Consider the following 115,343-nt stretch of genomic DNA (forward strand, 5'->3'; position numbering starts at 1 on the left):
GGCCACCCTCTCGGGTATCCGTGACGCGGCCGGCAACGCGATGGCGACGAGCACCTGGTCGTTCATCACCGGTCCGGCTCCGACGATCACCGCACAGAGTCCCGCTGCGGGAGCGACGGCAGTTGGACGGCTGGTAAGCCCGACCGCGACCTTCAGTGAAGCCATCACTGGCTTCACCGCAACGTCGGTGACTGTCACCCGTCCCGGCGCGACGATCGCTTCGACCCTGTCGTTCAACGCGACTACCCGCGTACTGACGATCAACCCGAACGCCACACTCCTGGCAAACACGACGTACACGGTGACCATCACCGGTGGTACGGGTGCCGTGCGAGACCTCGCCGGCAACCCGGTGGCCACCCGCACGTGGTCGTACACGACAGGAGCGGTGAACTAAGACAGTCACTCGAATTTCCCGGCTGGCGACTCTCCTACGAGTCGCCAGCCGGTCACCACAACATCCTAACCAAGCAGTGTGTTTCGAAAAAACAGCAGGAGACGTCATGACATCACGCAGGGAAGTGTTACAGCTGGGAGCATTCGGTGCTCTCGGCGTCATCGGAATGAGTGGAGGAGACGACCCGGTTTCCACCACCCCACTCATAACGAAAAGCCTGCTGGCACCTGCGAACATGCCGGTGCCCTACGCTGGCGTGTTCCGTCGTCCCCCGGAATTATTGCCGTACGAGACAGGATTCGACGACGGAGACCCGTCGCGCCCCTTTGCCCGTTACGCCCTCACCCAGAAGCTCGGTCAGGCCCAGTTCGTTCCCGGACTGTCTACGACGGTCGCCGGCTACAACGGGATTTTTCCCGGCCCGACCATCCGGCTGAGCCAAGGCACCCGGAGCGAGGTGCGCATTCGCAACGCCCTGTCAACCAACGGTCTGCTGCACCCGAGTGCGTTCAATACCGTCACTCACCTGCACGGCTCGGCGTCGCTGCCGCAGTACGACGGGTACGCCAACGACTTCACCGCCGTCGGCAAGGTCAAAAACTATCAGTACCCCAACTGGCAGTCGGCGCGCACGCTGTGGTATCACGACCACAACATGCACCAGACCGCGCAGAATGTGTACGGGGGGTTGGCTGGCATCTATGCCCTGCACGACCCCTTCGAACGGGCGCAGCTGCCCCAGGGCGAATTCGATGTGCCGCTCATGATCTCGGATGCCATGTTCAAAGCCGACGGCTCCCTCGGCTACAACGACAACGGCCACAAGGGAGTGTGGGGTGACATCATCATGGTCAACGGTGTGCCGTGGCCCACGATGAAAGTCAAGCCCCGCATTTACCGGTTTCGAGTGCTGATCGCCTCAGTCGGACGCTCCTACCGGCCGACCCTCTCAACCGGTGAGCCGATTTACATCGTCGGCACCGACGGCGGTATGACGCCCACCGTTCAAGCGGTGAGATCGTGGCGTCAGGGCACGGCCGAACGCTACGAGATTCTGATCGACTTTCGCCGGTACAAGCCGGGGCAAACAGTCGAGCTGCGAAACCTCAGCAACAAGAACAACGTGGACTTCGTCAACACCGGCAAGATCATGAAATTCCAGGTCGTAGCCGACTCCGGTTCGAACGTCGGTTCCATCTCTGCCATCCCTACCTCCCTCGACGACGGAGGCGCGATCCATTCCGAATTGGGCGGCCTGGCCACCATGAGCCTCACCCCCGACATGGCCAAGGTGAAGCGAAAAATGGTGGTGGCGCGCGGTAACGGCCTGTGGAAAATCAACGATACGACCTGGGCCGATGTGGAGGCGTCAAACTTCACCAAGCTGTTCGGTAATCCTCAGCCCTACGACGTAGAGCAGTGGACCATTACCAACTCCTCGGGCGGCTGGTTCCACCCGGTACACATCCACCTGGTGGACGGCAAGATCATCGGACGCAATATCAACGGAGGCAAACCGTTTGCCTGGGAGAAGGGGCCGAAGGACGTCTTCTATGTCGGTGAGAATGAATCCGTCACGGTGCTGATGCAGTTCGATACCGGGAAGGAGGCCGGCGGCCGTTACATGATTCACTGTCACAATCTCTCGCACGAGGACCATGACATGATGATTCAGTTTGCCGTGGGCGATTACCGGGTGAACGATCCGATCACCTCGGACGTTCCCGTGGTTGACAGCACCCCGATGGGCTCCTACCCGCCGGCTTATCGGCCGGGATTGCCGGCGGGTACCTGATGTTTTACGTGAATTGGCTGGTTTCGGCGGGGAGGCCGACGAAAAAGCTGACCTCCCCGCCCTGCGCGCTGAGCTTGGTTACCGTATTCGAGCGGGAGCAATCCGTTCAAGGGTCGCCATGACCGACGTACCACCGCCCCTCCAGGACCGTACCTCAAGTGTGCCGCCGGCGACCTCGATGGTATCGCGCATAATGCGTAGGCCCAGATGATTTTCGGGGGCATCTTCGGACAAATCGAAGCCACATCCATTGTCGTGGATGAGCAGAATAGTTCGGTCCGCATCTTGCATGAGCGACAGCTCCAAAATCCCGGCCTTGGCGTGCTTGACGGTATTGGCGAGCACCTCTCTGGCCACCCGATAAAACATGGCGGCTCGGTCTCGATCAAGTTCACAGTCGGGGGGAATATGCAATTTGACCGTGATGCCGTGCTCAAGCAGCGGTGCGGCCAGCCGAGTGAGGGCGGCCGGCAGCCCGAGTTCGGCCAGATCGGGCGGGTAGAGCTCGGTGGTCATGGCGCGCAGGGTGCGGACATTCTTTTGCAGGATGGCCTTAGCCTGGCCGAAGAGCGCCTGGTTCTCAGGGGGTGAGTGTCGTTCCTCGGCCTCGAGGGCATAGGACAGTCCAGCAAGATCCTGGATGACTTCGTCGTGCAGGTCGCGCGCAATGCGCTGTCGTTCCAGATCGGAAGCGTCGATCGCGTGCTGCAGCAGTCGGCGCTTGATTGATTGGTGGCCCTGAATGCGCCGGGCGAGCCGCACGGCCGGGAATAGCTGGGCCAGTTGCAATGCGCCGAGCGACAGCAGGAACGCGGGGATGAGACCGACAACGAGAGCATTCTGCTCATCATGGACCGCGTCGTCGTTGAAGTAGGCCTCGAGAATCAGCGCTTGGCCGTTGGCAGCGGTGGTGCGTACGTGCACCTCGACCAATTCGCCGGATTGGGATTCGTTCAGGTCGTCTGCGCCGTCCTGCACGCCGAGATTGGCACGCCCCTTTCCGCCAGCGAGTAGCTCTGGAGCAAAGCTGGGGAGGTCGAAGACCTCTCCGATCAGGGATGGAAAATCGGAGTAGACGATGCGACCCTCGGTGTCCCAGACCTTGACCCGCACGAGGGAGCCGTCGGAGATGCGGGGGGCGAGGCGGTCATCGAGGTACCGAGCGGCCCCGGGCGCACCGGCGATGAGGTTGTCGCTCACGAGCGGCCCGACGGAGTAGTCGGCGAGGCGCTGGGTCTGCTGGATGGCATTTTCCATGGCATTGCTCTGGGATTCAGCTCGAACCCACAGGCCGACCGGCGCGGCGATGACAATCATTGCGAAGGCGCCGACAGCAATAAAACGACTTACAGCGGCGCGAACCTCTGAGCGTTCCTCTGACCGGGTTCGGTCGATTTTGCTCGGTCTCGCCGCCTTCGGATTAGACATGCTGCGCGGGAACCAAACCCAGTCGAGTGGCGATGACGACGGCCTCCAATTGTGAGTGTGCTCCGAGCTTGCCTAGGATCGCTTTGACGTAGCCTCGGCAGGTGTTCTCAGAAATTCCGAGAACTTTGGCGTTGGCCCGCACATCGGAGCCTTCGCCCATAAGGCGGAGCACAGCGAGCTCACGCTTCGTGAGATCGGGAAAGGGGATCTCTTCGCTGCGCTGCCGCCGTCGGGCGCTCAACAGGCTGACGAGGGACGGATGCACAATGAAACCGCCGATGCGCGCGTGCCGCAGGGTATCGAGCACCGTTGCGAGCGATCCGTCCTTGGGCAGGAACGCGCACACCCCGATTGCGGCGGCCTGCTCAAGGGCCTCGAGGGCAGGGTCGCCCGTGAGGATGACAATGCGGGTATGAGGCGCGCGGGCGAGGATCGCGGTGGCCGCGACGAGGCCACTGCCGTCGGGCAAGTGGTAGTCCATGACGACGACGTCGGGGAGCAGCTCCAAACAGGCGGCGATGCCGCTGGCCACGCTGTTAACCGAACCCACGCTGCACAGGTCGGGTTCACGATTGAGGGAACCCATGAGCAGTTCGGCGAAGGTCGTGTGGTCATCGACGATGAGTATGCGGATTTGTCCCAGGACCGTCTGACCCACGGCGGCGGAACCAGTTAGGGAGGCGGTAGCGGTAGTCCCCTGCACGCTGGGTTCGATCGGGGACATCTGCGCGGTCATGTGCGGAGACCTCTCTGCCCGTTCGTGAGCCTCGATGCCGTCGGAGAACGCCGTGCTTTTCCGATTGGCGCCTCCAGTATCAATAAAAGCTCAGTTTTTGTCGAGTCCTGTCTCTTTGCCCCCCCATGTGGTATGGCGGTGGGCGCAGGTTCGTCCAGCTCAGACGTGCGCGACGGCGCGTCGCAGAAATGACGTGACAACATCAGTGGCCTCCCGGAGGGAATCCGCGACCAGCTCTGGTCGAGGGTGAGTAGTGGTGGCAAGGCGCGAGGTCGTGCCTCTGGCGCGTGACGCTCGGAGTTGATCGTGCAACGTGAGCAGGGCGGAGAGTACGTCGGCCAGGTCGCCGTCCCCGTCAGCTGTGGCATGCAATAATCGCAGCTGGGCGGCGCGCAAAATCGCGCCGGGAGCGCAGCCCAACTCGTTCTGCATTGCCCGGCGACACCGGTCATAGGCCTGAAGCCCCTCGGCGTGACGCCCGCTCATCTCCAGGCTGAGGATGAGGGCCGTCCAGGCCCGCTCGTTCAACGGCTCGTCGATCAGGGCGAGATTCGCGAAATCGAGAGCATCATCAATGCGGTGCAGGGCTGCGGCGGTTTCCGAGGCGAGAATGCGGGCGCTGGTGAGGCGAGCGGCATGCAGGTCGCGGGCTTCTGATGCCCAGGCCGGAATGAGCTCGTCGCCGAGCAGTGGCGCGGCGGCGAGATCCAGAGCCCGCAGCAACAAAGGGTAAGCGAGGCCGGGAAGGGTCTTCTGCGCTCGTTGCAACAGAACGTCGAACTGGTCTAGGTCGACGTCGACTAGGTCACGGTCCAATACGTAGCCGCCAGTCGTGGTTTGCAGCGGCCCGAATTTTCCCGCGCCCGGCTGCAGATGCCGACGCAGAACACTCACGTAGCTTTCGAGAGTGGGCAGCGCCTCGACCGGAGCATTGGCGCCCCAGAGCAGTTCAATCAGTCGGTCCTTGGAAACTGGCAGCCCGAGGTTCACAAGCAGAATCTCGAAAATCTGTCGTGGTTTGGGTCCGCCCAATTGATGGGCGTGCAGTACGGTCGACCCCCGTCGAACGCTGAGGTTTCCAAAGACGTGCACGTTCAGGTGGGCCATGGTTGTCGCGGTCGGCTGTACTCGTGTGTCGAATCCGGTTGTCATGACGACCTCCATTGGTGGAATGCACTCATGGTGCCCGCTTGCCGATGGGCGGGGGTAGCCGCGTGTGAGGTAGACACTTACCCCCAATTTCGGGGAATATTTTCGCGGCGCGACGTGGTGTCCGGTTCCCAGAGATAAACGCGCCCCCTGTGGGCCGTCCAGCACGAGGGCGATGGCCTGATTCGGGATTTCGAAAACCAGGGTGGCCGGAACGGATTCGGCGTCGAAAGAGAGGCCAGCGGCATCCACTGATGTGAGCTCGAGCAGAATGCGCACGCGGTGAGCTCCGGGCTGCACCGGGCTGTCCAGACGGTCTGCTGCGCTCGGTGGCACCCAACCGTCGAATTTGAGCGGGATGACCGCGCTGATGCGGGCCAGCCCGCCCGGTATGGCGGCTGTGTCGCCGAACGCGGTGCTCGGCTTCGTGCCGGTGAGAAGCAGCACACAGGCCAACGCTGCCATCACGAGCCAGGCGACGGCCAGCGGGATCAGGATCCTGCGGCGACGCTAGAACAGGGTGCGGTGCGGCTGCGTCTACCGGGTACTTTCACCGTGCCGCACGGCGTCGTCGGGGTGAACCAGAATCAGTGCTCGTCTGTCCCGAGCACACGCAGCGGCAGGTAGACCGAACTGCCCAGTCGGGTGAACTCGGCAGATTTCTCGGCCATGCCGGCCTCAATAGCCTCGAGGCTGGTGAGGCCGTTTTCTTCGGCGTAGACCCGTACATCCGCTGAAATGCGCATGGAACAAAACTTAGGACCGCACATACTGCAGAAGTGGGCGGCTTTGGCTGGCCCGGCAGGAAGCGTCTCGTCATGAAAGCTCTGGGCGGTGTCTGGGTCCAGCGAGAGCGCGAATTGGTCTGTCCAGCGAAACTCGAACCGGGCACGACTGAGCGCGTTGTCGCGCTCCTGCGCACGCGGATGCTGCTTGGCCAGGTCGGCGGAATGGGCGGCGATCTTGTAGGTGATCACGCCGGTCTTCACGTCGTCGCGGTTGGGGAGCCCGAGGTGTTCCTTGGGGGTGACGTAGCAGAGCATCGCGGTGCCGGCCTGGGCGATGATGGCCGCGCCGATCGCACTCGTGATGTGGTCGTAGGCTGGCGCAATATCAGTGGCGAGCGGGCCGAGCGTGTAGAACGGTGCCTCCTCGCAGAGTTCTTCTTCCAGGCGCACATTTTCGACGATTTTGTGCATCGGCACGTGGCCGGGTCCCTCGATCATTACCTGCACGCCGTAGGATTTTGCGACCTTCGTCAGCTCGCCCAGGGTGCGCAGCTCGGCGAACTGGGCCTCGTCGTTGGCATCGGCGATGGATCCGGGGCGCAGGCCGTCGCCGAGCGAGAAGGTCACGTCGTAGCGGCGCAGAATCTCGCACAACTCCACGAAGTGGGTGTACAGAAAGCTCTCCTGATGGTGAGCAAGGCACCAGGCGGCCATGATCGATCCACCGCGCGAGACGATTCCGGTGACCCGGTTGGCGGTGAGCGGCACGTAGCGCAGCAACACGCCGGCGTGCACGGTCATATAGTCGACACCCTGCTCGCACTGCTCAATCACGGTGTCGCGGTAAATCTCCCAGGTGAGCAGTGCCGGGTCACCGTTGACTTTTTCGACGGCCTGATAGAGCGGAACGGTGCCCACCGGAATGGGCGAGTTGCGCATGATCCACTCCCGGGTGAGGTGGATGTCCTTGCCGGTCGAGAGATCCATCAGGGTGTCTGCTCCCCAGCGCGCGGCCCAGACCATTTTCTCGACCTCCTCGGCGATCGATGAGGTCACGGCGGAGTTGCCGATGTTGGCGTTGATTTTCACGGTGAAGGCCTTACCGATGATCATCGGCTCGCTTTCGGGATGCTTATGGTTGGCCGGAATGACTGCCCGGCCGCGCGCCACTTCGTCGCGCACGAGCTCGACGGAGACGCCCTCGCGGGCGGCGATGTAGGCCATTTCCGGAGTGACGATACCGGCCCGAGCCCAGACCAGCTGGGTCGCAGCGCCGTCGACGGGCAGCGGATGCTCCCACCCGGCCCGCTCCCGCGGCAGGCCCTCCTCGAGATCAATGGTGGCCGCGTCGTCGGTGTACGGGCCCGAAGTGTCATACAGGTCGAAGTGCTCGCCGTTGCTGAGGTTCACCCGACGGACCGGAATGTGAAGCCCGGGCCAGTGTTGCACCGGTTCGTAGCGTTTACTGCTGCCCTGGATCGGGCCGGTGGTGACAGTTTGGGAGATAATTGATTCGTCAATTGTGCGCATGTAATCGAACTTCCTACGCCGGCATTACCCGGACAGGTTCAACGGTCGACGGCCCTGGCCGTCCTCTCAGCTCGCTGGTGCGCGCTCCCGTGGTGGTGTGTGTCTTCTGACCCCTTCACCCTAGCGGTCAGCGGGCGAGGGCGGCCAACTCGGCACGGGTCGAGGCGCCCACCTTGCGCAGCAGATTGGCCACGTGAAACTTCACGGTGTTCTCGCTGATGGTCAGCGCCTCGGCGATCGCCTTATTGCGTGCGCCCGACGCCACGAGCTCGAGCACGCCACGTTCGCGTGGGCTGAGCCCCCAGGCCGCAGCGGCAGAAACGGATGCCGTGGGCGCGTCGAGTGGCAGTGACACCGCCATCTCGGACCCCCAGCCGGCGGTCGCCTCGACGCCCAGGGTGCCGCTGAGAGCGACGACGCGGGCGGCGAGTTGGCGCACGCTGGGAACCTCCGCGTCGAGGTCGCCCGGTCCGTCGTCGCGAATGCGAATGAGCAGGTTGCTGCCGTCGCAGTCCCATTGCACGCGCACCCGGGCGACCCCGGTCTGCTCGACCAGGGCGAGCACGGCGCCGCGCACGATGGCGCGGGCTTCATGGGCGACCTCACCGGGCAGGGCACGCCCATTCACCGGTGGCTCGATAAACTGCACGTCGAGGTCACCGAAACGCACGAGCGGGCGCAGATCGTCGCGCAGCCGTTCGAAGGCCTGAGCCACGGGTTCCTCGGTGAGGCTACGATCCAGGTCACTCACCGCGCGCAGCGCGACCATTGCAGCGGCGGCCAGCTCGGTGGCTTTCTGGCGGGCGGCCGTGTCACTCGTGCTACCCGAGCGCAGCACGGCGAGCAGGGTTTCCAGCGTGGTCGCGTGCGCGTCGGTCAGGTCGGCGATGAGTTTGGAGCGTTCGGCCGCCGCGCTGCGCGCGGTCTGCGCGGTGGAACTGGCAGGGCGAGTGCCGGGCTCAGTGGGGGTTGCGAAGATCGTCATAGGTCTATCCTACCCGGGCCATCCGCGATGCCCACTCATAGCCATCCGTTTGGGTAGTTAAACCGTTCTTTTGGCGGGCAGTACTCCCGCTCGAAGGAGTGGAGTATTGACCTATGACCGAAACGACAACCATCCCAACTGCAGCGGACGCCCTCGGGCTCATTTTCGCTGAGAACAGCCACGTCGTCGACGCGCTGCGGTCTGCATCCGCTTCATCGCTCGAGGAGGCTGTCACCGTGCTCGCTGCGGCGCCTCGAATCTTCGTGCTGGGTGCCGGCCGCTCCGGCCTGGCTTTGAAGATGACCGCTATGCGGCTGATGCATCTCGGACTCGACGTGCACGTTGTCGGCGAGGTGACCAGCCCAGCGATCGCCTCGGGCGATCTACTGTTGGTTGCGAGTGGCTCCGGAACGACGGGCGCCATTGTGCGAGCCGCCGAAACGGCTCACAGTGTGGGCGCGAACATGCTCGCGCTTACCACTGCTCCCGAGTCGCCGCTCGGGCGGCTTGCTGCGGTGACCGTGGTCATTCCGGCCGCGACCAAGCAGGACCATGCCGGACAGATGTCGGCCCAGTATTCGGGCGGTCTGTTCGAGCAGGCCGTGCTGCTCGTTGGTGATGCCCTGTTTCACACGCTCTGGCAATTGAGCGGGGCCACGGCCGAACAGCTTTGGCCGCGTCACGCCAACCTCGAATAGGGCGCGTACCCCCACAAGAACTTTTCACTCTTCATCACTATCAGAAAGCAGAATGCCATGAAGCTCCAAGTAGCAATGGACGTATTGACCACCGAAGCCGCGCTCACGCTGGCCGCTCAGGTTGCCCCGCACGTTGACATCATCGAACTCGGCACCCCGCTAATCAAGGCAGAGGGCCTGCGCGCCGTCACCGCGATCAAGGCCGCGCACCCCGACAAGATCGTCTTCGCCGACCTCAAGACCATGGATGCCGGCGAGCTCGAGGCCGACATCGCCTTCGCCGCCGGCGCCGACCTCGTGACCGTGCTCGGCACGGCCGGTGACAGCACCATCATCGGAGCCGTCGCTGCTGCAACCAAGCACGGCAAGGGCATCGTTGTCGACCTTATCGGCGTTGCCGACAAGGTCACCCGCGCCCGCGAGGTCACCGCGCTCGGCGCTCAGTTCGTGGAGATGCACGCTGGTCTTGACGAGCAGGCCGAGCCCGGCTTCTCGCTCGCAACGCTGCTCAACCAGGGCGAGACCGCCAAGGTTCCCTTCTCCCTCGCGGGCGGCGTGAACCTGTCGACCATCTCTTCGGTGCAGCGCGCCGGAGCAACGGTCGCCGTTGCCGGCGGAGCAATCTACGGCGCCGAGGACCCAGCCGCTGCCGCTGCCGCCCTGCGCGCCGCGATCATCTAGTCCCAGCGATTAATCTGGTGCCGTCCCGCTTCTGCGGGGCGGCACTACTGCGTTAAGCGCATGCCCGGCCTCTCCCGCAAAACCGGACGGGGCCCGGGCCCCGTCCATGGGCCCAGTCTATAAACTGGGCCCGAGGATCGGGCCCGGGCCCCGTCCGGAGGAGAGGACGACACCATGGCGAGCCGCCACACATGAGCAGCACGATTTTCGACCGAGCCCGGCCCGCAGCATCCGTGGTGGCCGCTGCGCTCGTCGGTACCCGGCAGAGCTCCTTTTGGCTCGATGACCTCGTTCCGCGCGCGAACTATCCCCGCCTTTCGGGCAACCTCAACTGCGACCTCGCTATCGTCGGGGGCGGCTACCTGGGCTTGTGGAGCGCGGTGCTCGCGAAGCAGCAGAATCCGGCGGCGCGAGTGGTGCTGCTGGAGGCGCGCACGGTGGGCTGGGCAGCATCTGGACGCAATGGCGGTTTCTGCGAGGCGAGTCTCACCCACGGCGAAGAGAACGGGCGCCGCCGTTGGCCAGAGGAGATCGACCGGCTGACGGAGCTCGGCCAGGAAAATCTCGACGAGATGGAGCACGCCGTGGCGAGCCTCGGCCTCGACTGCGATTTCGAGCGCACCGGAGCCATCGACCTGGCCGTCGAGGAGCACCAGGTTCAGTGGTTGCGCGAAAAAAACACCGACGACAACACCGTCTTTCTCGATGCTGCGGCACTGCAGGCCGAGGTGGCTTCGCCGACCTACCTCGCGGGGGTCTGGCACCGCCGTAGCAACGCCCTCGTGCATCCGGGCAAGCTGGCCGCCGAACTGGCGCGCGTGGCCAGCAATCTCGGGATTGAGATTTTCGAGCACTCGCTCGTGCAGGCTCTCGACACCGCAGGGCTCACGCCGGCGCAGGGCACCCGAATCGTAACAGCGGGCGGCACCGTGACCGCCCAGAAGACAGCGCTCGCCACGAACGTTTTCCCGTCGCTGCTCAAGCGCAACAAGCTCGCGACCGTGCCGGTCTACGACTACGTGCTCATGACCGAACCGCTCGATGCGAGCAAGCTCGCCTCGATCGGCTGGCAGCACCGGCAGGGCCTCAGTGACCTGGCCAACCAGTTTCATTACTACCGGCTGAGCGCCGACAACCGCATTCTGTTCGGCGGCTACGACGCCGTTTATCACTACGGCGGCCGGGTGCGCAGGTCCTACGAGAACCGACCTGAAAGCTTTGAAAAGCTCGCGAGACACTTCTTCACGACGTTTCCGCAACTGGCCGGCGTGCGATTCAGCCACAAATGGGCCGGTGCCATCGACACCTCGACCCAGTTTTGCGCTTTCTTCGGCCAAGCACGCCAAGGGCGCATCAGCTACGCGGCCGGATTCACCGGCCTCGGCGTGGGGGCCACCCACTTCGCGGCCAAGGTCATTCTGGACCAGCTGGCCGACCGCACCACAGAACGCACTGAACTGGCCATGGTGCGGGGCCGTCCACTTTCATTCCCCCCGGAACCCATGGCATCCGCTGGAATTCAGGCCACTCGGTGGGCGCTGGGCCGCGCCGACCACAACCGGGGAAAACGTAATTCCCTGCTCAAGACCCTTGACGCGCTGGGGCTTGGCTTCGACTCCTAAACGCCAGGTCTCAGCCGAGCAGCAAGCGCCCGAGCTGATCGGTCGAGTGCACGACGGCGGTCGCTGCGGCGGCTTCGGCGGGGGAGCCGTAGCCCCACTCCACCAAAATGGCGGGAATACCGTTGACCTGGGCGCCGATGGCGTCGTAGCTGCGGTCGCCGACCATGACGGCGCCGCTGGTGTCGACGCCGGTTGCGCCGAGGCGCGCCAGGGCCTCGGCGACGATGTCGGCCTTGTGGCTGCGGGTCTCGTCAGCGGATGCACCGACCGTTGCCGTGAAGTACTTCGCGAGGTCGAAGTGCGTGAGGATGGCGATCGCACTCAGTTCCGGCTTGCTGGTGGCCAGGGCTAGAGGAATGCCCGCTGCGTGGATGCGCTCGAGCAGGCCAGCGATGCCGGGATAAACCGCGGTATCGAGAGCTGCGGCACCGTGATACTCGTTCCGGTAGACCGCGATGGCCTCGTGAGCCTCGTCGGGGGTCATACCCGCGTATTCCTGAAAGGCGTCGAGCATGGGCGGGCCGACATAGGCGAGCAGTTCGGAGGCCGAGGGAACGGGGCGGCCGAGCAACGTGAAGGTGCGGGCCAAAGAGCTGGTGATGGCCGGGGCGGAATCGGTGATGGTTCCGTCGAGGTCGAAGAGGATGGCGCTCCAGGTGCGCGTCAGAGTGGGATTCACTCGCACCAGCCTAGGCGATCCAGACACACTTCCCCCATTTACCCATTTTTTCTCAGCTTGTGCCCGGTTAGTGGTCGCCGGCCCGCGATAGGCGAGTTAGAAGAGCTTCGAGGCCGTATCGTCGAGTCCGCGCATGGCGTCGTAGTCGAGCAACAGGCAGCGGATGCCGCGATCCTCGGCGAGCTTGCGAGCCTGCGGCTTGATCGTTTGCGCGGCGAAAACTCCGCTGACCGGCGCCAGATGCGGGTCACGGTTCATGAGTTCGAGGTAGCGCGTGAGCTGCTCAACGCCGTCGATGTCACCGTTGCGCTTCAGCTCTACCGCGACCGACCGGCCGCTCGCGTCCTGCGCGAGGATATCGACCGGCCCGATCGCCGTCATGTACTCACGGCGTACAAAGGTGAAGCCGTCACCGAGCAGATGGATGTGCTCGGCCAGTAACTTCTGCAGGTGTGACTCGGCGCCGTCCTTGATCAGGCCGGGGTCGATGCCGAGTTCGTGCGCGGAGTCGTGCTGCACCTCGTAGACGCTGACCACGAGCTGGTCGGCGGTCTTGGCGTGGGTGACCGTCCAGAGAGCGGTGATGCCGGCATCCGCTTGATCACTGTCGGGTTCGGAAATGGTGACGGAGCAGGGCGGGCTCATCCAGTTGAGCGGCTTGTATGAGCCGCCGTCGGAGTGCACGAGCACACTGCCGTCGGACTTGATCATCAGCAGGCGGATGGCAAGCGGCAGATGCGCACTGAGACGCCCGGCATAGTCAACGGAGCATTTCGCAATTACAAGGCGCACTGGTCGAGCTTACGGCCTCACGTCGTTCGTGGGAGTCAGGATCTCGCCGAGGTAGATGACGGAGTTACAGCTAAATCCACCGCTGGTCAGGTCCGATTCCAGCTGCCAGTACGCTCTTCCGAAGCGCTGGCAGACCAGACCGCCCACGTCGCCCTCGACCACGGTGTAACGCAATATGCCACTGGCATCTGTTTCAGTTGTTCCCATGGCGCCTTGGACGGGACCGGAATCAACGATCGCTTCTGGTACGGGCGTCGACGACGTCGTTGGACCAGCTTGGGGAGTGGCCGCTTCGGCCGGGCTGGGTTCAGGCGTGGACGACGGGCCGCACGCCGTCAGGGCCAGGGTCGCCGCCAGCGCAGTGACCATGAGTAAAGTGCGTGGAGGCCTCATTTGCTGCGCACCTCATCCAGTGAAACGTCTTTGGAACGTGGGCCCGGGAAGGTGATCGTGATGAGGTTCTCCGGGCAGGTAACCTCTTCGATCGCAGCATTCTCGGGTTGTGCCGGTGTGCCGAGCTGGCGCACGCAGAGGTACGCGATTTCGTAGTCCTGCCCGGTCCAGTCTGAGGTCGCTCCCCGCCCGGAAACCAGCACTTCCGTGTACAGCTGATCCCCGTCAGTTCCGGTGGCGTACAGAGCCACCCCGGTTCGGTCGAAGTCACTGCGCAAAACGTCGTCGCGCGTTTTGGCTGTGAGCAGGGCCGTTCGAAACTCTGTTTCGTTCGCTCGAATCGCCGCTAGAGCTTCGTCCCGGTCGGCGAAACTTGCGAGAACTTCTCCAAAGTACGATTCCGCGTAGGGAAGCATTGATTCGACCTCGGCGACCGCCAGCGAGCGGGCGCTGGCGGCAAACTGGACGCATCCCGTCAGGAGACTTGCTCCCACAATCGCCGTGGAAACACCCCCTAGTCGGCCCCAGAGAATCATGGGTACACTCCCGTCAAAGTCGATTCCATGACCCTGGCATAGAGGTCAGTTCCAAATTTGTTCGGGTGCACGGATTGCATGGAAACGCCGAGGCCGAAGTTCGGCCCAGGCACCGGAATAGTGATCATCGGCTTGTCACCCGGTGTGAGCTCGAATTGTAGTCCGTTGATCGCCGAGTTTTCCGTGCAGAGATTATGACCGGAGAATGCTGCTGTTGGATCACCGAAAACGACGGGCGCATCGACGGTTGATTGAGCCAAGGCTGAGTCCCGCAGTGCGTCGTTGAGCTGATCCGAGATGCCATTGAGCCAAGCCATCTCCTCATCATGAATCTGAACGCAATCCGCACCGGTCTCAAAAATCTGCGGATAGCCCATGAGCAGCACAACGGCTGTCGGCGCCTTGGCCCGAATCTGCTTCAGCACTGTCTGTACCGATGCAGGGACATCAACTGCGACCCGATTCATCGTCGCTTGCTTGATGAAAACGCCACCGTCGTACTCCAGTTCCATGGCTCCGCAGTCTCGATTGGTCCACCGGGCTGTCATGCAGGCTTTAAGTACCTCACCGAATCGGGCGTCATTCCCGCCAATCGACAGTGTGACGAGCGTCGTGTTCTCGTCAACGAAACCGCGATCCAATTGACTCACCTCACCAAACTGACCCCTTCCTTCGTTACCGGCATAATCGGTTGGCTTGGTTTCAGTGGCTGTAGAGAACGGGAGGAGATTCATGGCTTCTGCTCCCGAACAAGCGAGCAGATGGTAGTCGAGGTCGCTTGCTCTGGAGTTAAAGTCTTCGCCGATGGATTGGCTGTTACCGGGCAGCGACGCTTTCAATGACCAAGCTTCGGCCGAACGATGACAGGCGTTTCGAAACCGCGAGTCTTCTCCATCGACAGTCTTTGTTCCATGGTGATCCGATTCCAAATAATAGTTGGATCCGTCGGGTTCAGACGCGCCTTCGCCTGAAGAGTAGGAATCCCCGAGGGCAACGACGAAATCGTTCGGCTTGCTGTCGAGCGGTTCGAAAGCCACTGCATCCCAGGCGATATCATCGACCCCGTCGCCGTCCTGAGTGACGTTGGACAGCGAGACCGTGCACGGCAACGACGATCGTGCCCAAAAGCAGCATGGCCATGAACAAGAGGTGCGGAGAGTCCGAAGATGAGCAGGCCGACCCGGGCGGTATCGAGTGCGAGCCCGTCGCTCACGGCGGGAACCCGAGACATTCAGCTGGCGAAGCCGAGGCCCGACACGAAGAACGCCGCGAATACGGCATTGCGCCAACCGAGCGGGGGCGGCTCGGGGGCGGACGGCCTCAACTCGAGACGCGCAGGGAGATCAAAGGTACAACGAGTGCCACCCGAACGATTTGCCTAGATGCTGCGGTGGTCTCGTACCGCGGATTCCAAATCTACGAGCCCGGGGGCCATCGCGGCATCGACGGCCATAGGGTCGGAGACGTTGAGCTCCTGCATGCCACGCCGGCCTTCGGGGGCCGTGTTGATTTCGTGGTCGCCAGCCTCCAGCCCGGCCAGAACATCGGCGATAACGTCGTCGAGGGATCGACGCTCCCAGCCCGGCGAGGCGGCGGCGTTCTGCGATGACATCATGTCCGTATCCGTCGCGCCAGGATAAACGGTCGCGACGTGCACTCCCAATCCGGTCAATTCGCGGCGCAGGGATTCTCCGAAACGAGCGAGGCCGGCCTTAGTGGCGGCATAGACGGAATAAAACGGCATGCCAACGAGTGCGATCCCGCTGGAAATGTTCAGGACGATGCTGTCTCGGTCGGCGCCGGCGCGAAGACGCGGCAGTACTGCCCGGGTCAGAAGCACGGGGGCAACGAGGTTGAGGTCAATCATCGATCGGATGTCGGCCTCGCTGGTCAGTTCGAGCCGCCCGGCCCGCACGTTGCCGGCATTGTTCACGAGCAGGTCCACGGTGGGCCACGACTCGATGGCCTCAGAAACTCGGTCAACACTATTAGGCAGGGTGAGATCCTGCGTCAAGACTTCGGCCGTGCCTCCGGCGGCTTCGACCAGCCGCGCTGTCGCGACGAGCGTTGACTCTTTCCGGCCCACCAAAAGCAGGTGTGCGCCGCGCGATCCGAATTCAACAGCCAGGCCCCGCCCTATTCCCTGCCCTGCGCCGGTGATGATGCCGTGTCGGTTGATTAGATCCAAAATTGTCATTCCTTCGTATCGCACGAGACAGACAGCGACTGCCTGAACCGCATCGCTTGGTGGGTTGAACGGTCTGCTGTCTCGGGCTATTCCCCCCGAGCGCTCCGCCAAAGATCGGGCGTCGCAATCGGCGACGCCATGCGGCCTGCCGCTGTCGAGTGGATCTACGATTCGCCCCGCCGACAAAGTTAGCGTAGCCTTACCTTAGAAATTGTTCGCCACGTCTCTGGAGTCCCATGCGCATACCCTTCCCCGTCGCCGCCCTCCTGGCTGGCGCCTCTGTACTCGCCCTTGCCGGCTGCACCCAGGCCGCCGAGCCGTCAGCATCAGCGGAAACCAGCGATAACGCCTTCACCCTCTACTCGGGTCGCGACGAAGCACTCATCCAGCCGCTGATCGACCAGTTCGAAGAGCAGAGTGGCATCAGCGTCGAGGTACGCTACGGCAACACCGCCGAGCTCGGCGCGCTGCTCCTCGAAGAGGGCGAGGCCACTCCAGCCCAGGTGTTTCTCGCGCAAGATGCCGGCGCGCTCGGCGCCCTCGCCAACGCCGACCTGTTCGCGACGCTGCCAGCAGCGACGACCGACAAGGTCCCGGCCGGATTCACCTCGACCGACGATACCTGGGTCGGCGTCACCGGCCGCGCTCGCGTGATCACCTATGACAGCCAAGCAATGACTGCGGCCGACGTGCCTACCAGTGTTGATGCCTTCACCGACCCGGCCTGGGCCGGAAAGTTTGGCATCGCGCCGACCAACGCGAGTTTTCAGGCCTTCGTCACCGCCTATCGCGTGCTGAACGGTGAAGAAGCCGCCGACGAGTGGGTCGCCGCCGTTGCCGCCAACGACCCGGTCATCTTCGACAACAACCGCGCCATTCTCGCCGCCGTCAACGATGGCATCATCGAGGCCGGACTCATCAATCATTACTACTGGTTTGCCATGGCAGCTGAGACCGGCGCAGAAAACATGCGCGCGCAGCTGTCCTACCCGGAGGCCGGCGACGCTGGATCCATCGTGAACGTGGCCGGCGCCGGCCTGCTCGCCGGAGCGGCCGAAGACGCCGACGCGCTCGAGTTCATCGACTATCTCGTCGGCACCGATGCCCAGCAGTATTTCGTCGACGAGACCTACGAGTACCCGCTCATCGCCGGTATTGACGCCCCGGCCGGCTTGCCCGAGCTTGACTCGCTCGTCAACCCCGACCTCGATCTGGCTGACCTCGACACCCTCGCTGACACCCAGGCCCTGCTCGGCAAGCACGGCCTGATCTAACATTGCAGCAGTGAAGGCGCGGTTGCGGGCTCGGGTCGGCGGCCGAGCCCTACCCTGCGCCGGGTGCCTCTCGTGACCGAGTTGCTTATTCCGCCGCCCGAAACGGATGCCCCGGCACCGTCCCGCGCGCCCGGTCGGTATCACTTCGGCGCGCCGCCCTGGCTGCTCGTGCTTGCCGCGCTCTGCGCGGCGACCGCCGCCATTCCGCTGGTCTACCTCGTTGTACGCACGACCGAGGCGGGGCTCACCGAATTGCTGGACACCCTGATGCGCCAGCGCGTGCTTCAGCTCACGGTCAATACGGTGCTGCTCGCCGCGACCGTCACCCTGTCGTGCCTCGTGCTCGGCACGGTCTGCGCGTGGGTGCTCACGCGCATCCGCCTGCCTTTTCAGCGTACGTTGCTGCTGGTTTCCGCGCTGCCGCTCGCGGTTCCAAGCTATCTGGCCGCTTACGGCTGGCTGGTCTGGTTTCCCCACCTCAATGGGTTCTGGGCCAGCTGGTTCGTCATGACCATGGTCTGCATCCCCTACGTGACGCTGCCGGTCGCTGCGGCGCTGCGCGGGGCATCCGCAGATCTGGAATCGGTGGCCCGCACCCTCGGTCGTGGCCCGTTTCGCGCGTTCGCAGCCGCGACCTGGCCGCAGATTCGCCCGGCTGCGATCGCCGGGGCACTGCTGGTGTGCCTCTACTCGCTGAGCGATTTCGGGCTGGTCTCGATGCTGCGGTTTCAGACGCTCACCTGGGGAATCAATGCCGCCTACGGTGCGAGTTTCGACCGCAACCAGGCCGCGCTGCTCGCCCTCGTGCTCGTCGTGCTCGCCCTCGTGGTCGTGGCCGGCGAACGTCGCAGCCGCCGCCAAGTCTCCAGTGTTCCCGGTCGCAGTACCATGCCGGTGCGCGCACCCGGTCATACCTGGCCCATCTACGTCACGCTGCTTCTCGCCGCGCCGCTCGCCGGGGTCGTGGTTCCCGTGGTCGGCTTGCTCAGTCGCCTGCTCGAGGCCGAAACCCTGCGCGCTATCGATGTGTCACGTTTGATCGAAGCGATTGGCGCGACCCTCGGGCTGGCCCTGGCGGCCGCAGTGATCGCGGTGCTCGTGGCGCTGCCGATCGCCGCGCTCGCCGCCCGGTACCGCGGAAGGCTGGTCGCCATGATCGAGGCCGTCGGCTTTCTCGGCCATGCTCTTCCCGGCATCGTCGTGGGCCTCTCCCTCGTATTCTTCGCGCTTGCCGCGGTGCCAATGTTCTACCAAACCTCGCTCGTGCTCGTCTTCGCCTACGTTGTTCTATTTATGCCGCGCGCCATCGGCAGCGTGCGCAGCGGCATCGCGGCGGTACCGACGAGCCTCGGTGACGTTTCGCGCATGCTCGGTCTCTCACCGTTTCAGGCCTGGTGGCGGGTGACCGCACGCCTCGCCTTGCCCGGCATTGCGATCGGCGCACTGCTCGTGGCCATCTCGGCCATGAAAGAATTGCCAGCGACGCTCCTGCTGCGGCCGACGGGTATATCAACGCTCGCGACCGAGTTGTGGAGCCGCACGGCCCTGTTCGAGTTCGGCGCTGCGGCGCCATACGCGGCGGCGCTCGTGCTCGTGGCGATGGTGCCCGCGGTCCTGCTGTCCGGCATCCGCGGCACAGCAAGGGAGAACTAGTGGGCTGGGTAACGATCGAGGCGCTGAGCGTCTCTTATGGTGACACGCATGTGCTTGACGACGTCAGCCTGCGCATCCCGCGCGGCTCACTCGTGGCCGTTCTCGGTCCAAGCGGATGCGGCAAGACCACCCTCCTGCGCGCGGTCGCGGGGCTGTTGCCGGTCGCGTCCGGCACAATCAGGGTCGGTGGGCGCCTCGTCACCGGCCCCGGCGTGCAGCGCGCTCCGGAAAAGCGCGGCATGGGCTGGGTTCCCCAGGACGCCTCCCTGTTTCCGCACCTGTCGGTGGGCGAAAACATCGGCTTCGGACTGCCGCGCACGAAGCAGAACGACGACCTTTACTGCGAACCCGGCGAGGCTTCTGGCCGAGTCGGCGGACTGCTGGCCGGACTCACCCGGCGTGGTCGCGCCAACCGCGCCCGACCGGCGTCGGGGCTGGCCGGAACAGCGGCCCACGCGAGCCCCCTCGCCGCCGTACCGATCAGCCCCGACCGCGGCCGCCAGACCAGCCGCGCGGCCCGCATCATTGAGCTCGCTACCATGGTGGGCCTGACCGAACTCGTGGATCGTGCCCCCTCGCAGCTCTCCGGCGGTCAGGCCCAGCGGGTGTCGCTGGCCCGGGCGCTCGCTCCCCGGCCCGACCTCATGCTGCTCGACGAACCGTTCGCGGCCCTCGACCCGCTGCTGCGTTCGGCCCTGCGCACCGAGGTCGCTGCCCTGCTGCGTGGGCAGCACAACACGAGCCTGCTCGTGACCCACGATCAGGAAGAGGCGCTGTCCCTCGCCGACTTCGTGGCCGTGATGCGCGGCGGCAAGATTCTGCAATTCGGCACCCCAGCGGATGTCTATGAGCGCCCGGTCGACCCCTGGGTCGCCGGGTTCGTCGGCGACACCGTCGAACTCGACGGCCAGTGGAAGGACGGCAGGGTGGAGTGCGCCCTGGGCTCACTCGCAGCGGACTGGATGGGCGTGCCGGCCGTGCACGTGAAGCCAGAACGAGAGCGTCCGTTAGGTGGGCCGATGGGCGAGCGGGGCGCAGCGCTCACTCCCGCCGATGGAACGGGCGTGAGCGTGCTGCTTCGCCCCGAATGGCTGACCCTGGGCGCGCGAGGTTCGGCGCAACCCACAACGGATGCCGTCGTCACAGCCATCGCCTACGCCGGCCACGATGCCCTGGTCAGCCTCGCTCTCGGAGACGCTGAGAAAACGGCGGTGCGCGCGCGCATCGCAGCGCCCGACCTGCCCCGCATCGGTGACCGCGTGACGCTCGGCATTTGCCAGAACGCCCTGGCCTACCCGCTCGGTTAACGCCGTCCCTGTAGATCGTTGCCACGGCTGGTTGGCACGTGTCACTTTTCATGAGGCGCAGCCTTAGGGAAACAATTGAGTGTGCCGCGTACATCGCGCGCGCGTTGCATTCCGTTGCCTCTATTAATGCCGACGTAACCCCGCGTCTTCTTTGGAGACACGTTTGATTATTGTCTGATTCACCTTGATTTCTTAACGTAACTCCTATCAAGTACTGGAGGCGGGAAATCAGAGATGTCAACAGTGAGCATGATGCGTCTGCGACGCAAACGGCGACGGCTGGAGCGAATCTGGCTCCCAACATTATATTTAGCGCCGACGCTGCTGCTGTTGTGGGCTTTTGATATATACCCCATTTTTCTTTCAGCGTGGATGAGTCTGTGGCGCTGGGGCATCAAGGCGGAAGAATTCATAGGTCTAGATAACTACAGCAGAGTTTTCGACGAGATTGGCAGTGGCCCCGGTGGTACCCCTGGCGAGGTAGGCAACAGCCTTCTCGTTACGGCCTTTTATGTGGTCGGCACCGTGCCGGTGACGATAATTATCGCCTTCGTCATTGCCAATATGCTGAATTCAAGAATTCGCTTCCTGGCAGTTCTTCGTACCGCATACTTTGTTCCGTACATTACGTCGACCGTTGCTGCTGGCCTGGCTTTCGTTTGGCTCCTTAACCCTCAAATTGGTGTGTTGAATTCTGCCCTCGAGTCCGTTGGCTTACCAGCGCAACAGTGGTTGCTGGATCCAGAACCTGTAGGTCCCAAGGTCCTTTCCATGTTCGGTATTGGTTGGTCAGAAAACCTGCCGGGATTCTTGGAAGGACCCAGCGTTGCTTTGGTATGCGTCATTGTCTTCAGCGTGTGGAATTCGTTGGGTTTTGCTGTCGTCATCATCCTTGCTGGTTTGGTCACGATTGATCCCCAAGTGAAAGAAGCCGCCCGGATGGACGGCGTGAACTCCTGGCAGATGGCCACCCGCATCACGATGCCGTTGGTATCGCCCACGCTGTTTCTTCTGCTCATCGTTTCTACGATTAGTTCTTTTCAAAGTTTCAACGAGGTCTACGTGTTGACCAGCGGCGGTGGCTACGGGGCAGGCGCCGGCTCTCCGCTGGATTCGACCCTGACGCTTCCCGTGCTCATTTTTCGCCACCTCTACGAGCGCCCCAGTTCGGTGGGTTTCGCAGCGGCGCTGTCCATGCTGCTGTTTGTTCTGGTGCTGGGTGTCGTTCTCCTGCAGTTTCGACTTGCGGAGCGGCGTGTGCACTATGAATAGACCCCGCCGTAATTTCGCGTCAGCATCCCATCACATTCAAAAGGCGGAACACCCCTGTGGCACTTCAGACGATTGAGCGAGCGCCGAGTGAGATAGCTCAGCAGTACTTAGGTGTCGACAATTCGACGAGGCCTGCGCGAAAACATTCGGCTCCGCGGTGGTATCGAGGAGTGCGCCGAGTAATCCTGTATTCCGTTCTGATCGCCGGTGCGGTGGTCATGCTGTTCCCATTCTTTTGGATGGTTTCTAGCTCATTGAAGACATTCCAAGAGGTGAATCTGTCGCCGCCAACGATGCTGCCGGCAGACCCGCAATGGTCTAATTACGCGGAAGCGTGGGGGTCGCCGCCTTCAGGCTTCGGGCGCTATTTCTTAAATAGTCTCGTGGTTGCCGTCGTTGGCACCGCAATACAACTGTTCACTGGAATTATGGCAGCTTATGCATTTGCCCGTTTGAAATTCCGGTTCAGTAATGTGCTGTTTATGCTCGTTCTAGCAACGATGATGATACCGTTCGAAACGAGAATTGTTCCCAATTATGTGCTGATTCGCCAGATTCCTTTAATGGGTGGAAATGATATTTTCGGGGAGGGTGGTGCCGGCCTATACGACACCTATGCGGGAATGATCTTGCCCGGTGTCGCCAGTGCATTTGCCGTTTTTTTGCTGCGCCAGGCTTTTATGGCAGTTCCTCGCGATTATTGGGACGCCCTGCGCATGGATGGCGCATCTCACTGGACATTCCTTTGGCGCGTACTTATTCCTATGACCATGCCTGCGGTGCTGACCGTGGTGTTGTTTGGATTTATCGGGCGGTGGAATGAACTCTTGTGGCCGTTGATCGCCACCCAGAGCGAATCTATTCGGCCCGTGCAACTTGGACTGATGTTATTTTCCGGCGATGAGGGGTCGCTGTACCACCTGCTAATGGCTGCGACGACGTTGGTTGCGGTGCCAGGCATTTTCTTCTTCTTATTCGTTCAACGCCGGTTCATAGAAGGGCTCACGGCCTTTGGTGTCAAAGGTTAGCTATTTATTATCTGGGTTCTGTCACGTCCCCAGCCTGAACACAAACGATTCCACTACGTGCATCGGAGGCACAAACCAATGAATATAGCTAAAAAAACTGCTCTGACTTCATTCTTCCTCGCTGGAACCCTTCTGCTTACTTCTTGTGGCCTGGGAGCCGCTGCCAGTTCCGGTGAGGCGGCCATCAGTGCAGAAAGTGTTGATGGTACTGATCTGCCCACAGGGGTGGAGATTGATTTCTGGCACATCCAAGCGACCATCTATGGTGAGGCGATCACAGAGATGGTTCAGGAATTCAACGCCACCAACGAGTGGGGGATCGTGGTGAACGAGTCATTCAAAGGGTCCTACCAGGAGCTGAATCAGGCCGTCCGAGCGGCTCTCGCCGGTGGGGGCGCCCCCGATGTGTCGATGGCGTATGAGAACGATGTGCTTGAGTACGTGGCAAATGATGTCATCGTGCCGTTGGACTCGTATCTGGAGAGTGATAATTTTGGCGTCTCCGAAGACGACCTGGGAGACCTCGTCGACGGTGTCCTGGCCCGGCAGAGAGTGGATGCCTATGACGGGCATACCTTGTCGTGGCCCCACGGAAACTCGAGCATGGGTCTGTATTACAACGCTGACTTGTTTGCTGAGGCCGGCATCGCCGAGCCGCCGGTCGACTGGGACGAATTCTTGGCTCAAGCCCGTCAGCTGAAGGAAACGACCGGCTTGGCCTACGCGGCTATGGGGCCGGCCAAGAACGCTGTCTTTTACAACATGCTGCGATCCAAAGGCATCACGCCCTATGACACAGGCGCGGCGACGACCGAATTCACTTCGCGGGAGTCGATTGAATCGTTGGAGTTGCTGTCACAGCTCTTTACGGAGGAGCTCGTCTACACGGCAGCAGACACCGAACAGGAGTTCACTAACGAGCGCACCGCCACCGAGATTGGGACGACAGCGCGCACTTCGACGAAAATTGACCAGATTGGCGACAAGTTCGATTGGTCCGTGGCGTTGACTCCTCAAGAAACCGATGAGCCCATTACCCAGCTGTTCGGAGGCAACCACGTCATTCTGGCCTCAGCGGATCCCGAGCAGGAGCTTGCTGCCTGGCTATTCATGCGATGGTTTGCCGATACCGACGCACAATCCATCTATGCTGCCCGAACCGGCTACTCGCCGGCCGTGAAAAGCGCTTTGGACACTCCGCTGTTGAGCACGAATTACCAGGAAAACCCGCAGAAAGCGGATGCTTTCGAGAATGTATTTGTCAACGCGCAGATCATGCCTCCCACTGCGGCTGGCAATGCAATCGACGACATGGTCACGGGAATTGTCGAAGAAGTTGTTTTGGGTTGGGTGACACCGCAGGAAGCGGCCGAGCGGATGGACGCTGAGGCGACCAGACTGCTTCAGTCCGCACCGCAGAACTGAGTATCGACTATGTCAACGACTTCGACACAGGCAAGCCCAACGCCGATTATCCCAAGGACGACCAACCTGACGCGGCCGACCCCGCTGGACAAACTTGCTGACGTGAAAGTCGTGCTTTTCGACCTTGACGGCACGCTGCACGATGACCCTCGAGTCACCGATTATTACGCGAGGATCCTGGAAGAGGACATGCCTGGCGGCACAGGTCGCGGCCTTCGAGACGAGGTCACCGACGTTATCCAGGGGAACCATCCCGCCGCGCGGCCGGGTTGTTTTGTGGAACCGACCCTCGGAATCGCGATCAACGCCCCGCACTGGACCGCGGAAACAGCAGTGGACTGGGTGGGCAATCCGGTGTCTTTGCCATCTGATCTACCCCCCGGTCCGATTCGCCATGATGGAGCGTTGCGTTACCTGGGCGACCACTGGCAAATAATAGGGGCACTGGCGGCGCGGCGCGGCGCGGACGCCCGCTCACTGCGTGAGGCCTTCGTGCGTGCTCGCCGTTTTGCCAATGACCCCAGCACTACGCTCATCCGTTCTGAATCTCTGGATGAAGTGCTACAGCGCCTCAGCCAGGGGCGCCGGCTCTTGCTGGCCACCAACACCACCGAAGAGCTTGCCCGACCCTTGGTGCAACGACTGAATATGCGCCCGACCTTCGAAGTAATACGTTTCGATGCGCATAAGCCTGCGGGCTGCGCGGAATTGATCGCCCACGCCAAAGAGCAGTGGAACACTGCGCCTTCGGAAGTTTTGGTGATCGGCGACAACCTGTGGAATGACTTGCTTCCCCCAGCCGAGCAGGGCTGTCGCACAGTGCACATAGACCCGCTCGGAATGGACCTATCGAGGCGCTGGTCCAGTGCCCGCTTTGACAATTTTTCGGCCTTCGCGGCCGCACTGAAGGAGATTCCCGATGGCATCTGATACCGAACCGAACCTCACATTCTTCAACGGAACCAGCACGATCGGAGGGGTCCAGGCTTCGGTCCAAATCGGGGATTCCGCGGTATTTTTTGACTTTGGAATAACACCGAATCCCACCGGCGCCCTGTTCTCCCGTTCCTCCCCGGCGCCCGTAGTGGGCAGTCTGGCGGCACATTTACGGGCCGGGATGGCACCGCTCGTGGAAGGTCTCTACGACCCGGCTCAGCTCGCAGCAACCGGTGGGAGCGTTGCATCTACCGTCGAACCGATGGCCGGGCGGGGAAGGATGTTGGACCAGTCATCCGTTCTGGAGCACGCGAAAAACACGGCAATCTTCGTCAGCCACATTCACAATGACCACTGCGAGCTGCTCCCATTTGCCAGCCCCGATGTGCCCGTCCTGATGAGTGCCGACAGCGCAGCCCTGTATGCCGGGCTGACCGACGTGGGGGCGCTGCGCCCCACCCCGGCTTCGGTCCGCGGTCTGGTTGATGGCGAACACGTCTCCATTGGCGGGATGGACCTCGAACTGATCCACGTTGACCACGACATTCCCGGAGCAGCAGGTTTTATCCTTCAGGCCGGGGACCGGCGAATCGCCTGGACTGGCGATTGGCGCGCTCACGGCCACGTACCTGAACGCATGGCAGCCTTCGCCGAGCGGGCGGCGGGGGTAGACCTGTTGATCACCGAAGGCACAACGCTCCGACCTGACTCCAGCCCGGCTCAGTCTCTTTCGGAGACCGAAGTCGCCCAGAGGGCAGACCGGATCCTGACCACCACCGACGGATTAGCCTTCGTCACGCCCTATCCCCGCAACCTTCGCCGTTTAGCGAGCCTGCGTGATGCGGCCGCAGCAAACGGCCGGACTTTGGTTCTGCGACACGAAACACTCGCCGGATGGCGTGCCGCCGTCACACACGGATTATCCGCCCCGCACCCGAACGACGGTGGTGCCCCTGTCGCAGTGTTAGCCACCGGAGATGCGAACACGCACCCCACGGCCGGCCATACTCAGGTCACGATTGACGATCTCCGCCAGAACCGCAACGATTTCCTGGTAGAACTGCAGGTTCCCGACCGTTGGGTGGCACTGGCCGTCGGGGCTGGACCCGATGATGTGCTGATCCACAGCAACGGACAGCCGCTGGGCTCCTGGGACCCGGAATGGACGTCGCTCATGGCATGGGTGCAGGCCCTCGGCCTGGACTTTGTCTGGCTCGACTCCGGCGGGCATGCCGCTCCCGACGACCTTGCCTGGCTCGTTGAAACGATACGCCCTACGTCAATAGCCGCCGTGCACAGCGCGCACCCGCAACTCTTCCCGCGCACCTCAGCGCAGCTCATCCTTCCCACCCGCGGACAGCCCTTCACGCTCTCCGACCGCCTCCCGCGTGCGCTCGGAACGCGCGGCGCGGATGTTGAAAGGACCATGATTCCATGCGTTTTGTAGTAATGACACACAATATTTGGGCTGACAACCGCTGGCCAGATCGCGAGCTGGCACTTCGCGCCCTGCTGACTGCGCGTCGCCCCGACATCTATGCCGTGCAGGAACTCCGGCCCGTAACGCGCGACGTGATCGACAGTGTGCTCACCGGGCACCGAAGGGTAGACGACGACGAACGCGGATGGAGCCATGAAAGCTCGATTTGGTGGAACGCCGAGCTATTCACCGAGGTCGAGCACGGTGCGTTGGATATCGGAATCGGTGTGGATGAGACCCATCACGACCGGAAACTCTTCTGGGTTCGGCTCGCTACAGAGGATGGCACGACAATCGTCGTCAGTACCGCGCACTTTGCTTTCCCTGGGACGGAGCGTGAGCTCACCGAACATGTCAACCCGCGGATCGCCCAATCGGAAGCAGCAGGAGTTGCCCTGGAAACACTGGGTGCGCCTGGTGAACCAGTGCTCTTCATGGGCGACCTCAACGAGTCGTGGCACGTTCTCCGAATACTGCACGCAGCAGGTCTGCACGATTCCTACTCCGCTCTGGGGGTCGTACCCGGACCCACCTGGCCCACTGTTCCTACCTGGCCGACGCCCACCGCGCCGTGGGTCATCGACTTTCAATTTCATCGGGGCAACGTTCGTGCGCTGACGACAGAGATAGTTGACTTTTTCCACGGAGATATCGCACCGTCAGACCACAAACCCGTGGTCACCACATACGGGTTTGACATCGAGTAGCTGCGCGGGCTCAGCGTAGGGGCGTTGGCGGCTTCTGCCTATACGCGGCGCGACGTCAGCGCGCGCCGATGACCATCCAGGTCATCGTGCGTGCGCGCAGGCTGAGGGTCACGGCGCGGGCACCGAGGTAGCCGAGCGCGAACGTGGCCATGAGCAGCGCGAGCCCGGCCGCGCCCGCCGGCGCCCAAACCAGTACCGCTCCGGCGAGCGGTACGAAGACCGCGAGGTTGATCAGGCCGGTCAGCGCGAGATATCGGGCATCGCCGGCACCAATGAGCACGCCGTCGAGTACGAACACCACCGCGCCGAGGGGAACGGATGCCCCCAGTACGATCAGCGTCAGCGGCAGCAGCTGCGTCACAGCCGTGGCATTGGTGAACACCTGGCCGAGTACCCCGCTCGTGCCGATCACGACGACGGCGAGCACGAGCCCGGCGAGCAGGCCCCATTCGAGGCAGCGGCGCAGGACTGCACGCACCCCCGCCACATCCGCGGCACCGAGGCCGCGGCCCACCAAAGCCTGGGCGGCGATCGCGAGGGCGTCGAGGGCAAAGGCGAGCGTTGCGAACAGGGTCATCGCGATCTGAAAAGCGGCGAGTTCGGGGGAGCCGAGCTGGGCGGCCACGAACACGGCGAGCAGCATGGCGGCGCGCAAACTGAGCGTGCGCACAAACAGCCAGCCTCCGCTCTTAGCGCCGAGTAATAATCCGGCTCGGTGCGGGCGCAGCGGGGCGCTCTGGCGCCTGGCATGCTGGGCGACCACGACGAGGTAGACGAGGGCCATGCCCCACTGCGCCACGACGGTGCCAACGGCCGACCCCGCAATGCCCCAGCCGAGCAGGTAGATGAACACGTAGTTGAGCGCAATGTTCGCACCGAAGCCGAATCCGGCGACGTAGAGCGGGGTACGGGTGTCCTGCAGGCCGCGCAGCAGCCCGGTTGCAGCGAACACCAGCAGCATGGCGGGCAGGCCGAACATCGAGATGCTGAGATAGGTGGCGGCATCCGCTGTCACGGCCGGTTCCGCACCGAACGCGCCGACGAGTACCGGGACGGCGAGCAGACCACCGGCCGCGAGAACGACGCCGAGGCCGACGGCGAGCCAGAGCCCATCGATGCCGACGGAGACTGCCTTGCGCGTGTCGCCGGCGCCGAGCCAGCGGGCCACGGCCGGGGTGGTGCTATAGGCGAGAAAGACCATGAGGCCGATGATGGTCTGTAGCACCGCGCTCGCCAGGCCGAGGCCGGCCAGCGGGGTGGTGCCAAGGTGTCCGACCATGGCCGAATCTGCCAGCAGAAACAGGGGTTCGGCCATGAGCGCGCCGAGCGCGGGCACGGCGAGCCGCAGAATGTCGCGGTCGATGGGCTGTGCCCGAAAAATGTTGATGCTTCGACTCTACGGTGGGGCCCGGGTTGCGGTCGCAGGGTTACCTGCGTGCCACCAGCCGGTCAGCCGCGAACCGGATTCCGATCGGGCACGATTTAGCAATGTCGTGACTTCAATGTCGCAAATTGTTAAAAATGCCGAATATTTCACGATTGGCGCACTCAAAATGGGAGCACACCGCGCTCGATCCCGCTATGTTCGACCCAGGAGCTGCTGCTGACCGTGGAGGCTCCGGGCACACTCTGCCGCGCCGGGGATATCCTTCCCGGCCTTGAGTGCCCCCTCCCCGCGGGGAGGTTTGCCGCCTCATCGTTGAGCGTGCCGACTTCCTCATTGCTTCGAAAGGCTCCACTATGCCTGATCCCCAGCTGTCCCCGGAGGCGCCCCGTGTTGGCGTCGTGCGTGAGAGTGGCCCGGACGAGCGGCGCGTTGCCCTCGTGCCCCGGGCCGTCGCGTCCCTCGTTGCACAGGGGTTCGTTGTTGTTGTCGAGCCCGGTGCGGGAGCCGAGGCCCTCATGGGGGATGACCTCTATCGCGCCGCCGGTGCCACCATCGGTGACGCCTGGAGTGCTGACATCGTGCTCAAGGTCGCTCCGCCCAGCGACGCTGAGATTGCCCGCCTGTCGGCGGGCGCGACCCTGATCGGGTTTCTCGCGCCGCGTAACGCGGACACCAAGATCGGCGCACTGCGGGATGCCGGCATCGTCGGTTACGCGATGGAGGCGATTCCACGCATCTCGCGGGCCCAGGTGATGGACGCGCTCTCGTCGCAGGCCAACGTAGCCGGCTACAAGTCGGTCATCCTCGCTGCATCGCTGTCGACCCGGTTCTTCCCGATGCTCACCACGGCGGCGGGCACCGTCAAGCCGGCCAGTGTGCTCGTGCTCGGCGTCGGCGTGGCCGGGCTGCAGGCGCTCGCGACCGCCAAGCGGCTCGGCGGTCGGGCAACCGGCTACGACGTGCGTCCGGAGGTCGCCGACCAGGTGCGATCGGTGGGTGCCCAGTGGCTCGAGGTGGGGATCGACGCGGCCGGTGACGGCGGCTATGCCCGCGAACTCACCAACGACGAACGTGCCGAGCAGCAGGCCGCGCTCGAGACGGCGATCTCCACGTTCGACGTCGTCATCACGACCGCTCTTGTGCCGGGGCGTCCGGCGCCGCGACTGGTGACCGCTGCGGCCGTGCACGGCATGAAGGCGGGTAGTGTCGTCATCGACATGGCGGGCGAGACCGGTGGCAACTGCGAGCTCACCGTGCCCGGTGAGACCGTGATCGTCGATGGTGTCACCATTGCGTCGCCGTTGAATCTGCCCTCGACGATGCCCGAGCATGCCAGTGAGCTGTATTCGAAGAACCTCACCGCGCTGCTCGAGCTGCTCGTGCGGGACGGCCGACTCGACCCCGACTATTCCGACGACGTGGTGGCGCTCTCCTGCGTCACGCGTGACTCCGTCTCGAACAGGATCTGACATGGACTACACCGGCTTTCTGGCGAACATCGCCATCCTCGTGCTCTCGGGCTTCATCGGCTTCGCCGTCATCTCCAAGGTGCCCAACACCCTGCACACCCCGCTCATGTCGGGCACCAATGCCATCCACGGCATCGTCGTTCTCGGCGCCCTCGTCGTGCTCGGCACAGCCGAGAACCCGGGCCTGCCGTTGCAGATCATCTCGTTCGTAGCGATCGTGTTCGGAACCGTGAACGTCATCGGCGGGTTCGTTGTGACCGACCGGATGCTTGCGATGTTCAAGACCCGCCCCGTGCACACCAACACCACCACCACGAGCGCAACCGACGGGAAGAACTGATCATGGAGATCCTCGTCTACGCCCTCTACATCGTCGCGTTCGCGATGTTCATCCTGGGTTTGTCGGGGCTGACCGCCCCGAGATCTGCCGTGCGCGGCAACAAGATCGCCGCGGCAGGCATGGCCGTCGCGTTCGTGGCGACCCTGATTCACATCCGCGAGACCAGCAGCTGGCTGATCATCATCGCCGCCCTCGTCGTGGGCGTGATCATCGGCATCCCGCCCGCCCGCAAAGTGAAGATGACGGCGGTGCCGCAGCTCGTCGCCCTGTTCAACGGCGTCGGTGGCGGAACGGTCGCCCTCATCGCCTGGGGCGAGTTCATTGAAAGCGACGGCTTCACTGGCCTGCACGTCGCCTCCGGCCCGGTGCTGCCGCTCGTGATCGCCTCGCTCTTCGCCGCGATCATCGGGTCGTTGTCGTTCTGGGGCTCGATCGTGGCGTTCATGAAACTGCAGCAGATTCTGCCCGGGCATCCGCTGTCGGTGGGCCGACTGCAACAGCCACTGAACGCGATCCTGTTCCTCGGCTCGATCATCGCCGCCGTCATTGTCGGCATCGGCTCGGTCGGTTCCGGCGCCGACCCGGTCTGGTTCGGCGTGATCCTCGTTTTGGCGGGCATCCTCGGGGTCACAACCGTGCTCCCGATCGGCGGCGCGGATATGCCCGTCGTCATCTCACTCTTGAACGCGCTCACCGGCCTGTCGGCGGCGGCGGCCGGGCTCGCGCTCAACAACATCGCGATGATCGTCGCCGGCATGATCGTCGGGGCGTCGGGTAGCATCCTCACCAACCTGATGGCGAAGGCCATGAACCGGTCGATCCTCTCGATCGTGGCCGGGGGGTTCGGCGGCGGCGGCAGCAAGGGCGCCTCTGCGGCGGGCAGCGGCGACCAGATCGCCAAATCCACCTCGGCAGCGGATGCCGCCATCAAGCTCGCCTACGCCAACCAGGTCATCGTCGTGCCCGGCTACGGACTCGCCGTCGCCCAGGCCCAGCACGCCGTGAAGGACATGGCCAAGGTACTCGAGGCGCGCGGGATCGAAGTCAAGTATGCGATCCACCCGGTAGCCGGGCGTATGCCCGGGCATATGAACGTGCTCCTGGCCGAGGCCGATGTCTCCTACGACGCGATGAAGGAGATGGACGACATCAACGACGAGTTCTCCCGCACCGATGTCACTCTCGTTATCGGTGCCAATGACGTCACCAATCCCGCGGCACGCACCGACCCCAACTCGCCGATCTTCGGCATGCCCGTGCTCAACGTGACCGAGTCCCGGTCGGTGATCGTGCTCAAACGCTCGATGAGTTCGGGCTTTGCCGGCGTCGAGAATCCGTTGTTCTTTGGCGAAAACACCACCATGCTCTTCGGCGACGCCAAGAAGTCCGTCGCCCAGGTGACCGAGGAACTTAAGGCGCTGTAGCTGGTCCGCCCGTTGCGGCTCTGGGTAGTACCTCGCTGCCGTCGCCGCGCCACCTGTGGGTGGCCGCGCCACCTGGAACTGGCGCGGCTGCCCGCATCTGGCGCGCCGACCCGTGCCGAGCCCCGCCACCACCGCTCATGACCCCGTCAAGTTGACCGGGGCGCGGGCATCCGTTCGGCGGAATGTGGCACACTGCTCGCCGTGACCCCCCAACCCGAGCGCCGCATGCTCCTCGACACCGCAGCCCTGTACTTTCGTGCGTTCTACGGCGTGCCCGACACCGTGCGCAGCCCGGGCGGAGCACCGGTGAACGCCGTGCGCGGACTGCTCGACATGATCGCCCGGCTTGCCACCGAGTTCGAGCCGACCGAGATCGTGGCCTGCTGGGACAACGACTGGCGCCCGCAGTGGCGGGTCGACCTCATCCCCACGTACAAGACTCACCGGGTCGCCGCCGAGGCTGCAACAGATGGCGATCCCGCGATCGAATCGGTGCCCGACCTGCTCACTCCCCAGGTTCCGGTCATCCGTGAGGTGCTGGGCGCGCTCGGTATCCCCATCGTCGGAGCCGCGCGGCACGAGGCCGACGACGTGATCGGCACCCTGGCCTCGCACGCATCGATCCCCGTCGACATCGTCACCGGCGACCGCGACCTGTTTCAGCTCGTTGACGACTCTCGACAGGTGCGCGTCATCTATACCGGCCGCGGTATGTCCCGGCTCGAAATATTGACGGATGCCTCCCTCACCGAAAAGACCGGCGTCAGCCCGGCGCAATACGCCGATTTTGCGGTCCTTCGCGGCGACGCCTCCGACGGGCTGCCCGGAGTCGCCGGGGTGGGGGAGAAGACGGCGGCGACGCTGCTGGCCTCCTGGGGTTCTCTGGACGGCATCGTGGTGGCCGCCGCCGACCCAGGCGCGGTTATGGGGGCATCCGTTCGTGCGAAGATCGTCGCCGCCGCCGACTACCTCACGGTTGCCCCGACCGTCGTGCGGGTGGTGCGCGACCTCAACCTGCCAGCGTTCGACGCACGCATCCGCTCGAGCACACCCGACCAGGTTGCCGCGCTCGATCGGTTGGCCACGGACTGGGGGCTCGGTGCCTCGATGACGCGCGCCCGTGAGGTGCTGCACAGACGAGTCAGCCATTAGTCAGTCAGTTGGCACGAGCAACCCGGCAAATAGACAACCTCTCACCGGCCCCGGATAGGCTGAACGCATGACTGAGCTGGCGACTGCATCCGGAATCAACCAGAACGAACTCGACCCGGAGGTGCGCCCGCAAGACGACCTCTTTCGGCACGTGAACGGAAAGTGGATCGCGCGCAGCGAGATTCCCGCCGACAAGGCCCGCTGGGGTTCCTTCATGATGCTCGCCGAAGACGCCGAGAAGGCCGTACGCGAGATTATCGTCGAGGCGCAGACCGCGCCGGCCGGCAGCCTCGAGCGCAAGTTCGGCGACCTCTACACGAGCTTCCTCGACGAAGAACGCATCGAAGCACTCGGCGCGACCCCGCTGCACAATGACCTCAAAGCGGTCGACGCGGTCACCAGCATCTCCGAACTGCTCTCGACCCTGGGCCGCCTCGAGCGCGGCGGAGTGGCCGGAGCGTTCCACCTCTACGTCGACAATGACCCGGGTAACCCCGAACGCTACCTGGTCTTCATCGCGCAGGGCGGCATCGGCCTGCCAGACGAGTCCTATTACCGTGAAGAAAAGTTTGCCGAAATTCGCACCAAGTACCAGCAATTTCTTGAGAGGATGTTCACCCTCGCCGGTTTTGCCGGCGCCGCCGAACGTGCAGCGCGCGTCTTCGACCTCGAAACCGAACTCGCCTCGCACCACTGGGACAAGGTAGCCACCCGAGACAGCGAGAAAACCTACAACCTGCGCACCTGGGGCCAGGTCTCGGCGCTCGCAGCGGGTGCCGACGTTGACCTCTGGCTCACGGGCCTCGACGCCCCCGCCGGAGCCTTTGAGGAGGTCGTCGTGCGGGAGCCCAGCTACATCTCCGGACTCGCGACCGCTCTGTCAGACGACCGGCTCGAGTCGTGGCAGGACTGGCTGCGCTGGCAGGTCATCCGGTCGAGTGCTGCGTACCTGTCGGGCGAATTCGTCGAGGCGAACTTCGACTTCTACGGGCGCACCCTGAGCGGCACTCCACAGCTGCGCGACCGCTGGAAGCGCGGCGTCTCGCTCGTGGAGGGCGCCCTCGGCGAGGCCGTCGGGCGCATCTACGTGGAGCGTCACTTCAAGCCGAGCGCCAAGAAGAGCATGGACGTGCTCGTGGCCAACCTCGTTCAGGCCTATGAAAACAGCATCAGCACGCTCGATTGGATGACAGAGGAGACACGCACGAGAGCCCTCGAAAAGCTGCGCAAATTCACGCCGAAGATCGGCTACCCGGTAAAGTGGCGCGACTATTCCAGCCTCGAGATCGCTGCCGACGACCTGATCAGCAACGTCAAGGCCGCCGGCGAGTTCGAATTTCAGCGCGAGCTCGGCAAGATTGGTAAACCGCTCGACCGCGACGAGTGGTTCATGACGCCGCAGACAATCAACGCCTACTACAACCCCGGATTCAACGAAATCGTCTTTCCGGCCGCCATCTTGCAGTTTCCGTTCTTCGACGACGCGCGCGACCCGGCCGCCAACTACGGCGCGATCGGCGCGGTCATCGGCCACGAGATCGGTCACGGCTTCGACGACCAGGGCTCCAAGTACGACGGCGACGGCCGGCTCACCGACTGGTGGACCGCCGAGGACAAGGCCGCGTTCGAGCTGCGCACGAGCGCGCTCATCGCGCAATTCGAAGGCCTTACGCCGCAGGCCATCCCCGGCCACACCGTCAACGGCGCTCTCACGATCGGTGAAAACATCGGCGACCTCGGCGGGCTTTCCATCGCCTGGAAGGCCTACCTGCTTTCGTTGAACGGCGAAGACAGCCCGGTCATCGACGGACTCACCGGGCAAATGCGATTCTTTCTCTCCTGGGCCCAGGCCTGGCAGATGAAACTGCGCGACGCCGAGGCCATCCGCTTGCTGGCCATCGACCCGCACTCCCCGAACGAGTTTCGTTGCAACCAGATCGTCAGCAACATTCCCGCATTTTACGCGGCGTTCCAGGTCGGCGAAACGGATGCCCTCTACCTCGCCCCCGAGCAGCGCGTCACCATCTGGTAGCGAGATTGTCCCCCCGTCGGGGGTTAGTGTAGGAATAAGCTCTTCTGAGCCGGGGATGAGGCGGGCGCGGGGCGTTTGTCGAGGAGAGGATCGAACCGAGTGGTCTTTTCCAGGCGCGACGCCGACGGCACCGGTGCTGCTTCCAGCCGAGCGGATGCCGTCCCCGGCCGTTCCCGCCACGCCGCGCTGGCCGGTGGCAAGCACCGCACGGCGGATTTGCCTGAGAATTTCACCCGCGGCTTTGCGTCCCTCGGCGACCTCGCCCTCAACGGGGTGCAGGTTTCGGCCCGGGCGACCGACCTCGCGACCGGACGGGTGCTGTTCTCGGTCGACGATCACGTGTCGATGCCAACGGCGAGCGTTGGCAAGGTGCTGCTGCTCATCGAGGTGGCCGCACGCCTGAACGACGCCGAATTCGGCCTGGCTACGATGCTCGAGCGGTTGACTGCGGATGCTGTGGGCGATTCCGGCGTCTGGCAACACCTGCAGATTTCACGGCTCGGCGTGGCCGACCTCGCCGCCCTGGTTGGCGCGACGAGCGATAACCTCGCGACAAACGTGCTCATTCGCGCCGTCGGACTGCACTCGGTTCGCACCCGCACCGAGCAACTTGGACTCAGTCGCACCGCGCTGCTGGATCTGGTGCGTTCCAAGCGCGGGCCGGATGACGCGCCACAGTTGTCGGTGGGCAGCGCCAAGGAACTCACCTGGCTATTCACAGCGCTCGCCCGCGGCGAGATCGTGGATGCTGAAACGAGCGCGCGGGTGATTGGCTGGCTGTCGCTCAACACCGACCTGTCGCTCGTGGCCAGTGCCTTCGGCCTGGATCCACTCGCGCACCGGGAGAGCGACCACGGTTTGCTTATGGTCAACAAGACCGGAACGACTACCGGGGTGCGCAGCGAGGTGGGAGTCCTCCGTGGTCCCCGGGCCGGCGTGACGTACGCTGTGACGCTGCTGTTCGACGATGCTCAGCTCATGACCCGGCTCGCGGTTCTCGACGGCATGCGCGCGGTCGGGGCCGACCTGCTGGAGTACGTGCACTAGCTGGCCCGAAGTTGTGCCATCGTGGAGTTGTCGGGCATTGAGGCCCGAAACCTACGCGAAGGAGCGATGCAATGGCGGTCATCGGATGGATTGGACTTGGCCACATGGGTGGCCCCATGACGGCAAACCTGGTGAAGGCCGGGCACAGCGTACGCGGCTTCGACCTGAGCGCCCCTGCCCTTGAGGCGGCGGTGGCCGCCGGCGTCACGCGCGCGACGAGCATCAAAGAGGCCGTAGCAGGCGCCGACGTGGTCTTCACCATGCTGCCTAAGGGTGAGCATGCCCGCGCGGTGTACTTCGGCGACGAGGGGGTCTTCGCCCAGGCCGACCCGAAAACCCTGCTCGTGGAGTCGTCGACGATCGACATTGAATCGTCGCAGGCGCTGCACGATGCGGCGGCGGCGGCGGGCTTTCGCCTGGTCGACGCTCCGGTCTCTGGCGGCATCACCGGCGCGGAGAAGGGCACGCTCACCTTCATGATCGGAGGTGTTGCGGATGCCGTCGCCGACGCCACCGAGTACATAAAGCCAATGGCCGCGAATATCATTCCGACCGGTGGCGCGACGACCGGCCAGGCCGCGAAGATCTGCAATAACCTCATGCTGTTCATCAGCCTCGCCGCGACCGCCGAGGGAGCGGTGCTGGCGGATCGCCTGGGACTTGACCCGCAGGTGTTCTGGGACATCGCATCCGTTTCGTCGGGCGACAGCTGGGCGCTGCGCACCTGGTATCCAATTGCGGGGGTCGTGCCATCGGCGGCCGTGAACCGCGACTTCGCGCCGACTTTTACGGCCGAGCTCGCCAATAAGGACATCGGCCTCGCTGTCGCGGCCGCAGCCGCCACCGATACGCCGCTGGAGATTGGCCAGCACGTGCAGCAGCTGTTCCAACGCCTGATCGACCAGGGCCAGGGCGGCAAGGACTGCTCCATGATCGTGAAGCTGGTCGACGGCACCCTGGCCTAGATGTACGGCTGAACGCCCAGCCGTCGGCGAGGGGCCGGTGGACGCCTTCGATAAAGTGGTTGGCCTTTGACAGCTCCACTCCACAACCGGAAGTTCTCACCCATGTTCAATGACTACAGCGTGTCGTCACTTGTACTCAACCACCCTGCCTGGGCAGTACACCTAGCGCAGCGCGCCACGGAGGCGTGAGTCCCGGCCCGATTCAATTGTTTGAATGGACCGAGACTCACACCTCGCCAAGCGGATGCGCGCGCCTGGCCGGCTTAGTCCGGCAGGGTGTACGAGGACAGTCCCGTTGCTCCGCCAACGACGAAGGTGTTCTTGCTGGTTTCGACGCCGGCCATGCGCGCCGCGGCCGCCGAGTAGGCGGTGCTGTCGAGAGCGATCAGGTCACTCGTGCACGGTACCGCGTCGTTCCCAGCGTCGTATTCCACCACGGAATCGTTCTCGGCGCCGCTTTTCGGCGCCGAGAACGCATCGCGGATCTCATTGCAGGGGAGAATCGCGTCTTTTGGCACGTCTCTGGCGTCCCCGCGCAGCATGTCGACCAGGCGCACTGTGCCTGAAATATCGAATGGCCGAGTTGGGGAGAAGCTTCGAAAGGAGAGCGCGGCCGTTTGAGTCTCGTTGAGCCCGGCATCGCCCACCGGGTAGGTCCACCCGATATCGCCGGAGAGCGGGTCTACCCCGATGACGTCCATGTCATAGTCGGCGCGACTGCGGTCGATCGTGGTGCCGTCCGCACCGAATGCACCGGTTTCCGTGCCCGCATTGGTGCGACACAGCGGCACCAGGCCGTCCACCAGATCGTATTCGATCGGGGACCCGGCGCAGGTCGCGGCACCGGCGAGACGCCAGAGCACGTCACCCGTTGCCGGATTGAGCCCGACCACCGCTCGCTTCGTATAGTCGTGCACAAATTCACCGCCGTCGACTCTGTCTTGGTCGACGAAGTAGCCGCTGCCCACGATCACGTCGTCGGACTCGAAAATGCTCCAGTTCCAGCCCCCATCGCTCGTGTACCCCTCGCCAAACACGTCAGCGTACGGAACCTGCCACACAGTAACGCCGCCCGCGCTGTATCCGAGTTGTTCGATGGCACCCTCGGACCGGTCATTGGTCGAAAAGATGTTGGTACCGATCAAGCGGGCACCATCGGGAACGGCGACGGTCGTGTCGGCGACGATGGTGCCTGAATTCGGCACGCTGCGAAACCACGCGCTGTCGCCGCCCGCAGTCTCCTTCGAGTATCCGCGAAAGCACACTGCCTTTCCGTCGGCACAGACGCTCGGCACCGAGTTCGCCCAGATTTCGTCGTCCAAGCCCACGGTCGAGGTTGCGGTACCGATTTCCGAAATCATGAGATCGGACCAGCCCTCCGGGTCATCCGGGTTCGTCGACGGGCTCAGGTAGGTGACGAACGACTTTCCGCCTGATTCGAGGCCGGCCAGGGTGATTGAGCTTTCCGCCGAGACCGCTCCCAATCCGGCCATGTTTCGCCATTCCTCCGTGCCGGTGGCGGCGTCCCAGACGACGACGTGCAGTGCGCCGTCCGTGGCTGCGACATACGAGGCGACATAGCCATCCAGGTAAATCGGATACCCGACGAGGTCGACCTCCGCTGTCCAGGACGGCTCGATGGGCGCTGTCAGGTCGAAGGGATCGGCCGCAGCAGGCGCTTCCGGTGCCGGCGCGGAGCATCCGCTGAGAGCGGCAAGGACTGCCATTGCAATCAATGAAGTGGACGTGAAATGTCGTGACATGGTTCCCCCGGTGTCGATCGCCCCTACCGCCAACGTACGATCTTCGTGAATTATGCCACATTTCACCCGGGCCCAGGTTTCGTGGCGACTACAGCGAGCCGCGGGTCCCAAATCGGTTCAAACGCCTCAACGACCCGAGACCCACACTCTACCGAGCGGATGCGTGCGCGCGCCCTGAAGACGCGTGCAGCAGGTCCGCGACCAGCGCCAGGCCGTCGGCAGTGTTCCGCCCGCCGGTATCCGCTTGACTGAGACCGCACGGGAGACCGACAACGCGGCCTGGCTCGAACAGTTCACTTTGGAACTGCGCCTGCTTGAAGTGCCCGGGGATGCCATCGGCGATGCCGGTCTCGGACTGCTCGGCCTCATCGGGTTCAGGTTGTCAGCGCTGCCGCTCGTGCAAGGCGCGGCGGTGCGCGTTGACCTGCCCACAATCTCCATGTTCGTCGTCGTGATCGTCGGCGCAGTGCTGATGCCCACGTTCCTGCGGTCACTCGTGAGGGTGCCTCCGCGTGCCTGGATGCTCGTGGTCGCCGCTGTGCTGGGCATCGCTCTCCCGCTCGCTGAATGAAACTGCGCCGGTAGCCGACCTCGGCGGTCGACAATGCTGCCGGCGATTAAGCTGATCACAAATAAGTTTCAAAGGAGATGCGTTGGCACTGAATCGTCGCGTGGTTGTCGGAGTGGATTCTTCGACCCAAAGTTGCAAAGTAGTCAGTGTCGACGCCGACACCGGAGAGCTGTTACAACAGCGCAGCGCCCCCCACCCCGATGGCACGAGCATCAACCCCGAGCGCTGGTGGGAGGCCTTCGAGAAAGCCGGCGGTGCCGCAGCCGCGCAGGGTGAAGGCGGTGTGCTCGCCCTCGGCGTGAGCGCGCAGCAGCACGGCATGGTCGCCCTCGACTCTGTCGGTGCGCCCGTACACGACGCCCTGCTCTGGAACGACGTGCGCAGCGCCCCGCAGGCCGCCGCGCTCACCGAGAAATACGGAGCGTCGATGTGGGCTGAGGAGGTCGGCTTGGTACCGGTCGCCTCGTTCACCATTACGAAGCTGGCCTGGCTGCACGAGAACCGTCCTGAGCTCGCGACGCGCGTGGATCAGGTGATGTTGCCGCACGACTGGCTCACCTGGAACATTCTCGGGCGGCCCGCCGAGGCCACGACCGACCGCAGCGACGCCTCCGGCACCGGGTATTTCTCGGTGCACAGCAATGAGTACCGCCACGATCTGCTCGAGGCCGCCCTGGGTCATGCCGCGCGAGTGCCACGCGTGCTCGGCCCGTTCGAACAAGCCGGGGTCACGCCGGGAGGAGTCATCATCTCCGCCGGCGCCGGCGACAACGCGGCCGCAGCCCTCGGCCTCGGCGCCGAGGAGGGCGACGTTGTCGTCTCGATCGGTACCAGCGGCACCGTGTTCGCGAGCACCGTGGCCCGCATAGCGGATGCCTCCGGCTCGGTCGCCGGGTTCGCCGACGCAGCCGGCGGCCAGCTTCCCCTGCTCGCGACCATCAACGGTGCCCGTACCCTCGTGGCGACGGCCGGCATGCTCGGCGTCGACATCGAACGATTCGGCGCCCTCGCCCTCGCCGCCCCGATCGATGCCGACGGCTTGCTCATGCTGCCCTACCTCGACGGCGAACGCACCCCGAACCTGCCGGATGCCACCGGTTCGCTGACCGGAATGCGCCGCGCCAATATGCGCCCCGAAAACCTGGCCCAGGCATCCGTTCTGGGTCTGGTCTGCGGCCTCGCTGACGCGCTCGACTCACTGCGCAGCCAGGGTGTGCCTGTGCGGCAGGTCATTCTCATCGGTGGCGGCTCGCAGTCGCCCGCCGTGCAGAAAATTGCTGCGGATGTTTTCGGTGTGCCGGTCGTGCTGCCAGTCCCCGGCGAATACGTGGCCCTGGGGGCTGCCCGGCAGGCTGCGTGGGCGCTCGACGGTGACTTTCCGCTGTGGAAGCGCGAGATCGCCACCGAACTGGCGCCCTCGTCCACCCGAGACTGGGCGATCGACGTGCGCGCACGCTACGCGGAGCAGCGCGAGCTGATCTACGCGGTCTAGCAGGCGCGCGTCAGGGGTAGCCGATGAACCAGAGCAGTACGATGGCGACCGGCTGCAACGCGATCGATCCCGCCAGCAGCCCACGGCGCAGCGGCTTCGACCGTGCGATCGCCGGGTCACCGAGCAGTGGCGCGAGCGGCAGCAGCAAACGAAACAGGCTCTGCTGCGGCAGGAACACAGCTACCAGATAGAGTCCGTAGCTTGCCGAATAAGCCACCACCTCAAGCCGAAGCGGATAAAGCGCCCGCCGCGACAACCACCACCCAAACCCTGCCGTAAGCACGAGAACAAGCACGATACCGGCCAGGCCCAGGTATGTTCCGGCCATCAAAAACCACGGCGTGAGCGGCACGAACGAAACCCGACCGACGAAGCCGGTCCACCAGGACAGCTCAGTGGCCAGGTAGGCATCGTGAACGCCCGTGACAGCGCCAGCCACGAGCGGCCAGGCCAGCCCCGCCGCCGCGATGACGAGCCCGGCGGTCACGATGGCCCGGCGCTCGCGCCAGGGAAACCGGTCCCGCTCACTCCAGCGCAGCAGCAGCATGATCGCGAGGGCCAACGAAAGTGCGAGCACCCCCGGCCGGGTGAACGCAGCCACGACCGCAACCGGAATCATCCAGAGGTAGCTCCGGTTCATCATCAGGCCGAGGCTTGCAAAGACGCAGAACAGAAAAAGGCTCTCGGCATAGGCCGCCTGCAAAATGAACGACAGCGGCCCGAAACAGAACAGGGCGACCGCCCACAGCGCCGAGTGAGCTCCCACCCGAGGTGCCAACAGGCGGTACAGAGCGAGCGCGGCCAGAGCGCCGAACAGGGTGGCCACGAGCACCCCTGCGACGTAGAAGTCGAGGCCGGTCAGGGCAGACACGCCGCGCACGAGCCAGGGGAACACCGGCAGAAAGGCCCAGGCATTCGGCTCCACGTTGCCAGCTGAGTCTGTGGGAAGCTCGGTGGGGTACCCGTGCAGTGCGATCTGCCGGTAGAACGAACTGTCCCACGATCCCGAGAAGGTAAAGAAGGTCGGGTCGCTGCGGTAGCTCGCAAAGTTCCAGTCGAGTCGGATCGCGACGGCGAACAGGGTCGCCAGCAGGGTTGTCGTGAGCAGTCGGGACGCCGCCCAGATCACCAGCACCAGGCCCCACGGTGGTAGGCGGCCGAGGAGGGAGCGGAGCGCGCTCAGTTCTACTCCGCCCCCGTTCGTCACCGCCCCAGACTAGCCGCCGGTGACGGGGCTAGCAGCAGCGCCCCTGCGGGTTCTTATCCTGGCGGTCGGTCTGGTCCCGCCAGAATTCGCGCTCGGTCAACAGCGGATGCGGCGCGCGGTCGAGGCCGGCAGCATCCGTTTCGCAGGAGGCCGCGTGGTGCGCCACGTACTTCTCGTAGGCGTCCTCGCCGAGGAGGCCTTTGAGGTACCAGGCCACGCCGCGGGCGCCCGTGCGGACGCCCGCCCACAGGGTCATTAGTGGCCCTTGACCTTGATCTTCTTCTCGGCCGGCCGGGCATCCCACTCGGCCTGCAGCACCTTTTCGGGCGGGGTCATGATGAACCCGGCCGGGGCATAGGTCTGCGACTGCACGGCGTCATCCTCACTCGTGGCGTTCGAGCGCTGGCGGTACGCGCGCACGGTGGCCTGGATTGCGGTCACAATCACGATGATTGAGAGCACGACGAAGATGATGGACAGCACACCCTGCACCATCGTGTTGCGCACGACAGCCTCCATCGCCAGAACGTTCGGCGCGGTGCCGAAGCTCGTCTCGCCGGCGGCCAGCGCGTTCGCGAACGCACGGTTTTGCGCAAAGTAGCCGATGCCGGGTGTGGTCGAGAAAATCTTCAGGAACGAGGCTGAGATCGTGACCACGGATGCGAAACCCAGCGGCAGGGCCACGACCCAGAGGTACTTGAAGAGTCCACGCTTGGCGACAATGGCCATACACACCGCCAGTGCGATGGCCGCGAGCAGCTGGTTGGCGATTCCGAACAGCGGGAACAGCGTGTTGATGCCGCCGAGCGGATCGGTCACTCCCATCAGCAGCACGGCACCCCACGCAGCGACCATGATGGCCGTGGCGGCCCAGGCGCCGGGGCGCCAGGAGGTGTTCTTGAACTTCGGGAAGAAGTTGCCGAGGCTGTCCTGCAGCATGAAGCGGGCAACGCGGGTGCCGGCATCCACTGCGGTGAGAATGAACAGCGCCTCGAACATGATGGCGAAGTGGTACCAGAAGCTCATCATTGACGTCCCGCCCACGAGCTGCTGCATGATGTGCGAGAGCCCGACAGCCAGCGTGGGAGCGCCGCCGGTGCGGGAAACGATCGACTCTTCGCCGACGTTGGTGGCCATGTCGGTGAGCATGTTCGGGGTGAGGTTGACGCCGGTCAGTCCGAGGCCGTTCACGAACGCGACCGCGCCCTGCACGGTGCCGCCGGTGAGGGCGGGCGAGGCGTTCATGGCAAAGTAGATGCCACGGTCGATCGACAGCGCGGCAACGAGAGCCATGATGGCCACGAGCGACTCCATGAGCATGCCGCCGTAGCCGATGAAGCGAGTCTGGCGTTCCTTTTGAATGAGCTTGGGCGTTGTTCCAGAGGCGATGAGGGCGTGGAATCCGCTGAGGGCGCCGCAGGCGATCGTGACGAACAGGAACGGAAACAGCGTTCCGGCCACGACTGGGCCGGTACCGCTAGTGGCGAAGCCGCTGACCGCCGGCACGTTGATCTCGGGGCGGATGATGACGATCGCCACGGCGAGCATGCCGATCGTGCCGATCTTCATGAAGGTCGAGAGGTAGTCGCGCGGTGCCAGCAGCAGCCACACCGGCAGGATTGCGGCGATGAAGCCGTAGATGATGATGCCCCAGGCGATGGTGACCTTGTCGAGCAGCAGGTAGGTCTGGCCCCATTCGGTGCCGTTGACCATGCCGCCGCCGACGATGGCGGCGATGAGCAGCACGAAGCCGATGATGGAGATCTCGGTGATCTTTCCCGGGCGGAAGAAACGCAGGTAGCAGCCCATGAACAGTGCGATCGGAATGGTCATGCCGACCGAGAAGACGCCCCACGGGCTTTCGGCGAGGGCGTTCGTGACGACGAGGGCGAGAATGGCCACGATGATGACCATGATTACCAGGGTCGCGATCAGGGCAGCGGTGCCACCGATCACGCCGAGTTCGTCGCGGGCCATTTGGCCGAGCGAGCGACCGCCGCGGCGCATGGAGAAGTGCAAAATGAGGTAGTCCTGCACTGCGCCGGCGAGCACGACGCCGACGATGATCCAAATGGTGCCGGGCAGGTAGCCCAGCTGGGCGGCCAATACGGGGCCGACCAGTGGCCCGGCGCCGGCAATGGCGGCGAAGTGGTGGCCGAACAAAACGCGACGGTCGGTGGAGGCAAAGTCCTTGCCGTCTGCTTTGTACTCGGCCGGGGTGGCGCGACGGTCATCGGGACGCACGATGTGCTTCTCGATGAACTTCGAGTAGAAGCGGTAGCCGATGAGATAGGTGCAGATCGCGGCAAACACGAACCAGATGGCGTTGACGGTCTCACCGCGCACGACGGCGAGCATGACCCAACTGAGGCCACCGAGCAGTGAAATCACTGACCAAATAAGAATTTTGAGGGGAGTCCACTGACGATCGTGGGCGTCAAGCTCCTCAGGATCCAGGGCGACAGCGAGGTCGTGTGGAATCCGTTTCAGAGCGGTCGGTTCTTTGGTTGTGCTGGACGTGACGCCCATTTCTCCTCCTTGAGCCAGGGCAAATCCTGTGAATCCGCCTCTTTACGTTACCTCGACGCGAGAATGACTCAGACCCAGAGCGCAAACTGGGCATCGGTCGAGCACGTAAAATGGATAATCGGGCACTTGCCCTCATTCTGCGCCTTCGACCATTGGAGCCACCGTGGCCGCACCCACCCATCTTGATGCCGTCATCGCCCTCGCTCGCCACCGCGGCTTTGTTTTTCAGGCCGGTGAGATCTACGGCGGTTCCCGCTCCGCCTGGGACTACGGACCCCTCGGAGTCGAGCTCAAGGAGAACATCAAGAAGCAGTGGTGGCGCTCCATGGTCACGAGCCGCGACGACGTCGTCGGCCTTGATTCGAGCGTGATTCTGCCTCGCCAGGTCTGGGAAGCATCCGGTCACGTGGAGGTCTTCAGCGACCCGCTGATCGAGTGCACGAACTGCCACAAGCGTTTTCGCGCCGACCACCTCGAAGAGCAGTACGAGGAGAAGAAGGGCCGCCCGCCCGAGAACGGGCTCGATGACATCGCCTGCCCCAACTGCGGCAACCGGCACATCTGGACCGAACCGCGCGCCTTCTCCGGCCTGCTCAAGACCTACCTCGGCCCGGTCGATGACGAGGCCGGCATGCACTACCTGCGCCCCGAAACCGCGCAGGGCATCTTCGTCAACTTCGCCAACGTGCTGCAGGCGTCGCGTTCGAAGCCTCCGTTCGGCATCGGTCAGATCGGCAAGAGCTTTCGCAACGAGATCACCCCCGGAAACTTCATCTTTCGCACCCGCGAGTTCGAGCAGATGGAGATGGAATTCTTCGTCGAGCCCGGCACCGACGAGACCTGGCACCAGTACTGGATCGACACCCGCATGAAGTGGTACACCGACCTCGGCATCAATCCGGAGAACCTGCGCCTGTTCGAACACCCGGCTGAAAAACTTTCGCACTACTCCAAGCGCACCGTCGATATCGAGTACCGCTTCGGCTTCACCGGCACCGAGTTTGGTGAGCTCGAGGGCGTCGCGAACCGCGGCGACTTCGACCTGTCAACGCACGCCAAGGCATCCGGTAAAGATCTGTCGTATTTCGACCAGACCAAGAACGAGCGCTGGACGCCCTGGGTGATCGAGCCTGCCGCCGGCCTCACCCGTTCGCTCATGGCCTTTTTGGTCGACGCCTACGTCGAGGAAGAGGTTACAAACGCCAAGGGCGGTGTCGACAAGCGCACCGTGCTCAAGCTCGATCCGCGCCTGTCGCCGGTGAAGGCCGCCATTCTGCCGCTGTCCCGCAACGAGAAGCTGTCCCCGATGGCGCGTGAGCTCGCATTGACCCTGCGTCAGCTCTGGAACGTCGACTTCGACGACGCCGGAGCCATCGGCCGTCGTTACCGTCGCCAGGACGAGATCGGTACGCCGTTTTGCATCACGGTCGACTTCGACTCGCTCGACGACCAAGCCGTCACCGTGCGCGACCGCGACACGATGGCGCAGGAGCGCGTGCCGCTCGCCGACCTCGAGGCCTACCTGGCGGTGCGCCTCCGCGGCGCGTAACCCTCATAGCGGATGCGCAGGCATCCGTCAGGCAGAATAAGACCATGAAAGCGGTCTATTTCGAAGAGTTCGGTGTTCTCCCGGTGCTGCGAGAGCTGCCGGAGCCGCTGCTGAGCGCGGCCGGCGTGATCGTGCGGGTGGAGGCCACCGGCCTCTGCCGCAGCGACTGGCACGGCTGGCTCGGCCACGACAGCGACATCGGCCTGCCGCACGTTCCCGGGCATGAACTGGTCGGCGTGATCGATGCGATCGGGCCGCTGGTGCGCCGGTTCCGAGTGGGCCAGCGAGTGACCGTGCCGTTTGTCTGCGCCTGCGGCGACTGCCCGGAATGCGACGCCGGCAACGGGCAGGTTTGCCGCAACCAGACCCAGCCCGGGTTCACCCACTGGGGTTCCTACGCCGAACGGGTCGCGCTGCACAACGCCGACGTAAACCTCATCGCCATCCCCGATGACCTTGACGCGGGCGCAGCGGCGTTGCTTGGCTGCCGGTTCGCCACGTCGTATCGCGGGCTCGTGCACCAGGCGGGCCTTCAGGCGCACGAAACTCTCGTGGTCGTCGGCTGTGGCGGAGTGGGCCTCAGTGCGGTGATGATCGGCCAGGCGCTCGGCGCCACCGTCATCGCCGTCGACATCAGTGCCGACGCGCTCGATGCGGCCACTCGGGTGGGCGCGGCGCACGTGGTCAACTCGGCTGGGCTCAGCGACAGCGAGGTGGTCGATCGAATTCGAGCGCTCACCGTGGACGGTGCCCAGGTGAGTCTCGAGGCGCTCGGCCGGGAGAACACGGTGGCCATCGGCATCCGCTCGCTGGCTACCCGGGGAAGGCACGTGCAGATCGGCCTACTGGCCGACGACCCGCGGATGCCGCTCGGCACGGTAATCGCGCGCGAACTGACCGTGCTCGGCAGCCACGGTATGCCCGCCCACGATTATCCGGCCCTACTCGACCTCGTGCTGAGCGGTCGGCTGCGACCGCAAGACCTGATCAGTCAGCGAATCAGCCTCGCCGAAGCGCCTGCGGCACTGGCCGCCATGTCGACTTCCGCCGCGCCCGCCGGCGTCACCCTGATCGAGCTGGGCTAAGAGGCGATCGCACCGGCGCCGGCGGCATCCGCTACACCGGCAGCTGGCAGAGTAACGTCGATCCCGAACAGGGCGTCCAGCCCGGTGAGGTAGGCATCCTGCTCGCCAGCACGGGCCAGTTCGCGGGCGCGAACCATGGGGGCGTGCAGCAGCACACCGGACAGGTGCCGCAGGGCCGACTCGGTCGCTTCGCTCGAATCGCCGCGGCTGCGAGCCCGGGCGATTTCAGCGTCGCGCAGCTCGAACACGTAGCTGCGCAGGGCAACGAGAGCCGGGGTGAGGCTTTGCTCTTCGGCGACGGCGGAGAACTTACGGGCGGCCTTGCCCACGATCTCGCGGGCATCCGTTGTGGCGTTCAGCTCTTCGAGCGGCGCATGGATACTGATCGTCTCGAGGTCGAGCAGCTCAACACCGGGCACCAGAGTGACATCGGGTGCCACGTTGCGGGGCAGCCCGAGGTCGATGATGAGCTGCGGCGGAGCTGCGGGGCCGGCATCGGCCGGGCATAGGCGGGCCGGGGCATCGGCGGTAGCGCCGGAAATCTCGAACGGGTCCACGCCGATCTCGCTGCGCCCGCGGGTGATCAGGGCTGCATCGATGACGTGGTCATCGCGCAGGGTGCAGGTGACGACCACATCGGCGCGGGCAACCTCAGCGGCAAAATCCTCGGCGGGAACGGCTTCGATACCGTGTGACGCCGCGAATCCGACGGCGCGACCGGAGGGCGAGTAGACCCGCACGTTCTCGGCTCCGCGGTCACGCAGGGCGGCGAGGGAGGCACCGGCATAGCGGCCGGTGCCGACGAGAAGCACGCGGGCGCTCGACCAGTCGCTGACCCGGCTTTCGGCCAGTTCGAGAGCCAGACGCACGATCGAGCGGCCAGCCGAGCCGATTCCCGTGCGGTTCTTGACACCGCGGGAGGTCTGGGAAGCCCGCTGAAAAAGGCGCTCGAGCTCGGGGCTCGTGGTGCCGTTGGCGCGCGCCTGCTCAAGCGCGCGGCGCACCTGGCCGGCGATTTCGACCTCGCCGACGACGACGGATTCGAGGCCGCTCGTCACGGCGAACAGGTGCTCAGCGACGCCATTGCCGTGCACGAGAGTGAGATTGTCGCGCAGAGTATCTGCGTCAAGGCCGCTGCTGGCGCTCACGGCCTCGATGGCGGCGTAGACGGCGGGAAGGGGCGACACGCCGTAGGGCTCATTGAGGTCGAGGTAAGCCTCAAACCGGTTGCAGGTCGCAACAACGACGGCACCGCTGAGCGGCCCGTGTTGCTCCACCATGCGGGTGGCCGATGCGCCCCCGCCCACAGACAATTTCTCCAGCACATCGAAGGTGGAGTTTTTATGACTGGCGGACAAAAGAATTAGCACTACACAATTGTACGACTCAATGCTGTACTCTTTCGGCACGCGCCGCCTGAGATGTTTGAGAGAATGGTCGAGATGATCCTCGACGCGCAGCATCCACTCTCCTCCGGCCTCACCGCCGACTCCCGCCTGATCCAGGCCTATCAGGGCGTTCGGCCCGCCGTGACGCCGGTGTGGTTCATGCGTCAGGCCGGGAGGTCGCTGCCCGAATACCGTGAGTTGCGCGTTGGAACGCGCATGCTCGACGTGTGCCTCGACCCCGAATTGGCGAGCGAAATCTCGCTGCAGCCGGTGCGTCGGCACCAGGTCGATGCCGGAATCTTCTTTAGCGACATCGTCGTGCCGCTCAAGCTTGTCGGGGTCGACGTGTCGATCGTGGCCGGCAAGGGTCCTGTTCTCGGCAAGGCCGTGCGCACGCCAGCGGATGTCGACGATCTCACCGCCCTCGACCCTGCCCTGCTCGATGCGGCCCTCGCGCCGATCAGCGCGGCCGTGTCCCTGGCGGTCTCCCAGCTCGGATCGACCCCGCTGATCGGCTTCGCCGGTGCCCCGTTCACGCTCGCCGCGTACCTGGTCGAGGGCGGTCCGTCGAAGGATCACATCCACGCCCGTACCCTCATGCACGCCGAACCAAAAGCCTGGGCAAAGCTCATGACCTGGACCGCTGACGTCACCGGCCGGTTCCTGCGCGCGCAGGTGCTCGCCGGGGCCAGCGCTGCCCAACTGTTCGACTCGTGGGCCGGAGCGCTCTCGCTAGCCGACTATGCGGCATCCGTCGCCCCAGCGTCGGCCGCAGCGATCGCCCACGTGCGCGACCTGACCTACGCCGTGCCGGGCGCAGGAGCCGAACCGACCGACCGCAACGTGCCCATCGTGCACTTTGGCGTGGGAACCGGCGAACTGCTCAAAGAAATGCACAACATCGGCGCCGACGTCGTGGGCGTGGACTACCGGGTGCCGCTCGACGAGGCCAACCGCCGGCTGGGCGGCGCCGTTCCGCTCCAGGGCAACGTCGACCCCGCGCTGCTCGCGGCGCCATGGCCGGTGCTCGAAGCGCACGTGCGCGACGTGCTCGAACGTGGACGCACCGCACCGTCGCACGTGCTCAACCTGGGCCACGGGGTTCCGCCCGACACCGACCCCGACGTGTTGACCCGGCTGGTCAGCCTCGTGCACGACGTGAGCGCGGCCGGGTAGGAGCAGCACATGACCACACCGATCGACGTACTCGTGATTGGCGCCGGAGTGGCCGGCCTGGTCGCCGCCCGCGAATGCGCCCAGGTGGGGCTCAGCGTCACCATTATTGAAGCAACGGATGCCGTCGGCGGCCCGGTCGCCGGTCACGTTCTCGACGGACTCAGCCTCGACAGCGGCGCTGAAAGCTTCGCCGTGCGCGGCGGCACCGTTGCCTCATTCATCGAGGACCTTGGCCTCACCGACCAGGTCGTCGCTCCGAACGTTGCCGGTGCCTGGTTGCACCTTCCCGCTCTCAAACCGGGTTCTACAGCGGATGCCTCGGTCAGCGTTCCGCTTCCCAAGGCCGGCGTTCTCGGAATTCCGGGCTCCCCGCTCGCCGACGACGTGCGCCGCGTCATCGGCTGGAAGGGGTCGCTGCGCGCCTACGGCGACCGGCTCATGCCCGTGCTGACGATCGGCCGAGAGCACAGCCTCGGCGACTTCGTAAAGAAGCGCATGGGGGCGCGTGTGCTCGACCGCCTCGTCGAACCCGTCGCCTCCGGCGTCTACACGACGAGCGCCGTCGACCTCGAGATTGACGTCGTCGCGCCCGGACTCAACCGCGCCCTCACCACGGCCGGCTCGCTCTCCGGGGCCGTCTCGGCCCTGCGCGCCGGCGCCCCAGCCGGCTCCAACGTTGGCGGGCTGCTCGGCGGCATGGCCTGCCTGCCCGCCGCCATCGTGGCCGCCCTCGAACACCACAACGTGACCATTCTGACCGGCACCACGGCCGAGAGCCTGGCTCATTCCGGCACCGACGACGCGCCGACCTGGGCTGTTGCTGTCACCCGCCGAGAGGATGCCGACCCCGCCGACACCCTGACCGCCCGCTACGTCATCGTCGCTACCCAGGGCGCGCAGGCCCTGCGACTGGTCAATCCGCTCGGCGCGCAGTTCGACGCGCTCGCCGAACTCGACTGGCCGGCCCCGACCGCTGTCACGCTCACCTCGCTCGTGCTCGACGCGCCCGAGCTCGACTCGCACCCGCGCGGCACCGGCGTACTCGTTTCCGTCGACGCTCCAGACGTCACCGCGAAGGCGCTCACCCACGTCACCGCGAAGTGGGCCTGGGTGGCCGAGGCAGCCGGCCCCGGCCGCCACGTCGTGCGGTTGTCGTACGGTCGAGCAGGCCAGCCCAACCCCACCGACGACCTGGGCGACGACGAGCTGCAGGCACTCGCCCTGCACGACGCATCCACCCTGCTCGGCGTGTCGTTGCCGGCCAGTTCGGTGCGCGCCTTCGCCCGCACCGAGTGGCGCGATGCTCTGTCGCCCGCCACTCTTGGAGCCCCCGAACGTGCGCATCAGGTGCGTGAGGCCGTCGCCGCAACCCCCAGGCTGGAGATCACCGGTGCCTGGTTGGCCGGAACCGGCCTCGCCTCGGTCATTCCGCATGCTCTCCAGGCCGGTGACCGCATTCGGCACGCTGCCCTCGGCCTCACCATCACCGCTGCCGACTCCTAGCCGAAACTGTGCACTGCCTGTATTGGTACGAACGCACTGAGACATGCCCGAGAGCGCCCGAGACCGAAACGGCGAACCGGGTTACTCTGGGGGAACCTTACGAAAGTGGAGACTCAATGCGCGGAAAGCTTCTGTTCATCACGGGCGGACTCGTCGGCTATGTGCTCGGTGCACGTGCCGGCCGCAAACGCTACGACCAGATCGCCGCCGCTGCCAATGATTTCTGGAACGCCAAGCCCGTGCAGCGCCGGGTGACTGAGGTGCGCGACGCCGCCCTCGAACTGATCGGTGACGTTCCCGCCACCGTGTACAAGGCCGGCAAGAAAGCGGTCTCGCAGGCCGCGGCCAAGAAGAAGCAGGCCGCCGCCAAAACGGATGCCCCCGCCGCCACCACGCCGACCGCGAAGGCCACCACCACCAGCCGCACTGCCGCAGCAAAGCCCCAGGCGACTCCCCTGAAGCCCTCCACGGCGGACGACAACTCCACGGCGCACTAGGGGCGCAACAGCTCGTAGAATTCAGACACCTGAAACACCGACACCCCAGCACAGGGAAGGCAATCCGTGACTAGCAGTGGATTCAACCCGAAAAGCAAGCGCCCGTTGCTTGCACTGATCGGGGAACTGCCCGGTCAGATCAGCGCCCTCGTCAAAGCCGAACTGGATGCCTTTAAAGCCGAGTTCATTGCCAAGGCCAAGAATTTCGGGGTCGGTGCCGCCCTCTTCATCGTGGCCGCTGCCATCCTCTTTTTCGCCCTCGGGGTGTTTGTCGCCCTCGCCGTGATCGCGTTGGCGCTCGTGCTGCCGCTCTGGCTGGCCACACTCATTGTGGCGGTCGCGCTGGTGCTCATCGCCGTCATCCTGCTGCTCATCGGTGTGAACCGGGTGAAGGCGGCCACGAAACCCGATCCGGAGGGTGTGCACGCGAGCATCCGTCACGACGTTGATGCATTCAAGGGAGTTGGCGAATATGACCACAAATAACCCCGAGCTCACCGAAGCTGGCAACGACAAGCGCGGCATCGATGACCTGCGCTCCGACGCGCGGCGCGCGCGCGCCGAGCTCGCTTCGACGCTCGATGCCATCGAGTACAAGTTCAATGTGCCCAAGCAGCTGCGCATCAATCGCCGTCGCCTGACCCATGCTTTGCGCCAGCTCGGCGAGGACAGCCCGTCCGCCCTCGTGGGAATTGCGCTTGGTGCGGCGACCGTTGTCGGAGTTATCGTCTGGTTTGGCGCTTCCGCGGTGGCTAAGAACCGCTAGGCCCGGTCAAACCGGAACGGGCACGTTCACAGGAATCGCAGGGTTCATTTTGGTGCCGGGCGCAATAAAGAGCACACTAGAGCCATGACTCACCCGGCTGCCGGAGAGGCAGTAACCAGCGTTCAGCCCACTCCCCCCATCGATTCCGAGGTACCCGCGGCTTCGCCGCAAGGTTTCGCCCTCTTTACCGTTCTGCGACGAGATCCGCACAACCCGGATGACCTCGACGGCCGCGATGTTCCGCACGCGGTCAATGAGCTCGACGACGTGGTAGCCCTGATCGAAGCCGAGGGCGTTACGGTTCGCGGTTTCTACGATGTCTCCGGATTCAAAGCCGATGCCGACGTCATGATCTGGACCCACGCCGACAACGCCGAGACCCTGCAGTGGGCCAACCGCGAGCTGCGCCGCAGTCGCCTGCTCAAAAGCCTGCTGCCCACCTGGAATGCCATGGGGGTGCACCGCGACGCCGAATTCAACAAGAGCCACGTGCCCGCTTTTCTGCGCGGTGTAGAACCCAAGTCCTGGCTCACGATCTACCCCTTTGTGCGCAGCTACGAGTGGTACCTGCTGCCCGACGACGAGCGCAGCACGATGCTCGCCGACCACGGACGCAAGGGCGCCGCCTACCGTGGAGCCCTGGCCAACACGATCTCGGCTTTCGCCCTCGGCGACTACGAATGGCTGCTGCCGATCGAGAGTGACGAGCTCACCGAATTGGTCGACCTGATGCGCGGCCTGCGTGAGACTGAAGCGCGCCGCCACGTGCGAGAGGAGATCCCGTTCTACACCGGACGCCGAATCTCCACCGCTGAGGTCGTCGAGGTGCTGCAGTAATGGCGCAGTATGACGCCGTTCTGTTGGCCGGTTTCGGCGGACCAGAAGGCCAGGACGATGTGATTCCCTTTCTGCGTAATGTGACCGGCGGCCGCGGTATCCCCGAGGAACGCCTCGAAGAGGTCGCTACCCACTACCGCCACTTCGGCGGCATCAGCCCGATAAACGACCAGAACCGTGTGCTGAAAGCTGCACTTCAGGTTGAACTCACCCGTCGCGGCATCGATCTGCCCGTGATCTGGGGCAACCGCAACTGGGCGCCGTACCTGAAAGATACAATCTCAAACGCCCATGACGCTGGCCAGAACCGCCTGCTTGCAATCGCGACGAGCGCCTACAGCTCCTACAGCGGATGCCGCCAGTACCGCGAAGACTTCGCCGCGGCCCTGACCGCCAATGGCCTGAACGACACGGTGCACATCGACAAAATTCGCCAGTTCTTCGACCACCCCGGCTTCGTCACCCCCTTCATCACCGGTGTGACCAAAGGCCTGCACGACGTCCAACAAGCCATCCCCGGCATTGACATGGACACCGAGGTCGAGATTCTGTTCTCGACCCACTCGATCCCTATGACGGATGCCAACAAGAGCGGCCCGGCCGAACGCGGTTTCGGCGAGGGTGGCGCCTACGAAGCGCAGCACCGCGCCGTCGCCCAGGTCATCATGGACTCCCTCGTGGAACCGTCCGATACCGAGGCGCCACTGAAGACTCAGTGGCAGCTGGTGTATCAGTCGCGCAGTGGCCCGCCCAGCATGCCATGGCTCGAACCCGACATTAACGATGCGATCGCCCTGCTGCCGGCCCGCGGCATCCGTGCCGTCGTCATCGTGCCGCTGGGTTTCGTCAGCGACCACATGGAGGTCATGTGGGACCTCGACAACGAGGCGATGGAGACGAGCGAGAAGTTCGGAATCAAGGCCGTGCGCGTGCCGACCCCCGGTGTCTCGCCCGACTTCGTGAGCGGCCTCGTCGACCTGATCGAGGAGCGGCTGAACGACACCCCCGTCTCCGACCGTCCGGCGAAGACCACGCTCGGCCCCTGGTACGACGTGTGCCGCCCCGGCTGCTGCGAAAACGTGCGCCTCGGCTTCAAGCCGGCCGTCGCGGGAATGGCGCCATGACCGTCATCCGCGTGGGCACCCGCGCGAGCGCCCTCGCGCTCGCGCAGACCCAGACCATCGTCAACCGCATCGCGGCCTCGGCCGGTGTCGAGGTTGAAATCGTGCGGGTTACCACGCACGGCGATACCTCGACCGAATCGCTCTCGAGCCTCGGCGGCACCGGTGTGTTCGCGAGCGCCCTGCGCGAAGCCCTCCTGAACGACGAGTGTGACGTCATCGTGCACTCCTACAAGGACCTGCCGACCGCGGCGCACCCTGGCCTCGTTATCGGCGCAACGCCCAAGAGAGCGGATGCCCGGGACGTGCTGGTAGCACGCGCCGGCCTCACCCTGGACACCCTGCCCGAGGGCGCCCGAGTCGGCACCGGTTCGCCTCGCCGGGTCGCGCAACTGCTTGAGCGTCGGCCCGACCTCACGGTCGTCGACATTCGCGGCAACATCGATACCCGTGTGAGCCGCGTCACCGAGGGAGACCTCGACGCCGTCGTGCTGGCCGCCGCCGGTCTCGGACGCCTCGGTCGACTCGACTCCCTGGCGCCCGAATTTCTCGATCTGTCGGCCTGGCCCACCGCTCCCGGCCAGGGGGCGCTCGCCATCGAGGTGCAAAGCGGCAAGCCCGAGCGCCTGCTTGGCGTCGCGCTCGCGGCCATGAACCATTCCTCGACGGAGGCGACGACCACCGCCGAACGCACGGTACTGGCCCGCCTTGAGGCGGGCTGCGCGGCACCGATCGGTGCCACCGCTGTCGTCGATGACGGCCTGCTGTTTCTCACCGCCACCGTGTACAGCCCGGACGGCTCTCGCAAGATCACCAGCTCACACGCGGCAACGCCCGATTCCCACTCCGCCCTCCATCTCACCCAAGCCGCGCTCGACGTGGCCGAACGAGTATCCATAGATCTTCTGGCCGGTGGCGCGGCCGAGTTCGCTCCCCTGAAAGTGACTGAGTGACCACGTGATCAATCGACCGACCAAGCCCCTCGCGGGCTGGCGAGTTCTCGTTCCGCGCGGCGGACCCTGGGGTGACCAGGTGGCAGCCAACCTGCGCGCCAAGGGTGCGCATCCAATCGTCGCTCCCATGATCAACTTCGCCGCTACCGACGACGCCCCAGCCCTCGACGCGGCGCTGACCCGTCTCGCCGCCGGCGATTTCGACTGGATGACCATCACAAGCGCCACGACCGTGGACGTGCTGTCGTCGCACCGCGCTGTGGTGGCGCCGGGAACCCGCATCGCCGCGGTCGGTGAAACTACCGCCGCCGCGCTCGTGGCGGCCGGCTACCACGTGGACATCGTTCCCTCCGAAGACAATTCAGCCCGCGGCCTGCTGGAGGAATGGGAGACGGCGACCGCTGGCGTTATCCCGCTGCGTGTGCTCACACTGCGCAGTGAGATCGCCAAGCCGTTGCTCAGTGAGGGACTGCGCCGCGTCGGCCACGACGTGGAGTCGGTCGTCGCCTACCGCACCATCGGCGTTCCAGTCAGCGACCAGGTCGTCGCCGACGTCAGGGCTGGCCTCGTGCACGCCGTACTCGTGACCAGCGGCAGCGTCGCGCGTCAGGTGCGTGAACAGTTTGGTGACATTCCCGAACGCACCCTGGTGGCGTGCATTGGCCCGCAGACCGCCAAGGATTCCCGGGCTCTCGGACTGCGCGTGGATGTCGTCGCCTCCGAGCGCAGCGCCGAGTCGCTCATCGAGGCGCTCGTCGATGCAGCACTGGCTGGAGCCGCACCGGCGCTCTGATCTTGCAGGTAACGACCGGATAACAAAACGCACAGGCGAGCGGCGTAGGGTACAGGTGTGACCAACCCTGTTATCCGCCCACGACGCCTGCGCACCAGCGGTGCACTCCGTCGCTTGGCCAGTGAAATTCGTGTCCACCCGGCCGAGCTCGTGCTCCCCATGTTCGTGCGCGAAGGTGATGACGCCCGCCCGATCACGTCGATGCCCGGCGTCGTGCAGCACAGCATCGACAGTGCACGCCGGGCCGTCGTGCAGGCGGCCGAAGCCGGCATCGGCGGCATCATGCTGTTCGGGGTACCCGAGGTGCGCGACGCGATCGGAACCGGCGCGACCGACCCCAAGGGCATTCTCAACCTGGCCACTCGCGCTCTCGTCGACGAGATCGGTGACGCGCTCGTCGTGCAGACTGACCTGTGCCTCGACGAGTTCACCGACCACGGCCACTGCGGCGTGCTCGCGGCGGATGGCCACGTCGACAACGATGCCACCCTCGAACGCTATCGCGACATGGCCCTCGCCCAGGCCACGGCCGGTTCCGCGCTGCTTGGTCTTTCGGGCATGATGGACGGCCAGGTCGCCGCCGTGCGTGAGACCCTGGACGCCAACGGTTTCGAAGACACCGCCGTGCTCGCCTATTCGGCCAAGTACGCCTCCGCTTTCTACGGTCCGTTCCGCGAGGCCGTCGCCTCGACCCTGGTTGGCGACCGCCGCACCTACCAGCTCGACCCGGCCAACCGGCGCGAGGGCCTGCGTGAAGCTCAGCTCGACATCGACGAGGGCGCCGACATCGTCATGGTCAAGCCGGCCGGCGGCTATCTCGACGTGCTCGCCGCCGTTGCCGCCATGAGTGATATTCCGGTTTGGGCTTACCAAGTCTCCGGCGAATACGCCATGATTGAAGCCGCCGCCGCGCAGGGCTGGATCGACCGTCGCCGGGCAATCGAAGAGTCAGTCTTGAGTATCCGCCGGGCCGGCGCCGATGCCGTCCTGACCTACTGGGCCGTTGAACTGGCCACCTGGCTCAAGGAGGAGCAAGCATGACCGACACAATGTCAACGTCAACGGATCACACGGCCACCCATAACGACGAGCTGTTCGATCGCGCCCGCCGCGTGATTCCCGGGGGAGTCAACTCGCCGGTGCGTGCCTTCGGATCGGTCGGCGGCACTCCGCTGTTTCTCGTCAAGGCTGCGGGTGCTTACGTCACGGACTCCGACGGCCGGGAGTATGTCGACCTCGTCAATTCCTGGGGCCCGGCAATTCTGGGGCATGCTCATCCCGAGGTCGTCAAGGCCGTGCAGGATGCTGCCGCGCTCGGGCTCTCCTTTGGTGCCTCGACTCCCGCCGAAACCGAACTGGCTGAACTCGTTGCCGAACGGGTCGGTGCGGTCGAAAAGCTGCGCCTCGTCTCGACCGGTACCGAGGCGACTATGACGGCCATCCGCCTGGCCCGCGGCTTCACCAATCGTGACCTGCTGATCAAGTTCGCCGGGCACTACCACGGCCACTCCGACGGCTTGCTCGCGCAGGCCGGTTCCGGGCTCGCCACGCTCGCCCTGCCCGGCTCGGCCGGAGTCACCGCAGCTACCGCAGCGCAAACCCTTGTGCTGCCCTACAACGATCTGGGAGCCGTACGGGCCGCCTTCGAGGCTCACCCTGGCCGCATTGCCGCCATCATCACCGAGGCCGCGGCCGCCAACATGGGCGTTGTCGCCCCGGACTCCGGCTTCAACGCGGCCCTGGCCTCGATCGCGCACGCGAACGGCGCTCTGCTCATCCTCGACGAGGTGCTCACCGGTTTTCGGGTGAGCCGCGCCGGTTTCTGGGGGCTGGAAACCCGCAGTCTGGAGTCGGCCGGCGAAGAGTTCTACATGCCCGACCTGCTCACCTTCGGCAAGATCATCGGCGGCGGGCTGCCCGTCGCCGCCCTCGGCGGCCGAGCCGACGTGATGGATTTTCTCGCCCCGACCGGCCCGGTCTACCAGGCCGGCACGCTGTCGGGTAACCCGGTCGCCGTTGCGGCGGGCATCGCGACGCTCAACCTGCTCGACGAGGGCGTCTACGACCGTCTCAACGCCACCGCCACAATCCTCTCTGAGGCCGTTTCCGCCTCGCTCACCGCCGAGGGCGTCGCCCACCGGGTGCAACGGGCCGGCAACCTGTTCAGCTTCGTGTTCGGCGACGAGGCACAGGGGTCGGCGCCGCGCACGTACGCCGACGTGCAACGCCAGGAGGCCTTTCGCTACGCACCGTTCTTCCACGCCATGCTCGACGGTGGCGTGTCACTGCCGCCGAGCGTGTTCGAGGCCTGGTTCGTCTCCGACGCGCACGACCAGACCGCCATCGGGCGCATCTTCGAGGCTCTGCCCGCTGCGGCCAAGGCAGCCGCTGCGGCGACGCCGCGGGCCTGACCCCGGCGAGCGGATGAGCATGGCCGGCTGAGGGCATTTGCTGCCGTTGGAGAGAACCTGCGCTGGAACGTTACTGCTTTTGTTCGCCTCAAACAAGAGATTTGCGGCCCCGAACGGGCAGACTGGAACAATGGCTTCCCTGAGCGTGCATTCTGACCGGCTCGAGATCCACTTGACGCGCGCTGAAAGAACCCTCGCGCTGCGTAGGGAGTCGATCGTGGTGCAGCGGGAGAATATCCGCTCGGTGATTATCACCCAAGATCCGTGGATCTGGCTGCGCGGAATTCGTGCTCTCGGCTCGATCATTCCACTCGTCCTGGCCGCGGGAACCTGGAAGTTTCATGGCGGCAAAGACTTCGTGTCGATCAAACGTCACCGCCCTGCCGTGGTGATCGACCTCGTCGACGAAGAATTCGCCCGCGTCATTCTTACCAGCCAGCATGCGGCCGATCTCATCGACTCGCTCAAGTTGCCGGCCTAATTCGGCGGCCGACGCTACGGCTACGGCTCCGTCACCGCGATCGCGGAGAGATCATCAAACGTGACCGTCATCGGTGTCGTGGCTGATCCGCTGTTATACGCAGCGAGACCAATCGATCCAGCCTGCTGCAGGGCGGCTGTTGCGTCTGTCCGGCTCAGCGACCAAGTCGAAGGCTCTGTGGTGCCGGCAGCCCACACTCTGGCCCGAATCGTCGTCGGTGCCGTCCCGAAAACCTGCAACCGCACGTGCAACTGATCGTTGGTGGCGTAGCTGAGCCCGGCGATAGTGCTCGCCTGCAAGGTGGTGCCGCCGCGCATGAGCTGCAGTTGCACGGCGCCGGTCGCGAGAACTTTGATCCGCGTCCGATAGTCGTTGGTGGCGACGCGCCGGCCGATCAGTGAAACGTAGGTACCGGCTCCGGTCGTGGCCTGTTGCAGTGACGTGGTGACCGTTAGATCGGTGCTCTCCGACGAGACACCGACCAGATAGCCGTTCGCCGTCCCTCCAGCGGCTACGCGCAGGTGAGCGGCGTCAGCGGTCACCGAGTAGTTGCTGGCAGTGCCGGTCGTTGTCCACGCGCCTCCGATATCGGCTGAGCCGAGTCCTCGGCTGATTTCGCGAGTAAAGGCATCCGTCGCGATGTCGGCTGGCACCGGCATCGGTGCTGAGACGGTGACGGATCGAGTAGTCGCGTCGGTGGCGCCGTCATTGTCGGTGACGGTCAAGCCGATCGAATAGGTTCCGGCGGCGGCATAGGTGTGCTGCCCGGTACGGCCGTCGCTGACACTACCGTCACCCCACGACCAGGCGAATCCCGTGACGGTCCCATCGGAATCTGCCGACGGCGAAGCGTCCGCTGAGACCGCCAGCTGGTCGGAGGTGACAGTGAATGCGGCGGTCGGTGCTTCGTTCTGCGGGACGCTTGTAGCGGATCCTAGCGAGTAGTGCTGCGCGATCACGGCGCCGCTGAGCGGACGGGAATAAACGGCGACATCGTCGATTGTGCCGACGAACCACGGGCTCGACGAACTCCACGTGTTATCGCCACCAATGCGCCAGTAGCCGGAATACCCCTGGGCGCCCGTTTGCGGATTCGTACCGATGAGAGCGCCATCAACGTAGAGCGCCATTCCATCAGCTGACTGCTGCGCGAGCACATGGTGCGCCGCTCCATCGTTATAGGTGGACTCGGTCACGATGGTGTTGGACTGCCCGGTCCAGGTGCCAAATACCAGGCGACCGTCGTCTTGCAGGTAGACGTGCCGGTCATAGTTGTCCGACAATCCGTTGGAAGCGCTGCCGAATCCGATGATCTTGCCACCCTGCGTCGTCGTTGTGCTGAACCAGGCCTCCAGCGCATAGGTACCGGGAGCGTCAATCCGAGTGTCACTGCTGACGATTCCGCCGCCAAACGACGCGGCCGTGTTGCTCGTGCCGCTCAGAAGTCCGGCGGCGCCCAGGGTGACCGGGCCGAAGTAGGTTCCGGGTTGCTCGGAGGCCGATGAGTCGTTCGCTTTCAGACCATTGGCTTCACCCAGACGCCAGTACAAATCGGGTTCCGCACTGTAGACGGCCGCGCCGTAGGCGTCGGTAGGAGCCGAGGTGACAGGACTCGTTCGGCCGGAAGCGACAAAGTGTGCCACGATCTGCTTCTGCGTGAGGGGCGCGGAGTAGACGGCGACCTGGGCAATGTCGGCGGCGATGAAGGCGCTCAGGGGCTGGCTGGGCCAGCCATTGATACTGTCTCCGCCAATGCGCCAGAAACCCTGGTAGTCCTGACCCGAGGTGACGCTGGCGCGCTGCGCGACCTTCTTGCCGTCGATCGACAGCGACATGCCGGAGCTGCCGAGGCTGGCCACTACGTGGTGCCATTGGCCGTCGTTGTAGGACGCGGGCGATGTGATCGCCTGCACTCCGCCGGGGTAGACACCGAACCAGACACGACCGCCAGTGTCCATGTAAACATGCCGGTCATAGCCGGTGCTTTGGCCGGTATTGCTGTTGCCGAAACCGATAATCTTGCCGCCCTGTGTGGTGTCGGTTTTCACCCAGGTCTCGACACTGAACGAATTTGAAGGGCTCTGGGCGTCGTTGGTCGCGGCGAATCCGGTCGCCGTGCCGTCGAAACGGCTTGCCGTGATGGCAGCGTCTACGATTGCTCCGGGGACGCCGGGGCTGACCCCGGTCTTTCGGGCCAGGTCTGCGCCGCCCGTCCAGTCGAAGGCCGTGGCACCGGATGCCTCATTTAGCGGCCAATACGATTGCGGGGAATCTCCCAAGACGCTCGCGGAATAGTCGCTGAGGGTGCCGGATGCGATGGTGACGTTGGCCGTTCCACCCGTTTTCGTATTGCCGAACGGGTCAGTGACCCGAATTCGATAGGAGTAGCTCTGCCCTGGGGTGAGTCCGGTGTCGGAGAAGGACAGGGTCGGCCGGTTCCAGTCGGAGGAGAGTCCCTGCATGCTGGTGACGGCGACGCCGTCGCGCAGCACCTCATAGGTGAGGTTCTCGTTATCACGATCGTAGGCCGATTTCCAGCTCAGACGCGCTGCTCCACTCACAAACGAGGCGACCGATGGCACGAACGCCGATGGAGCGAACGAGGCGTTGGCAACACGCGGTCCTTCCTTATTCGGCGCTACGGAAGGCGCAGCGAATCGGGCCAGGCCCTGTTGGCGTTTGTTGTTCACGGTCGTGAACTCTCCGCCATAGAGCAGATACTGGGTATCGGCGGTCACGTGCCACGGACCCTGGCCCTGCCCGGTGAAGCTCCCGGTGTTGATGTCGGGATAAAACGCCAGCAGGTTGGGTCGGGGGGTGCCCTTGAAGTTGTAGTAGCCGTGCTTGTCGGCAGTGATGACGCCGCCGACATCCATGCTGAAGGCAAGGGTGCGGTGGTAGGTCCATGGCTCGGTTTGTTCGAAGCCGTCAATGTTGCCGCAGTAGTGGGCATGCTCGGTCGTGTAGACCTTGTCGCCAGCCGGTACCGCAGAGTAGGTGTCCCCATGGCAGTCTTCGACCCAGATCAGACTGCCATCCTCCCAGCTGGCACGGAATGTTCCTTCAAGGTTGCCGCCGTTCCCAAACACGTAGCCGGTGCCGAACACGCCCTCGGCCGATCCGGTCAGGCTGAGGATGGCCGCCTGGCTGCCACCGTTTCGAATCAGGCCGTTGATCTTCCACGGCAGTGACGCGCCGGTCGTAGCATCGGTTGCGGCCATGCCGTATCCGGGGTTGGAACCGCCGTTATAGGTCGTGAAGGATCCGCCAATGATGACCTTGCTGCCGTCTGGTGAGGCGACGAGGGCGTTGATGCTGCCGCCGGCCGGCGTGCCCGACCAGGGCACTAGAGCCCCCGTGGAGCCGCTGAAGGCCGCCATCCTGGCGCGGGACTGACCGCTAGCTGACGTGAATGTGCCACCCACGTAGACGCTATTGCCCGCGTAGGTGAGCGCTTTGACGCCCGCGTTGAGAACCGGCGCCCAGCCGGGAACAAGAGCGCCACTTTGTACGTCGAAAGCGGCGACGCGATACCGGCTCACGCCACCGACGCTCGTGAAAGCGCCCCCGGCGAACAGCCGTGACCCGTCGGTCGAGACGGTCAGGGCGCGGACAGCGCCGTTGACATTGGGATTGAAGGAGGCCACGAGAACACCGGTGGTGAGGTTGTAGGCCAGCAGGTTGTTGCGCACGACCTCGTTCACGCCGGCGGCAGCGCCAGCGGGGCGCGAGCGGGTGAACTCGCCTCCGACGTAGACGGTGTCACCGACAATAAGCTGTGCCCAGACGACCCCATTGATCTGCGCGGTGGGGAGCGAGTCGGCCGATACCGTCACGGGAACGGCGGCATCCGCGGGGCGACTATCGGCGATGGCCGGTAGGGGCACTGCTAGGACGCTCGCAACGAGTGCCGCAGAAGCGACCACGGCCAAGAGCCAATTGCGGGCATAAAATATCGCGCTCACCAGAGAGTCCTCACTTTGGCTTTCTTCGCAGCCATAGGGTAGCCACCGCACAAATCGGAGCTTAGTGAGGGATTCTCAGGAGCAAACTCCCCCAAACAGGGGTGGAACGATCCCCTGTTTGAGGGAGTTTGGCTAGGTGACGTCCTTCTTCCAGCTCACGGCATAGCCGATCACGGTGGCGACCAGGGCGTAGCCGAGCAGTACCAGGCCGCCCTGCCACCAGTCCAGGGGCATTGAAGCAGACGGATTCGCGAGGTTCAGAAAGCTCGACCCGACCAGCGCATCACTTGCGGCACCGGGCAGAAAGTTTCCGATTGTCGCGGTGACCTCGAGAAAAGATGCTGCCAGCCGCAGCAGCGGTTCAACGAACTGGGTGAAGGCCAGCACGATCACGATCGAGGCGACCTGGTTTGGCACAAGCACCCCGAGGCCCACGCCGATCGCTGCCCACAGGCCCATGGCCAGCAAGGTGCGGGCGACAAGCAGCCAGGTTTCCGAGTCGATCAGCAGCGCATCCACCCCGAACGCGCTCAGCACCCCGCCACCGAGACCAACGGATGCCGCCAGCGCGACTACCCCGAAGCCCGCGCCGACCAGGATCAGCGTCACGGTCTTCGCTCCGAGCACGAGGCCGCGGCGGGGTGTGGCCAGGAAGGTGGGGGTGAGGGTCTGGTGGCGAAATTCACCGGTCGTCGCAAGGGCACCGAGCAGTACCGGAAAGACGTAGCCGACCGAGGAAGCGAAGCTGTAGATCAGCGCCGGGAGGCTGCCGAGATCGGTGGATCCGCCACCGGTGTTCACGGCATCCGGGCTGATCACACCGGTCTGAATCCCGGCGAACAGTGCCGCGAGGCCACCAGCCAGCAGGCCAATGTAGCAAAACAGGACGATGGCGAGAATCCACCACAAGCGGGTCGTGAAAATCTTGGCGAATTCGGCCGAAACGCACCGCAGGAACATGGTCATAGTGAGTGGCCTCCGCCGACGAGGGCGAGAAACGAGTCTTCGAGGCCGGCTTTCTGTCGATGCAGCACGCTCAGTTCGATCCCGGCTTCGAACGCGAGGTGGCCGAGCCGGGCTGGGTCGCCCGTCGCGGCGAGAAGCCCGGTGCGGCCGATCGAGAAGCTGATGCCGGCCGCAGTCAGGGTTGCGGCAAGGTTCTCGCGGTCGGGAGAATCCACGATCGTTTGCGGTGCGGCATCCGTGTCAAGGCTCGACAGCGGGCCGAGATGCACGAGTTCACCGCGGGCGATGATAACGACGTCATCGACGCTCTGCGCAACCTCGGAAAGCAGGTGGGAACTGACCAGAACGGTGCGGCCCTCGGCGGCCATGTCGCGCAGAAACCCGCGGATCCAGCGGATACCCTCCGGGTCCAGCCCGTTGATCGGCTCGTCGAGCACGAGCACACCTGGGTCCCCGAGCAGGGCGTAGGCCAGGCCGAGGCGCTGGCGCATGCCGAGCGAGTAGCCGCCGACGCGCTGGGCGGCGTGGGCGGCAAGGCCCACCTGGGTGAGCACCTCCATAACGCGGGTGCGCGGCAGTCCGGCGGCGATCGCATAGACGCCAAGGTGGCCTCGGGCGGTACGCCCCGGATGAAAGCTTGCGGCTTCGAGGGCTGCGCCCACCGTTTCGAGCGGATGCGGCAGGTCGCGGTAGCGCACGCCGCCGAACGTGGCCGTGCCGCTGCTGGCTGCGACCAGCCCGAGCAGAATACGCAGGCTCGTGGTCTTACCGGCGCCGTTTGGTCCGAGAAACCCGGTGACCCGCCCCGGCTCAACAGTGAAGGAGAGCTCGTTGACCGCGGTGACCCCACCAAAGTGCTTGCTGATGTTGTGAAATTCGATAACAGCGCCGGCAGACATCCGACTCCCCTCTGTAGTGAGACCAGCCTAGGGCCGGCAGCGCCCTTGCATCCGCAGCGAGAGCGGGCTTTCCGGCGACATCGCTACGGCCGTAGAAAGTCATCAAGCGCGTCGAGTATCCGCTCGACTTCGTGCGCCGTGGTGTACGGGGCGAGACCGATGCGCAGTCCGCCATCATCGCCCAGGCCGAGGTGCCGACTCGCTTCTCGGGCATAGAACGAACCGGCCGGAGCCAGAATCCCGCGGTCGATGAGAAACGCGGAGGCGGCAGCGGCCGAATGGGTGGCGAAAGTCACCAGAACGGTGGGAGTGCGCCGAGCGGCGCGGGAATGCACGAGCACGCCGGCCAGTGCAGCGAGCCCGGCTTCAAGCTGGGCGAGCAATATTGCTTCGTACGCTTCGAGTGCGTGCGAGGACGCCACGAGGCGTTCCCTGCGGGTGGGGGCGGCGGCGCCAGCGGTGGGCGAGCTCGGCACGAGCGCGGCGAGAAAATCAATGGCCGCCGTTACGCCGGCGAGCTGTTCGTAGGGGAGGGTGCCAAACTCGAATCGCTCGGGCACCAAATCGGTCGACGTTGCGAGCTTGTCAGGCCGGATGCCTTCCAAGAGTTCCGGCGAGGCGGCGAGTACGCCGCAATGCGGGCCGAGAAACTTGTACGGGGAGCACACGAAGAAGTCGGCGCCGAGCGCCTTGACGTCGACGAGGGCGTGCGGTGTGTAGTGCACACCGTCAACGTAGAGCAGCGCGCCAGCGGCATGCGCCACGTCGGCGATCGCCGCGATCGGTGGGCGGGTTCCAATCAGGTTCGATGCGGCTGTGACGGCAACGAGGCGCGTTGCTGGACCAACGACGACGGCGAACGCGTCGGCGGATAATTCGCCGGTGGACGGGTCGAAGTCGACCCAGCGCACGGTTGCACCCGTGCGGGCGGCCGCCTGCACCCACGGCCGGATGTTCGAGTCATGATCCAGGCGGGAGACGACGACCTCGTCGCCGGGACCCCACGCGCGGGAAAGATGATGGGAGAAATCGTAGGTGAGTGCTGTCGCGCTGCGCCCGTAGACGATGCCGTCAGGTTCGGCGCCGAGCAGGTCTGCTGCGGCGGTGCGAAACCCGGTCACCGCATCGTCCGCGTTGCGTTCGGGCAGGCTGCCTGTGCCGCGGTTCGAGAGCGGGCGGGTGAGGGTCAGTGCGATCGCCGCGCCGACCTGCCGCGGGGTCTGCGTGCCGCCCGGCCCATCGAAATGAGCGATGCCGGTGGAGAGGGCGGGAAAATGGGTGCGAACAGCCAGCGCGTCGTAGGTCACACCACGATCCAAGCACAGCGTGTGCCAGCACCGGAACTCTCTACTGATGTTTTGGTGCTGATCGTGCTCGCAATCGGGCCGCTCAGGTTGCGGGCGACGTCTCGATCGCTCGCGACGTATGGGTGGCGCAGGCCGGAGCCGCGGCGGCCACGCAGGTAGCGCACACGACCAACTGTTCCCGGCAGGAGACGTCGCGGCAGTTGCGCATGTTCGTGGTCGGTGCGGCGCAGACCTGGCAAGTGCCGAGCACGGCAGCGTCGGGAGCGAAGTCCATGGACATCCGCTGGTCGAAGACGTAGAGCGAACCCGACCACAGCCCCTCATTACCGAAAGCCTCGCCGTAACGCACAATGCCGCCGTCGAGTTGATACACCTCGCCGAATCCGCGCGACTTCATCAGGCCGCTGAGCACCTCACAGCGGATGCCGCCGGTGCAATAAGTCACCACCGGCTTGCCCTTGAGATGGTCGTATTTACCGCTGTCGAGTTCGGCCACGAACTCACGCGTGTTCTCCACGTCGGGCACGACCGCATCGCGAAAGTGGCCGATTTCGGCCTCGAACCGATTGCGCCCGTCGAAGAAGACCACTTCGTCGCCGCGCTCGGCGACCAGCGCGTTGAGTTCGGCCGGCTGCAGCTTGATGCCGCCCCCCACGACTCCCGTCTGGTCGACGCGCAGTTCGCCGGGCGCACCAAAGCTCACGATTTCATCGCGCACCTTGACCACGAGCTTGGGAAAGTCCAGACTCTGGCCGCTCTCGTCGAGGCCGGTGCCCTCGCTCCACTTGAAATCGATGCTCTTGAACGCGGGGTAGTCGCGGGTCTTACGGATGTACTTCTTGATCGCCGGCAGGTCGCCGCCCACCGTACCGTTCAGGCCATCCTTCGAGATGAGGATGCGCCCGCGCAGGCCGAGTCCGGCGCACAGGTCGCGCTGCCAGAGCCGCACGGCCTCCGGGTCGGCCAGCGGCGTGAAGATGTAATAGAGCAGAATCTTCGGAATGGCCATGGGCCCATTTTACCGGGGGGCACCATTGTTACGAGGTGCGCGCTGACGAGGTGCGCGCGTAGGCTGGCCGCACTGATTGTCTCGCAACAGATCGACCGGAGGCCACGCATGACAAAAGACCCACTCGCCCGCTTCGGCGAGGTGCCCCAGTTCTCACTCACGAGCACCGACATGACCGACGGCGGCCCGCTGCGCCCAGCCCAATACGGCGCCGAGGCCGGAGGAGCGGATGTTTCCCCGCAGCTGTCCTGGTCGGGGTACCCGCCCGAAACCCAGAGTTTCGCCCTCACCGTATACGACCCCGACGCTCCGACCGGCTCTGGGTTCTGGCATTGGGCCGTGGCGAACCTTTCGGTTGCGGTGACCAGCCTTCCTTCTGGCGGCGCCCTGCCGGCCGGCGCACTCGTGCTCCCGAACGAGATGCGCCTCACCTCGTTTGCCGGCGCCGCACCGCCACCCGGCACCGGCACTCACCGCTACCAGTTCATCGTGCACGCCGTCGATGTGCCAACGCTCGACCTCGACCCCCAGTCCACCCCGGGCGTTCTGGGCTTCAACCTGCACTTTCACACGCTCGCGCGCGCGGTGCTGGAAGCGACCGGGGTTGCGGGCGGGGCATCCGCTGCGTGAACGTACGGCAAGACCAGCCACCTGAAGCCGAGAGTTGCCCCCAAATGGGGTACTTCCCAGCGAGCATTCGGGAGAGTCGACTTAGCCTCGATTAAGTGAGTAGCACCGGCAAACTGATAAACACTGTTCGTCCTACGCCTTTCCCCGCAGAGCCCCCGACTTCGTCCGGCCCCACCCGCGCTGAGCACTCGGCACGCGCCTGGCTGCACGGCATCCGCTTGCACGCCGACGGGGTGACCGTCGACCGGTCGGCTCACCGGGAGACGGGCATTAGCCGGCTGCCGGTTTGGGCCTGGCGCGCGCTCATGCTGCGACGGGCGACCCCGGTGCATAAATTCAACCTGCATCCGATCGATTCGGTCGAGTATGACCTGGACCTCGACTACGTCGGCGATGGCGAGAAGATTCACCGGCTCGACGTGCTCGCGCCCAAACGCGAACAAGGCGCGGAGCCACTTCCGGTCTACGTGTACTTTCACGGTGGTGGCTGGACCTCGGGCGACAAGGATCCGCTTACCAAATACTGCGCGAGCCAGGCCGCCGCGGGCATGATCGTGGTCAACGCAAACTACCGCATGGCCACCCGGTTTCAACTGAAACACATGTTGCAGGACGGCAACGCGGTGCTCGACTGGGTCGCCCGCAACATCGCCGCCTACGGGGGAGACCCGACCCGCGTCGTGCTCGGCGGTGACTCCGCCGGCGGCCACATCGCGGCGCTGCTCACGGCCGCGGCTTACGCGCCGGAACTCGCCGAGCACTACGGCATTCGCCCGCCGGTCGCGGCGCGTAACCTGCGCGGCCTGGTGCAGCACTGCAGCATCGCCGATTTCTCGGTGCTGTTCGACCGCGGGTTCGTACTGAGCCTCAACTTTGTGCGGATGCTGCTGCCCGAGCGTGGCCGCGGCCTGCACCTGCGCACGGCAGCACGGTTCATGTCACCGATCGAGTGGCTCGACCGGGGCTTTCCGCCGGTTTTCGTCACGACCTCGGAGCGGGACTATTTCTACCGCGCCAACCTCAACTTCATCGAGGCGCTGCGGGCGCGCGCGATTCGCGTCGACACCCTCATTTACGGGCGGCGCAGCGTCAATACCAAGCACACCTGGCAGCAGGACGACACGCATCCCGAATCGCAGGAGGTCTACCGACGGCTCGGCGCCTTCGTGCGTGCCGTTGCGCCGCGTGCGGTGGCTGTGAGCTAGGAGCGCGCGCCGGTCGCGGCGAGCACCCCGCCAAGGCTGATCATCATCACGCCACCGGCCGACGACAGGGTCTCGATGCGTTTGGGCGATTTAGCAAACCAGGCCCGTGCAGTGCCGGCGGCAAGAGCCCAGGTACTGTCGCCGAGCAGGGCGAGCACCACGAACACCAGCCCGAGCACCGCGAGTTGCAGAGGCACATCCCCGGCCCGGTAATTCACGAACTGTGGCAGCACCGCGATGAAGAATACGAGCGATTTGGGGTTGCTCAGCCCCACCACGAAGCCCTCGAGCACGAGTCGCCACTTGGTCTTGCGCGTGACCCGGGCCTCGCTCAGCTGGGCGGCCGTACGCCGCTTGCGAATGGCCTGCACCCCGAGATAGATGATGTAGGCCGCGCCGGCGAACTTGACGATCGTGAACAGCAGCACCGACTGGGTCACGATGGCGCCGAGCCCGAGTGACACTGCGACGATCACTGGAATCAGCCCGAGGGCGTTGCCGAGCACGCTGAGAAACCCGCCGAGCCGGCCGAGCGCGAGCGATCGCCCGATCACGAACAGCACGGTCGGGCCGGGAATGACGATGAGCGCGATCGATGCGAGCGCGAACGTCAGCAGGGTGGGTAGGGAAACCATGTCTGAATGTTAGACCGCCGGCGACTGTGGCACATCGTGCACGCACACCCCGCTGGGGTAGCGAATGCTGGCGCACACCCACAACAGATAACGCGCCTGCGCGACCGCTTCGCTAGCATCGTGTCGTGCATATGTTCTTCAGAACCCTCCTCCATGCCCTGCTGTCGAAGTTCGGCCCCCGGCTCGGCCACTTTGATGTCGCGCGCACCAACTTCGTGACGATGCCGACCGACCTGGACATTTTGCGGCACATGAACAACGGCGTCTACCTGTCGATCATGGACGTGGCCCGCTTCGACATGCTGCACCGCACCGGCGTCTGGGCCATCTTCCAGGAGCGCGGCTGGTACCCGGTTGTGGTGTCCGAGACCATCAGCTTTCGCAAGTCGCTCACGGTCGGGCAGAAGTTCACGGTGGAGTCGCGCATCCTCGGCTTCGACGAAAAGGCCGTATACGTCGAACAACGCTTTGTACGACCGGATGCCGACGGCTCACCCGAAATCTACTCCCACGGCTACATTCGCGGCCGCTTTCTCAAGCGCACCGGCGGCGTCGTGACGATCGACGAGCTGCTCGCGGCGATCGGTGTGGCCCCCGACGACGTGACGGTGCCCGAGTGGCTGCTCGAGTGGAGCCGCAATGCAGCCTCTCCCGCGACGCGAGCTCCCGCTCCCAGCATCTGGAACTAGCCCTCTGGAACTGGCTAAAACGGTAACCCAACCGAGCCAGGCGTAGTGCTAGGTGCGCCAGGGTGGTTCGGGGCTGGGGGTGTTGGCGCGGTGGGTGTGGGCGGGGCGCCAGGTTTGGGTGGGGTCCCAGAGGAGGGGCCCGCGTATTTGGGGTCGGCCGTTGATGATGCGGATGTTCCAGCCGCTGGTGTCGATGGTGTGGTGGTGGAACCAGCAGAGGAGACAGTCGTTGTCGATGGTGGTTGGTCCNACAGTCGTTGTCGATGGTGGTTGGTCCGCCCTGGTGGTGGGGGATCACGTGGTGGATTTCGGTCCAGCGGGCGGGGGTGGTGCAGCCGGGGATGATGCAGCCTTCGTCGCGGGCACTGATCGCGGCTCGTTGTTTGGCGGTGAAGCAGCGCACCTTCTCGCCGAGGTAGAGCACGGCACCGTGGTCGCCGAAGATGACGGTTTGGGCGCCGCCGGAGCAGATGGTTTCTTTCACCCGGCGCATCGAGATGGGCGCTTCGATGCCGTCGATCCAGCCGACACCGCGGCCCTGGTCGAGGTCGGTGGCGTTGACGTGGATCATGACGGTGGGGGCGGCGGCGCCCATGGTCGGGGTTTTCGGGTCGCGTGCGGCCGCTTGGAAAACGTCGCGGAGGATGTCGGCGCGTTTTTCGCCGGCGGTGCGGCGGTCTCCGTCGTAGCGGGGGTCGCCGGTGAAGGGGTCGGCGCTGAAACGTTCACCGTCCACGCGCGAGTCGCCGACATCTAGGCCGTCCAACTCGGTGCCCGTGACAGTGCCAACGCCTGTGCTGTCGCCGGGTTCGGTGGGTTCAAACCGGGGCGTGCGGGACCGGGCCGACAAATAGGTGTCGAAGAGGGTGTCCATAATGCCGCGCAGTTCCGGGGTGACGTCAGCCCGCAGCGGATAGAGCCCGTTGCGCAGCAGCCCAAACGTCAGAGAGCTTCTCGCTTCGACGAGGTCGTCGGTGGGGGCGGTACCGTCCGGGTCGAGCCGCCCTTGCCATTCCAATGCTTGCGCCCGCAGCAGGTCGGGGGCGAAGCGGATACCGGCCCCGGGCAGCCCGGCCGTTTCCTGGGTGATCGCTCCGGTCGCCGACGCGACCAGGGCGCGTTCCACGTGGTCGAGGTCGTCCTGCATGACCTTCCCGTGCAGCGCGGTGAGGGTGGTGGCGATGATTTCGGCCGACTCCACCCCGAGCTCACCGCTCTCCAGCCCGTCGGCAATAACCGGGTACCGGGCCGGCACCGGCAGGCCCATCGGGGTGCGTTCCACCGCGGTCTCACCCAGCTTCAGGCGGCGTTTGGCTTCGCGGCCGGAGATGCCGGCGAGTTGGGTGATGAATTCGACCCGGTTGCGGCATCCGTTCTTGTAGGCGAGCGAGCCGTTACCGAGGTCGGTTTCGGCGCGCACACCGATGTCGGTGGTGGCTCGTAGCCTGGCACCATCAACCTTGCGACCGAGCTCTTCCAACGCCGCTAGGACTGCGACGGCTTCAGCATCGTCCAGGTGACCAAACCGTGTTCCGTCTAAAACAGACCCCAGCAAAGCACCAGCCTGCGCAATGACCGCAACCCGAGAACCCTCGGGTTCCGGCATCGAGCCGGTGGCGGCGGGCGGGGCGGTGAGGGTCATGGCGTCGGTGCCTCCTTCACCAACAATTGTAGCCTGAAACGCTCATGAAAGCGAGAAAAACTCAGTAGAAAGTGAATGCGGATCAGAAGTTTCTTCTCACCAGCGAGCGCGGGAAGAGAGCGCTGCAACCATGCTGAAGCAACCGATTTTCGACTCTCTCAAAGCTGGGGCGAACCGCCCTGTTGTCAGTGTGAGGTGGGAACACGCAGCACGAACTCCTCCCTCGACCCCGCACTACGGCGGGTCGACGGAGGCGCAAGTCCCGGCGAATCAGGCGGTGCGCACCGGAATGATGAGGTCCTTGTAAAACTGGGCGTGCGCGGGGTAGTAGTGCTCCCATGCCGGTACTGGCAGGCCGGCGCGCGAGGCGACCAGGCGATCAAGGTAGTAATCCCAGCCGGGACCGACCGTGGAGGCCTCGGACGCCGAACGAAGCCGCTGCCCGAAGGTCAGGTTGGTCATGCCGTCACCCTCGACCAGGTGGAACATGGCGCGCCAGGAGTCTTCGCCCTCGCCGAAATCGCCGTTGAAGCGGTGCGGAGCCTGGCATTCCCGAATGCTCACGAACTCCCACTTGGCGTCGGGCTCCGCCGTCATCTTGAATTTAACGGCGCCGGTAGCTGGCGAGCCTGTATACGTGCCGATCCACTTCTCAAGTTCGGCGGGACGGGTCATGCTTGCCCACACCTTTTCGATGGGCGCGTTGAACAGCCGATTGAACATGAGATACAGGCCGTCTTCGCGGTGAACGAGACGTCCGGTGGGCCTGGCTGACATGGTGACCTCCACTTTGAGTGAAACGCGAGTCTTAACTCAGGCTAGGCCACTTTGCACGCCCCGGCTATACGTCAGAATCCCTCCAGAACGGCCATGGCGGCGTTGTGACCGCCGAGCCCGCTGACCCCGCCGCCACGCCGGGCCCCGGCGCCGCAAACCAGAATGCGCGGATACCCGGTGGCGACTCCCCAGCGCTCGGCGGGGGTGGCGCGCGGCTCATCGTCTTCCAGAAACGGCCACGTCAACTTGCCATGGAAGATGTTGCCGCCGGGCAGATTCAGGGCGTGCTCGAGGTCGAGCGTGGTCTTGGTTTCGATGCAGGGGAGACCGGCGGCATCCGTCTCTAACAGCGCTTCGATCGGCTCGGCGAGCACCGAATTGAGCGATCGCAATACGGCCGCCTGCAGGAGCGCCCGCATCTGGTCGTTGTTCTCCTCGGTGAGCGCGCGATTCGGGGTGTGCAGGGCGAAGACGGTGAGGGTGTGCGCTCCGGCTGCGGCGAGCTGTGGCGAGAGGATGCTCGGATCGGACAGCGAATGACAATAGATCTCGCATGGCACCAGCTCGGGAACCTCGCCCAAAACCGCCTGCTCGTAGGCGGTTTGCAGTTGCCGGTAGCTCTCGTTGATGTGAAACGTGCCGCCGAACGCGGCCTCTGGCGACACGCTCGCGTCTTTCAACCGTGGCAGCCGGGTCAGCAGCAGGTTGACCTTCACCTGCGCGCCCTCCGGCTTTATTGCTCCACCGGATGCCTCGCCGCCATTGCCCAGCAACTCCCCAAGCACCCACGGCGCCACATTTGCCAGAACCACCGCGCCGTTGGCCGTCATGATGCGGTCGTTCTGGCGGTACTCGACAGCTCCGCTGGGGGTGATCGACGTGACGTCGGCACCGACCTCCAGCCGTGCGCCGGCCTCGCGAGCCGCCCGTTCAAGTGCCCCGGTCACGGCGCCCATGCCACCGATCGGCACGTCCCAGTCCCCGGTTCCATTGCCGATCACGTGGTAGAGAAAGCAGCGGTTGGCATCGAGGCTCTGGTCGTCGAGGCTTGTGAAGGTGCCGATCAGGCCGTCGGTGGCCACCACGCCGCGCACAAGGTCGTTGGTGAAGCGCTGGGTGATCACGCCGCCGAGGGGCTGCTCGATGAGTGCGGTCCAGAGCGCGTCGTTGTCGACCAGCCGTTTCGCCTCCGAGCGGGTGAGCAGCGGTTCGCACACCGTGGGAAACAAGGAGCGAGCCAGCCGGGAGGTGTCGTCGTAGAAAGCGTTCCAGGCGTCGAAATCGGCAGCTGCACCGATGCCGATGAACGCTGCTCGGGTCGACTCGGCATTATCGTTGTCCACCAGGAGACCGCTATCGGAGAGCCCCGGCGTGTAGGACGAGTACCTCCGCCGGACCAGTTCGATATCCAGGCCCAGTTCGCGGATGATTCTGGTCGGCAAGAGGCTCACCAGGTAGGAGTAGCGCGAGAGGCGCGCATCGACGCCGGGGAAGGTGTTCGCTGAAATGGCGGCACCGCCGACCTGTGGCTCGCGCTCGATTACGAGCACGCTGCGGCCCGCCTGGGCCAGATAGGCGGCGGCGACGAGGCCGTTGTGGCCGCCACCGATGATCACGACGTCGTGTGTGGGTTCGCTCATGACCCGAGCCTATCGAGGGCTTAGAGACACCCTGCATTCATCTGCGAGACACCTGTGCCCGCTACACAGTCAGGTATTCAATGTCTGTTCCCAGGAGGATCCCCGCATGCGCGCCTTTCGACGCCCCGCACGACGCCGAATTCCCATCGTCACCATGGCGGCCGTCGCCGCCTGCGCCGCGCTCGCGGCCGCGCCCCTTGTCTCGGCGGTGCCGACGGCATCCGCTGCCATCGTCACGGCGCCCATCACCGCGAACGGAACCGACCCCTACTTCGAGATGGCGCCGCTCGGCAGCTACGAGACCGGCACGTTCGACAAGTCGGCCGCCGAAATCGTCACCTACCACGGCGGCAGTAAGCGACTCTTCGTGGTCAACGCCGAACTCGGTGCGGTCGACGTGCTCGATATTGCCGTCCCCACTGCGCCGACCAAGCAGTTTGCGCTCAGCGCCGTGGGTGCGCTTATCGACGGTGGTGGAACCATTCCGGCCGGTGCGGTTGCCAACTCGGTAGCCGTGCGCGCCGATGGCCTCGGCGCCATCGCCATCGAATCGCCCACCAAAACGGATGCCGGCTGGCTCGTCTTCTTCGACGCCGCCGCAGCGGCGCCCAAAATTCTCGGTGCCGTCACCGTGGGAGCCCTGCCCGACATGGTGAGCATCTCGGCCGACGGCAAGTATGCCGTTTCTGCCAACGAGGGCGAGCCGAGCGACGACTTCACGATCGACCCGCAGGGCTCAGTCAGCATCGTTTCACTGCCCGGAAGTGTTTCCGTGCCCGCTTCGACGGACGTCGCGACCGCCGACTTCAATGACTTCGAGGCCGGCGGCTCGAAGACGCTCGGCGTCGACGTACGCGTCTTCGGACCGACCATCGGCACGGACTTTCCCGTCTCGAGAAACCTCGAACCCGAGTACGTCGCCATCGACGGTGACAGCGGCACGGCCTACGTAGCGCTGCAGGAGGCCAATGCGGTCGCCGTCGTGGATCTTTTGACCGCCACAGTCACCTCCGTTCGGTCGCTCGGCTTTCAGGACCACGGCCTCGTCGGCAACGGTATCGACGCCTCCGACCGCGACCCCGAGGACGCGCCGACGGTCAACATTAAGACCTACGAAGGCCTCAAGGGCATGTACATGCCCGACGGCATGAACGCCTACACGGCGACGGATGGCACTACCGGCACCGACGCGACCTACCTGGTCACCGCCAACGAGGGTGACGCCCGCGAGTGGGGCAGCTACGTCGAGGGTGATCGTGCCAAGAACCTCACGATCTGTGCCGACAGCCCGCTCTTTGGCAAAAACACTGACGCCGAACTCGGGCGCCTGAATGTGACCACGGAAAACGGTTTCAACGCCACCAACGACTGTTACGACGAGCTCTACTCCTTCGGCTCGCGCTCGTTCTCGATCTGGAACACGAACGGCACGCAGTCCTTCGACTCCGGAGACGACTTCGAACGCATCACCGCTGCGGCGAACCCCGCGTATTTCAACTCCACCCACAGCGAGTCCAACCTCGAGGGTCGCAGCGACGACAAGGGCCCGGAGCCGGAAAACCTCGCCATCGGCGCCATCGACGGCCGCACCTACGCCTTCATTGGTCTCGAACGGGTCGGCGGCATCATGGCCTACGACATCACCGACCCGACCAACGCCCAGTTCGTGACCTACCTCAACAACCGCAATTTCGCGGTGTCGATGGAAGACTCGGTCACGGCCGGAACCGGTGCGACCGACCTGCCGCTGGCTGGCGACCTCGGTCCAGAGGGCGTCACGTTCATCTCCGCAGCAGACTCACCCACCGGCAAGCCGATGCTCGCCGTTGGCAACGAGGTCTCCGGAACCACCACGATCTTCTCGATCAACACCATTCCCACCGAGATCCAGGTGCTCGGCATCAATGACTTTCACGGTCGCCTCGACGCCAACGCCAGAAACCAGGAGGCCGGCGCTGCCGTGCTCGCCGGAGCCGTCGCGCAGCTGAAGACCGAAAACCCGAACACACTGTTCGTCTCCGCGGGCGACAACATCGGCGCCTCCACCTTCACGTCGTTCTCACAGCAGGACGAACCGACCATCGACGCCCTCCTCGCGGCCGGGCTGGACGCATCCGTTGTGGGAAACCACGAGTTCGACGCGGGCTGGGACGACCTTAAGAACCGGGTCAGGTCATCGTTTGGTGACCCGCGTTATGCGCTCGGCGCCAACGTCTACCTGAAGGGCACGAAAACTCCCGCCCTGAGTGAGTACTGGGTGAAAGAGGTCGACGGGATACGGGTCGGTTTCATCGGCACCGTCACCGCGCAGACCGCTTCGATGGTCTCCCCGGCCGGCATCGCCGACATTGAGTTCGGCGACCAGCTCGAAGCCGCCAACCGGGTGGCCGCGCAGTTGCAGGACGGCAGTACGGGCAACGGCGAAGCCGATGTCATAGTGCTGCTCACCCACGAGGGTGGCGTCGGAACCGACTGCGCCGCGATCGGCGCCGCCGACACCCTGTACGGCGGTCTGATTCGCGGTGCATCGGCGAATATCGACGCGATCCTTTCCGGCCACACCCACGCCACCTACAACTGCTCCTACCCGGTCGACGGCTGGACCGACGGGCTCGAACGCCCGGTGATGCAGAGCGGCCAGTACGGCATGAACCTCGACCGGGTGAACATCGCGGTCGACCCGGCCAGCAAGGCGGTCCTCTCGCTGACCAGCTCCCTCGTTGATCTGCATAACGGAACGGCCGGCCTGTTCCCGGCCGACCAGACCGTGGCGCAGATCGTAGCGGATGCCAAGGCCCAGGCCGATATCGTTGGCTCGGTCGAAGTCGGTGCCATCAGCGCCGACATCACCCGGGCCTACAAGGGGGTGGCAGAAGATCGCGGTTCAGAATCGACCCTTGGCAACCTTGTCGCTGACATTCAGCTCTGGGCTACCTCGAACGCGGACTTCGGCGGCGAGCCAGCCGAGATCGCATTCATGAACCCCGGCGGAGTGCGCACCGACCTCAGCTTCGGCGAAGACGGAAAGGTGACCTACAAGGAGGTCGCCACCGTGCAGCCGTTCGCCAATACCCTCGTCACGATGGACCTCACGGGAGCCCAGCTGCGCGCGGTGCTCGAGGAGCAGTGGCAGCCCAGCCGCTCGAAGCTGCACCTCGGTGTCTCGGAGGGCTTCAGCTACCTCTACGAGCCCGACGCCGCACCGGGGGAGCACATCGTCGGCATGTCCCTGAACGGTGTGGCGATCTCCCCGGCCGCGGTCTTCCGCGTCACGACGAACTCGTTCCTGGCCACGGGAGGCGATAAATTCACGACCTTCGCCGCCGGAATCAACGCTACGGATACTGGCCAGGCCGACCTCGCGGCGACTCTCTCGTACTTCGAGCAGCACGCGCTCGTCGACCCGGCACCGCTTGGCCGCGCAGTGCTGGCGGGAACCGACTGGGCCAGCGTCGAGGTCGGCGACGCCGTGTTCACCCCGGGCGAGAGGGTCACCGTCACGGTCTCCGGGCTGAACCCCGGCCAGGAGATCACCGGCACGCTCTACTCCACACCGGTGAACCTCGGCACCTTCACGGCCAACGCCGCCGGAATTGCCACGTTCTCGGCGGTGATCCCGGCCAACACGCCGGTCGGGGCGCACACGCTCGTGATCACCTCCATCGGTCTCGAGCCGATCAGCATCGCGGTCTCCGTCGTTGCGGCCGGGTCCGCGGGCGCGGGAACGAGTGGCTTGAGCGCCATCCCGGCGCTCGGTGCGTCACTCGCCCCGGCCGGCCTCGCCGCGCTGCTCCTGCTGCTCGGCGGCGGCTTGATCCTGGCCCATCGCAAGCGCCAGGCCCTGTCGGCCTAGCGTTCTAGAGACGGATGCCCCGGCTCCCGTGGCGGGGGCATCCGTTTGTTATCCGGTGGGCGTGTCACACCGGTGCGAGCGGCTCGAACGGGCGCGGCGGCTCGAGCGGGTCGGATTCCGTCAGCTTGGCAACCTTGCTCACCGCTCGATCGAGGGCTCTGCGCACCACGACCACGCCGGGGCGCTGCGCACTCGACCGACGCGCGGCCGAAAACAGGGTGCGATGGGGTGTGCCCGGCAGATCGTGTAGCTGCACGGCCGGCATGCGACCGGCCCAGACCAAATCGGGCAGAATTCCGACGGCATTGCCCGATTCAATCAAGCGGATGTGTGCGATCAAATCGGCGGTCTCAAACCGAACGTCGGGTTCGAATCCGGCCGAACGGCACAGCTGCGTGGCCCACTGGCGCGAGGCCGTGCCGACCGGTTCCATCACCCAGGGCAGGCCGGCCGTGTCCTCGAGCGTGCCGGCGGCAACGCGGGAGTTCTCCGCTGGTGGCACCGCGAGCCGCAACGCATCCGTTGCGAGGTTGACCCGGTCGAGGTCGGGCCAGTGCGCCCGGGTATGGCCGGGATACTGCTCGGCCAGCACGAGGTCGAAGTCCCGTGCCGCGACCTCAAACAGGCCGCGCTCGGGCTCACGCTCGGTCACTTCGACCCGCAGCGCTGGAAACTGCTCGGCAAGAAAGGTCAGGGCGCGCGGAATCACGGCCAGGGCCGCCGACTGGAACACGGCCACCCGCACGGTGCCCGACACGGTCGTCGTGCTGGCACGCAGGTCGGCCTCGGCGAGCTCAAGCCGCTCCAGCAGATGCGTGGTGTGCTCGACCAGGATCTCGGCCTGCGGGGTGAGCTGCACCCGGCGCCCCACCTTCTTGAGCAGCACGACGCCGGCCTCTTTCTCCAGCAGTGCAAGCTGTTGCGACACCGCCGACGGGCTGTACGCCAGAGCTGCGGCGACCCCGGCCAGGGTGCCGCGAATTTTCAGTTCACGCAGCAGCCGCAGCCGCCTGACATCCAGCATTTGCTGCTCCCTACACCCATCAGCCCACCGAAAACCGAACCATTAGAAATTGTAACGAATACCCTGCATAAACAATTGCTTTTGCTAAATATAGGCTGGTCTCAGACTTGTTACACCAGAGCACCCCATCCGCGAACGAAAGACTAGTCTCGTGACCATGACCAACGCCTCCACCCGCCCCGCCAACGAGGATTTCAGTACGGAGGTCGTTGCGCTCGTTAAGAAATGGCTCGACGAAAGCGCCACCATCCCGGCGGATGCCGCGGCCGAGCGGCTCGCCGGCGTGCTGAAAGACCCGAACGGCCTCGACTTCACTGTCGGTTTCGTGGACGGCGTCATGCGACCCGAAGACAAGATGGTCGCCGGCTACAGCCTGCAGAAAGTGGCTAAGAAGGCACCCGGCTTTCTGCCGGTGCCCATGCGCGCGGCCATCGGGCTCGGCGGCATCCTCGGTCCGGTGCTGCCCTGGGTAGTCATCCCCGCCGCCCGCACGGTGCTTCGCCAAATGGTCGGCCACCTTGTCGTCGACGCCACCCCCGACAAGCTGGGGCCGGCACTGGCTCATTTGAAAGAGAGCGGCAACCGCCTCAACATCAACCTGCTCGGCGAATCGGTGCTCGGCGAGAAGGAAGCGCTCGAACGTCTCGAGGGCACCAAGCGCATCCTCGAACGCCCAGACGTCGACTACGTCTCGATCAAGGTGTCGTCGATCGCCAGCCAGCTGTCGATGTGGGCCTTCGACGAGACCGTCGCCCGGGTGATCGAACGGCTGACGCCGCTGTATGAGTTCGCCGCGGCATCCGGCACCTCGAAATTCATCAACCTCGACATGGAAGAGTACCGCGATCTTGACCTCACCATCGCGGTGTTCGAGGGGCTGCTCGACCAGCCGCAACTTGCCCAGCTTGAGGCCGGCATCGTGCTGCAGGCCTACCTGCCCGACGCCCTGAGCGCCATCCAGGGCCTGACCCACTGGGCCCAGAACCGCCGCGCAGCCGGGGGAGCTGCCATCAAGGTGCGTCTCGTCAAGGGCGCCAACCTCGCCATGGAGCACGTCGACGCCGCCGTGCACGACTGGCCGCTCGCCACGTTCTCGACCAAGCAGGACAGCGACACCAACTACAAGCGGGTGCTCAGCTGGGCGCTCACCCCGCAGAACACCGACGCCGTCAAACTCGGCATCGCCGGCCACAACCTGTTCGACGTGGCCTGGGCGCACCTGCTCAGCGTCGCCCGTGGCGTCGATGACCGGGTCGATTTTGAGATGCTGCTGGGCATGGCCACCGGCCAGGCCCAGGCCGTGCGGCAGGACGTCGGGCAGCTGCTGCTCTATACCCCCGTCGTCGATCCCTCACACTTCGACGTGGCGATCAGCTACCTCATTCGCCGCCTCGAAGAAAACGCGAGCCAGGAGAACTTCATGTCGGCCGTGTTCGAACTGACCAGCAGCCCGGAGTTGTTCAACCGCGAAAAGGCCCGTTTTCAGGCCTCCCTCGACGCGCTCGATGACCGGGTTCCGGCCCCGAATCGCGTGCAGGACCGCTCGAGCAGCTTTGACCTCGATCGCCTCGCCGCCGCTCAACCGGATGCCCGCAGCCAGGGCATCGAGGCTGCCCCCGAGGCCGACCCGCAGCTGACCGAAGCCCTGCTCGGCATCACCCGCGGCTCGGTGCCCGTGCACTCGAGCTTCCGCAATGAGCCGGACACCGACCCGTCACTGCCCGCAAACCGGGCCTGGGGCCGGCGCATCCTGGCCCGCGCCGACGCATCCGTTCTCGGCACCGACACCATCGAGGCCGCCGCGGTTCCCGACGAGGTCGCGCTGAACACCATCATTGACGGTGCCTTGACCGCCGGAGCCGCCTGGGGGCAGAAAACCGGCGCCGAACGCGCTGCCGTGCTGCACCGCGCCGCCCTCGCGCTCGCTGCCAACCGCGATCGCCTGATCGAGGTCATGGCGAGCGAGTGTGGCAAGACCATCACGGAGGGTGACGCCGAGGTGAGTGAAGCCATCGACTTCGCCAACTATTATGCCGAACGAGCCAAGGACCTCGACCGCGTGCAGGGCGCCATCTTCGTGCCCTCCAAACTCATCGTGGTCACCCCGCCGTGGAACTTCCCGACCGCCATCCCGGCCGGTAGCATGCTCGCCGCCCTCGCCTCCGGTGCTGGCGTCGTCGTCAAACCCGCCACCGTAGCCCAGCGCACCGGTGCCGTCGTCGTCGAGGCGCTATGGGAGGCAGGCATTCCGCGTGAACTTCTCGCGCTCGTCAACCTGCCTGACCGGGACCTCGGGGCCAAGCTCATCGCTCACCCCGCGGTCGACCGGGTCATTCTCACCGGCGGTTACGAGACGGCCGAGCTGTTTCGCTCGTTCCGCCGGGACCTCCCGCTGCTCGCCGAAACCAGCGGCAAGAACGCCATCATCGTCACCCCCTCGGCCGACTTCGACCTCGCCGCCGCTGACGTGATCAAGAGTGCTTTCGGCCACGCCGGCCAGAAGTGCTCGGCCGCGAGCCTGGTAATTTTGGTCGGATCGGTCGCAAAATCGGAGAGGTTTCTCGGCCAGCTGGTCGACGCCGCGACCTCGATCAAGGTCGGACCGGCCAGCGATCCGGTCACCCAGATGGGCCCGATCATGTCACCGGCCGACGGCAAACTGCTGCACGCGCTGACCACCCTCGGTGCTGAAGAGAAGTGGCTGGTGGAGCCGAAGCAGCTCGATGAAACCGGCAAACTCTGGTCGCCTGGCATTCGCACCGGCGTCGCACCCGGATCGTATTTTCACCTCACCGAGTTCTTCGGCCCGGTTCTCGGCGTGATGCACGCGCGCAATCTGGAAGAAGCCATCCGCTTTCAGAACGCCGTCGACTATGGCCTGACCACGGGGCTGCACTCGCTCGACGCCGACGAACTGGCCCTTTGGGTCGACACCGTTGAGGCCGGAAACCTGTACGTCAACCGTGGGATCACCGGCGCCATCGTGCAACGTCAGCCGTTCGGTGGCTGGAAGCGCTCCGCGGTGGGCGCGGGCACCAAGGCTGGCGGACCGAACTACCTGCTCGGCCTCGGCAGCTGGGTCAACGAACCGGGCCGCAACAGCTCGACGCTGCACCTGCGCGGTCTCGAGCAGCGCGTCACCGACATCATCGAGGCCAGCCAGCCGTTTCTCGACTACGCCGACTTCGACGTGCTGCGCCGCTCCGCGGTGAGCGACGCCCTCGCCTGGCGCGAGGAGTTCAACGTCGTGCGCGACGCGACCGACCTCGGCGTGGAGCGCAACCTGTTCCGCTACCGCGCGCTGCCGGTCACCGTGCGCCTGACCGAAACCGGCACGCTCGCCCAGCTGCTGCGCGTGATCGCCGCCGCGACCCTGTCAACGTCGCGCTTCGACGTATCCAGCACCATTCCGGTGCCGCCCGCCGTGCGCAATATCCTCGCCGAGCGCGAGATTTTGGTGGTCATCGAGAGCGACGAGGAGTGGCTCGCTCGGGCACGCTCGGGCGCGATCACGGCCAGCCGCGTGCGCCTCATCGGCAGTGACCCGGTGCTGGGCGCGGCGGAGGCGGCATCCGCTCTGGCTGAGGCAATGAACGGCACCCCGGACATTGCCCTGTATTCCAACGCTGTCACCCAGGCCGGCCGTATCGAGGTGCTGCCGTTCTTGCGCGAACAGGCCATTTCGATCACCGCGCACCGGTTTGGCAACCCGAGCACGCTCTCGGAGGGAGTGATCTGAGGAACGGCCTGTGCGCCTTCACTGGGCGCACAGGCCGCGTGCGGTTGGCATTCAGTTTAATGGGGCAAACTCGTAGGGGACGTATGATTACCGCTGTCCACAATTTGACAGGGGTTGACGCTTGAACGGGAACGCGACGACGACACATCGGAACGTCGCTTTGCTGTCGGTAGCCAGTCTCATTGCGCCCCTCGTTACGACGTCCGAAGAAATCGACCGGCGTTTGAAGCCTGTTTTGACGCGGCTCAAGCTGCCCACCGGGTTGCTGCAGCGCGTGGCCGGTGTCTACGAGCGACGCAACTGGGGCCCGAACGAGACCTTTGACGACGCCGCGGTCAAGGCCGGTGAGATCGCGCTCCGGGAGGCGGGCATCAAGGCGAGCGATGTTGGCCTGCTCATCAACACTTCGGTCACTCGCAAACACCTTGAACCCTCGGTCGCCGTGCGCATCCACCACGGACTCGGCTTGCCATCGTCGGCGATCAACTTTGACATTGCGAACGCGTGCCTCGGTTTCGTCAACGGTATGACCCTGGCAGCGCAGCTCATTGACTCCGGGCAGATCAAGTACGCGGTGATCATCGACGGCGAAGACGCCGATGAGATTCAGGCCAACACAATCGAGCGCCTCGGCCGCCCGGGCATCAAGCGCAAAGACTTCATGAGCGAGTTTGCGAGCCTCACCCTCGGTTCCGGCGCAGCCGCAGCGGTGCTCGGCCCGGCGGATGCCCACCCCGGTGGACACCGCATCCTCGGCGGGGTCACCCGCGCGGCAACCCAGTTCAACGACCTGTGCGTCGGCAGTGTTGACGGCATGTTCACCGACGCGAAAGCGTTGCTCCGGGGCGGTATGGAACTCGTTGTTTCAGCCTGGACCGAAGCTAAACGGGACTGGAGCTGGTCAAACATGGATCGCTACATCCTGCATCAGGTCTCAAGCGTGCACACCAACGCCATCGTCAAGGCCACCGGCATGGACAAGACCAAGATTCCGCTGACCTTTCCTACCCTCGGCAACGTTGGCCCGGCGTCCATTCCGATCACGCTCGCGCAGGAGGCTCCGACGCTGCAGTCGGGCAACCGGGTGCTGCTCATGGGCGTCGGCTCCGGCCTGAACACCGCCATGATGGAACTCGTTTGGTAATGGTGGATGTCCGACACCACCGTCGAATTCTGCGAGGTGCCAACTTGGGCCCCATGAATTGTCGGGCCGCCCACGAGATGCCAATTTTGGCCTCATGGGACGGCGCCAAGGGGCCGAATATGGCTTCTCATGAAAACCATGGGGCCAAAAGTGGCTTCTCGGGCCCAAGAGGAGTGTGACTGAAATCCGCGCAACCCCAGCTTGCCGACTTCCACGTGCGGTGCCGGCGCCGGCGACCTTGCCGCCGTCGGGCCTGTCCGGACTGAACCCGGGGTGGTCGCGTCTGATCGACGTCGCGGAGAGCGGTACTTCCGGCGATGTGACCCACGGGTGGCACCTGCTCGACAACGGCCCAGAGCTTGACGCGCTGGGCGTGATTCCGGTCGGCACAATTCTGTGTGTGCACGGCAATCCGACCTGGTCCTACCTGTGGCGCAGTCTGCTCGCCGCGGCTTCGGAGGCCGCGGCGTCGGGCGCGCCAGCCTGGCGGGTGATCGCCGTCGATCAGCTCAACATGGGCTTCTCCGAGCGCACCACAGATTTTCGCCCCCTCGCCCGACGGGTGCAGGACCTCGACGATCTCACCGATGCGCTCGACCTGGCCGGCCCGGTCATCGCCCTCGGCCACGACTGGGGCGGCGTCGTCTCGCTTGGCTGGGCCGTCGAGCACCCCGAGCTGCTGGCCGGCGTCATGCTGCTGAACACCGCGGTGCACCAGCCCGCTGGCGACAAAATTCCAGCGCCGCTTCGGCTCGCACTCGGGCGCGGGATCCTCGGCCCAGCAACCGTTGCCACGCCGGCGTTCCTGGCCACGACGCTGGCTCTCGCGCATCCGCCGTTGTCGAGCGAGATCAAGCGCGGCTTCCGAGCTCCGTATCTGACGAGCGCCCGCCGCAGCGGAATCGGCGGCTTCGTCGCCGACATTCCGGTCGCACTCGCGCACGAGAGCCGACCCGAACTCGACCGCATCGCCGAGAGCGTGCGCACGCTCGCGGTGCCCACTCTGCTGCTCTGGGGTCCACGCGACCCGATCTTCAGCGACCGCTACCTCGACGACCTGGTCGACCGGATGCCGCACGCCCGTGTGCACCGGTTCGAGGGTGCTGGCCACCTGCTCGCCGAAGATGTGGACTACGCCGCCGCCGCGTTGCTCTGGCTGGGCGATGCCGTCGTGAAATCTCCCCTGGATGCATCGGAATCGGAATCGGAATCGGAATCGGAATCGGCATCGGTCGCGCCGAGCGAGGCGGCGTGGGACGCCGCGGGGACGCATCCGCTCTGGCATTACCTCGACGAACTGCAGGACTCCGACGAGACCGCCCTCGTCGACATGCAGCCGACCCCTCGCACCGTCAGCTGGCGGCTGCTCTCGCTGCGCGTGCGGCAGCTAGCCGCCGGCCTCGTGCACATCGGCGTGAAGCCCGGCGACCGGGTTTCGCTGCTTGTACCGCCCAGCGCCGACCTCACCGCGGTGCTCTACGCCTGCGTACGCATCGGCGCCATCGTTGTCGTAGCGGATGCCGGCCTCGGCCTGGCCGGCCTCACCCGCGCCGTTCGCGGCGCCCGCCCCGACTTCGTCATTGGGGCAGCTCCCGGACTGTTGGCCGCCCGTGCGCTCGGTTGGCCCGGGCGTAAGATTTCGGTCGCAGGTTTTGTCCCCCCGATGGCCCGCCTCCTCGGCGTCGAGCACACCCTCGCCGAACTGATCAGCCTGGGCCAGGCCCGACTCAGCGCCGGCGATGCGCTTCCGGCCCAGCCCGCGCCGACCGATGCGGCCGCCGTGCTGTTCACGTCCGGTTCGACCGGCCCGGCCAAGGGGGTCGTCTACACACACGGCCAACTCTCTGCGGTGAGCCGCGCGCTCTTTCTGCAATACGGCGTCGGCGTCGGCACCGGCCTCGTCGCCGGCTTCGCCCCGTTCGCCCTGCTCGGTCCGGCCCTCGGTGCGCGCTCCGTCACGCCCGATATGGACGTCACCGCGCCGAAGACCCTCACCGCCAGCGCGGTCGCGGCCGCAGTCGACGCGATCGATGCGACGGTCGTCTTTCTCTCACCCGCCGCCCTCGTAAACGTCGTTGCGACCGCGCAGGCACTCACTCCCGCCGACCACGCAGCCCTTGCCGGGGTGCAGCGTTTTCTCTCGGCCGGCGCGCCGATCTCCGAGAGCTTGCTCGCCCAGGCCGCGGCGCTTATGCCGCAAGCGACCGCGCACACGCCGTACGGCATGACTGAGGGCCTGCTCATGGCCGACATTACGCTCGAGGGCATCCGGGCCGCAGCCGCGGGTGTCGCAGAGTCGAACACAGTGCCTGCCGTGGCGAACGACGGCGAGTCGGTCCCCGCGCCGCCCGCCACTGCGACCCCGGCTGCGACCCCGACTGCGAACCCGGCAGGGGGAGTCTGCGTCGGCGGGTCGACCGCGACCACGCGCATCCGCATCAGCGCGCTTGACGCGAGTGGGGCGTCCGTTGGTGAGCTGACGGAGGAAGCCGACGTGACCGGCGAGATCGTGGTGTCGGCGCCGCACGTGAAAGACCGCTACGACCGGCTCTGGCTCACCGAGCGGGCCTCGCGGCGCGGCGCCGTTGCCGGCGAACGCTGGCACCGCACCGGCGACGTCGGCCACCTCGACGGTGCAGGCCGCCTCTGGGTCGAGGGGCGCATGCCGCACGTCATCGTGACGGCCAACGGCGTGGTCACCCCGGTCGGCCCGGAGCAGCGCATTGAAACCCTGCCCGACGTTTTTCGTGCGGCGTTCGTCGGCGTTGGCCCCCTCGGCACCCAGCAGCAGGTCGCCGTGCTCGAAACCGTGCCGCCAGCCCGCCGGGTGCACCGAGCCCCCGAAAAGCTCGCCGCCGCCGTGCGCTCGATGGTCGGCACACCGGTCGCAGCAGTGCTCGTGGTTCCGGGCCTCCCGACCGACATTCGGCACAACTCCAAGATCGACCGCAGCCGGTTGTCACGCTGGGCCACCGGCGTCCTTTCGGGTGGTCGCTGGACTAAGCCATGAGGGGCGCGCCATGAGAGTGCTGGTCACCGGTGCCAGCGGATTTCTCGGCCGTGCCGTCGCTGCGCGCATTAGCGCGGCCGGGCACGAGGTACGCACCTTTCAACGCCGGCCATCCGGCGTGCCCGGCGTTGAGGATGTGCACGGCTCGATCACGATGCCCGCCGACACCCCCTATGCCGGCCTTGCTTATGCCGTGAGCGGTAGGGATGCGGTCGTGCACCTCGCCGCCAAGGTCTCACTCGCCGGTGACCCGGCCGCGTTCGAGGCGGTAAACGTCGGGGGCACCCGCACCGTTCTGCAGGCAGCCCAGGATGCCGGTGTCTCCCGTTTCGTCTACATCTCCTCGCCATCGGTGGCCCACGCCGGCAGCTCGATCATGGGCTCCGAGGCTTTGCCGGCCGCGCCCGAGCAAGCTCGTGGCGACTATGCCCGTACCAAGGCGCGGGCCGAACTGCTCGCGCTCGCCGCCGACGCTCCCGGATTCAGCGTCGTCGCCGTGCGCCCGCATCTGGTCTGGGGCCCCGGGGACACCCAGCTGATCGACCGGATCGTCGATCGCGCCCGCCATGGGCGGCTGCCGCTGCTCGGGCGCGGCGCGGCGCTCATCGACACGACCTACGTCGACAATGCAGCCTCCGCCATCCACGCGGCGCTCGACGCCGCTTCTTCGGTTCACGGCCAGTCCTACGTGATCACCAACGGTGAACCGCGCCCGATTGCGGAACTCCTGGCCGGAATCTGCGGCGCGGCCAACGTGGCCGCGCCGGCCTGGCGGGTGCCGGCATCCGCTGCCCGCGCAGCTGGCTCGCTCATCGAGGCCATCTGGCGCACCCGCCCGGGAACGGATGAGCCACCCATGACCCGCTTTCTGGCCGAGCAGCTCTCGACTGCGCACTGGTTCGACCAGCGTCGCACCCGCGCCGATCTGGCCTGGACCCCGGAGGTCTCGCTGGACGAGGGCTTCGCCCGCCTGGCCGCCCACTACCGCCAGACCCCCTAGCGCCCCCAGAGACCCGCCACCACTTGGGACCGGGCCTGGGCCTCGTTCCCGGGCCCCGTTTATAAACTGGGCCCACGTTTCGGGCCCGGGCCCCCGTCCGGGAGTAGGTCTGCAGCATCCGCTTGCATGGGTCGGGCACGCGCGTTATCCATCGAGCGGATGCCGAGACCCGCCAATACCAGCATCATCAGGATCAGTGCGACCGTGTCCACAAAACATGCCTGTTGTGTGAATTCTGTAGCAGAGTAGCAATACAAAATGCGCGGCGTAAGGCCGCTGGTCAGGCGTCGGAACGGCGGTTCAAGGCGTCGGTGACCAGGGTGAGCGCCTCGACCGGGCTCACGCCAAGCTGCTCGATGCGCGTCGCGAACGCGTCGGCCGCAGCCTGCGCGTGTCGCTCGGCCGAATCGCCGTTGGGAGCGACAAAGGATCCGAATCGGCCCCGCGTTTCAATCACATTGTCCCGCTCCAGCTCGCGATAAGCGCGCGCGACCGTGTTCGTGGCCAGGCCGAGCTGGGCGGCCAGAGCCCGCACGGTCGGCAAGCGGGCGTCGTGCGCCAGCTCGCCGGAGCGCACGGCCGCAATCACCTGGCTGCGCAACTGCTCGAACGGCGGCGTACTCGACTGGGAATCGATGGCAATAAAGGAAGCGGGCACGGGACCCTCCGTTCGAACGCTATGGGTAATCTTGCCCCGCTATGACGGATGCTGCAACTACGTTCCTGCGTACACTACGGCAAAACATACCGACGGAGCGCTCGAACTGGCTTTACACACTTCTGCCGATTGCCATCTCGGTATTTGTGGGTCGATTTTCGGCATAATTTTGGAGTAAGCACAGATCGATGACCCGCTCATCGACCTGATCGTCGTCGACGAGCGGGTGAAGGAAACCTATCCGTCGCCCGTATCCGTCAGTCGGCGCGCGGGTGCTCAATATCCAGCCGTACGCGCTGCGCCGCGAAGCGCGTCACGACGTGCTGTAGCGGGGTGCCACCGGGCAGGGTGTCGAGCGCTTCGGTGACGAGCACGATCGCGCCGGGCCCAAGCGCGAGGAGCTCGGACTCCGTCGCCGTGGCGTGTCGCGCGCCAACGACGGTCGACGCGCGCACGTAGTCGTCGATACCGCTCGCGTGCAAGGCTGCCGTTACTGATCCGGTACGCCGCAGTGTGGTCGCGATGTCGGGCAGACGTTCGAGGTCGAACCAGTGTGTGCTCACGGAGATCTGCTGCCCACCCGTGGAGCGCGTCGTCTCGATTCGGATTGCCCGGCTGCCGTCAAGCCTGAGCCGCCGGGCGATCTCTGACGGTGCGTCCTCGATGGCGCTGTGCAGCACACGGTTGGTCGACGAGGGTCCCTGGTCGCCGAGGCTGGTTGTCATTCGAGTGCGCAGACCGATCCGGTGCAGACGCACAGCCTGGCCGGTCACGAAGGTGCCGCTGCCGCGCCGAGATTCGACCAGCCCCTCCTCTGCCAGTGCGGCGATGGCCTGACGCGCCGTGTGCCGGTTGACACCAAAACGCTCGGCGAGCACATTCTCAGTGGGCAGGCGGTCGCCCGTGTGCAGTCGGCCGCCGTCAATGTCCAGGCGCAGTTCCTCGGAAATCAGGCGCCAGGCCGAATATCCGCTGCTCGATCGGGCGACTGGTGCGCGATCCGTCACGGAGTGTCCTTGTCGTTGGTTCACCAGACGTTCATCTGGTGGTGGCCTCCGCGTCGACCGGGAGGCTCCTGTCTTCAACCTTAGGGGCCTAATCTTTGGGTTGTCTAGATAAATAGACAACTTGAGAGCTTGTTAGGCGTGAAGGGATCGAACGTGAGCGCACAGGAGAGAACAGCGGATGAGCGTGCCGTTGATGAGCGGCGTCGCGCCGCGCGAGTGCTCGCAGGAGCCTCGCACGCCGACTTGGCCGCATTGTGGGCGGCTTGGGGGGAGCGGCCCGAGGTCGCATACTTGCGGGGTCCGGAAGCGGGCTTGGTTATGGTGCAGGGCCGGATCGGCGGCACCGGCGACCGCTTCAACCTGGGAGAGGCGACCGTTACCCGGGCAACCGTGATGCTCCATGGCGCCGGCACCGACGAGGTGAGTGGCACGTCGTACGTGCTGGGCAGCCACCCCGAACACGCCGGTCTCGCCGCCGTTTTCGACGCGCTGCTGAGCGCACCGATGCAGCGGGAACGCGTACTCGCCGACGTCATCGAGCCGCTCGAACGTGAACAGATCAAACGCGACACGGCTGCCAATGCCGACGCACGCAGCACGGTCGTCGACTTCTTCACCGTCGCAAGGGAGCATGAATGAGTATCGTAATCCCCCAGAACCTCACGCCCGGATTCGCGAACCCCGTGCGCGATGCGCAGCAGGTGTTCCGCGCCGTGCTCGAGGCGCTCGCACGCCCGACCACACCGCAGCACGTTAACGTTGACATGCTGCCCCCCGCGCCGCTGGGGGTGACCGTCGGGGCAGTCATTCTGGCGCTGTGCGACGAGCAGACTCCCATCTGGCTCGACCCCGCGCTGCGCGGCGCCCCCGAGGTCTCTGCCTGGATCGCCTTTCACACCGGCGCGCGCATCGTCGAACAAGTGGATGACGCGGCGTTCGCGATTGCGTCATCGCCGTCCACGGCACCGCGCCTGGCCGACCTCGCACGGGGCACAGACGAAGAACCGCACCGGTCAGCGACACTCGTGATCGATGCGTGCTGCGCACCCGGCATTGGCTCCCTGAAAGCGACCGGTCCCGGCATCCCCGGCGTCGCTCACTGGGACGGCGCCGGCCTGCCGAACGAATTCCTCACTCAGTGGCAAGAAAACCACTCGATCTTCCCGCGCGGCATTGACCTCATCCTCACGGCCGAGACCGCGGTACTGGGCCTCCCGAGAACAACCGCGCTGAACGCCCACACTGACGAGAAGAGGAACACCTAATGTACGTTGCCGTCAAGGGAGGCGAGAAAGCGATCGCCAACGCGCACGCGCTGCTCGCCAAGCGCGGACAGGGCAGCACCGATGCCCCGCGCATCGACTACCCGCAAATTCGCAATCAGATGGGCGTGCTCGTCTCGCGGGTGATGGCCGAGGGTTCGCTGTACGACCCGGAGCTCGCCGCCAAGGCCCTGCTGCAGGCGCAGGGCGACGTGCTTGAAGCGGTCACACTCCTGCGTTCCTATCGCACAACGCTGCCTCGGTTTGGTGTCACCATCGCGGTCGACACCGTCGGCCTGCCCTCAGAGCGGCGCGTGTCTGCGACGTTCAAGGACATTCCCGGCGGTCAGCAGCTGGGCGCAACGTTCGATTACACGCACCGCCTGCTCGCTGACGAACTGCACACCCCGGAGGTAGCAACCCCGGACGTGCCGATCGACGAGCCGATGCCCAGGGTGACCGATCTGCTCGGCGCCGACGCGCTCGTCGAGCGCGATCGGCCAGACGCGGGATGGACTGACCCGGATCCGGGCGACCTGACCCGCGAGCCGACCGTCTTCCCGATGAGCCGGGCCGAGCGCCTGCAGGCCCTGACCCGCGGCGACGAGGGCTTTCTGTTGTCGCTGGGCTACTCCACGCAGCGAGGCTTCGGCAATAACCACCCGTTCGCGGGCGAGGTGCGCGTCGGCGAGGTCGAGGTCGAGTTCTACGCTCCCGAGATCGGGCACGCCGTGCCGATCGGGCGCATCGAGCTGACCGAGTGCCAGATGGTCAACCAGTTCGTCGGCAGCGCAGATCAGGCGCCGCAGTTCACACGCGGCTACGGGCTCGTCTTTGGCCGAGCCGAGCGCAAGGCCATGTCGATGTCGCTCGTGGACCGCACGTTGCGGCACCAGGAATTTGGCGAGCGCATCGTGTCGCCAGCGCAGGATGAGGAATTCGTGATCGCCCACGCCGACAACGTTGAGGCCGCCGGCTTCGTCGAGCACCTGAAGCTGCCGCACTATGTCGACTTTCAGGCGGAACTCGGGCTGATCCGCAGCCTGCGCCGTGAGTTCCAGGAGCGCCACCCCGCCGAGGCGTCCGAGGCGCCTGCGGCCGACAACAGCACCCTGATGGAGGCGAACGCATGAGCGGCCCGCGGATCGTGTATAACGAGGGCTACCTCGACGAGCAGACCAAGCGGGTCGTGCGCCGCGCGCTTCTCAAGGGCGTCGCCATCCCCGGGTTCCAGGTGCCGTTCGCCTCGCGTGAGGTGCCAATGCCCCGGGGCTGGGGCACCGGAGGAGTGCAGCTCACCGCATCGGTGATCGGTCCGGCGGACACGCTGAAAGTGATCGACCAGGGCGCCGATGACACGACCAACGCGGTGTCCATCCGGGCTTTCTTCGAGAAGGTAGCAGGAGCCGACAGCACGACGCGCACGGATCATGCCACGATCATCCAGACCCGGCACCGAATTCCCGAGACTCCGCTCACCGAGAACCAGATTGTGGTGTACCAGGTGCCCATCCCAGAGCCGCTGCGCTTTCTGGAACCACGCGAGACCGAGACCCGGCGCCTGCACGCGCTTGAAGAATACGGCCTGATGTACGTCAAACTCTACGAGGACATCGCGAAATATGGGCACATCGCTAAGACATACGACTACCCGGTGCTCGTGAACGGTCGATACGTCATGGCACCGTCACCCATCCCGAGCTTCGACAACCCAAAGATGCACCAGAGCCCCGCACTTCAGTTGTTCGGTGCGGGGCGGGAGAAGCGCATCTATGCGATCCCGCCCTACACCGACGTGGAGAGCCTCGGATTCGAAGATTTCCCGTTCGAACCCCAGAGCTTCGACCAATCCTGTGAGATTTGCGAGTCCACAGAGGTGTACCTCGACGAGGTGCTCATCGATGATCAGGGCGGAGTCATGTTCGTGTGCTCCGACACCGACCACTGCGAGCGCACTCTGACGACACGCGACCACGACCACATCACCGAGGTGAACGCATGAATAACGAAACACCCCTACTGAGCGTGACCGGTGCCAGTCATCGCTATGGCGAGCGGTACGGATGCCGCGGCGTGAGCTTCGATCTGTGGCCCGGCGAGGTTCTGGCCGTCGTGGGCGAGTCCGGCTCGGGCAAGTCCACCCTGCTCGGCATGCTGGCCCAGCGACTCGCGCTCGATGAGGGTTCTATCCGGTACCGCACTGCTCGGCAGACCAGTGCGAGCGGGGAGGGCGGCGCGTCGGAAGACCTGCTCGACCTGTCGACCCTGAGTGAACGCGAAGTGCGCCGGCTCTGGCGCACCGACTGGGGCTTCGTTCACCAGAACGCCGCCGATGGACTGCGCATGCACGTTAGCGCGGGCGGCAACGTCGGCGAGCCGCTGATGGCAAATGGATGGCGCCACTTCGGCCAGATCCGGGCCGAAGCCGAGGAGTGGCTGCGCCGGGTGGAGATCCCAACCGATCGTACGGACGACGCGCCCACGCTGTTCTCGGGCGGCATGCGCCAGCGCGTGCAGGTTGCACGCAACCTCGTGTTCGGCCCGCGCCTCGTCTTCATGGATGAACCGACCAGCGGCCTGGACGTGTCCGTGCAGGCGCGCCTGCTCGACCTGATCCGCTCGCTCGTATCTGAGCTCGGCCTCGCTGTCGTGATCGTCACGCATGACCTCGCCGTCGCGCGCCTCATTTCACACCGCACGCTGGTGATGAAGGACGGCGCCGTCATCGAGTCAGGCCTCACGGACCGGGTGCTCGATGACCCGCAGGCCGCGTACACCCAACTTCTCGTCTCTTCGATCCTCCAGGGCTGATCTTCATGACATACGACGCAACCAACCGAATGCCTCAGGACGCAGTCCTGTCCGTCCAAGACGTCGACAAGACATTCACCCTGCACCTGCAGGATTCGCACCAGCTGCCCGTGCTGCGCGGAATGACCTTCGACGTGCCGCGAGGGGCGTGCGTGGTGCTCGGCGGCGAGTCCGGAGCTGGCAAGAGCACCGTCATTAAGATGGTCTTTGGCAGCTACGGCGCCGATTCTGGCCGCATCCTACTCCGCCATCAGGACTCGGTTATGGATCTGGTCACGGCGCAGCCGCGCCAGGTGCTCGCCGCCCGGCGGGAGACCGTGGGTTACGTGAGTCAATTCCTGCGCGCCGTGCCCCGCGTGCCCGCCCTCGACGTCGTCGCCGAACCGCTCGTTGAGCGCGGGGTCAACCGAGCGGCGGCACGCGAGCGAGCCGGCGAACTGTTGGCCCGCCTGAGCATCCCGGAGCGGCTGTGGAAGCTGCCACCGGCCACCTTCTCGGGCGGCGAGCAGCAGCGTGTCAACATCGCGCGCGGCTTCATCATCGAGCGGCCGCTCCTTCTGCTCGACGAACCCACCGCGTCGCTCGACGGACGAAATCGCGGTGTCGTGATCGACCTGATCCGCGAGAGCCTCGGGCACGGAACGGGAATGTTGGCGATCTTCCACGACGCCGACGTGCGGGATGCCGTCGCCGACCTGACCGTTGATGTGCAGTCATTCACACCGGTGCGTGAAGAGGTGCTCGCGTGAGGCGATACGCCATCTACGCCGTACCCGGGGTCGGTGAGAACAATGCGTCAGCAGCACTGCGACTCAAAGCCGAAGTCGACACCTGGTACGCCCGCGACGACATGCGGGGCCTCACCATCAACGCGCGTCGCTACGGCTTTCACGCCACGCTGGCTGCGCCGTTCCACCTCGCCGAGGGACACACCGAGGCCGAGCTGCTGGCGGCGGTCGCGGCTTTCGCGGCAGGGCGAACCCCGGTCGTGATCCCCGGCCCGCGCCCGGCGGCGATGGGCAGTTTTCGCGTGCTGCTTCCCAACGGTGATCAAGACGGCCTGAATGACCTCGCCGCATCCGTCGTGCGGCACTTCGACGGCTTCCGCGCGCCGTTGAACGAAGCGGATGTTCTCCGTCGCCGTGTCCCGCGTCTCACGCCGCGCCAGCGCGAGCTATTCGACCGCTGGGGATACCCGTACGTTTTCGACGAGTTCCACTTTCACCTCACCCTGACCGATTCGCTGCCAGCAAAGCGCACCGCAGAGGTCGACGCCGCGTTGGCGCAGCACTTCGCGGACGTAGCCGGCGTCAACGTGCCACTCACTGGCATCACGGTCAGCGTCGAGCCGCAGCCCGGCGCTGACTTCGAGATTCTCTCCGTTTATTCCTTTGCCCACCAATTCGCTCTGGAGACCGCCTGATGTCCCTCGTTCTCAATAACGCCCATATCGTGCTCACCGATCGGGTTGTGCACGGATCCGTGCGCATCGCGAAGGGCGTCATCGCCGAGGTCTGCGACGACCCACACCTGGTTGTCAACGGCGTGCCCGGTCTGGACATGGGATCGGACTACCTGCTGCCCGGCCTCGTTGAACTGCACACCGACCAGGTCGAGTCGCACTACCAGCCACGCCCCAAGCGGTTTTGGGACCCGATTCCGGCCGTCATCGCGCACGACGCGCAGATGGCAGCTTCGGGAATGACGACCGTGCTGGACGCAATGCGCATCGGCAGTGGCCCGGGTGAGAATCGCATCAGCGGTGACGCGCGCACACTGGTGAAGGCCGTGATCCACGCCGCCGAGTCCGGCCTGCTGCGCGCCGACCACTATGTGCATCTACGCTGCGAGGTCGCGACGCCGGACGTCGTTGACGTCTTCGATGAGGTGGGCGGGCACAACCGGGTGAGGATGGTGTCGCTCATGGACCACACACCCGGGCAGCGCCAGTACGCCGACGTCGAGGCGTTCCGCACCTATATGGTGGGTAAGCACAACATGACCAACGTGCAGTTCGACCAGCACGTCGCCGAACTACACGTGCTCTCGGCGCAGTACTCCGATGACAATCGCCGCCTGATGGCGGAGAGGGCCAACGAGCGCGGCATCACGATGGCGGCGCACGACGACGCGACACAGGCGCACGTCGACGAGTCAACGAATGCTGGCGTGCGGATCTCCGAGTTCCCGACGACAATCGTGGCGGCCCGAGCGGCTCGCGCTGCCGGCCAGCTCGTCGTTATGGGTGCCCCAAACATTGTGCGCGGCGGCTCGCACTCGGGCAACGTCTCGGCCACCGAGTTGCTGCGCCTCGGACTGCTCGACATCTTGTCGAGCGATTACGTGCCCGGCAGCCCCCTCCAGGCGATCTTCCTCCTCTTCAGTCGCGGCGATATCACGCTGCCGCAGGGTGCCGCGCTCGTGAGCGCCAACCCTGCCCATGCCGCCGGTCTCGACGATCGCGGAGTGATCGCACCGGGCAAGCGAGCTGATGTCATTCGCGTGCAAGCCTATGAGGGGGCCCCGACCGACCAGCACCCGCTCGGCTCACCCGTACCGATTGTGCGCGCCGTCTGGCGCGAGGGACGTCGGGTCGCATGAGCGGCACCTTCGTCGCGGTCGTCGGGCCGAGCGGATCGGGCAAGGACTCGATCATGGATTACACGCGGGCGGCCCTGACCGGCCACAGCGGGATCGTCTTCCCCCAGCGCCAGATCACTCGGCCCGCCGGCGCAGGGGAGGACCACTACCCCGTGAGCGCGGACGAGTTCAACGCTGCCGAATGTCGGGGCGACTTCGCGCTGACCTGGCACGCGCACGGCCTTGCTTACGGCATCCCGGCTCACGTGATCGACGTCGCCGAGTCGGGAGGAGTGGTCGTGGCCAACGTCTCGCGGGGGGTGCTCAAGCGGTTGCCCAGCTTGTTCGAGAACGTGCGGGTCGCGCGTGTCACTGTGCCGGAGGACATACGACTCGCGCGCATTATCGCGCGAGGTCGGGAGGACGAGGCCGCCGCCGCTGCGCGCGTCGCGCGTATCGACCCCGCACCGGATCATCCCGTCGACCTCGAGATCGTCAACGATGGCACGCTCGAGGCGGCAAGCGCGGCGCTCGTTCAGTTCCTGACGCGCGTCCGAGATGCCGCGCGGGTCTGATCGGATCTGGGCCGGCGGCACGTCCTCCGCGACCTCAGCGCACTCACGGCTCCATGGCCCGGTGGACATTTAGTCGTCTGCTGTTCGTGTCTGCGTCACCATCCGGGACACCGTTTGGGCCCGAACTGTTCACCATAAGAAGAAACAATCGCTTAGCCATCCAACCGACAAACGTCGGACCGTCCTCATGAAAGGCAAACTTCGATGCATCTCCGCACACGAACCAGTTGGCTCCTAACCGGTGTCGCGCTCTTCGCTACGCTCACCGCACTCACCGCGTGCTCCAGCACCTCCACCGCGGCTGACGCGGCCGAGGCACCTGAAAAGCTCGTCTTCGCGCAGATTCCGAGCGAATCGGCCCAGGGCATCGCCGACGACAATGAAGCGATCATCCGGGTGCTCGAGCGAGAAACCGGCCTTGAGGTCGAGATACAGCAGGCGACCGACTACGCAGCGGTCATCGAGGGCTTACGTGCCGGCCAGATCGACATTGCGGGCATGGGCCCGTTCTCCTACATGGTCGCAAAAGATGGTGGCGCGGGAGTCGAGGCGCTCGGGTCCCTGGTCGATGATCCCGACGAGGAACCCGGCTACAAGTCGTTCGGCATCGTGCCGGCCGGCAGCGACATCACAGACCTCGAAGGTTTCACAGGCAAGACCGTCTGCTTCGTAGACCCGACCTCAACCTCGGGCTTTCTCTACCCGAGCGCCGGGCTGCTCGACCTTGGCATCGATCCCGAGGCCGACGTTACGCCGATCTTTGCGGGCGGACACGACGCCTCGGCACTGACAGTCGCTGACGGCACCTGCGACGCAGGCTTCGCCTACGACACCATGGTCACGACCGAGCTCATCGAGTCAGGCAGCCTGAAGGAGGGCGACCTCGAAGTCGTCTGGGAGTCGGAGACCATCGCCGGCAGCCCCTACGTCGCAAGCGACAAGCTGCCCACCGACCTGATCAGCCAGCTCAAAGAAATCTTCGCGAACGACCTGAACGTGCCGGCCATGGTGGAGTCTGGTGCCTGCTCGTCGGCGGCAGATTGCCAGCTTCCCGAGGCCTCAAAATATGGCTTCATCCCCGTGGAGGACTCGCTCTACGACGGCGTGCGAGCCGTGTGCAAGGTTACCGAGGCCGCGGCCTGCAGGGTCTGACCCTGCAGGTGTGGATCGGGCCCGGCTCGATCCACACCGCGTCCGCACCTCCGTCCCTGCAACCGACAAGAAACGAGAACTGCCGATGACTGCCGCCGCCGCGCATAAGACGATCCCCGAGCTTGGAACCATCCGATTTGAAAACGTGACCAAGAAATTCGGAAGCATCACCGCCCTCGACAACGTGAGCGTGGAGTTCGCGGCGAACAAGATCAACGTACTGCTTGGCCTGTCGGGCTCTGGCAAGTCGACAATGCTCCGCCACATCAACGGCCTGAACAAGCCCTCGACGGGCGATGTCTGGACGCTCGGTACTCCGGTGCGCTCAGCAAGCCCGACTACGTTGCGCGCGCTGCGTAACAATGTCGGCATGATCTTCCAGCAGTTCCATCTCGTCGAGTCAATGTCGGTGCTCGAGAACGTGTGTACCGGCAAGCTCGGTTCGCTGCGCGGGCCGCGCTTTGGGTTGTGGAGCTACCCCCGCTACGTGCGTGAAAACGCTATGGAGCAGCTCGCCCGCGTCGGTCTCGCCGATAAAGCGTTTCAACGTGCTGGCACGCTATCCGGCGGGCAGCAGCAGCGCGCCGCGATCGCGCGCGCGCTCATTCAGCGCCCCACCGTGCTGCTAGCGGATGAGCCCGTCGCGTCGCTCGACCCGCTGTCGTCAGCCGGCGTGATCGAGCTGCTCGCCCAGATCAGCCGCGAGGAGAACCTCACAGTGATCTGCAGCCTGCACCAAGTACAAATCGCACTCGAGTTCGCCGACCGTATCGTCGGCCTGAACGCCGGCCGCGTGGTGCTTGACCGTCCAGCTGCAGGCCTAACGCACAACGACGTCGACGGCATCTATGCGCCGGTGCCGGTGGACGAGCGCGTAAAGATTGCCGTCTAAGTGACCGTCCTCATGGGCGCGCCCCGCACCACGAACACCGAAATTCCCCTCCCCCCGCGTCCCCGCCCAGGCGTGAACCGCATCGCGGCCTGGAGTGCGCTGGTCGTGTTGCTCACAGCAGCGATCTGGTCGGTCGCAGCCCTCGAGATCAACGTAGCGTCGATGGTGCGCAGCCTCGACAACGCGGCGAACTTCTTCTCGCGTATGTTCCCGCTCGACTTCCCGCCGCTGGGCGAGCTGCTGGTCATGACCGGACAGACGCTCGCAATCGTAATTGTCGCCACGGTCCTCGCGGTGGTGCTGAGCCTGCCCGTCTCGATCTTCGCCGCGGCGAACACGACGAGCGGCCCCGTTATGCGTGGCGTCGCTCGAACGATCATCGTCGTGTGCCGAGCTGTGCCCGACCTCATCTTCGCGATTGTGCTGTTTCGTATCTTCGGCCTCGGTGCATTCCCCGGAATACTCGCACTCGGACTTCACTCGATCGGCATGATCGGTAAGCTCTACGCCGATGCGATCGAGCAAATGGATGGCGGTCCGGCTGAGGCCGTGCGCTCAGCGGGTGGCACCCGCGTGCAGTGGATTACGAGCACGGTGATCCCGCAGGTCATGCCGCAGCTGATCGCGACGGCCCTGCACCGCTTCGATATCAACCTGCGAACGTCGGTGCTGCTCGGCTACGTCGGTCTCGGCGGTCTCGGCCTCGAGCTCGCCAATGCCTTGCGCACCATGCAATACCAGCGCGGCATCGCGCTCGCTCTGATCATTCTGCTCCTGTGCATCGCGGTCGAAATGCTTTCCGGCGTCATCCGCGCCACCCTGCTCGGACGGGTGTCAACGGATCGTAGCGGCCTGCTGGGATTCATCGATCGGATTGCGGCGGGCTGGGTTACCGCGCCCCGGGGCGGGAGCGAGCCGCAGCGCACGCGGCACGGCACCATGCGGATCGCGCCGCAGTGGGACAGCGAGCGCATCCGTCGATTCGCGGGCGTCGCACTGACGATCGCGGTTGTCGCGCTGGCGACGGTGTACGCCGACATGGACTTTTCGACGCTTTTCGATGACCTGCTCGCGCTGCCGCAAGTACTCGGGATGTTCCTTCCCCCATCGCCCCAGGATCTGCTCGACGTACTAGTCGAGGCAATGCTCGTGACGATCCAGATCGGGCTGGCCGCGACCCTGCTCGGCCTCGTGCTCGCTGTGCCGATAGGAATCTTTGCCGCGCGCAACGTCGCCCCGAGCGTCGGCGTCGCGAACCTGTTCCGCACGATCATCGTCATCATCCGCGGCCTGCCCGAGCTGATTCTTGCAATCGTGTTCATCGTCATCACCGGCCTCGGACCCGTGCCCGGCACGCTGGCGCTCGCGATCGGATCGGTGGGCCTGCTGGGCAAACTCATTGCCGACTCGCTCGAGGAGACCGACGTGCGGGTACAGGACGCGGTACGGGCGACCGGTGCTACCGGCATCCAAGTGTTCTTTGCCGCAACGCTGCGGCAAACCGCGCCACAGATCATCGCACACGTGCTGTACCAGCTCGATGTCAACATCCGCTCGGCGACGCTGCTCGGCATCGTCGGCGCGGGCGGCATCGGCTTTTTCCTGATCAACGCGAGCCGCGTGCAGGAGTTCGACGTGGTCGCGTTCATCATCGCGATGGTGATCGTCACGGTGCTGGCCGTCGAGGCGGTCGCGGTGTGGACGCGGCGGGTCCTGAGCTAGGCAACGTTCCACGACCTCGCTGAGCAATACCTCATCACACCAGCCGCGCGGAGAGCGCCGAAAATAGTGTGCTGGCTGTGGCTCCGACCAGGGCGAGCGACGTTACGACGATCCTCTCCCAGCCGAACAGCGGATTCATTCAGTGGATGATTGCGCGTTTCCCACCGCTGGCACCGGGAGTAAGAACGGACGCGGCCCGGACATGAGCGGACTGGAAATGGGTCAAAAGCATCATCCAGACGACCAGTCCGATGTTCGCCACGGCGGCCAGCGCGAGAGTCATGGAGGTCGCGTTGGCACCGATGGTATTGATGAGGAGTGTTCCAAGGGGTGGTGCTGCAGCCTGAGCGAGGAGCGCGGGCAATGCAATCCTTCCCATCAAGGAGGCGTAGCCTTCTGCGCCGAAAACAGCAAGCGGGACGGTGCCGTGAGCGATCGAAGCCAGCCCAATGCCTGCTCCGTAGAGAATCATAATGAGCGCGTAAAGAGGTAGGCCGGCGCTGAGGATCCCGAGGCCAAGTCCGACGAGCAGAACGGACGCCGCCATTGTCCATAACGGATGGTGACCCTTGGCGAACAAGAGTTCGACGAAACGAATGCCGACCTGCGAGGGCCCGACCAGGGTGGCGAGGGCGAGTGCCGCGGCCATGCCGAACCCGGCCGCGCCAAGGAGCGTGAACATGTGTACCGACATCGTTGTGGTGATCAGTCCGCTCAGGGTCACGATCGAGGTCAGGAGCACGACGCACGTGCGGCTCGGTCGTCGCGGCCGCACGTCGACGGGTCTCACGGCAACGCCGGTGTTCTTTCGTACAGGCTCGTTGAGACGTCGTCGGGGCAATACCCAGAGGTAGAGCGGGATTGTGACGAGGAGCTGGAGGGCGGCATAGACGCCGCAGGTTCCTCGCCAGCCGATTTCAGAGACGAGGTACAGCGAGAGTGGCCAACAGATGGTGCTGGCGAGGCCACCGAAGAGAGTCAAGGCGGTAATCGGTGTTCGCGCGGATTTCCCATAGAGCAGCCCCAGGGCCGCAAAGGCGCTACTGTAAAGTCCTGTCCCCATGCCGAGTCCGATTACAATCCAGGCGACCAGGTAGACCCACAGGGTCGGAGACACCGCCATGAGCACAAGCCCGGCGGATAGGAGGGCCGCACTGAGAACCAACAGGCGACGACCGTGCCCCTGACCTATTCGTGATCCAACCCGAGGCGCGACTAACGCTGAGGTCACCAGCCCGATCGAGAGGCCAGCGACGACGAGAGTGGCTGGCCAACCCGTGTCCGCGGTGACCGGTTCGGCGAGGATGGCGAGGAGGTAGTAGGAGGAACCCCAGGCGAGGATTTGCCCCAGCCCGAGGCCAGCGACAACGAGAGTCCGGGGCTTATTTCCGGACACGGCCTGACCTCGCGTACGCAGGATCGCCTTTATCCGAGCAGGAATGGTGTGGTGGCGTGTCCGGTGGAGCGTGTGCGGTCCATGCCTTGACGAACGACGTCGGTGACAGAGCTGCCATAGCGGATGCGCGGCGAGAGTTCCGGGGTCGCCGCCAACGGTAAGAGGTACTCTTTGATGAGCTCGCTACCGAACGGGAGCTTGTGTGCGTCGGGCGCGTGCCAGCCGACCTTATCCAGCAGGCGGCCGGCAGCGGCCAGGCCGATGGGTCTCGCTCCGATGATGGCAACGGGGAGGTCATCGAGTACTTCTAATGACGGGACGATGAGCGCCGGCAGTTCTGCAATAGTCATGATCTGAGTTCTCTCGTTAGTGCACGTTATCGCCGTCGAAGGCTGGCCCAATCTCCGCCACGACTTCAACCATCACTGTTGGATTGATGCCTATCGACGTTCAGTCTGCTCAATGCATCGATACATGTCAATCTAAGGGGAGTTTGTTCAGATTGCGTTCACGCAGTCACTGCCGCTCGAACGTGCCACGGAAGAGTTTGGACTGGCCCTGCGCTACTCCGTGGGCGCCTGCTCGCTGCGGGGAGGATCCTGATCGCGTGGCCGCGTAGGCTCGAACCATGACTTTTCCGGCCGATCTCCCAGCAGAATTGGCAGGGCTGCTCCCGACCCTGGTCGGGGTCCTGCTGTTGCTCGCGGTGGTCGTGATGGTTCTGCGCGTCTATCGCACGCAGCATCCGTTCGCCCCGGCTCTGGCCCTGCTGCGCGGAACTCTGCAACTGGCCGCGATCAGTCTTATTCTCAGCGGCATCATCAACGATCCGCTCTGGGTCGGCGTCGGACTGCTCGTTATGTTCGCGGCGGCTGTCGGTACCGTCACGCGCCGCATTGGCTTCAGCCGCGCCCATCTCGTGCGCGTCGCCGCGGCGATGGCGCTCGGCGTGGCCGTCACGCTCGCCATCGTGTTCACGACCGGGGCGATTGAGTTCTCGCCGCGCTACGTGCTCGCGATCGGCGGGATCATCATTGGCAATGCCATGTCGATCGCGACGCTCAGTGGACGCCGCTTCGACGAGGCGGTCGCCGATCACTGGGACGAGGTCGAGGGCTGGCTCGCGCTCGGGGCCACGCCGCGGCAGTCCACGCGGGAACTCGCCCGCCAGGCGGTCTACTTCGCCATCATTCCGTCCACTGACCAGACCAAGACCACAGGGCTGGTGACGCTGCCGGGTGCGTTCGTGGGTGCGATCTTCGGGGGAGCCTCGCCGCTCGAGGCTGGCCGGTTTCAGATCGTCGTGCTTGCCGGCATCCTGTGTGCGGGTTCGATCGCCGCGGTCACCCTGCTGCACCTGGTCTCTCCGGTTCGCCAGAAGCCGGTACCCCGGTAAAAAAGCGCGCTATCCGATCGAGCGGTGGATCAGGCGAGAGAGCACGATCGCGCTGCGTGTGTGGTCGACGTTGGGGGCCAGGCGCACCTTTTCGAGCGCCGCCTCCAAACCGGGAATGTCCCGCGCGCGAATGTGCACCATGGCGTCGGCGCTGCCGGTGATGGTTCCGGCATCGACGACCTCTGGCACGCCAGAGAGTATGCGCAGCAATTCGTCGGGGGCCACTGTACCCCGGCAGAACAGCTCGACGTAGGCTTCGGTGCTCATGCCGTCAACGGCCGGGTCGACCTGAATGGTGAAGCTGCGAATGACCTTGTCGGCCACCAGCCGATCAACGCGACGTTTAACCGCGGATGCCGACAGCCCGACTACTGAACCGATATCGCCATAGCCGGCGCGCGCATTCTGTCGCAGCAGATCGAGAATGCTGTGGTCGAGGGTGTCCATGGGCCGAGTCTAGGGGGATGTTCTACGTAAAATTGCGTTCAGACCGTGGATCTCGAAGATTTCTTGCGCAGATCAGCGTGAAACATTGAATCATGCTGTGTGAGACTGAGAGCGGCGTCCTGGACCGATCAAGAGTTGGTCGTTCCGGGCTCTCGTGAGCGACCTGGTCCGCCATCCACCCCGAGCTCCGCCGGCCGAAGGCCCGCGGATCCCCAAAGGAGCCTCATGTCGATCGACTCAGCCGCCCCCGTTCGCGCCGAAGAACCGGCCATCTCTGCGCGCACCGCCACCAAGCGAACCGTGCTCATGTGCAAGCCACAGTTTTTCACCGTGGTCTACCGCATCAACCCGTGGATGGACCCGGCCCTGCCCACCGACACCTCGCTCGCCGTCCAGCAGTGGCAGACCCTCTACGACACCTACGTCGGCCTCGGTTTTGACGTCCACCTGATCGATCCGATCGACGGCCTGCCCGACATGGTCTACGCGGCCAACGGCGGCTTCGTGATCGACAACCAGGCTTACGGCGCTAAATTCACCCACGTCGAGCGCCAGCCCGAGGGCCCCGCCTACATGGACTGGTTCGGCGCCAACGGTTTTAACGTGCGAGTACCGATCGAGACCAACGAGGGCGAGGGCGACTTTCTGCTGGTCGGCGACGTCATCCTGGCCGGCACCGGCTTTCGCAGCGACTCGAACAGTCACGCCGAACTCTCGATTATCGCCGGCCGCCCGGTCATCACCCTGCGCCTGATCAACCCGAGTTTCTACCACCTCGACACCGCCATCGCCGTGCTTGACGACACCAACATCGCCTACCTGCCGAGCGCCTTCGACGCGCCGAGCCTGGCCATTCTGCAAGAACGCTACCCCGACGCGGTCATCGTCAGCGAAGAAGACGCCGCCATTCTCGGCCTTAACTCTTACTCCGACGGCTACAACGTCGTCATCGCGGCCCGCGCCAAGGACTTCGAACGCCAGCTGCGCGCGCGCGGCTATAACCCGATCGGCGTCGACCTGTCCGAACTACTGCTCGGCGGCGGCGGCGTCAAGTGCTGCACGCTCGAACTGCGCCGATGACGGCGCCCATCAACACGAACCTGAAGGAGTACGACATGACCACGAACGTGACCGACGCGCAGGCCGTAGCCGGCGCATCCATTTCGCCGACCGCCGCTGCCCTGATCGCGCAGGAGGGCGTGCACGCCGCGCACAATTACCACCCGCTCGAGGTCGTCGTCGCGTCCGGTGACGGAGCCTGGGTGACGGATGTCGCCGGTCACCGCTACCTGGATTGCCTCGCCGCGTACTCGGCCGTGAACTTCGGGCACTCCAACCCGGTGCTGCTCGACGCTGCCCGCGTGCAGCTCGGCCGCATAACCCTGACCAGCCGTGCCTTCTATAACGACCAGCTCGGCCCATTCGTGACCGCGCTCGCCAAGCTCGCCGGCAAAGACATGGTGTTGCCGATGAACACCGGCGCGGAAGCGGTGGAATCGGGCATCAAGGTGGCCCGCGCCTGGGGTTACCGGGTCAAGGGAGTTGCCCCCGACCTGGCCAACATCATCGTGGCCGCCGGCAACTTTCACGGCCGCACCACCACCATCATCAGCTTCTCCGATGACCAATCGGCCCGGGCCGACTTCGGCCCGTTCACGCCCGGCTTTCGCACCGTGCCCTACGGCGATGCTGCAGCGCTCGAAGCCGCAATCGACGAGAACACCGTTGCTGTGCTGCTCGAGCCCATCCAGGGCGAGGCCGGGATCGTTGTGCCGCCGGTAGCCTATCTGCCAGCGGTGCGCGAGATCACCACGCGGCTGGGCGTCTTGTTCATCGCCGACGAGATCCAGTCGGGCCTTGGCCGCACCGGCTCAACCTTCGCCTGCGACCTTGTGGGCGTCGTACCCGACCTCTACCTGCTCGGCAAGGCGCTCGGCGGCGGCATTGTCCCCGTTTCGGCCGTGGTCGGCAACACCGACATTCTCGGAGTGCTGCGCCCGGGCGAGCACGGCTCGACCTTCGGCGGCAACCCGCTCGCCGCGGCCGTCGGCCTGGCCGTTGTGAACCTGTTGGCCACCGGCGAATACCAGCAGCGTGCGACCGAGCTCGGCGCGCGCCTGCACGCCGGGCTCAGCGCGCTGAGCGGTCACGGAGTGCTCGAGGTGCGCGGCGTGGGCCTCTGGGCCGGCATCGACATCGACCCGGTGCTCGCCTCTGGCCGCGCGGTCTGCGAGGAACTCCTGGCCCGCGGCGTGCTCGCCAAGGACACGCACGGCTCGACAATTCGCCTCGCGCCGCCGATCGTGGTGTCGGCGGAAGACGTGGACTGGGCCGTCGAGCAACTGCGCCTCGTGCTCGCCGACCTCACCGCCGCGCAGTAGGTTCCCGGCCCCCGGAGACACCGCCGACGACGCCGGGAGCGGCCCGCAGGTGCCCGGTTTTCTGACCCGAGGCATCGACTCGCGCGAGACCTACTACTACCGACGACTGTTCACCGACGCCGTCCGGGCAGTCGCAGCGGCACGCACACTGGCCGTCGTCGACCAAGCCCGGGTGGGCATCATGGGCACCAGCCAGGGCGGTGGCATCGCGCTCGCCGTGGCGGGGCTCGTGCCCGACCTGGCTGCCGTGGTCGCGCGGGTACCTTCTGTGTGACTTTCCGCGGGCATCCGTCATCACCGATGCGTTGCCGTACCGCGAGCTCGGCCAGTATCTCGTCACGAACCGACTGAAGGTGGCGCGGGTGCACGATGTGCTCTCCTACTTCGACGGCGTCAACTTCGCCAAGCGCGCCACCGCACCGGTGACCATGACGGCCGCGCTGATGGACCCGATCTGCCCGCCGTCGACAGTGTTCGCGGCCTACAACAATTACGCCGGGCCGAAGCAGATCACGGCCTGGCCGTATAACGGGCACGAGGGCGGCGCCTGGAAGGACGACGCTCTCGCTCTCCGTGCGTTCGGCGAGCACCTCGCCTGAGCTCGCCTCGCGCAGGCCCTTGCCGACAAAAACGAACAGCGGTACCATTTTGGTATGGCTATCAATGTGCGCATCCCGGCAGAGCTCGATCGTCAGCTGGAAGAGCTCGCGGCGGCACAACACGTGTCGAAGCACGCTCTGCTGCTGCAGGGTGCAACGCTGGTTGTCGACCGCTACTCGCGTCGAGATGAAATCGAGTCGGGCCTGCAGTTCGTAATGACCCACGACGCCGAGTTGCTGCAACGGCTCGAAGACGCATGACACGATACTTGGAGATCACCGACGCGCTTCAAGTGACCGAACGCTACGGATTCTTCGTACGTGACGCCGGCCTACTCGCGTCTGCGCTAGCTCGGCCGTCGGCGTCCATGTTTAAAACGGATGCCTACGCGACTTTTGATCGCAAGGCCGCAGCCTTGCTCGAATCGCTCGTGCGTAATCATCCGCTCGTGGACGGCAACAAGCGCACCGGCTGGACCCTGATGGTGCTCTTTCTCTGGATCAACGGCTTTGCCCACGATTTCACCGCCGACGAGGGGTTCGACTTCGTGATCGGCGTCGCCGAAGGAATTGTCGACCTGGACGAATCTGAGCGACGAATCGCCGCGCATCGGGTCAAACGGCCGTAAAAACTCCGACGCAGCGGCGAATTGGGCCGTCTGCACCGCTGTCTTCGCTTTACGGCGCCGGGGTCGTCTTCTTCGGCGCACGTTTCACCGGCGTGCCCGAGACGGCATCGGCGGCACTGACCGTCTGCTTGGGAGCTGCGGTCCGGCGCACCGGAGCCTTCTGCGCCGGTGCAACTTCGGCGGCGGCGACTATCGGCGCGCCGATCGGCATGAGCCGGGATAGCTGGGTCACGTGCCCGGGGTTCAGCTCCTCGAGCGAGTTCACGCCGAGCAGCCGCATGGTGCGGGCCACCTGCTCCGACAGAATCGCAATCGTACGATCCACCCCGGCCTCGCCGCCGGCCATGAGGCCGTAGAGGTAGGCGCGGCCGATCATCGTGAAGCGGGCACCGAGGGCGATCGAGGCGACGATATCGGCTCCCGACATGATGCCCGTGTCGAGGTGCACCTCGGTATGGGCGCCGACCTCGCGGGCAACCTGCGGCAGCAGATGGAACGGGATCGGTGCGCGGTCGAGCTGGCGACCACCATGGTTCGACAGGGTGATACCGTCAACGCCGAGGTCGACGAGGCGCTTGGCATCCTCAAGGTTTTGCACGCCCTTGACGACCACCTTGCCTGGCCACTGCGCCTTGATCCAGGCGAGATCCTCAAAGTCGACGGTGGGGTCGAACATCGTGTCGAGCAGATCGGCCACGGTGCCGCTCCAGCGATCGAGGCTCGCAAACGAGAGCGGCTCGGTGGTCAAAAAGTTGATCCACCACTCCGGGCGCGGCAACGCGTTGACGACGGTACCAAGGGTGAGGGCTGGCGGAATTGAGAAGCCGTTGCGCTTGTCGCGCAGGCGCGCGCCGGCGACGGGCACGTCAACGGTCACTAGAAGCGTGTCGTAACCGGCCCTGGCGGCGCGGTCGACGAGCGCCATTGAGCGGTCGCGGTCCTTCCACATGTACAACTGAAACCAGTTGCGGCCGTTCGGGTTAGCCGCCTTGACGTCTTCGATCGAGGTCGTGCCCATGGTTGACAGAGCGAAGGGAATCCCGGCACGGGCTGCGGCGTGTGCCCCGGCAATCTCGCCCTCGGTCTGCATCATTCGGGTGAAGCCGGTCGGCGCGATGCCGAAGGGCTGCAAAACCTGGGCGCCAAGCACGTCCCAGCCGGTCGACACATTCGACACGTCGCGCAGAATGGACGGGTGAAACTCGATGTCTTCGAAGGCCTGACGAGCCCGGCCCAGCGAGATCTCGGCTTCGGCTGCGCCCTCGGTGTAGTCGAAAGCGGCCTTCGGCGTGCGTTTCTTGGCAATGGCGCGCAGGTCGGCGATCGTGAGCGCGGCAGCCAGGCGACGCTTCTTCGCGTTGAGCTCCGGACTCTTAAATTTCATCAGCGGGGCAAGGTCTTTGATCTTGGGGATGCGTCGTTGCATGGTCGTCCTTATCTAGTGTGCGGTGAGGTGAGTCTCGGCGTAGTACCCCGAAATGTGTGCCTGCACGGCGAGGCGGGCGGCATCCGCTTGACCGGTCAGAATGGCACGGAGAATGCCGCGATGCTCGAGCATGAGACGAGCGGATGTTTGCGGCCAGCTCGCCAGACCCACCGCGCCCGCCCGGGCGTACCCCTCGATGGCGCTGCGAAGGCCGGCCATGGTCGCCGTGATGACCTGATTGCCGCTTGCTTCGGCGAGCGAGAGGTGAAACTGGGCGTCGAGGGCGAGGAATTCGGCTTCGGTGAGGGCTTGGTTTTCCATGGCGGTAAGGATTTGGTCGGAGCTGGTCAGATCGGCAGAGCTCGCACGGCACGTCTCGGCCAGCTCGGCGACGATGGCACCTTCCAGCACGAGACGGGTCTTCACCACGTCGGCTACCGGAAACCCCTGGGCTGCGACCTGCAGACGCATGAGCGCCGACATGCCGCCGCCGGGGCGAGCAACGATGATCGCGCCGGCCGAGGGCCCGGAGCCGACGGCGGTGCGGATGAGGCCCAGGACCTCGAGCACCCGCAGTGCTTCGCGCACGCTCGATCGACCGACACCCAGGTCGGCCGCGAGGGTGCGCTCGGGCGGTAGGTGGTCGCCCGGGCTGAGGCGCCCCTCGAGCAGATCGAGTTCGACGGCGTCGAGCACGACCTGCCAGGCACGAGGGCTGATCGGGGTCACGGGGTCCTCTCGTCGACGGGATGTGGTCTGACCACAGGATACACGACTTTGCGGGGTTGGCGGGATACAGTTTCAGCCAACCCGGGAGAGACCATGACCGCTGCACCCCAGCTCATCGACCTGAAACTGCCCGACGGGCCGGGTGGCAGCGCCGGCCTGAAAGCCGTGCTCGCGATTCCCTCCGGTGACGGTCCGTGGCCCGGTGTCGTGCTCGTACACGAGGCATTCGGCCTCACCGACGTCATGCGCCGCCAGACCATCCGCGTGGCGGAGGCCGGCTATCTGGCCCTCTTGCCCGACCTATTCACCGAGGGCGGTCCGCGCAAATGTCTCGTGGCTACTTTTCGGGCGCTGTTGGCCGGCGCCGGCCGGGCCTTCGTCGATATCGAATCGGCCCGCACGTTCCTGTCCGAGCGCAACGACTGCACCGGACGTATTGGCGTGCTCGGTTTATGCATGGGTGGTGGTTTTGCGCTCGCCACGGCCACGCGCGGCTTCGACGCAGCCTCGGTCAACTACGGTCGACTGCCGAAAGAACTCGACGACCACCTGCTCGGTGCCTGCCCGATCGTCGGCAGCTTCGGCGGCGCCGACCGTTCGCTCATCGGCGCAGCGGCCAGGCTCGATTCCTCTCTCGACCGGCTGAAGATCGCGCACGACGTCAAGGAATACCCGGGTGCTGGGCACGCCTTCCTCAACGATGTCGAGACCGGGCCGCGGGTACTGCGCCCGGTCCTGGCACGCTTCCTCGGCGCTGGCCCCGACCCGGTGGCCGCCGCCGACGCTTGGAAGCGCATCGAGGAGTTCTTCGGCGAGCACCTCGGGGCGTCACAGTAGCGTTGGGGGCGGGGTGCGACTGATAGCCTCCAACAAGAACAGGGGACACTATCGCCAGACGCTCAACTATCATTGCCATTGCCACCGTCGCATCCGTTGTCGCTATCGGCGGCGTGGCCACCGCGCTGGCGCTGACTCCGCAAACCGGGTCCGACACGACGCTGAGCGTCCGGGTCTGGGACGAACAGGTTGCGCAATCCTACGAAAAGTCGTTCACGGCGTTCGAGAAAACCAATCCGGGCATTGACGTTTCCGTCAATGTTGTGCCGTGGGCAGACTATTTCACCAAACTACGCGTCGACGTGGCCGGCGAGACCGCCGACGACGTGTTCTGGGTGAACGCCGGCAACTTCGCCGACTATGCCGTCAACGGCAGCCTGATGAATATAACGGATGCCCTCGGCTCCGACGCGCAGGCCAACTGGCAACCCAGCGTCATCGACCAGTACACCCTTGATGGTGCGCTCTGGGGGGTGCCCCAGCTGGCTGATCCGGGGATCGGACTGTATTACAACGAGGAACTCCTCACGAAAGCCGGTATCGACCCGGGCAGCGTCGGCGACCTGCACTGGGATCCGGCCACCGGCAAAGACACCCTGCTGCCCGTGCTGCAAAAGCTCACGGTCGACGTCAACGGCAACACCGCCGACAGCGCAGCGTTCGACCCCTCGCAAATCGTGCAGTACGGCTACAACGCCGCCAACGACCTCAACGCCATTTACCTCAACTACCTCGGTTCGAATGGTGCGGCCCTGCAAGACGGCGACGAGTTCGTCTTCGACACGGTCGCGGGGCAGGAGGCGTTCCAGTACGTGATCGACCTGATGAACAAATATCACGTAGCCCCGTCGGCCGCCGACACCAACCTCAACGGCGACTTCGCGCTTGGCCAGTTTCTGCAGGGCAAGATGGCCCTGTTTCAGAGCGGCGTCTACAACCTCAGCAACGTGAGCGATGGCGCTGGCTTTGAGTGGGGTGTCGCGGCGATTCCGTCGGGTCCGGCCGGCGCGATCAGCGTCACCAACGGCGTCATTGCTGCCGGTAACGCCGACTCGAAGCATCCGGAACAGACCCGCAAACTGCTCGAGTGGCTCGGCAGCACCGAGGGCAGCGCGGCTATCGGCGCCGACGGATCAGCGTCGCCGGCCGTGATCGGGGCACAGGCCAGCTACGTCGAGTCGTGGCAGAAGCAGGGCATCGACGTGACCGCGTTCATCGACGTACTTGCTAACGGCACCGTGCAGGCGCCGCGGGGCGCTCGGTGGGCCGAAGCCTCCGCCGCGTTCGAGTCGACCTTCGCCGAAATGTTCCTGGGTCGTATTCCGGTCGACCAGGCCCTGCGTACCGCGCAAGCCACCGCGAATGCGGCCATCGACGGCTGAAAGTTGGCGCAGCGGCTACGTCGTTAGGACGACGTTGAGCGGGGTCTCGCCGCGGAGCATTCGTTCTATCTGCTCGCGCACGAGCAGGGCCATGCGTGGCAGCATGGCGCTCGAGGCGCCGCCGACGTGTGGTGAGATGAGCACATTGGGCAGCGTGAAGAGCGGATGGGCGGCCGGCAGTGGCTCCGGCTCGGTCACGTCGAGCGCAAGCCGGAGGCGGCCGCTCGTCGCGTGCGCGAGCAGGGCATTTGTATCGGCGACCGGGCCGCGGGCAATGTTCACGAGCAGGCTGCCGTCACGCATCTGGGCGAGGAACGCGTCGTCGACCAGGTGGGTCGTCTCTATGGTCAGTGGAACGCCGACAACGACGATGTCAGCCTGTGGCAGCAGCTCGGAAAGGGAATCGAAGCCGTAGATCGCGCCGCGCTCATCGCTGCGCGCAGTGCGCGCAACGCGGATGACCGTGGTCTCGAAGGCGAGCAGCCGGCTCTCGATGGCCTGACCGACACCGCCGTAGCCGAGCAGCAGCACCGTGCGGTCGGCGAGGCTCGGGTGGTGGGCTGGCGCCCATTCGCCCCGATCGGCAGCGCGCACGAAATCAGGGATGCCGCGCTGGGAGGCCAGGATGAGGGCGAGGGTGAGCTCGGCGGTCGAGGTCTCGTGCACGCTCGCAGCATTGGCGAAGACGTGCCCGGCGGGTAGAACCTGATCGACACCGTCGTAGCCAATGGACTGGCTCTGCACCAATCGGGTCTCGACGCCGGCGAGGTGCGCGAGTCGGTCGGTCTTGCCCATATACGGCGTGACGACGATGTCGAACCGCGGCCGGGGAGCCGGGCCGTCGAGCGCCCATTCGACGACTTCGACGCTGGCGGGCAGTTCACCAACCGCCTCGAGCAGAAGGGAATCGGGCAGGCTGACCAGCAATGAGCTCATTCCCCGAGCCTACTTCGCCCGGTGCGAAGTCCAGCTCCCGGGTGCTAGCTCGTGTGGTTGTTACCATTGTCTAATGAGTAAAGTCGTCGACCCCGCTGCCGTCCACGAGGACCGAGCCTTCTTTGGGCAGCCGCGGACACTTGCCAACATCTTCGGCGTCGAGATGTGGGAGCGCTTCTCGTTCTACGGCATGCAGGGCATTCTGCTGTTGTACCTGTACTTCTCGGCCGCCGACGGCGGCCTCGGAATTCCCCAGACCACGGCAGCCGGCATCGTCGGCGCGTACGGCGGCGGCGTCTACCTGTCGACAATCCTCGGAGCCTGGGTCGCCGATCGTCTGCTCGGCTCCGAGCGGGTGCTGTTCTACAGCGCCATCGTCATCATGATCGGCCACATCGCGCTGGCGGTTGTACCGGGGATCGGCGGTCTCGCAGCCGGCCTCATCCTGGTCGCCGTCGGCAGCGGTGGGCTCAAGGCCAACGCGACGTCCGTCGTCGGTTCGCTCTACGCCCCGGACGACCCCCGGCGCGACGCCGGTTTTTCGTTGTTCTATCTCGGTATCAACCTCGGCGCGTTTGCCGGGCCGATCCTCACCGGTCTGCTGCAGACCAGGGTTGGATTTCACTACGGCTTCGGACTCGCCGCTGTAGGCATGGCGATCGGTCTGACCCAATACTCGTTCGGCCGCAAGCGGCTGCCGGATGCTGTCCGATTGGTGCCGGATCCCCTCCCGCGGTCCCGCTGGCGCGGCTATCTCCTCGTGGCAATCCTAACGGTCGTCGTTATCGTCGTACTCGTGCTTACCGGTGTGATTACCGCAAGCAACCTGGTCACGATCGTGATTGCGTTGACCGTCATCGCTACGGTCGCTTATTTCGTGGTGATTCTCACGAACCGGCAGATCACCCCGGTAGAACGCAAACGTGTCTATGCCTTCATTCCACTCTTCGTGGCCAGCGCCGCGTTCTGGTCGCTGTACCAACAGCAATTCACGGTCGTCACGATCTATTCCGACGAGCGGCTTGACCGCGCTTTGTTCGGGTGGGAGATGCCGATTTCCTGGGTGCAGTCGATCAACCCCGTCTTCATCATCGTGCTCTCCGGCATCTTTGCCGCGATGTGGACTAAGTGGGGCTCGCGGCAGCCGTCTACGCCAATGAAGTTCGCGGTCGGAACCGCGGTCATGGGCGCCGCCTTCCTGTTGTTCCTACCGTTTGCCGGCGGCGCGGCGAATTCGACGCCGCTGCTGGCGATGATCGGCATCCTGCTGGTCTTCACGGTCGCGGAACTGCTGCTCTCCCCGGTCGGGCTCTCCGTCGCCACCAAGCTCGCACCCGCGGTGTTCAAGACCCAAATGGTTGCGCTGTTCTTTCTCTCCGTCGCCCTCGGCTCTGCCGTGTCCGGGGTACTCGCCACTTGGTATGCGACGGCGCCCGAGCGACTCTATTTCGGCGTTCTCGGCGGCATCGCGATCCTGCTCGGACTCATGCTCGCCCTGATCGCCCGCCCGGTGCTGCGCCTGATGGGCGGGGTGCGCTAACTGCCAGCCCGCTCAGTCGACAACTTTGCGCGGTACTGCGAGGCCGCAACCACAAGAAGTTGTCCACTCAACGCCTAGCGCGGGGCGGTGGCCTCAACGATCGCGATCTCCCGGGTGGCGGTCTCGCGGTCCAGGTCACGTTCCACCTCGCGCCCGTCGCCGGCATGCAGCACACGCACCCTGGGCGCCGAGAACGGATGCAGCTGCACCCGCAACCGGCGATAGCGCACCATCCAGAACAAGACGGCCGCCGCCGCCAACAGGCCGGACATCGCGGCGAGGCCGAGCGCCCAACGCGGGCCGAAAGTATCCGCTACCCAGCCGACGAGGGGCGCGCCGAGGGGAGTGCCGCCGACGAAGATGGCCATGTAGAGTGCCATGACACGGCCGCGCATCTCTGGCCGCGTCGTGGTCTGAACATACGCGTTTGCGGTCGTCATCAGGGTGAGCGAGGACAGGCCGACCAGCGTGAGAGATATGGCGAAAGTGGCATAT

General features: G+C 65.1%; 102 protein-coding genes, 1 pseudogene and 1 riboswitch (1 of these 104 running past the window's edge). Of the genes and pseudogenes, 67 read left to right on the forward strand and 36 right to left on the reverse strand.

Features of this window, described 5'->3' with window-relative positions; all coding sequences use genetic code 11:
* The coding region (locus tag CXY70_RS05445) for an Ig-like domain-containing protein (protein WP_199183379.1) at nucleotides 1-397 on the forward strand (397 nt) is incomplete at its 5' end.
* A 106-nt stretch (nucleotides 398-503) separates the two neighbouring features.
* Nucleotides 504-2,192, forward strand: a complete 1,689-nt coding sequence (locus CXY70_RS05450; protein WP_104191379.1) for a multicopper oxidase family protein — start codon at nucleotides 504-506, stop codon at nucleotides 2,190-2,192.
* 78 nt (nucleotides 2,193-2,270) lie between these two features.
* Here the strand turns inward: CXY70_RS05450 and CXY70_RS05455 are convergent, their stop codons facing one another.
* The 5 genes from CXY70_RS05455 to CXY70_RS05475 form a co-directional block, all read right to left on the reverse strand.
* Entirely contained in the window at nucleotides 2,271-3,620 is a 1,350-nt protein-coding gene (locus CXY70_RS05455; protein ID WP_104191380.1) for a sensor histidine kinase, read from the reverse strand.
* Nucleotides 3,613-4,356: a response regulator transcription factor gene (locus tag CXY70_RS05460; protein WP_104191381.1), complete on the reverse strand. Its 744-nt coding sequence runs from the start codon at nucleotides 4,354-4,356 to the stop codon at nucleotides 3,613-3,615. Before CXY70_RS05460 ends, CXY70_RS05455 begins: the two co-directional genes overlap by 8 nt.
* A 159-nt stretch (nucleotides 4,357-4,515) precedes the next feature.
* Nucleotides 4,516-5,952 (reverse strand): BTAD domain-containing putative transcriptional regulator, encoded by a 1,437-nt coding sequence (locus tag CXY70_RS05465; protein ID WP_233205757.1) that lies wholly within the window; start codon nucleotides 5,950-5,952, stop codon nucleotides 4,516-4,518.
* 140 nt (nucleotides 5,953-6,092) lie between these two features.
* Nucleotides 6,093-7,763 carry a phosphomethylpyrimidine synthase ThiC gene (gene thiC / locus CXY70_RS05470; protein WP_104191500.1) on the reverse strand — a complete coding sequence of 557 codons (1,671 nt, stop codon included), beginning with the start codon at nucleotides 7,761-7,763 and terminating at the stop codon, nucleotides 6,093-6,095.
* A riboswitch (TPP riboswitch) is annotated at nucleotides 7,757-7,864 on the reverse strand. (Overlaps the previous gene by 7 nt.)
* 26 nt (nucleotides 7,865-7,890) lie before the next feature.
* Nucleotides 7,891-8,748 (reverse strand): LuxR C-terminal-related transcriptional regulator, encoded by an 858-nt coding sequence (locus tag CXY70_RS05475; protein WP_104191382.1) that lies wholly within the window; start codon nucleotides 8,746-8,748, stop codon nucleotides 7,891-7,893.
* A 113-nt stretch (nucleotides 8,749-8,861) separates the two neighbouring features.
* On the opposite strand from CXY70_RS05475, the gene hxlB reads away from it, so the two are divergent.
* From hxlB to CXY70_RS05490, 3 genes are all read left to right on the forward strand, one after another.
* Nucleotides 8,862-9,446, forward strand: a complete 585-nt coding sequence (gene hxlB, locus CXY70_RS05480) for a 6-phospho-3-hexuloisomerase (RefSeq protein WP_104191383.1) — start codon at nucleotides 8,862-8,864, stop codon at nucleotides 9,444-9,446.
* A gap of 57 nt (nucleotides 9,447-9,503) precedes the next feature.
* Nucleotides 9,504-10,127, forward strand: coding sequence for a 3-hexulose-6-phosphate synthase (gene hxlA / locus CXY70_RS05485; protein WP_104191384.1), 624 nt, complete (start codon nucleotides 9,504-9,506; stop codon nucleotides 10,125-10,127).
* A gap of 191 nt (nucleotides 10,128-10,318) precedes the next feature.
* Nucleotides 10,319-11,749, forward strand: coding sequence for an FAD-binding oxidoreductase (locus CXY70_RS05490; protein WP_104191385.1), 1,431 nt, complete (start codon nucleotides 10,319-10,321; stop codon nucleotides 11,747-11,749).
* A 10-nt stretch (nucleotides 11,750-11,759) separates the two neighbouring features.
* Here CXY70_RS05490 and CXY70_RS05495 read toward each other — a convergent pair whose 3' ends face one another.
* From CXY70_RS05495 to CXY70_RS05515, 6 genes are all read right to left on the reverse strand, one after another.
* Nucleotides 11,760-12,428: an HAD hydrolase-like protein gene (locus tag CXY70_RS05495; RefSeq protein ID WP_233205758.1), complete on the reverse strand. Its 669-nt coding sequence runs from the start codon at nucleotides 12,426-12,428 to the stop codon at nucleotides 11,760-11,762.
* 96 nt (nucleotides 12,429-12,524) lie between these two features.
* Entirely contained in the window at nucleotides 12,525-13,220 is a 696-nt protein-coding gene (nucS, locus tag CXY70_RS05500) for an endonuclease NucS (RefSeq protein WP_104191386.1), read from the reverse strand.
* A 9-nt stretch (nucleotides 13,221-13,229) separates the two neighbouring features.
* Nucleotides 13,230-13,613, reverse strand: coding sequence for a hypothetical protein (locus CXY70_RS17525; RefSeq protein ID WP_146066070.1), 384 nt, complete (start codon nucleotides 13,611-13,613; stop codon nucleotides 13,230-13,232).
* A complete protein-coding gene (locus CXY70_RS05505; protein ID WP_104191387.1) occupies nucleotides 13,610-14,149 on the reverse strand; it encodes a hypothetical protein in 540 nt (179 codons plus the stop codon). Before CXY70_RS05505 ends, CXY70_RS17525 begins: the two co-directional genes overlap by 4 nt.
* Nucleotides 14,146-15,186: an SGNH/GDSL hydrolase family protein gene (locus CXY70_RS05510; protein WP_158250919.1), complete on the reverse strand. Its 1,041-nt coding sequence runs from the start codon at nucleotides 15,184-15,186 to the stop codon at nucleotides 14,146-14,148. The genes CXY70_RS05505 and CXY70_RS05510 overlap by 4 nt, the downstream gene beginning before the upstream one ends.
* A gap of 341 nt (nucleotides 15,187-15,527) precedes the next feature.
* The gene (locus CXY70_RS05515) at nucleotides 15,528-16,346 is read right to left on the reverse strand and encodes an SDR family oxidoreductase (protein WP_104191389.1); all 819 of its coding nucleotides are present in this window, start codon (nucleotides 16,344-16,346) and stop codon (nucleotides 15,528-15,530) included.
* A gap of 227 nt (nucleotides 16,347-16,573) precedes the next feature.
* Between CXY70_RS05515 and CXY70_RS05520 the strand changes: the two genes are divergently transcribed.
* The 9 genes from CXY70_RS05520 to CXY70_RS05560 all read left to right on the forward strand — a co-directional run bounded on the left by CXY70_RS05520 (nucleotide 16,574) and on the right by CXY70_RS05560 (nucleotide 27,419).
* Complete coding sequence (locus tag CXY70_RS05520) at nucleotides 16,574-17,611, forward strand: extracellular solute-binding protein (RefSeq protein ID WP_104191390.1); 1,038 nt, start codon at nucleotides 16,574-16,576, stop codon at nucleotides 17,609-17,611.
* A gap of 63 nt (nucleotides 17,612-17,674) precedes the next feature.
* Nucleotides 17,675-19,264, forward strand: coding sequence for an iron ABC transporter permease (locus CXY70_RS18300; RefSeq protein ID WP_233205759.1), 1,590 nt, complete (start codon nucleotides 17,675-17,677; stop codon nucleotides 19,262-19,264).
* A complete protein-coding gene (locus tag CXY70_RS05530; RefSeq protein ID WP_104191391.1) occupies nucleotides 19,264-20,571 on the forward strand; it encodes an ABC transporter ATP-binding protein in 1,308 nt (435 codons plus the stop codon). Before CXY70_RS18300 ends, CXY70_RS05530 begins: the two co-directional genes overlap by 1 nt.
* A gap of 234 nt (nucleotides 20,572-20,805) precedes the next feature.
* Nucleotides 20,806-21,843, forward strand: a complete 1,038-nt coding sequence (locus CXY70_RS05535) for a carbohydrate ABC transporter permease (protein WP_104191392.1) — start codon at nucleotides 20,806-20,808, stop codon at nucleotides 21,841-21,843.
* Nucleotides 21,844-22,013: 170 nt separating this feature from the next.
* A complete protein-coding gene (locus CXY70_RS05540) occupies nucleotides 22,014-22,871 on the forward strand; it encodes a carbohydrate ABC transporter permease (protein WP_104191393.1) in 858 nt (285 codons plus the stop codon).
* A 57-nt stretch (nucleotides 22,872-22,928) separates the two neighbouring features.
* Nucleotides 22,929-24,296: an ABC transporter substrate-binding protein gene (locus CXY70_RS05545; protein WP_146066072.1), complete on the forward strand. Its 1,368-nt coding sequence runs from the start codon at nucleotides 22,929-22,931 to the stop codon at nucleotides 24,294-24,296.
* A 102-nt stretch (nucleotides 24,297-24,398) separates the two neighbouring features.
* Nucleotides 24,399-25,226, forward strand: coding sequence for an HAD family hydrolase (locus CXY70_RS05550; protein ID WP_158250920.1), 828 nt, complete (start codon nucleotides 24,399-24,401; stop codon nucleotides 25,224-25,226).
* Nucleotides 25,216-26,679 carry an MBL fold metallo-hydrolase gene (locus CXY70_RS05555; RefSeq protein WP_104191396.1) on the forward strand — a complete coding sequence of 488 codons (1,464 nt, stop codon included), beginning with the start codon at nucleotides 25,216-25,218 and terminating at the stop codon, nucleotides 26,677-26,679. The genes CXY70_RS05550 and CXY70_RS05555 overlap by 11 nt, the downstream gene beginning before the upstream one ends.
* Nucleotides 26,680-26,681: 2 nt before the next feature.
* The gene (locus tag CXY70_RS05560) at nucleotides 26,682-27,419 is read left to right on the forward strand and encodes an endonuclease/exonuclease/phosphatase family protein (RefSeq protein WP_158250921.1); all 738 of its coding nucleotides are present in this window, start codon (nucleotides 26,682-26,684) and stop codon (nucleotides 27,417-27,419) included.
* 55 nt (nucleotides 27,420-27,474) lie between these two features.
* Here the strand turns inward: CXY70_RS05560 and CXY70_RS05565 are convergent, their stop codons facing one another.
* Nucleotides 27,475-28,800 (reverse strand): MATE family efflux transporter, encoded by a 1,326-nt coding sequence (locus CXY70_RS05565; RefSeq protein WP_255412018.1) that lies wholly within the window; start codon nucleotides 28,798-28,800, stop codon nucleotides 27,475-27,477.
* 359 nt (nucleotides 28,801-29,159) lie between these two features.
* On the opposite strand from CXY70_RS05565, the gene CXY70_RS05570 reads away from it, so the two are divergent.
* The 7 genes from CXY70_RS05570 (at nucleotide 29,160) to mmsB (ending at nucleotide 37,235) form a co-directional block, all read left to right on the forward strand.
* Nucleotides 29,160-30,275, forward strand: a complete 1,116-nt coding sequence (locus CXY70_RS05570; RefSeq protein ID WP_104191398.1) for an NAD(P) transhydrogenase subunit alpha — start codon at nucleotides 29,160-29,162, stop codon at nucleotides 30,273-30,275.
* A 1-nt stretch (nucleotide 30,276) separates the two neighbouring features.
* Nucleotides 30,277-30,615 (forward strand): NAD(P) transhydrogenase subunit alpha, encoded by a 339-nt coding sequence (locus CXY70_RS05575; RefSeq protein ID WP_104191399.1) that lies wholly within the window; start codon nucleotides 30,277-30,279, stop codon nucleotides 30,613-30,615.
* Between the two features lie 2 nt (nucleotides 30,616-30,617).
* Complete coding sequence (locus tag CXY70_RS05580) at nucleotides 30,618-32,039, forward strand: NAD(P)(+) transhydrogenase (Re/Si-specific) subunit beta (protein ID WP_104191400.1); 1,422 nt, start codon at nucleotides 30,618-30,620, stop codon at nucleotides 32,037-32,039.
* 225 nt (nucleotides 32,040-32,264) lie between these two features.
* Nucleotides 32,265-33,191, forward strand: a complete 927-nt coding sequence (locus CXY70_RS05585) for a 5'-3' exonuclease (protein WP_104191401.1) — start codon at nucleotides 32,265-32,267, stop codon at nucleotides 33,189-33,191.
* 67 nt (nucleotides 33,192-33,258) lie between these two features.
* Entirely contained in the window at nucleotides 33,259-35,223 is a 1,965-nt protein-coding gene (locus CXY70_RS05590; RefSeq protein WP_104191402.1) for a M13 family metallopeptidase, read from the forward strand.
* A gap of 99 nt (nucleotides 35,224-35,322) precedes the next feature.
* Entirely contained in the window at nucleotides 35,323-36,270 is a 948-nt protein-coding gene (locus tag CXY70_RS05595) for a serine hydrolase (protein WP_233205760.1), read from the forward strand.
* 71 nt (nucleotides 36,271-36,341) lie between these two features.
* Nucleotides 36,342-37,235 carry a 3-hydroxyisobutyrate dehydrogenase gene (gene mmsB / locus CXY70_RS05600; RefSeq protein WP_104191403.1) on the forward strand — a complete coding sequence of 298 codons (894 nt, stop codon included), beginning with the start codon at nucleotides 36,342-36,344 and terminating at the stop codon, nucleotides 37,233-37,235.
* 263 nt (nucleotides 37,236-37,498) lie between these two features.
* On the opposite strand, the gene CXY70_RS05605 is transcribed toward mmsB, so the two are convergent.
* A complete protein-coding gene (locus CXY70_RS05605) occupies nucleotides 37,499-38,962 on the reverse strand; it encodes a hypothetical protein (protein WP_104191404.1) in 1,464 nt (487 codons plus the stop codon).
* Between the two features lie 220 nt (nucleotides 38,963-39,182).
* On the opposite strand from CXY70_RS05605, the gene CXY70_RS05610 reads away from it, so the two are divergent.
* Nucleotides 39,183-39,569, forward strand: a complete 387-nt coding sequence (locus tag CXY70_RS05610; RefSeq protein WP_104191405.1) for a hypothetical protein — start codon at nucleotides 39,183-39,185, stop codon at nucleotides 39,567-39,569.
* 88 nt (nucleotides 39,570-39,657) lie between these two features.
* Nucleotides 39,658-41,061: a xylulokinase gene (gene xylB, locus CXY70_RS05615; RefSeq protein ID WP_104191505.1), complete on the forward strand. Its 1,404-nt coding sequence runs from the start codon at nucleotides 39,658-39,660 to the stop codon at nucleotides 41,059-41,061.
* A gap of 10 nt (nucleotides 41,062-41,071) precedes the next feature.
* Here the strand turns inward: xylB and CXY70_RS05620 are convergent, their stop codons facing one another.
* From CXY70_RS05620 to CXY70_RS05630, 3 genes are read right to left on the reverse strand one after another with little or no spacing between them, the layout of a single operon-like run.
* On the reverse strand, nucleotides 41,072-42,268 hold the full coding sequence (locus CXY70_RS05620) for a hypothetical protein (protein ID WP_233205762.1): 1,197 nt from the start codon (nucleotides 42,266-42,268) through the stop codon (nucleotides 41,072-41,074).
* Between the two features lie 28 nt (nucleotides 42,269-42,296).
* On the reverse strand, nucleotides 42,297-42,524 hold the full coding sequence (locus CXY70_RS05625; protein WP_104191406.1) for a YbdD/YjiX family protein: 228 nt from the start codon (nucleotides 42,522-42,524) through the stop codon (nucleotides 42,297-42,299).
* Nucleotides 42,524-44,797, reverse strand: coding sequence for a carbon starvation CstA family protein (locus CXY70_RS05630; protein ID WP_104191407.1), 2,274 nt, complete (start codon nucleotides 44,795-44,797; stop codon nucleotides 42,524-42,526). The genes CXY70_RS05625 and CXY70_RS05630 overlap by 1 nt, the downstream gene beginning before the upstream one ends.
* A gap of 163 nt (nucleotides 44,798-44,960) precedes the next feature.
* Between CXY70_RS05630 and CXY70_RS05635 the strand changes: the two genes are divergently transcribed.
* Together CXY70_RS05635 and CXY70_RS05640 are read left to right on the forward strand one after the other, a co-directional pair.
* Nucleotides 44,961-46,346, forward strand: coding sequence for a glycine--tRNA ligase (locus tag CXY70_RS05635; protein ID WP_104191408.1), 1,386 nt, complete (start codon nucleotides 44,961-44,963; stop codon nucleotides 46,344-46,346).
* 44 nt (nucleotides 46,347-46,390) lie between these two features.
* Nucleotides 46,391-47,431, forward strand: a complete 1,041-nt coding sequence (locus CXY70_RS05640; RefSeq protein ID WP_104191409.1) for an alcohol dehydrogenase catalytic domain-containing protein — start codon at nucleotides 46,391-46,393, stop codon at nucleotides 47,429-47,431.
* Here the strand turns inward: CXY70_RS05640 and CXY70_RS05645 are convergent.
* Nucleotides 47,428-48,801, reverse strand: a complete 1,374-nt coding sequence (locus tag CXY70_RS05645) for a glutamyl-tRNA reductase (protein ID WP_104191507.1) — start codon at nucleotides 48,799-48,801, stop codon at nucleotides 47,428-47,430. The genes CXY70_RS05640 and CXY70_RS05645 overlap by 4 nt on opposite strands.
* A gap of 72 nt (nucleotides 48,802-48,873) precedes the next feature.
* On the opposite strand from CXY70_RS05645, the gene hemE reads away from it, so the two are divergent.
* From hemE to CXY70_RS05705, 12 genes are all read left to right on the forward strand, one after another.
* Nucleotides 48,874-49,995, forward strand: coding sequence for a uroporphyrinogen decarboxylase (gene hemE, locus CXY70_RS05650; protein WP_104191410.1), 1,122 nt, complete (start codon nucleotides 48,874-48,876; stop codon nucleotides 49,993-49,995).
* A 9-nt stretch (nucleotides 49,996-50,004) separates the two neighbouring features.
* On the forward strand, nucleotides 50,005-51,498 hold the full coding sequence (locus CXY70_RS05655) for an NAD(P)/FAD-dependent oxidoreductase (RefSeq protein ID WP_104191411.1): 1,494 nt from the start codon (nucleotides 50,005-50,007) through the stop codon (nucleotides 51,496-51,498).
* A gap of 116 nt (nucleotides 51,499-51,614) precedes the next feature.
* Nucleotides 51,615-51,995: a hypothetical protein gene (locus CXY70_RS05660; protein ID WP_104191412.1), complete on the forward strand. Its 381-nt coding sequence runs from the start codon at nucleotides 51,615-51,617 to the stop codon at nucleotides 51,993-51,995.
* A gap of 66 nt (nucleotides 51,996-52,061) precedes the next feature.
* Nucleotides 52,062-52,481 (forward strand): phage holin family protein, encoded by a 420-nt coding sequence (locus CXY70_RS05665; protein ID WP_104191413.1) that lies wholly within the window; start codon nucleotides 52,062-52,064, stop codon nucleotides 52,479-52,481.
* Nucleotides 52,468-52,761, forward strand: a complete 294-nt coding sequence (locus CXY70_RS05670; RefSeq protein ID WP_233205763.1) for a DUF3618 domain-containing protein — start codon at nucleotides 52,468-52,470, stop codon at nucleotides 52,759-52,761. The genes CXY70_RS05665 and CXY70_RS05670 overlap by 14 nt, the downstream gene beginning before the upstream one ends.
* 84 nt (nucleotides 52,762-52,845) lie before the next feature.
* Entirely contained in the window at nucleotides 52,846-53,598 is a 753-nt protein-coding gene (gene hemQ, locus CXY70_RS05675) for a hydrogen peroxide-dependent heme synthase (RefSeq protein ID WP_104191414.1), read from the forward strand.
* Complete coding sequence (locus CXY70_RS05680; protein ID WP_104191415.1) at nucleotides 53,598-54,722, forward strand: ferrochelatase; 1,125 nt, start codon at nucleotides 53,598-53,600, stop codon at nucleotides 54,720-54,722. Before hemQ ends, CXY70_RS05680 begins: the two co-directional genes overlap by 1 nt.
* Nucleotides 54,719-55,672 (forward strand): hydroxymethylbilane synthase, encoded by a 954-nt coding sequence (gene hemC, locus CXY70_RS05685; RefSeq protein ID WP_104191416.1) that lies wholly within the window; start codon nucleotides 54,719-54,721, stop codon nucleotides 55,670-55,672. The genes CXY70_RS05680 and hemC overlap by 4 nt, the downstream gene beginning before the upstream one ends.
* A gap of 4 nt (nucleotides 55,673-55,676) precedes the next feature.
* Nucleotides 55,677-56,465 (forward strand): uroporphyrinogen-III synthase, encoded by a 789-nt coding sequence (locus CXY70_RS05690; protein WP_104191417.1) that lies wholly within the window; start codon nucleotides 55,677-55,679, stop codon nucleotides 56,463-56,465.
* A gap of 57 nt (nucleotides 56,466-56,522) precedes the next feature.
* Nucleotides 56,523-57,506 (forward strand): porphobilinogen synthase, encoded by a 984-nt coding sequence (gene hemB / locus CXY70_RS05695; RefSeq protein WP_104191418.1) that lies wholly within the window; start codon nucleotides 56,523-56,525, stop codon nucleotides 57,504-57,506.
* Complete coding sequence (gene hemL, locus CXY70_RS05700; RefSeq protein WP_233205764.1) at nucleotides 57,503-58,876, forward strand: glutamate-1-semialdehyde 2,1-aminomutase; 1,374 nt, start codon at nucleotides 57,503-57,505, stop codon at nucleotides 58,874-58,876. Before hemB ends, hemL begins: the two co-directional genes overlap by 4 nt.
* A 130-nt stretch (nucleotides 58,877-59,006) precedes the next feature.
* Nucleotides 59,007-59,357, forward strand: a complete 351-nt coding sequence (locus CXY70_RS05705) for a hypothetical protein (protein ID WP_104191419.1) — start codon at nucleotides 59,007-59,009, stop codon at nucleotides 59,355-59,357.
* Between the two features lie 20 nt (nucleotides 59,358-59,377).
* On the opposite strand, the gene CXY70_RS05710 is transcribed toward CXY70_RS05705, so the two are convergent.
* The 5 genes from CXY70_RS05710 to CXY70_RS05730 all read right to left on the reverse strand — a co-directional run bounded on the left by CXY70_RS05710 (nucleotide 59,378) and on the right by CXY70_RS05730 (nucleotide 67,503).
* Nucleotides 59,378-63,322 (reverse strand): LamG-like jellyroll fold domain-containing protein, encoded by a 3,945-nt coding sequence (locus tag CXY70_RS05710; RefSeq protein WP_199183380.1) that lies wholly within the window; start codon nucleotides 63,320-63,322, stop codon nucleotides 59,378-59,380.
* 132 nt (nucleotides 63,323-63,454) lie between these two features.
* Nucleotides 63,455-64,288: an ABC transporter permease gene (locus CXY70_RS05715; protein ID WP_233205765.1), complete on the reverse strand. Its 834-nt coding sequence runs from the start codon at nucleotides 64,286-64,288 to the stop codon at nucleotides 63,455-63,457.
* Nucleotides 64,285-65,187, reverse strand: coding sequence for an ATP-binding cassette domain-containing protein (locus tag CXY70_RS05720; RefSeq protein ID WP_104191420.1), 903 nt, complete (start codon nucleotides 65,185-65,187; stop codon nucleotides 64,285-64,287). Before CXY70_RS05720 ends, CXY70_RS05715 begins: the two co-directional genes overlap by 4 nt.
* A gap of 83 nt (nucleotides 65,188-65,270) precedes the next feature.
* A complete protein-coding gene (locus CXY70_RS05725) occupies nucleotides 65,271-66,494 on the reverse strand; it encodes a cysteine desulfurase-like protein (protein ID WP_104191421.1) in 1,224 nt (407 codons plus the stop codon).
* 82 nt (nucleotides 66,495-66,576) lie between these two features.
* Nucleotides 66,577-67,503 (reverse strand): rhodanese-related sulfurtransferase, encoded by a 927-nt coding sequence (locus CXY70_RS05730; RefSeq protein ID WP_104191422.1) that lies wholly within the window; start codon nucleotides 67,501-67,503, stop codon nucleotides 66,577-66,579.
* A gap of 108 nt (nucleotides 67,504-67,611) precedes the next feature.
* Between CXY70_RS05730 and CXY70_RS05735 the strand changes: the two genes are divergently transcribed.
* Nucleotides 67,612-68,133 (forward strand): YbhB/YbcL family Raf kinase inhibitor-like protein, encoded by a 522-nt coding sequence (locus tag CXY70_RS05735; protein ID WP_104191423.1) that lies wholly within the window; start codon nucleotides 67,612-67,614, stop codon nucleotides 68,131-68,133.
* Between the two features lie 95 nt (nucleotides 68,134-68,228).
* The gene (locus CXY70_RS05740) at nucleotides 68,229-69,338 is read left to right on the forward strand and encodes an alpha/beta hydrolase (protein WP_233205766.1); all 1,110 of its coding nucleotides are present in this window, start codon (nucleotides 68,229-68,231) and stop codon (nucleotides 69,336-69,338) included.
* Here CXY70_RS05740 and CXY70_RS05745 read toward each other — a convergent pair.
* Nucleotides 69,335-69,973: a LysE family translocator gene (locus CXY70_RS05745; protein WP_104191424.1), complete on the reverse strand. Its 639-nt coding sequence runs from the start codon at nucleotides 69,971-69,973 to the stop codon at nucleotides 69,335-69,337. The genes CXY70_RS05740 and CXY70_RS05745 overlap by 4 nt on opposite strands.
* 131 nt (nucleotides 69,974-70,104) lie before the next feature.
* Here CXY70_RS05745 and CXY70_RS05750 point away from each other — a divergent pair, with 131 nt between their 5' ends.
* A complete protein-coding gene (locus CXY70_RS05750) occupies nucleotides 70,105-70,662 on the forward strand; it encodes a thioesterase family protein (RefSeq protein ID WP_104191425.1) in 558 nt (185 codons plus the stop codon).
* 367 nt (nucleotides 70,663-71,029) lie between these two features.
* Here the strand turns inward: CXY70_RS05750 and CXY70_RS18305 are convergent.
* The 3 genes and pseudogenes from CXY70_RS18305 to CXY70_RS05765 form a co-directional block, all read right to left on the reverse strand.
* Nucleotides 71,030-72,304 (reverse strand): annotated as a pseudogene (locus CXY70_RS18305) (DUF222 domain-containing protein); the annotation flags it as partial.
* Nucleotides 72,305-72,574: 270 nt separating this feature from the next.
* Entirely contained in the window at nucleotides 72,575-73,081 is a 507-nt protein-coding gene (locus tag CXY70_RS05760) for an SRPBCC domain-containing protein (protein ID WP_104191427.1), read from the reverse strand.
* A gap of 71 nt (nucleotides 73,082-73,152) precedes the next feature.
* On the reverse strand, nucleotides 73,153-74,721 hold the full coding sequence (locus CXY70_RS05765; RefSeq protein WP_104191428.1) for an NAD(P)/FAD-dependent oxidoreductase: 1,569 nt from the start codon (nucleotides 74,719-74,721) through the stop codon (nucleotides 73,153-73,155).
* Between the two features lie 106 nt (nucleotides 74,722-74,827).
* Between CXY70_RS05765 and CXY70_RS05770 the strand changes: the two genes are divergently transcribed.
* A complete protein-coding gene (locus CXY70_RS05770; protein ID WP_104191429.1) occupies nucleotides 74,828-78,574 on the forward strand; it encodes a choice-of-anchor I family protein in 3,747 nt (1,248 codons plus the stop codon).
* A 64-nt stretch (nucleotides 78,575-78,638) separates the two neighbouring features.
* Here the strand turns inward: CXY70_RS05770 and CXY70_RS05775 are convergent, their stop codons facing one another.
* On the reverse strand, nucleotides 78,639-79,598 hold the full coding sequence (locus tag CXY70_RS05775; RefSeq protein WP_104191430.1) for a LysR family transcriptional regulator: 960 nt from the start codon (nucleotides 79,596-79,598) through the stop codon (nucleotides 78,639-78,641).
* A 157-nt stretch (nucleotides 79,599-79,755) separates the two neighbouring features.
* Between CXY70_RS05775 and CXY70_RS05780 the strand changes: the two genes are divergently transcribed.
* From CXY70_RS05780 to CXY70_RS05795, 4 genes are all read left to right on the forward strand, one after another.
* Nucleotides 79,756-83,337, forward strand: coding sequence for a bifunctional proline dehydrogenase/L-glutamate gamma-semialdehyde dehydrogenase (locus CXY70_RS05780; RefSeq protein WP_104191513.1), 3,582 nt, complete (start codon nucleotides 79,756-79,758; stop codon nucleotides 83,335-83,337).
* 121 nt (nucleotides 83,338-83,458) lie between these two features.
* Nucleotides 83,459-84,481, forward strand: a complete 1,023-nt coding sequence (locus CXY70_RS05785; protein WP_104191431.1) for a 3-oxoacyl-ACP synthase III — start codon at nucleotides 83,459-83,461, stop codon at nucleotides 84,479-84,481.
* A 175-nt stretch (nucleotides 84,482-84,656) separates the two neighbouring features.
* Nucleotides 84,657-87,491, forward strand: a complete 2,835-nt coding sequence (locus CXY70_RS05790; protein WP_233205767.1) for an alpha/beta fold hydrolase — start codon at nucleotides 84,657-84,659, stop codon at nucleotides 87,489-87,491.
* Nucleotides 87,492-87,501: 10 nt separating this feature from the next.
* Nucleotides 87,502-88,491 carry an NAD(P)-dependent oxidoreductase gene (locus CXY70_RS05795; RefSeq protein WP_104191433.1) on the forward strand — a complete coding sequence of 330 codons (990 nt, stop codon included), beginning with the start codon at nucleotides 87,502-87,504 and terminating at the stop codon, nucleotides 88,489-88,491.
* Nucleotides 88,492-88,771: 280 nt separating this feature from the next.
* Here CXY70_RS05795 and CXY70_RS05800 read toward each other — a convergent pair whose 3' ends face one another.
* Together CXY70_RS05800 and phnF are read right to left on the reverse strand one after the other, a co-directional pair.
* Nucleotides 88,772-89,149: a GntR family transcriptional regulator gene (locus tag CXY70_RS05800; RefSeq protein ID WP_104191434.1), complete on the reverse strand. Its 378-nt coding sequence runs from the start codon at nucleotides 89,147-89,149 to the stop codon at nucleotides 88,772-88,774.
* A 257-nt stretch (nucleotides 89,150-89,406) separates the two neighbouring features.
* Nucleotides 89,407-90,156: a phosphonate metabolism transcriptional regulator PhnF gene (phnF, locus tag CXY70_RS05805; RefSeq protein ID WP_104191435.1), complete on the reverse strand. Its 750-nt coding sequence runs from the start codon at nucleotides 90,154-90,156 to the stop codon at nucleotides 89,407-89,409.
* 153 nt (nucleotides 90,157-90,309) lie between these two features.
* On the opposite strand from phnF, the gene phnG reads away from it, so the two are divergent.
* From phnG to phnE, 12 genes are all read left to right on the forward strand, one after another.
* Nucleotides 90,310-90,795 carry a phosphonate C-P lyase system protein PhnG gene (phnG, locus tag CXY70_RS05810; RefSeq protein ID WP_104191514.1) on the forward strand — a complete coding sequence of 162 codons (486 nt, stop codon included), beginning with the start codon at nucleotides 90,310-90,312 and terminating at the stop codon, nucleotides 90,793-90,795.
* Entirely contained in the window at nucleotides 90,792-91,421 is a 630-nt protein-coding gene (gene phnH, locus CXY70_RS05815; RefSeq protein ID WP_104191436.1) for a phosphonate C-P lyase system protein PhnH, read from the forward strand. The genes phnG and phnH overlap by 4 nt, the downstream gene beginning before the upstream one ends.
* Nucleotides 91,421-92,551 carry a carbon-phosphorus lyase complex subunit PhnI gene (locus CXY70_RS05820; RefSeq protein WP_104191437.1) on the forward strand — a complete coding sequence of 377 codons (1,131 nt, stop codon included), beginning with the start codon at nucleotides 91,421-91,423 and terminating at the stop codon, nucleotides 92,549-92,551. Before phnH ends, CXY70_RS05820 begins: the two co-directional genes overlap by 1 nt.
* Nucleotides 92,548-93,420 (forward strand): alpha-D-ribose 1-methylphosphonate 5-phosphate C-P-lyase PhnJ, encoded by an 873-nt coding sequence (locus CXY70_RS05825; RefSeq protein WP_104191438.1) that lies wholly within the window; start codon nucleotides 92,548-92,550, stop codon nucleotides 93,418-93,420. Before CXY70_RS05820 ends, CXY70_RS05825 begins: the two co-directional genes overlap by 4 nt.
* Nucleotides 93,417-94,229 (forward strand): phosphonate C-P lyase system protein PhnK, encoded by an 813-nt coding sequence (gene phnK, locus CXY70_RS05830; protein ID WP_104191439.1) that lies wholly within the window; start codon nucleotides 93,417-93,419, stop codon nucleotides 94,227-94,229. Before CXY70_RS05825 ends, phnK begins: the two co-directional genes overlap by 4 nt.
* Before the next feature lie 5 nt (nucleotides 94,230-94,234).
* Nucleotides 94,235-94,978 (forward strand): phosphonate C-P lyase system protein PhnL, encoded by a 744-nt coding sequence (gene phnL, locus CXY70_RS05835; RefSeq protein WP_199183381.1) that lies wholly within the window; start codon nucleotides 94,235-94,237, stop codon nucleotides 94,976-94,978.
* Nucleotides 94,975-95,652: a DUF1045 domain-containing protein gene (locus CXY70_RS05840; RefSeq protein WP_104191441.1), complete on the forward strand. Its 678-nt coding sequence runs from the start codon at nucleotides 94,975-94,977 to the stop codon at nucleotides 95,650-95,652. The genes phnL and CXY70_RS05840 overlap by 4 nt, the downstream gene beginning before the upstream one ends.
* Nucleotides 95,652-96,830, forward strand: coding sequence for an alpha-D-ribose 1-methylphosphonate 5-triphosphate diphosphatase (locus tag CXY70_RS05845; protein WP_104191442.1), 1,179 nt, complete (start codon nucleotides 95,652-95,654; stop codon nucleotides 96,828-96,830). The genes CXY70_RS05840 and CXY70_RS05845 overlap by 1 nt, the downstream gene beginning before the upstream one ends.
* On the forward strand, nucleotides 96,827-97,384 hold the full coding sequence (gene phnN, locus CXY70_RS05850; protein WP_104191443.1) for a phosphonate metabolism protein/1,5-bisphosphokinase (PRPP-forming) PhnN: 558 nt from the start codon (nucleotides 96,827-96,829) through the stop codon (nucleotides 97,382-97,384). The genes CXY70_RS05845 and phnN overlap by 4 nt, the downstream gene beginning before the upstream one ends.
* A 204-nt stretch (nucleotides 97,385-97,588) precedes the next feature.
* Nucleotides 97,589-98,536, forward strand: a complete 948-nt coding sequence (locus CXY70_RS05855; protein ID WP_104191444.1) for a phosphate/phosphite/phosphonate ABC transporter substrate-binding protein — start codon at nucleotides 97,589-97,591, stop codon at nucleotides 98,534-98,536.
* Nucleotides 98,537-98,621: 85 nt separating this feature from the next.
* Nucleotides 98,622-99,428 (forward strand): phosphonate ABC transporter ATP-binding protein, encoded by an 807-nt coding sequence (locus CXY70_RS05860; RefSeq protein WP_104191445.1) that lies wholly within the window; start codon nucleotides 98,622-98,624, stop codon nucleotides 99,426-99,428.
* Complete coding sequence (gene phnE / locus CXY70_RS05865; RefSeq protein WP_233205768.1) at nucleotides 99,429-101,150, forward strand: phosphonate ABC transporter, permease protein PhnE; 1,722 nt, start codon at nucleotides 99,429-99,431, stop codon at nucleotides 101,148-101,150.
* A 139-nt stretch (nucleotides 101,151-101,289) separates the two neighbouring features.
* Here the strand turns inward: phnE and CXY70_RS05870 are convergent, their stop codons facing one another.
* Both CXY70_RS05870 and CXY70_RS05875 read right to left on the reverse strand, forming a co-directional pair.
* A complete protein-coding gene (locus CXY70_RS05870; RefSeq protein ID WP_104191446.1) occupies nucleotides 101,290-102,546 on the reverse strand; it encodes an MFS transporter in 1,257 nt (418 codons plus the stop codon).
* Nucleotides 102,547-102,575: 29 nt separating this feature from the next.
* Nucleotides 102,576-102,896: a hypothetical protein gene (locus CXY70_RS05875; RefSeq protein WP_104191447.1), complete on the reverse strand. Its 321-nt coding sequence runs from the start codon at nucleotides 102,894-102,896 to the stop codon at nucleotides 102,576-102,578.
* A 278-nt stretch (nucleotides 102,897-103,174) separates the two neighbouring features.
* On the opposite strand from CXY70_RS05875, the gene CXY70_RS05880 reads away from it, so the two are divergent.
* Nucleotides 103,175-103,942 (forward strand): ABC transporter permease, encoded by a 768-nt coding sequence (locus tag CXY70_RS05880; protein WP_104191448.1) that lies wholly within the window; start codon nucleotides 103,175-103,177, stop codon nucleotides 103,940-103,942.
* A gap of 9 nt (nucleotides 103,943-103,951) precedes the next feature.
* Here the strand turns inward: CXY70_RS05880 and CXY70_RS05885 are convergent, their stop codons facing one another.
* On the reverse strand, nucleotides 103,952-104,389 hold the full coding sequence (locus CXY70_RS05885; protein WP_104191449.1) for an Lrp/AsnC family transcriptional regulator: 438 nt from the start codon (nucleotides 104,387-104,389) through the stop codon (nucleotides 103,952-103,954).
* Nucleotides 104,390-104,614: 225 nt separating this feature from the next.
* Between CXY70_RS05885 and ddaH the strand changes: the two genes are divergently transcribed.
* From ddaH to CXY70_RS05910, 6 genes are read left to right on the forward strand one after another with little or no spacing between them, the layout of a single operon-like run.
* Nucleotides 104,615-105,469, forward strand: a complete 855-nt coding sequence (ddaH, locus tag CXY70_RS05890) for a dimethylargininase (protein ID WP_104191450.1) — start codon at nucleotides 104,615-104,617, stop codon at nucleotides 105,467-105,469.
* Between the two features lie 35 nt (nucleotides 105,470-105,504).
* Entirely contained in the window at nucleotides 105,505-106,770 is a 1,266-nt protein-coding gene (gene rocD, locus CXY70_RS05895) for an ornithine--oxo-acid transaminase (protein ID WP_104191516.1), read from the forward strand.
* A 49-nt stretch (nucleotides 106,771-106,819) separates the two neighbouring features.
* Entirely contained in the window at nucleotides 106,820-107,044 is a 225-nt protein-coding gene (locus CXY70_RS18475) for an acetylxylan esterase (protein WP_255412016.1), read from the forward strand.
* 31 nt (nucleotides 107,045-107,075) lie between these two features.
* Nucleotides 107,076-107,369 (forward strand): acetylxylan esterase, encoded by a 294-nt coding sequence (locus tag CXY70_RS18480; RefSeq protein WP_255412017.1) that lies wholly within the window; start codon nucleotides 107,076-107,078, stop codon nucleotides 107,367-107,369.
* A 54-nt stretch (nucleotides 107,370-107,423) separates the two neighbouring features.
* Nucleotides 107,424-107,630: a ribbon-helix-helix protein, CopG family gene (locus CXY70_RS05905; protein WP_233205769.1), complete on the forward strand. Its 207-nt coding sequence runs from the start codon at nucleotides 107,424-107,426 to the stop codon at nucleotides 107,628-107,630.
* Complete coding sequence (locus CXY70_RS05910; protein WP_104191451.1) at nucleotides 107,627-107,998, forward strand: type II toxin-antitoxin system death-on-curing family toxin; 372 nt, start codon at nucleotides 107,627-107,629, stop codon at nucleotides 107,996-107,998. The genes CXY70_RS05905 and CXY70_RS05910 overlap by 4 nt, the downstream gene beginning before the upstream one ends.
* A gap of 49 nt (nucleotides 107,999-108,047) precedes the next feature.
* Here the strand turns inward: CXY70_RS05910 and CXY70_RS05915 are convergent, their stop codons facing one another.
* A complete protein-coding gene (locus tag CXY70_RS05915) occupies nucleotides 108,048-109,424 on the reverse strand; it encodes an alpha-hydroxy acid oxidase (RefSeq protein ID WP_104191452.1) in 1,377 nt (458 codons plus the stop codon).
* Between the two features lie 12 nt (nucleotides 109,425-109,436).
* The gene (locus tag CXY70_RS05920; RefSeq protein ID WP_104191453.1) at nucleotides 109,437-110,153 is read right to left on the reverse strand and encodes a FadR/GntR family transcriptional regulator; all 717 of its coding nucleotides are present in this window, start codon (nucleotides 110,151-110,153) and stop codon (nucleotides 109,437-109,439) included.
* A 93-nt stretch (nucleotides 110,154-110,246) separates the two neighbouring features.
* On the opposite strand from CXY70_RS05920, the gene CXY70_RS05925 reads away from it, so the two are divergent.
* Both CXY70_RS05925 and CXY70_RS05930 read left to right on the forward strand, forming a co-directional pair.
* Nucleotides 110,247-110,990: a dienelactone hydrolase family protein gene (locus CXY70_RS05925; RefSeq protein ID WP_104191454.1), complete on the forward strand. Its 744-nt coding sequence runs from the start codon at nucleotides 110,247-110,249 to the stop codon at nucleotides 110,988-110,990.
* Nucleotides 110,991-111,103: 113 nt separating this feature from the next.
* Nucleotides 111,104-112,372, forward strand: a complete 1,269-nt coding sequence (locus CXY70_RS05930; RefSeq protein ID WP_233205770.1) for a sugar ABC transporter substrate-binding protein — start codon at nucleotides 111,104-111,106, stop codon at nucleotides 112,370-112,372.
* A gap of 15 nt (nucleotides 112,373-112,387) precedes the next feature.
* On the opposite strand, the gene CXY70_RS05935 is transcribed toward CXY70_RS05930, so the two are convergent.
* A complete protein-coding gene (locus CXY70_RS05935; protein WP_104191456.1) occupies nucleotides 112,388-113,308 on the reverse strand; it encodes a 2-hydroxyacid dehydrogenase in 921 nt (306 codons plus the stop codon).
* 73 nt (nucleotides 113,309-113,381) lie between these two features.
* Here CXY70_RS05935 and CXY70_RS05940 point away from each other — a divergent pair, with 73 nt between their 5' ends.
* A complete protein-coding gene (locus CXY70_RS05940; protein WP_104191457.1) occupies nucleotides 113,382-114,848 on the forward strand; it encodes a peptide MFS transporter in 1,467 nt (488 codons plus the stop codon).
* A gap of 74 nt (nucleotides 114,849-114,922) precedes the next feature.
* Here the strand turns inward: CXY70_RS05940 and CXY70_RS05945 are convergent, their stop codons facing one another.
* Nucleotides 114,923-115,343, reverse strand: partial view of an MFS transporter gene (locus tag CXY70_RS05945; protein WP_199183382.1) — the 3' portion only. 920 nt of this gene lie beyond the right edge of the window; the window shows 421 of its 1,341 coding nt (coding positions 921-1,341); its start codon lies beyond the right edge, outside the window — the gene reads right to left on this strand; the stop codon is at nucleotides 114,923-114,925.

Source organism: Cryobacterium sp. Y82 (genome assembly GCF_002929495.1).
Classification (GTDB): Bacteria; Actinomycetota; Actinomycetes; order Actinomycetales; family Microbacteriaceae; genus Cryobacterium; species Cryobacterium serini.

Excerpts from the sequence above, each read along its gene's own strand:
- CXY70_RS05450 (WP_104191379.1), top strand. The coding sequence starts at position 504 with ATGACATCACGCAGGGAAGTGTTACAGCTGGGAGCATTCGGTGCTCTC.
- CXY70_RS05735 (WP_104191423.1), top strand. The coding sequence starts at position 67,612 with ATGACAAAAGACCCACTCGCCCGCTTCGGCGAGGTGCCCCAGTTCTCA.
- hemE (WP_104191410.1), top strand. The coding sequence starts at position 48,874 with ATGATCCTCGACGCGCAGCATCCACTCTCCTCCGGCCTCACCGCCGAC.
- CXY70_RS05775 (WP_104191430.1), bottom strand. The coding sequence starts at position 79,598 with ATGCTGGATGTCAGGCGGCTGCGGCTGCTGCGTGAACTGAAAATTCGC.
- CXY70_RS05660 (WP_104191412.1), top strand. The coding sequence starts at position 51,615 with ATGCGCGGAAAGCTTCTGTTCATCACGGGCGGACTCGTCGGCTATGTG.
- CXY70_RS05825 (WP_104191438.1), top strand. The coding sequence starts at position 92,548 with ATGAGCGGCCCGCGGATCGTGTATAACGAGGGCTACCTCGACGAGCAG.
- hemL (WP_233205764.1), top strand. The coding sequence starts at position 57,503 with ATGACCGACACAATGTCAACGTCAACGGATCACACGGCCACCCATAAC.
- CXY70_RS05885 (WP_104191449.1), bottom strand. The coding sequence starts at position 104,389 with ATGGACACCCTCGACCACAGCATTCTCGATCTGCTGCGACAGAATGCG.
- CXY70_RS05915 (WP_104191452.1), bottom strand. The coding sequence starts at position 109,424 with ATGCAACGACGCATCCCCAAGATCAAAGACCTTGCCCCGCTGATGAAA.
- CXY70_RS05475 (WP_104191382.1), bottom strand. The coding sequence starts at position 8,748 with ATGACGATCTTCGCAACCCCCACTGAGCCCGGCACTCGCCCTGCCAGT.
- CXY70_RS05820 (WP_104191437.1), top strand. The coding sequence starts at position 91,421 with ATGTACGTTGCCGTCAAGGGAGGCGAGAAAGCGATCGCCAACGCGCAC.
- phnN (WP_104191443.1), top strand. The coding sequence starts at position 96,827 with ATGAGCGGCACCTTCGTCGCGGTCGTCGGGCCGAGCGGATCGGGCAAG.
- CXY70_RS05460 (WP_104191381.1), bottom strand. The coding sequence starts at position 4,356 with ATGACCGCGCAGATGTCCCCGATCGAACCCAGCGTGCAGGGGACTACC.
- phnK (WP_104191439.1), top strand. The coding sequence starts at position 93,417 with ATGAATAACGAAACACCCCTACTGAGCGTGACCGGTGCCAGTCATCGC.
- CXY70_RS05940 (WP_104191457.1), top strand. The coding sequence starts at position 113,382 with ATGAGTAAAGTCGTCGACCCCGCTGCCGTCCACGAGGACCGAGCCTTC.
- CXY70_RS05925 (WP_104191454.1), top strand. The coding sequence starts at position 110,247 with ATGACCGCTGCACCCCAGCTCATCGACCTGAAACTGCCCGACGGGCCG.
- CXY70_RS05905 (WP_233205769.1), top strand. The coding sequence starts at position 107,424 with ATGGCTATCAATGTGCGCATCCCGGCAGAGCTCGATCGTCAGCTGGAA.
- CXY70_RS05875 (WP_104191447.1), bottom strand. The coding sequence starts at position 102,896 with ATGACTATTGCAGAACTGCCGGCGCTCATCGTCCCGTCATTAGAAGTA.
- CXY70_RS05490 (WP_104191385.1), top strand. The coding sequence starts at position 10,319 with ATGAGCAGCACGATTTTCGACCGAGCCCGGCCCGCAGCATCCGTGGTG.
- ddaH (WP_104191450.1), top strand. The coding sequence starts at position 104,615 with ATGTCGATCGACTCAGCCGCCCCCGTTCGCGCCGAAGAACCGGCCATC.
- CXY70_RS05505 (WP_104191387.1), bottom strand. The coding sequence starts at position 14,149 with ATGATTCTCTGGGGCCGACTAGGGGGTGTTTCCACGGCGATTGTGGGA.
- CXY70_RS05640 (WP_104191409.1), top strand. The coding sequence starts at position 46,391 with ATGAAAGCGGTCTATTTCGAAGAGTTCGGTGTTCTCCCGGTGCTGCGA.
- CXY70_RS05605 (WP_104191404.1), bottom strand. The coding sequence starts at position 38,962 with ATGGCAGTCCTTGCCGCTCTCAGCGGATGCTCCGCGCCGGCACCGGAA.
- CXY70_RS05655 (WP_104191411.1), top strand. The coding sequence starts at position 50,005 with ATGACCACACCGATCGACGTACTCGTGATTGGCGCCGGAGTGGCCGGC.
- hemC (WP_104191416.1), top strand. The coding sequence starts at position 54,719 with ATGACCGTCATCCGCGTGGGCACCCGCGCGAGCGCCCTCGCGCTCGCG.
- CXY70_RS05575 (WP_104191399.1), top strand. The coding sequence starts at position 30,277 with ATGGACTACACCGGCTTTCTGGCGAACATCGCCATCCTCGTGCTCTCG.
- CXY70_RS05765 (WP_104191428.1), bottom strand. The coding sequence starts at position 74,721 with ATGAGCGAACCCACACACGACGTCGTGATCATCGGTGGCGGCCACAAC.
- thiC (WP_104191500.1), bottom strand. The coding sequence starts at position 7,763 with ATGCGCACAATTGACGAATCAATTATCTCCCAAACTGTCACCACCGGC.
- CXY70_RS05845 (WP_104191442.1), top strand. The coding sequence starts at position 95,652 with ATGTCCCTCGTTCTCAATAACGCCCATATCGTGCTCACCGATCGGGTT.
- CXY70_RS05580 (WP_104191400.1), top strand. The coding sequence starts at position 30,618 with ATGGAGATCCTCGTCTACGCCCTCTACATCGTCGCGTTCGCGATGTTC.
- hxlA (WP_104191384.1), top strand. The coding sequence starts at position 9,504 with ATGAAGCTCCAAGTAGCAATGGACGTATTGACCACCGAAGCCGCGCTC.
- CXY70_RS05795 (WP_104191433.1), top strand. The coding sequence starts at position 87,502 with ATGAGAGTGCTGGTCACCGGTGCCAGCGGATTTCTCGGCCGTGCCGTC.
- mmsB (WP_104191403.1), top strand. The coding sequence starts at position 36,342 with ATGGCGGTCATCGGATGGATTGGACTTGGCCACATGGGTGGCCCCATG.
- CXY70_RS05770 (WP_104191429.1), top strand. The coding sequence starts at position 74,828 with ATGCGCGCCTTTCGACGCCCCGCACGACGCCGAATTCCCATCGTCACC.
- CXY70_RS05560 (WP_158250921.1), top strand. The coding sequence starts at position 26,682 with ATGACACACAATATTTGGGCTGACAACCGCTGGCCAGATCGCGAGCTG.
- CXY70_RS05590 (WP_104191402.1), top strand. The coding sequence starts at position 33,259 with ATGACTGAGCTGGCGACTGCATCCGGAATCAACCAGAACGAACTCGAC.
- rocD (WP_104191516.1), top strand. The coding sequence starts at position 105,505 with ATGACCACGAACGTGACCGACGCGCAGGCCGTAGCCGGCGCATCCATT.
- phnL (WP_199183381.1), top strand. The coding sequence starts at position 94,235 with ATGACATACGACGCAACCAACCGAATGCCTCAGGACGCAGTCCTGTCC.
- CXY70_RS05585 (WP_104191401.1), top strand. The coding sequence starts at position 32,265 with ATGCTCCTCGACACCGCAGCCCTGTACTTTCGTGCGTTCTACGGCGTG.
- CXY70_RS05760 (WP_104191427.1), bottom strand. The coding sequence starts at position 73,081 with ATGTCAGCCAGGCCCACCGGACGTCTCGTTCACCGCGAAGACGGCCTG.
- CXY70_RS05745 (WP_104191424.1), bottom strand. The coding sequence starts at position 69,973 with ATGGTTTCCCTACCCACCCTGCTGACGTTCGCGCTCGCATCGATCGCG.
- CXY70_RS05730 (WP_104191422.1), bottom strand. The coding sequence starts at position 67,503 with ATGGCCATTCCGAAGATTCTGCTCTATTACATCTTCACGCCGCTGGCC.
- CXY70_RS17525 (WP_146066070.1), bottom strand. The coding sequence starts at position 13,613 with ATGAGGCCTCCACGCACTTTACTCATGGTCACTGCGCTGGCGGCGACC.
- CXY70_RS05520 (WP_104191390.1), top strand. The coding sequence starts at position 16,574 with ATGCGCATACCCTTCCCCGTCGCCGCCCTCCTGGCTGGCGCCTCTGTA.
- CXY70_RS05715 (WP_233205765.1), bottom strand. The coding sequence starts at position 64,288 with ATGACCATGTTCCTGCGGTGCGTTTCGGCCGAATTCGCCAAGATTTTC.
- hemQ (WP_104191414.1), top strand. The coding sequence starts at position 52,846 with ATGACTCACCCGGCTGCCGGAGAGGCAGTAACCAGCGTTCAGCCCACT.
- CXY70_RS05535 (WP_104191392.1), top strand. The coding sequence starts at position 20,806 with ATGTCAACAGTGAGCATGATGCGTCTGCGACGCAAACGGCGACGGCTG.
- CXY70_RS05570 (WP_104191398.1), top strand. The coding sequence starts at position 29,160 with ATGCCTGATCCCCAGCTGTCCCCGGAGGCGCCCCGTGTTGGCGTCGTG.
- CXY70_RS05860 (WP_104191445.1), top strand. The coding sequence starts at position 98,622 with ATGACTGCCGCCGCCGCGCATAAGACGATCCCCGAGCTTGGAACCATC.
- CXY70_RS05515 (WP_104191389.1), bottom strand. The coding sequence starts at position 16,346 with ATGACAATTTTGGATCTAATCAACCGACACGGCATCATCACCGGCGCA.
- CXY70_RS05780 (WP_104191513.1), top strand. The coding sequence starts at position 79,756 with ATGACCAACGCCTCCACCCGCCCCGCCAACGAGGATTTCAGTACGGAG.
- CXY70_RS05720 (WP_104191420.1), bottom strand. The coding sequence starts at position 65,187 with ATGTCTGCCGGCGCTGTTATCGAATTTCACAACATCAGCAAGCACTTT.
- CXY70_RS05855 (WP_104191444.1), top strand. The coding sequence starts at position 97,589 with ATGCATCTCCGCACACGAACCAGTTGGCTCCTAACCGGTGTCGCGCTC.
- CXY70_RS05555 (WP_104191396.1), top strand. The coding sequence starts at position 25,216 with ATGGCATCTGATACCGAACCGAACCTCACATTCTTCAACGGAACCAGC.
- CXY70_RS05880 (WP_104191448.1), top strand. The coding sequence starts at position 103,175 with ATGACTTTTCCGGCCGATCTCCCAGCAGAATTGGCAGGGCTGCTCCCG.
- hxlB (WP_104191383.1), top strand. The coding sequence starts at position 8,862 with ATGACCGAAACGACAACCATCCCAACTGCAGCGGACGCCCTCGGGCTC.
- CXY70_RS05670 (WP_233205763.1), top strand. The coding sequence starts at position 52,468 with ATGACCACAAATAACCCCGAGCTCACCGAAGCTGGCAACGACAAGCGC.
- phnH (WP_104191436.1), top strand. The coding sequence starts at position 90,792 with ATGAGTATCGTAATCCCCCAGAACCTCACGCCCGGATTCGCGAACCCC.
- CXY70_RS05680 (WP_104191415.1), top strand. The coding sequence starts at position 53,598 with ATGGCGCAGTATGACGCCGTTCTGTTGGCCGGTTTCGGCGGACCAGAA.
- CXY70_RS05625 (WP_104191406.1), bottom strand. The coding sequence starts at position 42,524 with ATGACCCTGTGGGCGGGCGTCCGCACGGGCGCCCGCGGCGTGGCCTGG.
- CXY70_RS05910 (WP_104191451.1), top strand. The coding sequence starts at position 107,627 with ATGACACGATACTTGGAGATCACCGACGCGCTTCAAGTGACCGAACGC.
- CXY70_RS05935 (WP_104191456.1), bottom strand. The coding sequence starts at position 113,308 with ATGAGCTCATTGCTGGTCAGCCTGCCCGATTCCCTTCTGCTCGAGGCG.
- CXY70_RS05455 (WP_104191380.1), bottom strand. The coding sequence starts at position 3,620 with ATGTCTAATCCGAAGGCGGCGAGACCGAGCAAAATCGACCGAACCCGG.
- CXY70_RS05750 (WP_104191425.1), top strand. The coding sequence starts at position 70,105 with ATGTTCTTCAGAACCCTCCTCCATGCCCTGCTGTCGAAGTTCGGCCCC.
- CXY70_RS05705 (WP_104191419.1), top strand. The coding sequence starts at position 59,007 with ATGGCTTCCCTGAGCGTGCATTCTGACCGGCTCGAGATCCACTTGACG.
- CXY70_RS05630 (WP_104191407.1), bottom strand. The coding sequence starts at position 44,797 with ATGGGCGTCACGTCCAGCACAACCAAAGAACCGACCGCTCTGAAACGG.